Below are 99,768 nucleotides of genomic sequence, written 5' to 3' on the forward strand. Positions count from 1 at the left end.
GGCGGCGATGGGCTGGCGAGTGGCACGCTCAGCGTGGACGGCAAGATCCTGGCGCGCAGCGGCGACGTGGTGCTGATCGCCCCGAACGTTCAGGTGGGCACCGGCGCGCTGGTGCAGTCGCCCAGCGGCGCCACGATCCTGGCCGCAGGCCAGAAGGTGGAGCTGACCGGGCGCGGCCTGGAAGGCATCCGCATGGAACTGCAGGCCCCCGGCGACCAGGCACTGAACCTGGGCACGCTGCAAGGCGATGCCGTGGGCATCTTCGCCGGCCAGCTCAAACACAGTGGCCTGATCCAGGCTAACGCCGTCACAGCCGAGGGTGGCAAGGTGGTGCTCAAAGCGGGCGCGGGCGACGCGCTGGTCGACGGGCGCATCTCGGCCGTTGCAGGCAGCCAGGGCGGCTCCATCGACGTGTTGGGCCAGCGCGTGGGCCTGCTCGCCGGCGCGGCGCTGGATGTGAGCGGCGAACGCGGCGGCGGTTCTGTCCGGGTCGGCGGTGATTACCAGGGCAAGAATGCCGAAGTGCCCAATGCCCAGCGCACCTATGTCGACGCGGCCGCAACCATCAAGGCCGACGCCGGCGTGGACGGCAACGGCGGACGGGTCATCGTCTGGGCCGACGACCAGACCCAGAGTTTCGGTGCCATCGGCGCGCGTGGCGGCGCGCAGGGCGGCGACGGCGGCTTCGTCGAAGTCTCGGGCAAGCACAGGCTCCAGTTTTCCTCGCCCGTCGATACGAGGGCACCCATGGGCAAGACCGGCATCTTGCTGCTCGATCCCGACGACATCGTCGTTTCGACCTCAGGGGGCGTGTACGGCGGCGATGTGCTGTTTGGCGACGCGCCGACCTTCCTGACCCTCGACGTCGCGACCATCAACAGCGCCAACAGCAACGTGGTGTTGCAGGCCAACAACCAGATCGATATCGACGCGCCGATCAACATCGCGAACGCCGGGATCGGCTTTACCGCGCAGGCCGGCGGCTATCTCAACGTCAACGGCTCGATCACCACCAACGGTGGTGCGGTCAGCCTCACGGCGGGCGATCCTGGATCCCTCACCAGCCCCAACGAGGGGTCGCTGAACATCCAGCAGGCCATTACCACCAACGGCGGCAACATCACTCTGCTGTCGAACCTGTCCGACGTCGGCGGCAACAGTGTGTTCATCAACGCGCCGATCAACGCCGGAACGGGTGCCGTCGGCATCAGCGGCCAACGCGTCGACGTAACCAGCGCCGGCATCTCTGGTGGCTCGATCACGATGTCGACCATTGTCAGTAATGGGCACATCGACTTGAACGGCGCCACCCTAGCCGCAGGCGGCGGGGGCATCCTGCTGAGTACCACCGGCGCCGACGCCGACGTCTATTTGCTCAACTCGACCTTGATTGCCAGCGCGGGCAGTTCCATTCAAGTGGGCGCCAACGCGGGCACGGTGGACGTGTGGGGTTCCACGCTGAACAGTGACGGTGGCTCGGTGAACGTGTCCGGGGCTTCCGCTGGCACCACCGGCGTTTCGCTCTACAACTCGACCGTCAACGCCGGGTCAGGCGACATTTCCATCGTCGGGACGACGCAAAATCAGTTCAGCTTTGGCGTGGAAGTGTCGGGCAGTATGAACCTGAGCGCCGGGGCCGGCACCGCGATTTTCGGCGAGAACCAGGCGACCTCGCTCTCGTTCAGCGGCGGCGGCATCCTGGTGGACTGCGGGTGCATGGGATCGCTCACGGGCAGCGGCACGTTGAGCCTGACCGGGGTGAGCGCCGGCAACGGCATAGGCATCGAATTCAGCAATGCGGATATCAGCCGCAGCGGGCCCATCACCATCAATGGCAACTCGGCCGGCATCGGCGTGCTCGCCTATGGTTCCAACTTTGTGACGAACGGCGATACGCTCAACATCAACGGCAGCCATGTCGATATCGAGTTCACCGCCATCGACACGGGCGGCGCCGCCCTGGCTATCGGCAGTTCCGGTGGCGTCTACATTTACGGTTCGTCCATCGGCACGTCCGGCGGCAGCATCGACATCAACGGCGGCAGTGCATCCCTGTTCGGGACTACGGGCGTGTACATCGGCAGCTCCAGCATTCACGCAGGCGCCGGCGCTGTCAATATCACCGGGGAAAGCGCGGACTTGGAAGGATTCGTCCTGGATGCCGGGGGCGCCACCGTCAGCGGAAGCACGGTCGCCATCACGGGCACGACCGGGGTGGGCAGCCCCTACGACGCGCTGCAAGTCAACAACGAACTGATTTCGGCCACTTCCGCCATCCAGCTCACGGCCGTGAACGGCCTTCTGGCCCTCAACAACAGCACCGTCGAAAACAGCGGCAGCGGCCAGACCGTGCTGCAAGCCGTGACAACGGCGCCCGCGCCGATCCCTGGCATTTACATCGACGGTGGATCGTCCGTCAGGAACGTCGGCGCGAGCCCGGGCGAGATCCACCTCGTGGCCGACTACCTCGATCTCCAAGGCCAGATCGACTCGGGCGCGGCCCGCACGATGATCAAGCCCACAAGGATGAGCCGGGCCATCGGGTTAGGCAGCACCGACGACAGCGGCAAGCTGGCACTGAGCCAGGCCGAACTGGGCAATGTGACGGCGGGCGTCATCGTGATCGGCGGTGGAAGTTACACCGGTGGCCTGTCGATCGAGAGCTCGATCGGTGTGGGCAGCGGGGCGTTGAGCCTGATCCAGGGTTCCGCCGCCAGCATCACGCAGGCGGGCGGCGCGACGATTTACGCGAACCAGCTGAATGCGGATGCCGGTAGCGTGGTCCTGACCGAAGCCAACCATGTTTCCGTGATCAGCGGACGAGCGACCAACGCCAGCGGCGCGGGTTTTGCATTCTCGAACGACGGTGGAGCCGACCTTACCGTCGGAGCCGTCGATGGCATCCTGGGCATCCATTCAGGCACGGGGCCCACGGGCCGCAGCGCCGTCGCCCTGAGTGCCAACAACGGCAGCATTTGGCAGTTCGAAGCGGTCAGAGGCTCTTCGCTGACTGCGGCGGCAGGGGTCAACATCAACCTCACAAACCCCGGCAACGACCTCACGGCGATCGACGCAACGGCCGTCGCCGGCGACGCTGCGCTGACCAACAACGCACCGGCGGCCCGGCTCAACGCCTCGGCCGGCGGAACGGTGGCCTACCGAGGCTTCGGCGCGCTTACCGTGGGCACGATCGCAGCCGGCGGCTCGGTGGCCCTGGAAGCGGATGCTATCGCGGCCGAGGCGGGCAAGGGCACGGTCCATGCCCTCAATGACGGCCAGGTCTTTGTCAGGGCCGCCAATGGTGCCATCGGCAGTGGCGCCAGCCCGCTGCGGGTCGCGACCAGCGGTGGCGTGTTCGCGCAGGCCCTGGGGACCGGCGGCAATGTTCACTTGAGCACGCCATCGACCTCGTTCAAATTGCATCTGGATGCGGCCGGCCTGGCCTCGATCACCGGCCCCGGCGCCGGGTCCACGCTGGGCCTGGCCAGCGCCAAAGTTGGCGGTGCGCTCAGCTGGAGCGGCTTTGATAGCGCGGTGCTCGGCACCAGCGTTCCGAGCACCACGCTGGTCTCCGTCGACGGCAGGGTGCTCAGCGTCGCCCTGGAGGGCACCACGTCCGGTTCCTCGCTGGGTTCAAGTGGCGGCGGTGTCAGTGCCGGCGGGCCCATCACCGCCGAGGGCGATGTCTACCTGGCCGGCGTCCTGGCGCCCGGCGGCAGCGGCGGCATCTCCTCCATGACCGTCTCGGGCAACCTGCATGTGCTCGATGGGGCCGTGATGGAATTCGACTTCAACGGAACCAGCCATGACAAGATCGACGTGGCCGGCAATGTCGTGTTTCCCTCGGCGCCGGGCGGCAGCACGCTGATTGCCAAAGCGACGTCACAGCCGGCCGATGGCTCCTACAAGCTGATCGCCGGAACGACCAGCGGCGAGTTGCCGACGGTGACGGGAAATGTCGCCGGGGCTTCGCTTGCGTACGGCTCCCTCATGATGAACGTGGCCACGGCACCGCCGCCCGCTCCAGCGCCTTTGACCGGCTCGACGACCGACCAGGTCGCTGCGCTGATCGATGGCAACCATGCCTTGGCGGCGCAGGTGGTCGCAGAAAACAACACACTGACCACCTTCACCAGCTTGCTGCAGCAGGAAGAAGAAAAGCAGGCGGCGGACGCCAAGGGCCTGGACAACCTGGTCGACGATAACCAGTGCCGGCGCTGATTCGCGGCCGTGGCTAAAACCGCGGCAGATCCGGATGTGAGATCCGGCCGCCGCGCACCAGCATCTTTCCGTATTCGGCGCAGCGGTTCAGGGTCGGGATCACCTTGCCCGGATTCAGCAGACCCCTGGGGTCGAAGGCGCGCTTGAGCGCCAGCATCTGTTCGCGCTCGCCGGCGCTGAACTGCACGCACATGGAGTTCAGTTTCTCCACGCCAACGCCATGCTCACCCGTCACGGTGCCGCCCATGGCCACGCTGGTTTCCAGGATGTCGGCACCGAACAGCTCGCAACGGTGCAACTGGTCGGCGTCGTTGGCGTCGAACAGGATGAGGGGGTGCAGGTTGCCGTCGCCGGCATGGAACACGTTGGCGCAGCGCAGGCCGTACTTCTTTTCCATTTCCTGGATCGCCAGCAGGATGTCGGCCAGGCGTTTGCGCGGGATGGTGGAGTCCATGCACATGTAGTCGGGGCTGATGCGGCCCGACGCCGGAAAAGCATTCTTGCGCCCGCTCCAGAACTTCAGGCGCTCGGGCTCGTCGCGGCTGACGGCGATGGCCGTCGCGCCCGCCGTGCGCAGCACCTCGCTCATGCGGCCGATCTCTTCTTCCACTTCCTCCGGCGTGCCGTCGCTCTCGCACAGCAGGATGGCCTCGGCCGCCAGGTCGTAGCCGGCATGCACGAAGTCTTCCACCGCCGCCGTCATGGGCTTGTCCATCATCTCCAGGCCGGCCGGGATGATGCCCGCCGCGATCACCGCAGCGACAGCGTCGCCGGCCTTGCGCACGTCGTCGAAGCTGGCCATGATGCAGCGCGCCAGCAGCGGCTTGGGGACCAGCTTGACGGTCACCTCGATCGCCACGGCGAGCATGCCCTCGCTGCCGATGACGACACTCAGCAGGTCATAGCCCGCGCAGTCCAATGCGGCGCTGCCGAACTCCACCGGCTCGCCTTCGACCGTGAAGCCGCGCACCTTGAGCACGTTGTGCAGCGTGAGGCCGTACTTGAGGCAATGCACACCGCCCGAGTTTTCCGCCACATTGCCGCCGATGGTGCAGGCGATCTGGCTGGACGGGTCGGGCGCGTAGTACAGGCCATGCGGCGCCGCCGCTTCGCTGATGGCGAGGTTGCGCACGCCGCATTGCACGACGGCGGTGCGGCTGGCCGGGTCGAGCCGCAGGATGCGGTTGAACCTGGCGAGCGACAGCGTCACGCCCAGCGCATGCGGCATGGCGCCACCCGACAGGCCCGTGCCCGCTCCGCGAGCCACGACCGGCACGTCGAGCGAATGGCAGATCCGCAGGACGGCCTGGACCTGGCCTTCGGTTTCCGGCAGCGCGACCACCAGCGGGCGCTGCCGGTACGCCGTCAGGCCGTCGCACTCATAGGGCGTGGTGTCTTCGCTGTTCCACAGCAGGGCGTCGGCCGGCAGCGCGGCCTGCAGCGCCCGCACCACCTGCGACTGGCGCTCGGCGCGGTCGGCAATAACGGGGTCCAGCGGGGCGTTCATGCGGCGTATTTCCTGGTGGCGTCGTCGTCGAACTCTACCCCGCTGGCCAGCACGCCGTCCAGGTCGGCCAGGCCGTCGCGCAGCCTCAAGGGACTCTTGAGGACAGGGTTCCACCAGTCGGCATATTCCAGCCAGCGGGCGGTCGGCGTTGCCGTGAGCAGCTGGGCGCTGATCTCGGGCCAGAGGTGGCTGGATACGGCGGTGCCATAGGCCTGGGCCATGGCCGACACCGCCAGCCAGCCGGTGACGCCGCCGCACTTCATCACGTCGGGCATCACGTGCTCACGCACGCCGGCGTCGAAGGCATGGCGGAAATCCAGCGGTCCCCACCAGTTCTCGCCGGCCTGCAGCGGTGTGCGCACGCGCTGGCCCAACTGCACCAGCGCCGCATAGTCGTGCGCCAGCACCGGCTCCTCGATCCATTGCAGGCCTTCACCGTCCAGCGCCTGCAAACGGCTGCGGGCTTCCCCGGGGGTGAGGCTCTGGTTGTAGTCGACCATCACCGCCAGCTGCGGCCCGACGGCGTCGCGGATCGCGCGAACGACGGCGATGTCTTCGGCCAGCGTCGGGTAGCCGATCTTGGCCTTGACGCCTTTCAGGCCCTGCCGGGCCCAGCGCTCGGCGGCGCGGGCGGAATCGGCGGCGCCGTCGTAACCGATGCCGCCATAGCAGGGCACCGGTTTGGCTGCCGCCCCGAGCAGCGCGTGCAGCGGCGACTGCCGGCTGCGCGCCAGCGCGTCCCATAGCGCCATGTCGATGCCTGCCAGGGCCATGCCGACCAGGCCCTGCGTGCCCAGCAACCTGAAGCGCCCCTGCAGCTGTTCCGACAGCGCGGCCGGGGCCAGGGCCTGACCGGCGACCAGGGGCTCCATGTTCTTCATCAGCTCGGCCGTCGCTTTGAGCGCGGCCTGCGTGTAGGTGAAGGTGATGCTGTGGCCCTGCACGCCCTGATCGGTCGTGACCGAGAGCAGCACCAGCGGCGAGGCCGCGATGACACCGGAGGCCGTCCGGTGCGGCTCCGCCATCGGAACCAGCACGCTACGGACGTCAAAGGAAAGGATCTTCATCCGCCCACTGTAGGCAGCGATGCGAGAACGCACCAGTGAAGGTTTTTCACGGATCGGTGAAAAGCGGTGGCGCTGCCTTAGCGCTCCTGCCTCAGATCGGCGCAGGTGCCGACTGGCCGGCGTCCGTCGCGCGTGGTTCGAGATGATGCACCACCCTCTTCGGATCCTCGAGCAGCCGCTCCAGGGCCCGCGTCATCCGCTGCAGCAGGCGCTGCTCATCGATGCCGCCTTCGGGCGTGAGTTCGGGGGCGCCATTCGGGACCCATGCGGACACCAGCCGCAGGCGCAGGGTCAGGTCCGGCGGCAACCCGGACACCGTTTCCAGGCCCCGGGCCACGATGTGCTGCGCCAGCAGGCGGCGCGCGTCGTTCGCCTGGGGGCCTTCGATGAGGATGGCGAACCGCGTATCGGCCACCCGGCACACCGTGTCCACCTCGCGCACGACCTGGGACAGGCGCGAGGCGGCAACTACCAGCGCGCGGTCGCCCGCCTCGCGCCCCGCGCGCGCCACGATGTCGGCGTGGTTGGACAAATCGACCAGCAGCACGGTGCAGCGATGGCCGGAGCGGCGCGCCCGGCGCAGGGCATCGCGCAGGCGCAGCCTGAGCACGGGCGTGACCGTCAAACCGGTCAGCGGGTCGGTGCTGTCCAGCGCCCGCAGGCGAGCGCGGTTCTCGCTGAAATCCTTGGCCCGCCAGTGCAGGATGTAGAGCAGCAGCGGAATCTCGATGGCCGAGCCGATCAGCACGGCGTACTGCGTGGCCCAGCTGTCGGGCAGGACGCCGGCCGCTCGCAGCGCGGGGAACGGGTAGCCCAGGTGGACCGGCAGGAAGCCCAGGATCAGCCAGCCCGAGTAGCGCTCGCCCTTGTACCAGGTCCAGGCGCACAGATAGATGCTGAGCACCACCGACAGCAGGCCGTAGATGTTGAGGATGGTGTAGGTCAGCGGGCCACTGGACAGGACATAGACCACCGCGAACGCGGGCCCGAACAGGGAGAAGCCCACCGCCGCGCGGTCCAGGCGCCGGCCGTGGCGTGGCAGTGCGGTCGCCTGCCTGATGAACCAGATGCCCGAGCCGATCATCAGCAGCATGAACATCGCCGGCGCCGCGTTGTTGAACCAGGCCCACTGCGGCCACAGGAAGAGGCCGCCCATGCCGGTGAAGGACAGCTGGAATGCCAGCATGCAGGCCACATACATGCAGTACGCACGGAATACAGGGTCGCCATAGAGCCGCGCGTGGATCAGCCCGACGATGAAGACAAGCAGGCCGAATCCCAGGTAGCCGCCCAGCATCAGGTAGGTCCATTGGCGCTTGGACTGCAGGCGCTCGTCCGTGAGCAGCTGCACATAAGGGCTCGTCGGGGCGGGACGGTTCTCCAGTCGCAGCCAGACCGGACTTGCGGAGTTGCCCTGGACTTCGAACAGCGGCGAGTGATTCGGCTGGCTCCACTGTGCGACCGGCACATGGTCGCCGGCCCGCTGCTCCTGCCAGGCGCCGTCGGGCCCACGCGCGTACAGGCTGGCGCGGTCGATGAACGCGGCGCCGGTGAGGAGCAGGTACCAGCGCTGCGAGGGAGGCAGCGCCGGTAGATCGAAGCGCATCCACAGCACGGAGTTTCCCAGCTGGAAGTTGCGGTACCTGTCCATCGGCTGCAGCTTCGCGGCCCCGCCCGCAACCTCCTGGACGGACATCCGGGCGGATTCGTCGATCCAGTATTGGCCTTGCAGGGTGATGTCGGTCTCGCCCTCGCTGGCCCACGCGGGCCGGAACGTCGCGGCCGCCAGCAGGACGGCCAGCGCGGCCAGGCGTAGTGCCAAGCGCAGCATGCCGATCCCGTGTGCGCGTGTTCTCACGGTCTTAGGCGAGACTCTTCTTGAGCCACTCCGCAAAAGCGGCGCATTCCCAGCGGTCCATGGTGCCGGTGCGCCAGCACAGGTAGTGCGCATGCGGGCTGGGCACGTTGCGGTCGGAGATTCGTTCGAGCGTACCGTTCTCCAGCCACGGTTGGCCCAGCTTCAGGCGAACCAGCGCGATGCCCAGGCCCTGGGCCGCCGCGTCGCACATCAGGCCGATGTCGTTGAACGACGAGCCCTCGCCCGGCTCGCCGGCGTCCACGCCATGGGCCAGGAACCAGGTGCGCCAGGGCTCCAGTGGACTCTTGATGAGTTTGGCCGTGAGCAGCTCCTCGATGGAGTCGAACGGGCCATTGGCGCGGATGTAGCTGGGGGCCGCCAGCGGGGTGACCTCGTCGGTCATCAGGCAGACATGCTCGACATCGGCATAGCGGCCGGTGCCGAAGCGGATCATCAGGTCGGCGTCCTCGGCCACCACGTCCAGCAAAGGAATCGAGACTTGCAGCGTCAGGTCGATCTCGGGATAGGCTTCGATGAAGCCGCGCAGCCGCGGCATCAGGATGGAGCGCGAGAAGGTGGGGGTGACGGCGACGCGCAGCTTGCGCTTGCCCTGGGCGGCGTCCTTGCCGGGAAAGCGCTCCAGGCTGGCGAGCCCCTCGCGTACATGGGCCAGGTACTCGCTGCCTTCGGTCGTCAGCGAGAAATCGGCGCGGCCGAACAGCTTGGTGCCGATGATCTGTTCCAGTTGCTTGACGCGATGGCTCACGGCGCTGGGCGTCACGCACAGTTCCTCCGCCGCCAGCGTCACCGAGCGCAAGCGCGCCAGCGCTTCGAAAGTCAGCAAACACTGGATCGGAGGGATGCGCGCGGTCATGGGCCTATTTGAATATCACCGTCTTGTGGCCGTTCAGCAGCACCCGGTGTTCGCTGTGCCATTTGACGGCGCGGGCCAGTACCCGGCTTTCAGTGTCCTTGCCGCGGGCCACCAGGTGTTCCGCGGTGTCCTTGTGCTCCACCCGCGTCACGTCCTGTTCGATGATGGGCCCCTCGTCCAGGTCGGAGGTGACGTAGTGAGCGGTGGCGCCAATCACCTTCACGCCGCGATCGTGGGCCTGATGGTAGGGCTTGGCGCCCTTGAAGCTGGGCAGCATGCTGTGATGGATGTTGATCGCGCGGCCGGCCAGCTTGCGGCACAGGTCGTCCGACAGGATCTGCATGTAGCGGGCCAGCACCACCAGCTCCGCGCCCTCGGCCTCGATCACTTCGTATTGCCGGGCCTCGGCCTGCGCCTTGGTGGCGGAGGTGACGGGGATATGGTGGAAAGGCACGTTGTAGCTCGCCGCCAACTGGTAGAAATCCCGATGGTTGCTGATGATGGCGCGCACGTCCAGTGGCAGCAGCCCGCTTTTCCAGCGGAACAGCAGGTCGTTCAGGCAATGGCCGTCACGGCTGACCATCAGCACGGTGCGCATGTTCGATTCGGTGGAGTGCAGCTTCCAGGCCATCTTGAACGGCTCGGCGAAGAACTTCAGCTGGAGCTTGAGATCGTCGAAGGTGAGCTGGTCGCACGCGAACTGGACGCGCATGAAGAACAGGCCGGTGTCGTGGTCGTTGTACTGGGCCGCTTCTTCGATGTTGCCGCCGCGCTCCAGCAGGAAGCCGGACACGGCGTGCACGATGCCCGGCCGGTCCGGGCAGGAAAGGGTCAGGATATAAGCGTGGTTCATACAGGGTGAATTGTCGCAGGAGCGCCCGGCTTCCTGCAGAGCGCGCCGGCCGGTGCCAAAATGCCCTTTTGCTGTTTTGGAGACCCCATGGCCTACAACGACTTCAACATGGATCACCACTGGTTGCCCTTCACGCCCAACCGCCATTTCCGCAAGGACCCCCGCATCTTCGTCGCAGCCGACGGCATGGACTTCACCACCCACGACGGCAAGAAGGTCGTGGACGGCATCTCCAGCCTGTGGTGTGTGGGCGCGGGCCACAACCGCAAGCCCATTAACGAAGCCATCAAGAAGCAGCTGGACACCCTGGACTACGGCACCGCGTTCCAGGCCTCCAACGACCAGGCGTTCAAGGCCGCCGAGATGATCGCCGCGATGGCGCCGGGCGACCTGAACAAGGTGCTGTTCTGCAATTCCGGCTCCGAAGCTGCGGACACCTCGTTGAAGGTGGCGCTGGCCTATCACCGCGCCCGCGGCGAAGGCCACCGCAACGTCTTCATCGGCCGCGAGAAGGGCTACCACGGCGTCGGCTTCGGCGGCATGAGCGTGGGCGGCATACCGGCCAACCGCAAGGTGTACGGCAGCGCCTTCCTGCCGCGCGTGGATCACCTGCGCTTCATCCACGATCCGGTCAACAACGCCTTCATCCACAACCGCGAACCGGTCTGGCAGGAGGACATCCTGCTCGAGCTGGAGAACCGCATCCTGCCGCTGCACGACCCGTCGAACGTGGCCGCGATCATCGTCGAGCCGGTGGCCGGCAGCGCCGGCTGGTACCTGCCACCGCAGGGTTACCTCAAGCGCCTGCGCGAGATCTGCGACAAGCACGGCATCCTGCTGATCTTCGACGAGGTGATCACCGGTTTCGGACGCATGGGCACCAACTTCGCGGCCGACTACTACGGCGTGGTGCCCGACATGCTCAACTTCGCCAAATGCGTGACCAACGGCGTGATCCCGCTGGGTGGCGTGATCTGCCGCGACAAGCTGTACGACGCCATGATGAAGACCGACGCGCCCGAGCACGTGATCGAGTTCTTCCACGGCTACACCTACTCGGGCCATCCCGTCGCCTGCGCAGGGGCGATCGCGACGCTCGAGCTGTACAAGCAGGAGAACCTGTTCCAGCGCGCCGGCGAAATGGGCAAGGTGCTGGGCGATGCATTCCACAGCGTCTTCAAGGGCCTGCCCAACGTGATCGGCATCCGCAGCCTGGGCCTGGCGGCCGCGGTGGAACTGGCGCCCATCGCCGGCTCCCCGGGCAAGCGCGCCTACGACATCTTCGTGGACTGCTTCCACAAGGGCGCGCTGATTCGGCCTGCGGGCGATGTGTTGGTGATCGCGCCGCCGTACATCGTCGAGAAGGCGCATATCGACACGCTGGTCAATACATTGGCCGACTCGATCAGGAAGCACGCCTGATCATCTGGCGCCGCAAGTCCTCGCAGTAGTCTTTTTTGGGGGGCTGCGGGGCGTGCGTCCGGGAATCGACCCGCAGCGAGGGCGGCAGGTGCCGTGGCACCCCCAGCGCCGGGTCGACATGGGCGGCGCCCGCCAGCAAGACAGCGGTCTTGCCCGCAACGGCGGCCTGGACCAGCGTTTGCGCCATGGCGCGGTCGCGTGCGATCTGCACCCGTGTCATTGGTCCGATTTGCGCTTCCGGCAACAGCCCGCAATGGCCCAGGCGCACGGCCTGCTGCTGGGCCTTCAGCGCCGGCCCGGGCAGCAGGCTGTCGAGGGCGGCATCGGCCATCACGGCGCGCAAGCTGGGGCGCGGTAGGTTCGCGCCGACCACCGGCACACCCGCAGCGATCGCGGCCATCACTGCCGGGCCATAGGCTTGCCAGGACCAGGCGTGCTCATCCCAGCGCAGGGCTGCCCGCACGGCTGACTCAGAGGCGTCGGCAGGCAACCCGGCCGTGGAAGCGCCCTGCTCGGCCATTTCCAGCGCCAGGGCCGCGAGGCTGCCCTGTGCGGCCAGGCGCTGAATGACATGGCGGTGCAATTGCTGATGCTCAGCTGCGTCATGCTGCTCGCCGAGCAGGAGCACGTCGGGTGTGGGCACGGCCAACGGCGAGGCGCAGCCGGCCAGCAGGAGCGCGGCAAGGGCGACGGTACGGTGCATGCAACGATACTAATGCCTCGCGCATGACCTCGACTCTTCCTTTCCGCGTCACCCTGACCTTGCTGCTGGCCTTGGGCGCCGCATTGGCGTGCCAAGCCCTGCGCACGCCGATTCCCTGGATGCTCGGCCCCCTGCTAGCCACTTCGATCGCATCCATACTGGGCTGGCCCACGCGCAGCCTGGCCCCGCTTCGCAACCTCGGCCAGTGGGTCATCGGTTGCGCCCTGGGCCTGCACTTCACGCCCCAGGTCACGGCTTTGGTGGCCAGCCTGTGGTGGGCCATCTTGCTGGCCATCGTCTGGGCGCTCGCGCTGGGATGGGCGTTCGGCTGCTGGCTGGACCGCGGCCATGGCGGCCGCATGGGCGTATCACGGGAACACCAGCGGGCTACCAGCTATTTCGCGGGGGCGATAGGCGGCGCATCCGAAATGACCTTGCTCGCCGAACGCGCAGGGGCCCGCACCGACTTGGTGGCCGCATCGCACAGCCTTCGCCTGCTGGTCGTTACCCTCACCGTGCCCTTTGCCCTGACCCTGAGCGGCTTGCACGGTCTGGACGCGACGCTGCCCGGCTCGCGCCAAGTCAACCTGCCGGGCCTGGCCTGGCTGGCCGCCGCCACGGGCGCAGGCGCGTGGCTCATGCAACGCACCGGGCGAGCCAACCCGTGGTTCATGGGGGCCCTGCTGGCCGCGATGGCGTTGACGATGGCGAGCGTGGAGCTGTCGGCGCTGCCGGGATTCGTGACCAACGCCGCCCAGTTGCTGATCGGGGTCAGCCTGGGGGTGCGGTTTTCAGCCGAGTTCGTGCGCACTGCGCCCCGCTGGCTGGCTTCGGTGGCGCTGGGGACGGTGGTGATGACTGTCTTGTGTGCCGGGATGGCGGCCCTGCTGGCTTGGCTGACGGGCCTGCATTGGGCGACGATGGTCTTGGGAACCTCGCCCGGGGGCATCGCCGAGATGGCCATCACTGCGAAAGTGCTGCAGCTCGGCGTGCCGGTGGTCACTGCGTTTCAGGTCTGTCGCCTGGTTTCCGTGTTGCTCCTGGTCGAACCCCTGTATCGGCTGGGCTGGATGCGTTGAGGCGTCAGTGCATGACCAGCGGGTTTTGCGCCAGTTCGGCGTAGCCGTCCAGAGTTTCCTCGACCTCTTCCTGGGTGGGCGTGTTCAGTTGCCAGGCGTTGATCTGGCGCTGGAAAGCCTCGGCCCAGGAGCCGTCGAGATAAACCTCCTTGTTGGAGCGCTTATCGACGATCTCGAACCCATGCCTGGCAATGCGGGGGGCGGGTTCGCCCTCGGCCGGTTCATTGGCCTGCATGTGCACGACGACGAACGCGTCGGAGTCATAGAGCATTTGCATGGTGGTTTCCTTTGCCACTTTACATAGCAACGTTTGAGCCGGTTTCAAGGAGGACCGGGATAACGCTGGAACCTCCATAGCTCCAGATTAGGCAGTACGCGGCTCAGTCCCTGTCGGTGGAGGACCACTGCTGATCCAGCCAATCTCCGTTGGGCTGTGTCAGACGCAGGCGCACGGGGACGTAAGCCATCCCGGGAGCCAGCCAGAGCTCTACCTTGAGGTCGAACTCCTTGCGCGGGTTGCGAGTCAGCTTGATCGTGGCGACGGCCCCGCCGGGCAGCACCAGCTGTTCCTCAACCTCGACCTTGAAAATCCAGGGCTCGGCGTCGCGGGTGCTGGCGGTCTGGATGGCAATAGTCGCCTCGGGGCCGAACTTGCCGGGGTTGCCGGCGATCAGGGCGCCAAGCTGCAGCAGCACGCTCAGCCGATCCTGGGCGCCGGGCGCCAGGGGCGCGTCGGGCCGGTTGCTGCTGAAACTCACCTTGCCCTGGTCGCGCTGGAAGTGAGCCGCTTCCTCGCTGCGGCCCTTGTCCGAAAAGCGCAGGGGCGCCAAGCCATCGGCCGTGATGCTGCCGGTGCTTCGCTGGGTGCGCGTGGGCAGCAAGGGCGCGCTGACTTCGAGATGGGCTTCGTAGCGCTCGCCGTCGTGGCGCCACAGCAATTCGCCCTTTCCCTGCCAGAGCTGGTTGCGGCTGTGGGCGGACACCTGGTAGTGCAGCCGCACGGAGCCGGGCACGGCGAACGACGCCTGCGGGGCGGCTTCGTGCTGCGCCGCCGATACCGGCGCCTGTTCCAGCAAGGGCGCTGCTTCAGGAGCGCGCGGACGCTTCGGTGTCGCAAGCACCGGCGGCAGGGGCTCAGGCGCCGCTGTCGGCGCAGGCGGCGCCGCGGTGATGGTGCGCGTGAACAAGGCGTGCGTTGCCAGCGGATTGGCCAGCTGCAAGGGGCCCGGACCGGCCCGCAAGATCAGCAGGTGGGCCGCCAGCACGGCCACCGCTACTGCCAGCAGCGGCCGCCATGGCGCGCCCGCGGGGTTCACCCCGCATACCCCAGGTCGCTGGATAACTGGCGCGCGGCGGCGCGCAGCGGCCGGTCCACGGCGCCGTCCCACTCGGGATCGAAGGTGCCGGTCGGCCCGAGCGCGACGATGCCCAGCGCGATATGGCCGTCCGAATCGAATACCGGCACGCAAAAGCCCACGATGCCGGGCAACAACGTGTCGACCACCCGCGCCGCGCCGCGCTGGCGCACGTCGTCGAGCATGGCCCGCGCTTCGGTCAACGAGGCGGGCACGTCGCCGCGGCCCTGTTTCTGGGCCCTGGCGATTTCGTCCTTGAGCAGGGGCGTGATCGCTTCCTTGGACAGGTAGGCGGCGAAGCAGCGGCCGGTCGCGGACGACAGCAGCGGCATCACGTCGCCCAGGCGCAGGTTCACCGTGACGGCCTGCGGCGACTCCTCCCAGTGCACGATGGTGGGTCCGTGGTTGCCCCACACGGCCAGCGCCAGCGTGTGGCCGACCTTTTCCATCAGGGGTGCGATGCGCTCGCGCGCCAGCTTGACGGCGTCCAGCCGGGACAGCGAAGCCAGTCCCAGCTTGAGCGAAGCCGGCCCCAGGTCGTAGCGGGTGCTGGAGGCATCCTGCACCACCAGCTGCAGCCGCTGGAAGCTGACCAGATAGCGGTGGGCTTTGGCGGCGCTCATGCCGGCGGCAGCGGCCAGGTCGCGCAGCATCAAGGGCCCGGCCGCCCTGGACAGGACTTCGAGCAGGCCAAAGCCCACCTCGACGGATTGAATCCCGGCGCGTTCCTTCATTCCCGGCGGCTTCCTGTAGAATTACGATTAGGTAAATTCATTTCACAATGCGTAACGTCCTCGGACTCTAACGCATACAACCCGACGGGGCAAATTACATGAAGCTCGCTACCTACAAGGACGGTTCGCGCGACGGCCAGCTGGTCGTGGTTTCGCGTGACATGAGCACCGCGCATTATGCGACCGGCATCGCCGGCAAGCTGCAGCAGGTGCTGGACGACTGGGGCTTCCTGTCGCCGCAATTGCAGGACCTGTACGAGACCCTCAACAACGGCAAGACGCGCCATGCCTTTCCGTTCGATCCCGCCCTGTGCATGGCGCCGTTGCCGCGCGCCTACCAGTGGGCCGACGGCTCGGCCTACATCAACCATGTGGAGCTGGTGCGCGCGGCGCGCAGCAGCGAGGTGCCGGAGAGCTTCTACACCGACCCGCTGATGTACCAGGGCGGCAGCGACGACTTCCTGGGGCCCTGCGACGACGTGATCGTGCCCAAGGAAGAATACGGGATCGACTTCGAGGCCGAGATCGCCGTGATCACCGGCGACGTGCCGATGACCGCGACGCCGGAGCAGGCGCTGGACGGCATCCGCCTGGTGATGATCGCCAACGACGTCTCGCTGCGCAACCTGATTCCGGCCGAACTGGCCAAGGGCTTCGGCTTCTTCCAGAGCAAGCCCGCCACGGCCTTCAGCCCGGTTGCCGTCACGCTCGACGAACTCGGCGACGCCTGGGACCAGGGCCGGCTGCACCTCACGCTGCAAAGCATTTGGAACGGCCGCAAGGTCGGCATGTGCGAGGCCGGCCCCGAGATGACTTTCCACTTCGGCCAGCTGATCGCCCACATCTGCAAGACGCGCAATGTGCGCGCCGGCAGCATCGTCGGCTCGGGCACCGTGAGCAACAAGGGCGTGCCGCGCGCCGACGGCAAGACCGACTGGCCAAAGGGCTACAGCTGCATCGCCGAGAAGCGCGCGATCGAAACCATCCTGGACGGCAAGCCCACGACCGAATTCATGAAGTTCGGCGACACCATCAAGATCGAGATGAAGGGCAAGGACGGCCAGAGCGTCTTCGGCGCCATCGACCAGAAGATCGCGCCGCTGCCGTGAAGCGCCGGGCCTGGCTGCCCGCGCAAGACAGCTGGAAATACCACCTGCTGTTGGCCGCCACCGGCATCTTCCTGCTGGGCCCGCTGGCCGGCGTCACGGCGGCCTACATGAATTTCTCGCTGGGCTTCTTCGTCGGCGGCCAGGTGCTGGCCGGCTTGCTCGGCTCCACGGTCACTGCGGGTTACGGCGCCGACGGCAAGCATGGCGCCAACTACATCCAGACGGCCGCGGCCTCGGTGGCCAGCATGAGCGGCATGGGCGTGCTGATCCAGGCGATGGTCTGGATGGGGCTGCCGCAGCCGCCGGCCTGGCAGCTGGTGGCCTATATGCTGTGCATCGGCATGTTCGGCGCCGGCGTGGGCATGCTCTACACGCCGGTGCTGGTCGATCGCCTGCAACTGACCTTTCCCTCCGGCCTGGCGGTCGCCAACATCCTGCGGGCCTTGACCGACCCGGCGCTGCTGCGCCAGTCCGTGGGCAAGCTCGGCGGCGGCCTCGCCGCGGGTTTGGCGCTGGGCCTGGCGGCGGTCCGCGTGCCGGTCCTCGGCGCGATCGAACTGTCGGCGTCGACCTTCGGCGCCGGCATGGTGGTGGGTGCGCGCATCGGCGTGCCAGTTGTTACCGGCGGCCTGATCAGCTGGTCGCTGCAGCCGTTCTTCGTGTCGATCGGCTGGCTTGCACCCGGCGACCCGTTTCGCAAGATCATGTTCCTGATCGCGCTGGGCACCATCATGGGCGCCGCCGTGATCGACCTGGGCATGATCTTCTGGCGCGCCGGCCAAGGCATCCGGAATCGCGTGCGCGCGAGCGCGGCGCCGCAGCAAGACTGGAAGCGGGTGCATAGCGCGCGGCTCCTGCTGTGGATCGGCTTCTGGGGCGCCGGCATCGTCTTCACCGGGCACACCGTCCTCGGGCAACCGGTGGGCTACCTGCTGCTGGCCGTGGCCCTGGTGTTCGTCTTCGCCCTGGTCAACGGCATCTCGGTCGGCGTCAGCGACTCCAACCCGATCTCTTCGGCCTTCGTCGTGGCCGTGGTGCTGATGGCGGCGATCGGCCTGAAGGACCCGGGCGTGGGCCTGATGGCGGGCACGGTGCTGCTGGTGTCCACCAGCGTCGCCTGCGACATGCAGCAGGACCGATCCACCGGCTGGCGCCTGGGCAGCAATCGCGTGTTCCAGTTCCGCTACCAGGTCGTGGGCATCCTGATGGGGGCCGTGCTGGCCGTCGCCTTCGCCAAGTTGTTCATGGCCGCCTACCCGGTGCTGCTGCAGGACCAGACGGTGATGAAGGCCGACCAGCAACCGGTGGAGTGGAGCGCCGCCATGACGTACAAGTTCGTCGGCGTGCTGCGCAGCTTGACCGACGACAAGCCCTTCCAGCGCACCGCGATCGGCATCGGCATCGCGATCGGCTTGGTGCTCGAAGGCCTGCGCAAATTCATCAGGACGCGCGTGGCTTACCGGCGGCTGGCGGCGGGGGGGCGCGGCGGGCAGGCCATAGATTTCGCCGTCGATGCGGTGCTGCTGCCCTCGCCCTACGCCCTGTCCTTCGGCGGCTTCGTCAACCTGCCGACCTCGCTCTGGTTCGGCGCCGGCAGCGTGGTGTCCAGCCTGCTGGAAGCCAGGCGGGGGAAGCCACCGGAGCGGGAACTGGGTCTGCCCACGGACATGAGCGGCACCTCGCTGTTCGGCGGGGGCCTGATCGCCGGCGATGCGCTCGCGGCGCTGGGGCTGGGGACGGTGGGCCTGCTGGCGGCGTTGGCGCGGCCCTGATGCGTGGCGCTACAGCCGCAGCCAGGGGGTGCCGGTCTCTTCCGCCTTGGCCTTGGCCAGGGTGTCCAGGAAGCCGTCGCACCACCAGTGCACGTCGTACTCCTTGATGGTCGAAATCAGCGACTGGTGCCTGGAACGGCGCTCTTCGATCGGCATCTGCAGCGCCAGGTGGATGGCGTTGGCCGTGCCTTCGATGTCGTAGGGGTTGACCAGCAGCGCTTCGCGCAATTGCTCGGCCGCGCCGGCAAATCGCGACAACACCAGCACGCCCGGATCCTGCGGATCCTGCGCCGCCAGGAACTCCTTGGCCACCAGGTTCATGCCATCGCGCAGCGGCGTCACCAAAGCCACCCGGCTGGCGCGGTACAGGCCCGGCAGGCGCGTGCGGGCGACCGTGCGGTGCATGTAGCGCACCGGCATCCAGTCCAGCTCGCCGAAGTTGCCGTTGATGGAACCGCACAGGCTTTCCAGCTCGTGCAGGATGTCGTTGTAGGCGCTGACGTCTTCGCGGCTGGGTGAGGCGATCTGGATCAGCGTGGCGCTGTTGTGGGTCTCGGGGTACTTCTGCAGCATCTCGCGAAACGCGCGCATGCGATGCGGCAGGCCTTTCGAATAGTCGAGGCGATCGACGCCGACCAGCAGCTTGCGGCGTGAATACTCGCGCCGCATCCGCTCGTACATCTCGCGGCCTTCCGGCGCTTCGGCCAGGGCGGTGAACTCTTCCACGTCGATGCCGATCGGAAAGGCCCCGGCCTGCACCGTGCGGTTGAAGGCGCGCCAGCGGCCTTCGCCCAGGTTCTGCGCATGGGCCTCGGTCTGCACGTAGCTGCAGAAGTGCGAATGATCGGCCTCGCTCTGGAAGCCCACCAGGTCATAGGCGAACAGCGCGCGTATCAACCAGTCGTGCCCGGGTATGGCCGCCAGGATCAGCGGCGGCGGCAACGGGATGTGCAGGAAAAAGCCGATGCGCTGCGAGCAGCCCAGCGCGCGCAATTCGGCCGCCAGGGGAATCAGGTGGTAGTCGTGGATCCAGATGATGTCGTCCTCGCGCAGCATCGGCTTGAGCTTGCGCGCGAACAGCTGATTGACCCGCCGGTAGCCGGCGATGTAGCCCGCGTCGAAATCCGCCAGGTCGAGCCGGTAATGGCACACCGGCCAGAGCACGCCGTTGGAATAGCCGACGTAATAGGCGTCATGGTCCTCACGGCTCAAGTCGAGCGTGACCAGTTTCACCGCACCGGCCTGGGTGCTGTGCAACTCGCCTTCGCCGGCCTTGCCGCCGGCTGAGGCCTCCACGATCTTGCCGCTCCAGCCGAACCACAGGCCGCCGGTGTTGTTCAGCACGTCCGCCAGGGCCACGGCCAGGCCGCCGGCCGCGGTCTTGCGCGGGTCGGCCAGCCGATTGGAGACGACGACCAGGCGGGGCATGGCTTCTCTCGGTTGTCTCAGATCACCGTGTCCCAGGGGGCGGACAGCCGCACGGCGGCATTGATCAGGCCGACCATGGAATAGGTTTGCGGAAAGTTGCCCCACATCTCGCCGGTGGTGGCATGGGTGTCTTCGGACAGCAGGCCCAGCGGGTTGCGGCACTTGAGCATCACTTCGAAGATCTCGCGCGCCTCGCCCTTGCGGCCGATGCGCGCCAGCGCGTCGATGCGCCAAAAGGTGCAGATGTTGAACGCCGTTTCCGGCTTGCCGAAGTCATCGGGCGCCTCATAGCGGCGCATGTAGGGGCCGTCGCACAACGATTTCTCCAGCGCGTCGACGGTGGAGATGAACCGCGCGTCGTTGGGGTCGATGAAGTTCACCTCGGCCATCAGCAGCACGCTGGCGTCGAGGTCGCGCCCGCCGAAACTCTCGGCAAAAGCCTGGCGCTGGTCGTTCCAGGCCTCGCGCAGGATCCGCTCGCGGATGACGTCGGCACGCTCGCGCCAATGGCGGATGCGATCCGGCAGCTTCAGGGCCGCCGCCACCTTCGCCAAACGGTCGCAGGCGGCCCAGCACATGAGCGCGGAGGAAGTATGGATGCGCGCCCGGGTGCGCAGCTCCCACATCCCGGCATCCGGCTGGTCGTAGACCCGGAAGGCCTGCTCGCCGACAGCCTCCAGGTAGCCGAACTCGGCCTTGCCGGCCTTGCGGAACAGGCGATGGTCGTGGAAGGACTGCGAAGCGCCCAGGATGATGTTGCCGTACACGTCGTGCTGGAAATGCTCCTGCGCCTGGTTGCCCACGCGCACCGGGCCCTGGCCGCGGTAGCCCGGCAGGTGGCCGAGGATTTCCTCGGGCAGCTGTTCCTCCTGGCCGATGCCGTACAGCGGCTGGATATGCCCGCCGCCGGAACGGACCACGATGTTGTTGAGCCAGCGCAGGTACTCCTCCATGGTCGCCACTTCAGACAGGCTGTTGAGCGCGCGCACCACGAAGAAGGCGTCGCGCAACCAGCAGTAGCGGTAGTCCCAGTTGCGCCCGCTGTTGGCTGCCTCGGGGATGCTGGTGGTCATGGCCGCCACGATGGCGCCGGTGTCCTCGAACAGCGACAGCTTCAGGGTGATGGCCGCGCGGATCACGGCGTCCTGCCACTCCAGCGGCAGCGACAGTGCGCGGGTCCAGGAGCGCCAGTAGCTTGCCGTCTCCTGTTCGAAGCCGCGAGCCGTGTCGCCGATCCCTGAGGTCAGGGTTTCGTCGGGCCCCAGCACGAAGTCCATCGGCCGGTCGACAACGAAAAAAGTTTCGGAGAGTATGTAGCTCAGTGGCGCATCGCTGTTGAGCCTGAGTGTCTGGCTTGCGCCCACGTAGCGCAGATGGGTGCTGCCTTGCGTCACCGAGGGCACCTGCCGCCCCCAGTCGAAACGCGGCCGCATCAGCATGCGCACCCGCGGCGAACCCGACAACACCTTGACGCGGCGGATCAGCGTCAACGGCCGGAAAGTACGGCCGCGACTGAAAAAGCGCGGCGCGAAATCGGTGATCTCGATGCCCTGGCCGTGGGTGTCGAACAGCCGGGTCTTGATGATCGCCGTGTTGGGCTCGTAGGCCTGCTCGCTGCGCGCGAAGTTTTCCAGCTCGATCGCCCACAGGCTGCCGTTCTCGCTGGGATCGAGCAGGGCGTTGAACACCGGGTCGCCGTCGAAGCGCGGCAGGCAGCACCAGACGATGCGCGCGCGCTCGTCGATCAATGCGCTGTACGCGCAGTTGCCGATCACGCCGAGCTTCAGCGAGGGCTCGGGGGCTTGCACCGGTGTGTTCATGCGTCGACCTTTCCGGCCTTCGCGGCCACTGCGGCTTGAAGTTGATAACGGAATACCGCCGGCGATGCCAGGCGCTGCCAGGCCACGCTGGCGCCTTCGCCGACCTTCACGCCCAGGCCCTTGAGCCGCTGCACGGTCGCGAAGCCGACCTCGTCGGTGAAGTCGTCGCCGACGAATACCGGGGAGCGCCCGGCGAAGGGGGCTTCCTGCATGAACGCCTCTATCGCATGGCCTTTGCTCGCGCCGCCGGGCTTGGCTTCGACCACCATCTTGCCGTGCAACAGGGTGAGGCCCGGCGATTCCTGAACCGCGGCCTGCATGGCCTGCACGCATTCCTGTTCGAGTTCAGGCGCCTGCCGATAGTGCAGCGCGACCGAGCCGCGCTTGTTTTCCACCCGCAGCTGCGGGTGCCGCGCCGCCAGCGACAAGGCGGCTTCTTCCACATGCTGCAACGGATGGGTCGACAGCAGCGTCATGTGCCCGTCGGCACCGCGCCGTTCGGCCCCATGCACGCCCGCCGCCGGCAGGCGCAGGGGATGCAGGAAGGCGTCGATCTGGTCAATGGGACGGCCCGAAATCAGCGCCAGCGCCCCACCGAGGTACTTGTTCAGGGCGGTGAGCGTGCCGACCAGGCCCGAGGGCACGATCACGGCTTCCGGCTGAGGCGCGATGTCCACCAGCGTGCCGTCGAAATCGAGAAACAATGCGCAAGACGGGCAGAGAATATCCACAAAATTCATCGTGCTGACCCTAGCAGAGGCCCTGCTTGAGCACCAGACGGCCCGGGCCCTTGAACGCGTAGGACAACGCCTACGGCCGGGCAGGAATTGGTGACCTCAGCTGGCGTAAAGCCCAGCCAGGGACCGAAAGCCCTTGACCTCCATCGGGTTGCCGAACGGATCGCAGAAGAACATGGTCCATTGCTCGCCGGGCTCGCCCGCATAGCGAACCTGGGGCTCGAGCACGAAGACCGTGCCGGCCGCGCGCAAGCGCTCGGCCATGGCCTGCCAGTCCGGCAATTTCAGCACCAGGCCAAAATGCGGCATCGGGACCAGCACGTCGCCCACCTTCCCGGTGCGCTCGGTCTTGAACGGCTGGCCCAGGTGCAGGGAAATCTGATGCCCGAAGAAATCGAAATCGACCCAGGTCGCCGTGCTGCGGCCTTCGGCGCAGCCCAGCACGCCGCCGTAGAAGCGGCGGGCCTCGTCCAGGTCGGTCACATTGAAAGCGAAATGGAAGACTGATTGCATGCGAGGCAGGATAGCGCAGTGGCGCACAATGCCGGGCATGCCGAGACTCCTTCCACACCTGCGCGCAGGCTTGGTGCTGCTGGCCTGCCTGATCGCCCCGTCCGTGCTGCGCGCGCAGGCGGACTGTCCCAAGGCACCCGCGCCGGATGCGCCGGCGCTGGCTGCGATGCAGGCCGCCGCGCGCGACCGCGGCATGCTGTGGCGCGTCGAGAAGGGGGGCCGCAGCTCGTGGCTCTATGGAACGATCCACGCGGCCCGCATGGAATGGCTGATGCCCGGTCCGGCCGTGGCCGGTGCCATCCAGGCCAGCGACGTGGTCGCCGTCGAGATCGATATCAGCGACCCCGACCTGCCCGCCGTCTTCGCCAAGTCGGGCGGTGCGGCGATCAGCGAGCGCCTGCTGGACGCGCCCCGGCGCGAGCGGATCGAGCGGCTGGGGCGCAAGGCCTGCGTCCCGGCCGGTGCCCTGCAGCCGCTGCGCCCGTTGATGCAGGTGATCACGCTCGCCATGTTCGACGCGCGCTGGAGCGGCATCCATCCGGAATTCGCCATCGACGCCGTGCTGGTCGGCCTCGCGCGCGCCGCCGGCAAGCGGGTGGTAGCCCTGGAGACGGCCGAGCAGCAGCTCGCCGCCCTCATGCCCGCCAGTGACGCCGAGGAGTTGGAGCTGGTCGACGGCGCCCTGGCCGACATGGAGCAGGGCACGGGGCGCACCATGATGCGCCAGCTCACCGACGTGTGGGCCAACGGGGACGAGCCCACGCTGCTGCGTTTTCCCGAGTGGTGCGAGTGCATGCGCACGCCGCTCGAGCGCACGTTTTACCGGCGGCTCAACGACGATCGCAACGCGGCGCTGGCCGACAAGCTCGCGGCCCTGCACGATGGCGGCGCCCGCGTGTTCGCCGGCGTCGGGCTGCTGCACATGACCGGCGCGCAGGCCTTGCCTGCCCTGATGCGGGCCCGGGGCTTCAATGTGCAGCGCATTCCATTCCGGGCCACACCATGACGATCGACTACCAGCGCTACCAGACGCTTCACATCACCCGGCGCGGCCCCGAGGACAGCGTCCTGGACATCCAGATGCGCGCCCTCAACGGCAAGCTGCCGACCGCGGGCCATGCCGGCCACCGCGAGCTGACGGAGATCTGGCGCGACGTGGGCGCTGACGATAGCGTGCGCTGCGCTGTGTTGCGCGGCGAGGGGCTGGGCTTCTCGGGCGGCGGCGACCTGGCGCTGGTCGAGGACATGGCGACCGATTTCGAGGTGCGCACGCGCGTCTGGAAGGAAGCGCGAGACCTGGTCTACAACGTCATCAATTGCGACAAGCCCATCGTCAGCGCCCTGCACGGCCCGGCCGTGGGCGCCGGCCTGGTGGCGGGCCTGCTGGCCGACATCTCGATCGCGGCCAAGAGCGCCAAGATCGTCGATGGCCACACCCGCCTGGGCGTGGCGGCCGGCGACCATGCGGCCATCGTTTGGCCCCTGCTCTGCGGCTTGGCCAAGGCCAAGTACTACCTGCTGCTGTGCGAGGCCGTCAGTGGCGAGGAGGCCGAGCGTATCGGCCTGGTGTCGCTGGCGGTCGAAGAAGGCCAGCTGCTGCCCAAGGCCTACGAGGTCGCCGACAAGCTGGCGCTGGGCTCGCAGACCGCGATCCGCTGGACCAAGTACTCACTGAACAACTGGCTGCGCCAGGCCGGCCCGGCCTTCGACACCTCGCTGGCGCTGGAGTTCATGGGCTTTGCCGGGCCCGACGTGAAGGAAGGCCTGGCTTCCCTGCGCGAGCGCCGCAGCCCGAAATTCTGACGCGGCGATAATCGGCAGGGCAGTGGCCTCGCCGATCAAGCCCGCGGGCATGGGGCTGATCTGAGCGTCCCGGCCCGCCCTTCGGCGGCTGCGGCATGGCCCTGTCCCCGGCGCAGCTACAGCGCTGAACTCAAATTCGACCCATGAAAACTTCGACCCAATCCCTCATCGCCGTCGCCTTTGGCACGCTGGCCACGGCGGCTGGCGCCCATGTGTCGCTACAGCAGCCCCTTGCCGAGAGCGGCAGCGCTTACCAGGCCGTGCTGCGCATCGGCCATGGCTGTGACGGCGCTGTTACCACCGCAGTGAGCGTCCGGATACCGGCGGGCCTGAACGCCGCTCAGCCCCTGCCCAAGCCCGGCTGGACGGTATCGATGAAAGACGGGGTGGCAACCTGGACCGCTGCCACCCAGGAAGCGGCGCTGCCGGACAAGCAGCGCGGCGAGTTCACTCTGGCCGGCACCCTGCCCCCGGCGCCAGGACCGATGTGGTTCAAGGTGCTGCAGACCTGTGGCCAGGCCAGCCTGGACTGGTCGCAAGTGCCGGTCGAAGGAGTCTCGACGGCAGGCATGAAGTCGCCGGCGACCCTGCTGCAGGTGCTGTCGACCCGCGACTATGCCCAGGCCCAGGCGCGGCCCAAGGTCGAGGGTGCCTGGGTGCGCAGCGCGGTGCCGGGCCAGCAGGGCACGGGCGCGTTCATGAAGCTCACGGCGCTCCAGGCCATGCAACTGGTCGGCGTCTCCACACCGGCGGCGGGAACGGCCGAAGTGCATGAGATGAAGATGGACGGCGACGTGATGCGGATGCGGGCCGTGCCCAAGCTCGATCTGCCGGCCGGCGAGACGGTCGAACTCAAGCCCGGCGGTTATCACGTGATGCTGATGGACCTGAAGCAGCCGCTGGCCCCCGGCAGCACCGTTGCACTGACGCTCCTGCTTCGCGATGCGAAGGGCGTCCAGAGCAAGCTGGAACTGAAGCTGCCGGTTGCGGCTGGGCCGGCGGGCGGGCACAAGCATTGACGACGCGGCGTCGCCAAGGCGCGGGCGCATGGGGTAAGCTGTGAGCACAAGATAACTCCATCGGAGCGCGGCCATGAGCGATAACCAGAATTTCGGCTTCGGCAAATTCGTCCCGGGCTTCGACTTCCTTCAGAACGTTGCCAAGGGGGCGTCCCAGACGCTCCCGCAGATGCCCAATTTGGCCAACTGGATCGCGCCGACCCTGAACCTGGACGAACTGGAAAAGCGCATCGGCGAGTTGAAGGCCGTGCATTTCTGGCTGGACCAGAACTCTAAGGCGCTGGGCGCGACCATCCAGGCCCTGGAGGTGCAGAAGATGACGCTCGCCACCCTCAAGGGCATGAACTTCAACATGGGCGACGTGGCCAATGCGCTCAAGCTCAAGGCGGCCGACAGCGTGATGAGCGGGGTGCAAAAGGTCAGCGAGAAGGCAGCGGACACGGCCAGCGCGATTTCGGACGCCGCAGGCAAGAGCAAGGCCACCGCCAAGAAGGGCGGGAAAGCCAGCCAGGCCACCACCGGCGTGGTGGACCCGATGCAGTGGTGGGGCGCTCTCACCCAGCAGTTCCAGCAGATCGCGGCAACGGCGATGAAAGACGCCGCCACCCAGACGGCGGTGGACACGGCCAAGAACATGGCGACCGGCGTTGCCAAAGAGGCGTTCAAGACCGCCAGCGGCATGGCCAAGGCTGCCACCGGGTCGGTGACCGGTGGCGCCCGCAAGGCCGCGGCCAAACGCGCGACACGCAAGAAATGAGCTGACCGATCCGGAGCCGGCGTTGAACATGAAGCTCTTTCCCTTTGGACACGCGACCCATCCGCAATGGCAGATGGCAAGCGGACTGGTGCTCGCGCAATTGCGCGCCCAGATGGCGCTGCCCGACTACGCCAGTGCGCCGACGCTGGGCCTGCTCTACATCACCGATCACTACGCACCGGAAGCGCAAGACATCCTGGACCATCTGAGCGCGGAGTTGCCCGAGGTCACCGACTGGTCGGGCACCGTGGGGGTTGGCATCGCGTCGTCGAATGTCGAATATTTCGACGAGCCGGCCTTGGCCGTCATGCTGTGCGACCTGGCGCCCGACCAGTACCGCGTTTTCTCCGGTGTCGCCCCGCTCGCGGTCGGCGACGCCATGGGGTTCGAGCCGCATACCGCCCTGGTTCACGCCGACGCCGGCACGCCCGACGTGTCGGAGCTCATCGCCGAGATGGCGGCAAGGACCGCCACCGGCTACCTGTTCGGCGGCCTGGCTTCCAGCCGCACCGAGGCCGTGCAGTTCGCGGTGGGCGGCAATGGCAACATCAAGGGACATGGCGCGGCCGGCGGCGTGTTCCGCGGCGGCCTCTCGGGGGTGGCCTTCGGCGAAGGCATCTCGCTGGTTTCACGCGTCACCCAGGGTTGCCAGCCGGTGGCGGCGCAGCGCGTCATCACGGCGGCCCAGGGCAATGTGATCACGGAACTGGACGGCGAGCCGGCGCTGGATGTGTTGCTGCGCGACACCGGCATTTCGCTGGACCAGCCCCAGGCTGCCATGTCGGCGCTGCGCGCGACGCTGGTGGGCCTGACCGCTGCCGGCAGCGACGCCGTGGGCCGCACCGGCAATTTCGGCTCCGATGTGGTCGTGCGCCACATCATCGGGCTGGACCCCGCGCGCCATGGGGTGGCCGTGGCCGACCAGGTCACGCCGGGCATGCGCATGGCATTCTGCCAGCGCAACCCGCAGGCCGCGCGCGCCGACCTGGTGCGCATCTGCGCCGAAATACGCGAAGAGCTGGAGCCCGAGGAAATGCCGCTGCCGGTGGCTGCGGCACTGGCCGCGCCGGAGGCCCAGGCGGCGCCCAACCCGGCCCGGCGCATCGCCGGCGCGGTGTACGTGAGTTGCGCCGGGCGCGGTGGCCCGCATTTCGGCGGCCCCAGTGCTGAATTGCAGATCGTGCGGCACGCGCTGGGCGACGTGCCGCTGGTGGGTTTCTTCGCGGGTGGCGAGATTGCCCGTCACCACCTTTACGGCTATACCGGCGTGTTGACGGTGTTCCGCTAACGCCGCAAAGCCGTGAAGGCGGCGAACTCCCAGCTGCGCATCGCCAGCAGCAGCGTATAGCCTTCGCGGTCTTTTTCCGCCAGTTTCTGGTCGGCTTGATGTTGCTGGGCGAAGTCCTGGGCCACGCGCTGCATGCGCTCCAGGAACGACGGCGCCAGGCCGCGGCTGATCGAGCCGTGCACCAGCAGCACCCCTTCGCCGGCGCCGTCGAAGCCGCCGGAAAAATAGTCGAGCAAGGCGTGCTCGCGAAAGTAGTTCATCACGGCCCCATGGGGTCGCCAGCGAAAGGTCTTGGCCAGCTTGAGCCGGTACCGGTTGAGCGGCCGCAGCTCGATGATGCCGATGCGATCGAGCTGGGCGAAATACTTGATGCACTCGGCTTCGCTCAGGCGGTAGTCGCTGATCACCTGGTCCAGCGTCCATTGGCTCAGGACGCAGATGGCGCACAGCAGAAGTTTCTTGTCGGCGACCACGGCTTTTTCCTGTTCCTGCGTCAGCTCTTTCAGCAGGGGCTGGGCGTCGGCCACGCGCCGTGCGAGCTCGGCGAAATCCAGCTTGACGGCGCGGCAGATCGCATCGATGCGCGACAGCGGCATGTCACCCTTGGCCAGCATCCGCTTGACGCTAGATTCGGCCATCCCGAGGGAACGCGCCAGGTCGGCGTAGGTCATCTGCGCGGACTTGAGTTCTTTTTTCAGGGCCAGGACGAGGTCGGCGGTGGTGCTCATGTGGGAGTATCGATATACGATACCTGAAGGTGATCAATGGTCGAATGTATCGCAATTTGCGTGCTTTCCCGCCTCGCCGCTTGAAACTCGCCGCATCGCAACCTAAGGAGAAGAAAGCCATGCGACCGATGCCGTCGAAATCCGAAACCCTGCTCTTGCTGGCCTGCGCGTGCCTGGTGGCAGTCGCCCTGTTCGGCCCGGCCGTCATTCAGCCCCCCGGCTATCACGGCTTCGCCGACCAGCGGGTCCTGTGGGGCGTCCCCTTCGCGATGGATGTGCTGTCGAACCTGCCCTTTGCCTTGGCGGGCGTGGCCGGCCTCTGGTTCCTGGGCAAGGCGCCGCCGCGCGCCTTGAGCAACGTACAACGAGCCATGGCGATACTGTTCTTTGGCGGCCTGGTGCTGACGGCTTGCGGCTCGGCCTGGTACCACGCGCAGCCCGACGACGCGGGCTTGGCCATCGATCGCATCGGGATGGCCGCCGCGTTCGCGGGCCTCCTGGGGCTGGCCGCTGCCGGCCGCGTGAGCGAGCGCGCCGGCGCCCTGCTCGGCCTGACCATCCTGCTACTGGCGCCGGTCGCCATCGAGCTAGGGTCATCGACCGGCAATGTGCTGCCCTGGGCGGCGCTGCAGTTCGGCGGAATGGCGGTGGTTGTCTGGCTGGCCTGGCTGAGGCCGCGGCCTGGCGCACTGGTCATCCGGCTGGGCTGGGTGATCCTGGCCTATGCAGCGGCGAAGCTGCTCGAAATCAATGATCGGGCGGTCTTCGATCTGACCGGTCAGCTTGTCTCCGGCCACACGCTCAAGCACCTGGTCGCGGCGCTCGCTGCCCTGCCGGTGCTCGCGGCGGTGCTGGCCTTGCGCAAAGGCGGGCAGAATGCCACAGGCATCGCCTGGAGGAGCCCCGTATGAATACCAACAACGCCATCGCCGGGGCTGTACCCGAGGCCGACGCGCAGCCGCATCCCAACCAGTTCGCCCTGCTCAAGCAGCGCCGCTTCGCGCCCTTCTTCTGGACCCAGTTTTCGGGCGCCGCCAACGACAACCTGTTCAAGTTCGCCTTCACCGTCATGGTGACCTACCAGTTGCAGATCAGCTGGCTGCCGCCGGCGATGGCGGGCCTGGTGATCGGCGCCTTGTTCATCCTGCCGTTCCTGCTGTTCTCCGCCACCAGCGGCCAGCTGACCGACAAGTACGACAAGACGAAGGTGATCCGGTTCGTGAAGAACCTGGAGATCGCCATCATGCTGCTGGCGGCCTACGGTTTCTGGAACGACAACGTGGTGGTGCTGCTGGCTTGCACCTTCCTCATGGGCCTGCATTCCACGCTGTTCGGGCCGGTGAAGTTCGCTTACCTGCCGCAGGTGTTGAACGAGCGCGAACTCACCGGCGGCAACGGCATGGTGGAGATGGGCACCTTCGTCGCCATCCTGCTGGGCAATGTGGTGGGCGGGCTGATCGTCGCCATTCCGGAAGTGGGCCGCCATGACGTGGCCATTGCCTGCGTGCTGCTGGCGCTGGCGGGCCGGGCCGTCGCCCAGTTCATTCCCCAGGCGCCGGCGACCGACCCGGGCCTGAAGATCAACTGGAACCCGGTGAGCGAAACCTGGCGCAACCTGAAGCTCGCCCACGGCAACCTGGTGGTGTTCCGGTCGCTACTGGGCATCAGCTGGATGTGGTTCTTCGGCGCCGTGTTCCTGAGCCAGTTCCCCAGCTTCGCCAAGGAAGTGCTGCACGGCAATGAGCAGGTGGCTTCGCTGCTGCTGGTGGTGTTCTCGGTCGGCATAGGCACCGGCTCGCTGCTGTGCGAGGTGCTGTCGCGCCGCCACGTGGAGATCGGCTTGGTGCCGCTGGGCGCGATCGGCATGAGCGTGTTCGCGATCGACCTGTACTTCGCTTCGCGCGGCCTGCCGCCCTCGGCCGCCATGACGCTGGGCCAGTTCACGGCCGTGGGCGCGCATTGGCGCGTGATGGCCGACCTCGCTTTGCTGAGCCTCTTCGCCGGCCTGTACAGCGTGCCCATGTACGCGCTGATCCAGTTGCGCGCCCAGCCCACGCACCGGGCCCGCATCATCGCCGCTAACAACATCCTGAACGCACTGTTCATGATCGCCAGCTCCATCATCGCCGGCTTGCTGCTCAAGCTGGGCATGACCATCCCGCAGATCTTCCTGCTGGTGGGCCTGGCCAATGCGGTGGTGGCTTTCTACATCTTCATGCTGGTGCCCGAGTACCTGCTGCGCTTCATCGCCTGGATCGCTTCGCGCCTGGTCTACCGCTTCAAGGTCACGGGTGACGACCACATCCCGGTCCAGGGCGCCGCCATCCTGGTGTGCAACCACGTCAGCTTCGTCGACGCCGTGCTGCTGATGGCGGCCAGCCCCCGGCCGATCTATTTCGTCATGGACCACCGCATCTTCAAGGTGCCGGTGCTGGGCTGGCTGTTCAAGCTGGCCAAGGCCATTCCCATCGCGCCGCGCAAGGAAGATCCCGTGGCCTACGAGGCCGCGTTCGACGCGGCGGCCAAGGTGCTGCGCGAGGGCGACTTGCTGGCCATCTTTCCCGAAGGCGGCATCACGCACGACGGCGAAGTGCAGGAGTTCAAGGGCGGCATCATGAAAATCCTGGAGCGCCAGCCGGCGCCCGTGATTCCGATGGCGCTTACCAACCTGTGGGGCTCGTACTTCAGCCGGGTCGAACAGGGCGGGGCGATGGTGCGGCCGTTCCGGCGGGGACTGTTCAACCGCGTGGGCTTGAACGTCGGCCCGGCGATTCCCCCGGCCCTGGTGCAGCCCGAGGCATTGCGCCAGCAGGTGGCGCAGTTGCTGGCCGCCCCGACGGTGGAGGGGCTCAGACCCCGCGCGCCCGATCCCGTTTGAACTGCTGCGCGAACGCGGCGAAGGTGCCGGCGTCCAGCGCCTCGCGGATCTCGCGCATCAGGTTCAGGTAGTAGTGCAGGTTGTGGATGCTGGCGAGCATGGGCGCCAGCATTTCGCCGCAGCGTTCCAGGTGGTGCAGGTAGGCCCGCGAAAAATTGGCGCAGGTGTAGCAGCTGCAGCTCTCGTCCAGCGGCCGCTCGTCGGTGCGATGCCTGGCATTGCGCAGCTTCAGGTCGCCGAAGCGCGTGAACAGATGGCCGTTGCGCGCGTTGCGGGTCGGCATCACGCAGTCGAACATGTCCACGCCCTGGGCCACGCCTTCGACCAGATCTTCCGGCGTGCCCACGCCCATCAGGTAGCGCGGCTTGTCGGACGGCAGCCGGTGCGGCGTGTGCGCCATGATGCGCAGCATTTCTTCCTTGGGCTCGCCGACGCTGACGCCACCGACGGCATAGCCGGGGAAGTCCATCTCGACCAGCGCATCCAGCGACTCCTGGCGCAGGTGCTCGAACATGCCGCCCTGCACGATGCCGAACAGGGCGTTGGGATTCTCCAGCCGCGCGAATTCGTCCTTGCAGCGCTGCGCCCAGCGCCGGCTCAACTCCATGGAAAAGCGCGCTTCGGCTTCCGTGGTGATGTGGCCCTTGGTGTCGTAGGGCGTGCACTCGTCGAACTGCATGACGATGTCGCTGTTCAACAGGGTCTGGATCTGCATCGAGATTTCGGGCGTGAGGAACAGCTTGTCGCCGTTGACCGGTGAGGCGAACTTCACGCCCTCCTCGCTGATCTTGCGCATCTCGCCCAGGCTCCAGACCTGGAAGCCGCCCGAGTCGGTGAGGATGGGCTTGTTCCAGGCCTCGAAGCGATGCAGCCCGCCGAACTGCTTGACGACGTCCAGGCCCGGCCGCATCCACAGGTGGAAGGTGTTGCCCAGGATGATCTGGGCGCCCATGTCGGTGAGCGATTGCGGCGTCACGCCCTTCACCGTGCCGTAGGTTCCCACGGGCATGAAGATGGGCGTCTCGACGACGCCGTGGTTGAGGGTCAGCCGGCCGCGACGGGCATGGCCGTCGGTCTTGAGCAGTTTGAAATCAAGCATGGGATCGGTCGAGGAGCATGGCGTCGCCATAACTGAAGAAGCGGTAGCGCGATTCGACGGCGTGGCGGTACAGGCTCATCATGGAATCGTGTCCGGCGAAGGCGCTCACCAGCATCAAGAGCGTGGAGCGGGGCAGGTGGAAATTGGTGATCAGGCGGTCGATCACGCGGAACTCGAAGCCGGGCGTGATGAAGATGCTGGTGTCGCCGCTGGCCTGGCCGCCGGCGGCCCAGGACTCCAGCGTGCGAACCGTTGTGGTGCCCACTGCCACCACCCGGCCGCCGCGAGCGCGCGCTTGCGCAATGGCCTGCTGCGTCGCCGTCGGCACTTCGTACCACTCGCTGTGCATCCTGTGCTCGGCGAGATTCTCCGTCTTCACCGGCTGGAACGTGCCGGCGCCCACGTGCAGGGTGACGCTGGCGCGCTGGATGCCGCGCGCATCGAGTCCGGCCAGCAGCGCCTCGTCAAAGTGCAGCGCAGCCGTCGGCGCGGCCACCGCGCCCGGGTGCTTGGCGAAGACGGTCTGGTAGCGCTGCACGTCCTCGGCGGTGTCGCCGTGCTCGATGTAGGGCGGCAGCGGCACATGGCCGTGCCGCTCCATCAGGGCATACGGGTCGTCGCTGAGGGTGAAGCGAAAAAGCGGCCCATCCTCCTGTGGCCACCGGCCCTGCAGTGTGGCGGTGAAGCCGCCGTGCATGGCCAGGACCGTACCCACGGGCGGCTTCTTGCTTACCTTCATGTGGGCGACCACTTCGCGATCCTGCAGCACGCGCTCGATCAGCAGTTCCAGCTTGCCGCCGGTGGGCTTCTCGCCGAACAGGCGTGCCTTCACCACCTGCGTGTCGTTGAACACCAGCAGGTCGCCGGGTTCGAGCAGGGTCGGCAGCTCGCGAAAGATGCGATCGACCGGTGGCGTTGCCGTGCCATCGAGCAGGCGCGAGGAGCTGCGCTCGGTGGCGGGATGCTGGGCGATCAGCTCGGGGGGGAGGGCGAAATCGAAGTCGCCGAGGGTGAAAGTGCGCATGCTTGAGGGCCGGACGGACCCGTTCCAAGTGGGAGAAGGCAGAATTGTCCCATGCCCGACACCAAGGCCTTGTCCGAGCCGCAAAAAGCCATGATCAGGTTGGGCCTGGCACGCGACATCGATCTGGCCCTGCATTTGCCCCTTCGCTACGAGGACGAAACGCGCATCGTGAAGCTGCGCGACGCCCGCGAAGGCGACGTGGCGCAGATCGAGGCGACGGTGACGGCCTGCGAGATCGCCTATCGCCCGCGCCGCCAGCTGCTGGTGACGGTGGACGACGGCAGCGACACCTGTGTGCTGCGTTTCTTCAGCTTCTATCCTTCCCAGCAAAAGGCTTTGGCCGTGGGAACCCGCGTGCGGCTGCGCGGGGAATTGAAGGGCGGCTTTCTGGGCTGGCAGATGATCCACCCCTCGTTCAAGCCGGCGGGGGGCGAACTGGCCGCGGCGCTGACGCCGGTCTACCCGACGTCGGCCACCTTGCCGCAGGCCTATTTGCGCAAGGCGGTGCTGGGCGGGCTGGGACGGGCCGACCTGTCCGACACTTTCCCTCCAGGCGTCACCGAAGCGCTCAGGCCACTGGTGTGGGCCTTGCGTGAAGCGCTGGCGTTCCTGCACCAACCCGCGCCCGATGTGGCGATGGCCACGCTGGAAGATCGCAGCCATCCGGCCTGGCAGCGGCTGAAGGCCGAAGAATTGCTGGCGCAGCAGCTCTCGCAGTTGCTAAGCAAACGCGAGCGCGCGGACCTGCGTTCGCCGGCGCTCAGGGCCCGCCCCCAAGGCCTGCACGAGCAATTGCTGGCCGCGTTGCCTTTCAAGCTGACGGCGGCCCAGCGGCGCGTGGGCGAGGAGATCGCCCGGGACCTGGCGCGCAACATCCCCATGCACCGGCTGCTGCAGGGCGACGTCGGGTCGGGCAAGACCGTGGTGGCGGCGCTGGCGGCGGCCATTGCCATCGATGCCGGCTGGCAGGGCGCGCTGATGGCGCCCACGGAAATCCTGGCGGAGCAGCATTTCCGCAAGCTGATTGGCTGGCTAGAGCCGTTGTTTGCACCCCGCGGCCTGCGGGTGGCATGGCTGACCGGCAGCCAGAAGAAAAAGGAGCGCACCGAGATGCTGGCCCTGGTGGCCAGCGGCGAGGCGGCATTGGTCGTCGGCACCCACGCCGTGATCCAGGAGCAGGTGCAGTTCAAGAACCTGGGCCTGGCCATCATTGATGAGCAGCACCGGTTCGGCGTCGCCCAGCGGCTGGCGTTGCGGGCGAAGATGAAGGAAGCCGGGCAGGAGCCTCATCTGCTCATGATGTCGGCCACGCCCATCCCACGCACGCTGGCGATGAGCTACTACGCCGACCTGGACGTTTCCACCATCGACGAGCTGCCACCCGGCCGAACTCCGGTCGTCACCAAGCTGATCGCGGACAGCCGGCGCGACGAGGTGACGGAGCGCATCCGCGCCCAGATCGCCCAGGGGCGCCAGGTGTATTGGGTTTGCCCGCTGATCGAGGAAAGCGAGGCACTGGACCTGACCAACGCCACGGCCACGCATGAAGCCCTCAGCGCAGCCCTGCCGGGTGTCATGGTGGGACTGCTGCATTCGCGCATGCCCGCCCCCGAAAAGAAGGCGGTGATGTCGCTGTTCACCGGCGGGCAGATGAGCGTGCTGGTGTCCACCACGGTGATCGAGGTGGGTGTCGATGTGCCCAATGCTTCGCTGATGGTGATCGAGCATGCCGAGCGTTTCGGGTTGTCGCAGTTGCACCAGCTGCGCGGCCGTGTGGGCCGGGGTGCCGCCGCCTCGGCCTGCATACTGCTCTACTCGGCCGGAGACGCCGGCCGCCTGGGTGAAACGGCGCGCGCCCGGCTCAAGGCCATGGCCGAGACGGCGGACGGCTTCGAGATCGCCCGCCGCGACCTGGAGATTCGCGGCCCCGGGGAGTTTCTGGGCGCCCGCCAATCCGGCGCGCCGCTGCTGCGATTTGCCGACCTGGCTGTCGATACGCACTTGCTGGAGTGGGCGCGCGAATTGGCGCCGATGATGCTCGATCGCCATGCGCAACTGGCCGAAAAGCACATTGCGCGCTGGTTAGGTGGAAAATCGGAATACCTCAAGGCTTGATCCGGATGACCCTCACAGAGCTCAAATACATCGTCGCCGTCGCGCGCGAGAAGCATTTCGGCAAGGCCGCCGAAGCCTGCTTCGTCTCGCAGCCGACGCTGTCGGTGGCGATCAAGAAGCTCGAGGACGAGCTGGAGGTCAAGCTGTTCGAGCGCAGCGCCAATGAAGTGACGGTGACGCCGCTGGGCGAAGACATCGTGCGTCAGGCCCAGAGCGTCCTGGAGCAGGCGGCCAGCATCAAGGAGATTGCCAAGCGCGGCAAGGACCCGCTGGCCGGCCCGCTCAAGCTGGGGGTGATCTACACCATCGGCCCGTACCTGCTGCCCGACCTGGTGCGCCAGTCCATTTCGCGCACGCCGCAGATGCCGCTGATGCTGCAGGAGAACTTCACCGTGAAGCTGCTGGAGATGCTGCGTACCGGCGACATCGACTGCGCGATCATGGCCGAACCTTTTCCGGACACCGGGCTGGCCGTGGCCCAGCTCTATGACGAGCCGTTCATGGCGGCCGTTCCCAGCACGCATCCGCTGGCGGCCAAGACCACCATCACCTCGCTGGAGCTGAAAAGCGAAACCATGCTGTTGCTGGGCACCGGCCACTGCTTTCGCGATCACGTGCTCGAGGTGTGCCCCGAGTTCGCGCGCTTCTCCAGCGACGCCGAAGGGATCCGCAAGAGCTTCGAAGGCTCCTCCCTGGAAACCATCAAGCACATGGTGGCCGCGGGCATGGGTGTCACGCTGGTGCCGCGGCTCTCGGTGCCCAAGGAGGCGCTGGAAGCCCGGCCCAGGCGTCGCAAGGAAGACCACGCATTCGTCAAGTACATTCCGTTCGACGGTGACCCGCCGGTGCGCCGGGTCGTGCTGGCGTGGCGCCGCAGCTTCACCCGTTACGAGGCCATTGCCGCCCTGCGAAACTCCATCTACGCCTGCGAACTGCCCGGCGTCAAACGCCTCTCTTAAGACATGCAAGCAACCCCCACGCTCTACCAACCCGGAATCCTGCAGCCGGTGCCCGCCGTGGCGCGCTATGTGCTCTTCAGCGTGGCGGGACAGCATGAGGCGCCCGCCGTCAAGGAGGCACTCAAGCGCCTGTCGCCATTGGCCAACGGCAGTGACGTCGTGCTGGGCGTCGGCCCGTCTCTGGTGGCGGCGCTCGGCACCGAGGTGCCGGGGCTTCATGAGTTCCCGGATTTCTCGCGTGAGGAGGTCAAGGTCCCTTCAACGCCCGGCCAGCTCTGGGTCTGGCTGAGGGGCGATGACCTGGGTGATCTGTTGCATGTGACGCGCAAAGCCCAGCGTGCGCTGGCGCCCGTCTTCGCGGTCCGCCATGTGGTCGATGCCTTCCGCCATGCCTTGGGCGAAAGCGGCCACGGCAAGGACCTCACCGGCTACGAGGACGGCACCGAAAACCCCCAGGGCGACGCCGCCGTGCACGCCGCGTTTGCCAGTGGGCAGGGGCCGGGTCTCGACGGTTCGAGCTTCGTCGCCGTGCAGCAATGGGTGCACGATCTCGACGCCTTCGAGGCGCTCGGTGACGAGGCCGCCAATCACCACTTTGGGCGCCACCGCGATACCAACGAAGAACTGGAAGATGCGCCGGAGTGGGCGCATGTGAAACGGACCGCGCAGGAGAGCTTCGAGCCCGAGGCTTTCGTGCTGCGCCGCTCCATGCCCTGGATGATGAGCATGCAGGCGGGTCTGCAGTTCGTCGCCTTCGGCAGGTCCTTCGACGCATTCGAAGCACAGATGCGCCGCATGGCCGGCCATGACGACGGCGTCGTGGATGCGATGTTCCGTATCTCCAGGCCTGTCAACGGCGCCTATTTCTGGTGCCCTCCGATGCGGGGCGGCCAACTGGACCTGCGCCAGCTCGGCTTCGACTGACGTGCGGGCCCGCCTTGCCCTTTGGTTGGACCTGATCCGCTGGAACCGCCCGGCCGGCTGGCTGCTGCTGCTCTGGCCCACGCTCAGCGCCTTGTGGATTGCCGCGCACGGTTTTCCCGGCTGGCACCTGCTGGCAGTGTTCACGCTGGGCACGATCCTCATGCGCAGTGCCGGCTGCTGCGTCAACGACGTGGCCGATCGCGAGTTCGACCGTCATGTGAAGCGGACGGCGCAGCGGCCGGTTACCAGTGGCGCCGTCTCGGTGAAAGAGGCCTTGCTGCTGGGCGCCGCGCTGGCCCTGGTGGCGTTCGCCCTGGTGCTGACGACCAACACGCCGACGATTGCCTGGTCGTTCGCGGCCTTGGCGATCACGCTGGTCTATCCCTATGCCAAGCGCTTCGTCTCGATGCCGCAGGCCGTTCTGGGCATCGCCTTCAGCTTTGGCATTCCGATGGCCTTCGCCGCAGTCCAGTCGCGCGTGCCGCTACTGGCCTGGGTGTTATTGCTGGGCAACCTCTTCTGGGTGCTGGCCTACGACACCGAATACGCCATGGTCGACCGCGACGATGACCTGAGGATCGGAATGAAGACCTCGGCCATCACCTTGGGCCGCGCCGATGTGCCCGTGATCATGCTTTGCTACGCGAGCTACCTGCTGATCTGGGCCGTGGCGCTCATCGGCCGCATTCCTTTGATCGCCATCGCGATTTCAACCGCGGCGGCTGCGGCGCAGGCCGCTTGGCACTACAAGCTGATTCGCGGCCGCGAACGCGAAGGCTGCTTCAAGGCTTTCCGCCTCAACCACTGGCTCGGGTTCACGGTGTTCGCCGGCATCGTGGCCGGCTACGCGCTACGGGGCTAGCCGCCGAATTCGTTGCCAAGTTCCTTGGCGCGCTGGCGTGCGGCGTGCAAGGCCTTGATGAACAGCGTTTGGACCTGATCGGCTTCCATGGAGGTGATGGCGGCGTGCGTCGTACCCCCCTTGGACGTGACGCGCTGGCGCAGCACCTCGGGCGGGTCATCCGAAGCCCGCGCCAGTTCGGACGCGCCGGCAAAGGTGCCGACCGACAACTTGTAGGCTTGCTCGCGCGAGAGACCCATCTCGATGCCGGCCCGCGTCATCGCTTCCAGGAAGAAGAAGACGTAAGCCGGGCCCGAGCCCGACAAGGCCGTCACGGCGTCCAGGTGGGCTTCTTCGTCCACCCACAGCGACTCGCCGGTCGTGGCGATGACCTGCTCTACCCGCGCCTTGTCCGCCTGCGAAACGCCGGGCCTCGCATATAGGGCCGTCATGCCCTTGCCCACCAACGCGGGGGTGTTCGGCATGGACCGCACGATGCGCTGCGTGCCCAGCCACTGGGCAATGCTGTCGGATCGGATCCCGGCGGCCACGCTCAGGTGCAAGGCATTCGTCGTGTGCGCGCGGGCCTGGGCCGCGGCTTCCTTGAAGGTCTGGGGCTTGACCGCCCACACCACCAGGGTGGCGCGCGCCAGGGCCGGACCTGCCTGCGCCTGGGGCGCCAGGCCAAACTGGGTCTTGAGCTTGTCGCGTGCTTCCGCGAAAGGTTCCACCACCTCGATCTGGGCGGCGGGCAGGCCTTGGCGGATCAGGCCGCCGATGATCGCGCTGGCCATGTTGCCGCCGCCGATGAAGGCGATGGCCTGCTTGGAAAAGGTCTCGGGGCTGTCTGTCATGGCGCCAGTCTATCTCCGGCCTGGGCGCATGTGAGAATCGACGCATGAACCGACAGCAACTGGTTTCGCAGCTCGGCCGGCCCATCACTTATGACGTGGCCATCATCGGCGGAGGCGCTACCGGACTGGGGGTGGCGCTGGACGCCGCGGCGCGGGGCTTCTCGGTCGTGCTGGTCGAGTCGCACGACTTCGCCAAGGGCACGTCGTCCCGGGCCACCAAGCTGGTTCACGGCGGTGTGCGCTACCTGGCCCAGGGCAACATCGCCCTGGTGCGCGAGGCCTTGCATGAGCGCACGACCCTGCTGCACAACGCGCCCCACCTGGCCCAGCCGCTGCCGTTCGTGATGCCGTCCTACCGGTTCTGGGAAACGCCGTTCTACGGCGCCGGGCTCAAGATGTACGACGCGCTGGCCGGAAAGGCGGGCCTGGGCGACACGCAATTCCTGAACCGCGAAGAAACGCTCGCCTGCCTGCCGACCGCGCGGCCCGACGGCCTGAAAGGCGGCGTCAAGTATTGGGATGGCCAGTTCGACGACGCCAGGCTGGCTTTGGCGCTGGCCCGGACGGCGGCCGCGCGCGGCGCCCTGATCGTCAACTATTGCGGCGCCACCGGCTTGCTCCATGAAGGCGGGAAGGTGGTAGGCCTGAGCTGCAAGGACGGGGAAACCGGCAAGACCTATCAGTTGAAGGCGCGCTGCGTCATCAATGCCACCGGCGTCTGGGTGGATGAGTTTCGCCAGAAGGATGGGGAAGCGATCGGTCGGCCGGTCAAGGCCATGGTTGCGCCCAGCCAAGGCGTGCACATCGTGGTGGACCGGGAGTTCCTGCCCGGCGACCACGCGCTGATGGTTCCCAAGACGGCCGATGGCCGGGTGCTGTTCGGCGTCCCCTGGCTAGGCAAGATCATCCTGGGCACTACCGATACGCCACGGGGCGATCTGGCGCGCGAGCCCCGGCCCTTCAAGGAAGAGCTGGAATTCATTCTCGGCGAATCCGGGCGGTATCTGACCCGGGGCCCGAAGCGGGCGGATATCCGAAGTCTGTGGGTGGGGCTGCGTCCGCTGGTCAAGCCGCAGGGCGACGACGGCGACGATACCAAGGGGCTCAGCCGGGAGCACACGGTACTGGTGAGCCGCAGCGGATTGGTGACCGTGACCGGCGGAAAATGGACCACGTATCGCGCGATGGCCGAGGATGTGCTGGAGAAATGTTTCGACAAGCATCTCCTGGAGCGAGCTCGTGCGGGTGTGACCGCTAACTTGAAGCTGGTGGGTTCGGAAGGCTTGCCCGCCGCGCGCCCGCCCATCAGCGCCGCCCAGGGGCTGCATTCCTACGGCAGCGAGGCGGCCGCAGTGACGGCCCTTCCCGGCGCCGGCCGTGAGCTGGGCGCCGGCCTGACGGAGGCGATGGTCCGGTTTGCCGCCCGAAAGGAGTACGCGCGAACGGTCGAAGACGTGCTGGCGCGGCGCTGGCGGCTGCTGTTCCTGGACGCGCGCCAGGCGGCTGCGCTTGCTGCGGCGGTGGGCGCCGTCCTCGAGCAGGAAACGGGCGTGAACCCGCAGGTAGCGGCGTTCGAGAAGCTGGCCCGGCTGTACTTGACGCTGCCTTCCTGATGACTTTCGCGAAGGCCAGTTGACAGCCCCGCTAGGGTTTGCCATAATCGCAGGCTGCGCTTTAAAAGGTGCATATCTGCCCAATGCGAAATCGCCGTGAGTGGTTCACGGCGCCGACGACGGGCCCAAGACTGACCCAGTCTAGTGCTGGGTACAAGTTGGGAATATTTGAAATGATCCAGACAGAATCCCGGCTCGAAGTCGCCGACAACACTGGTGCGAAGTCCGTTCTTTGCATCAAGGTTCTCGGTGGTTCCAAGCGTCGCTACGCAAGCGTAGGCGACATCATCAAGGTGAGCATCAAAGAAGCCGCTCCGCGTGGCCGCGTCAAAAAAGGCGAGGTTTACAGCGCAGTGGTGGTTCGCACCGCCAAGGGCATCCGCCGCTCTGATGGCTCACTGGTCAAGTTCGACGGCAATGCCGCCGTGCTGCTCAACAACAAGCTGGAGCCCATCGGCACCCGCATCTTCGGCCCGGTCACGCGCGAACTGCGTACCGAGAAGTTCATGAAGATCGTGTCCCTGGCTCCCGAAGTTCTGTAAAGAGGCGCGTTCATGAACAAGATTCGCAAAGGCGACGAAGTCATCGTGCTCGCGGGCCGTGACAAGGGCAAGCGCGGCAAGGTGGTGCTCCGCAAGGACGACGACCACGTGATCGTCGAAGGCATCAACCTGGTGAAGAAGCACACCAAGCCGAACCCCCTCAAGGGCTCGACCGGCGGCATCGTGGAGAAGTCCATGCCGATCCACCAGTCCAACGTGGCGATCTTCAACGCCGCCACTGGCAAGGCTGACCGCGTGGGCATCAAGACCGACGGCGACAAGCGCGTTCGCGTCTTCAAGTCCAGCGGCGAAGAAATCAAGGCGGCATGACCATGGCACGACTGCAACAACACTATCGCGAAAAAGTGGCCCCGGAGCTGATGGCCAAGTTCGGCTACAAGTCGCCGATGGAAGTCCCGCGCCTGACCAAGATCACCCTGAACATGGGTGTCTCGGAAGCCGTGGCCGACAAGAAGGTCATGGACAACGCCGTGGGCGACCTGACCAAGATCTCCGGCCAGAAGCCGGTCGTGACCAAGGCCAAGAAAGCCATCGCCGGTTTCAAGATCCGCGAAGGCCAGGCCATCGGCACGATGGTGACGCTGCGCGGCGTGCGCATGTATGAGTTCCTGGACCGTTTCGTCACCGTGGCCCTGCCGCGAGTGCGCGACTTCCGCGGCATTTCCGGCCGCGCTTTCGACGGCCGCGGCAACTACAACATCGGCGTGAAAGAGCAGATCATTTTCCCTGAGATCGAGTACGACAAGGTTGACGCCCTGCGCGGTCTCAATATCAGCATCACGACCACGGCCAAGACCGACGAAGAGTGCAAGGCACTGCTCGCGGGCTTCCGTTTCCCCTTCAAGAACTGAGGTTCCCAGTGGCAAAAATGGCTTTGATCGAGCGCGAGCTCAAGCGAGACAAACTGGTCGCCAAGTACGCGAAGAAGCACGCGGAATACAAGGCGATCTCCAACGACGCGAAGAAGAGCGAAGAAGAGCGCGCGGCCGCCCGGATGGCGCTGCAGAAGCTCCCGCGCAACGCCAACCCGACCCGCCAGCGCAACCGCTGCGCGATCACCGGCCGCCCGCGTGGAACGTTCAAGCAGTTCGGCCTGGCGCGCGCCAAGATCCGTGAAATGGCCTTCACTGGCGATATCCCGGGCATCATCAAGGCCAGCTGGTAAGGCAGGAGAGATTTAAATGAGCATGAGTGATCCCATTGCCGACCTGCTGACCCGCATCCGCAACGCGCAGATGGTGGCCAAGCCTACGGTGTCGGTTCCGTCTTCCAAAGTGAAGGTGGCCATTGCCCAAGTCCTGAAGGACGAGGGCTACATCGACGGCTTCAAGGTCAAGACCGAAGCCGGCAAGAGCGAACTTGAAATCGCCCTGAAGTACTACGCCGGCCGTCCGGTGATCGAGCGCATCGAGCGCGTGAGCCGTCCCGGCCTGCGCGTGTACAAGGGCGCAGGCGCCATCCCCCAGGTCCAGAACGGCCTGGGCGTGGCGATCGTCACGACGCCCCAGGGCGTGATGACCGACCGCAAGGCCCGCGCTACCGGCATCGGTGGCGAAGTGCTCTGCTACGTCGCCTAAGGGAAGGAGCTAATAAATGTCCCGAGTCGGAAAAATGCCGGTCGCCATCCCGCAAGGCGTGGATGTGTCGATCAAGGAAGACCAGATCAACGTGAAGGGCACGGGCGGCAACCTGTCGCTGGCCCTGAATTCGCTGGTCAAGGTGACCAATGAAGGCGGCAAGCTGAGCTTCGTGCCCGCCAACGAGTCACGCGAAGCCAACGCCATGAGCGGCACCATGCGCCAGCTGGTGAACAACATGGTGGTGGGCGTGACCAAGGGCTTCGAAAAGAAGCTCTCCCTGATCGGTGTGGGCTACAAGGCCCAGGCCCAGGGCGCCAAGCTGAACCTGACGGTGGGCTACTCGCACCCCGTCAACAAGGACATGCCCGCGGGCATCACCGTCGCTACCCCTGCTCCCACGGAAATCGTGATCAAGGGTGCCGACCGCCAGCGCGTGGGCCAAGTGGCCGCTGAGATTCGTGCGATCCGTCCGCCCGAGCCCTACAAGGGCAAGGGCATCCGCTACGCGGACGAGAAGATCACGATCAAAGAGACCAAGAAGAAGTAAGGGGCGCAATCATGTTGACCAAAAAAGAGCAGCGCCTGCGTCGGTCCCGCCAGACCCGCATCCGCATCGCCACGCAAGGCGTCGCACGCCTGACCGTGAACCGCACCAACCTGCACATCTACGCCACCGTGATTTCCGGCGACGGCAGCAAGGTACTGGCCACGGCTTCGACGGCCCAGGCCGACCTGCGCAAGTCGCTCGGCGGCTCGGGCAAGGGTGGCAACACCGCCGCTGCCCAGCAAGTCGGCAAGCTTATCGCCGAGAAGGCCAAGGCCGCCGGTGTCGAGAAAGTGGCATTCGACCGCGCAGGTTTTGCGTACCACGGCCGCGTCAAGGCGCTGGCCGATGCCGCGCGTGAAGCCGGCCTGCAGTTCTAACGGACACGGAAACACATCATGGCAAGAGTTCAGGCAAAAACCCAAGGTGACGGTCCCGAAGACGGGATGCGCGAGAAGATGATCGCGGTCAACCGCGTGACCAAAGTGGTGAAGGGCGGCCGTATCCTCGGTTTCGCCGCGCTCACCGTGGTCGGCGACGGCGACGGCAAGGTCGGCATGGGCAAGGGCAAGTCGAAAGAAGTGCCCGCGGCCGTGCAGAAGGCGATGGAAGAATCGCGCCGCAACATGACCAAGGTGTCGCTCAAGAACGGCACGATCCACCACACCGTGTTCGGCCAGTGGGGTGCGGCTCGCGTGATGATGTCGCCGGCACCGCGTGGTACCGGCATCATCGCCGGCGGCCCGATGCGCGCCGTGTTCGAAGTGATGGGCATCACCGACATCGTGGCCAAGAGCCACGGTTCGACCAACCCCTACAACATGGTTCGCGCCACGTTCGACGCGCTGCGCAACTCCACGACCCCCGCGGCCGTGGCGGCCAAGCGCGGCAAGTCCGTCGAAGAGCTCTTCACGGCCTGACCGGAGTAAACCAAATGGCAACCCAACAGAAAACCGTCAAGGTCCAGCTGGTCCGCAGCCCGATCGGCACCAAGGAATCGCACCGTGCCACGGTGCGCGGCCTGGGCCTGCGCAAGCTGAACAGCGTCAGCGAACTGAAGGACACGCCCGCAGTGCGCGGCATGATCAACAAGATCGACTACCTGGTCAAGATCGTCTAAAGGTATCGAGATGGAACTCAATAACATCAAGCCGGCCGACGGCGCCAAGCATTACAAGCGCCGTGTCGGTCGTGGCATCGGCTCCGGCCTGGGCAAGACCGCCGGTCGTGGCCACAAGGGCCAGAAATCGCGCGCCGGTGGCTACCACAAGGTGGGCTTCGAAGGCGGCCAGATGCCGCTGCAGCGTCGCCTGCCCAAGCGTGGCTTCAAGTCGCAAACGGCCAAGTACAACGCCGAAGTCAGCCTGGCTGCTCTGGAGCGCCTGGTTGCCTCGTCGAAAGTGGCCGACGTGGACATGCTGACCCTGAAGCAAGCCGGCCTCATTGGTGAAATGATCAAGGTGGTCAAGATCATCAAGTCGGGCGAGCTGAAGACGGCCGTCAAGCTCAACGGCATCGGCGCGACCGCCGGCGCCAAGGCTGCCATCGAGGCAGCCGGCGGCAGCGTTAACTGATTTCTTGAACCAAGCCAAGGACGCATCGAGTGGCAACTAGCGCTGCACAAATCGCGAAGACCGGCAAGTACGGCGACCTGCGTCGCCGGCTTGTCTTCTTGCTGCTCGCGCTGGTGGTTTACCGCATCGGCGCGCACATTCCCGTGCCCGGCATCAACCCCGATCAGCTCGCACAGCTGTTCAAGGGCCAGCAGGGCGGCATCCTGAGCCTGTTCAACATGTTCTCGGGCGGCGCCCTGTCGCGCTTCACCGTGTTCGCGCTGGGCATCATGCCGTACATCTCGGCCTCGATCATCATGCAGCTGCTCACCTACGTCGTGCCGACGTTCGAGCAGCTGAAGAAAGAGGGCGAAGCCGGCCGCCGCAAGATAACGCAGTACACGCGCTACGGCACGCTCGGCCTGGCACTCTTTCAGTCGCTGGGCATCGCCATGGCGTTGGAAGGCTCTGCCGGCCTGGTGGTGAGCCCTGGCCTCGGATTCCGGGTGACCGCGGTCGTCAGCCTCACGGCCGGCACCATGTTCCTGATGTGGCTGGGTGAGCAGATCACCGAGCGCGGCCTGGGCAACGGCATCTCCATACTGATTTTTGCCGGTATCGCGGCGGGATTGCCCAGTGCGATCGGCGGCTTGCTGGAACTGGTTCGCACCGGTGCCATGAGCATCATCATCGCCGTGGTCATCGTCGCCGTCGTGGCGATGGTCACTTACTTCGTGGTGTTCGTCGAACGCGGCCAGCGCAAGATCCTGGTGAACTATGCCCGCCGTCAGGTCGGCAACAAGGTCTATGGCGGCCAGTCTTCTCATCTTCCGCTGAAGATGAACATGGCCGGCGTGATCCCGCCGATCTTCGCCTCGTCGATCATCCTGCTGCCCGCTACCGTGGTGAGCTGGTTCTCCACCGGCGATTCCATGCGCTGGCTGAAGGATATTGCCGGCACCTTGTCGCCGGGCCAGCCGATCTATGTGATGCTGTACGCCAGCGCCATCGTGTTCTTCTGTTTCTTCTACACGGCCCTGGTGTTCAACAGTCGTGAGACCGCGGACAACCTGAAGAAGAGCGGCGCCTTCATCCCGGGTATTCGCCCGGGTGAGCAGACTGCTCGCTATATCGACAAGATCCTGGTTCGCCTGACGCTGGCCGGTGCGGTGTACATCACCTTCGTCTGCCTGCTGCCGGAGTTCCTGATCCTGAAATACAACGTGCCGTTCTATTTCGGCGGCACTTCGCTACTGATCATCGTGGTGGTCACGATGGACTTCATGGCCCAGGTGCAGAACTATTTGATGTCGCAGCAGTACGAATCGCTGTTGAAGAAGGCCAATTTCAAGACCTCCCTCGGCGGCTGAAACGATGTCGAAAGACGATGTCATCCAGATGCAGGGTGAGGTGGTAGAGAACCTGCCGAACGCGACGTTTCGCGTGAAGCTGGAAAACGGGCACGTAGTGCTTGGACATATTTCGGGAAAGATGCGGATGCACTACATCCGCATCCTCCCGGGTGACAAGGTCACCGTTGAGTTGACGCCCTACGACTTGTCGCGGGCACGGATTGTGTTTCGCGCCAAGTAAGGCAGAAAGAGTTTAGGAGAACGAATATGAGAGTTTCGGCTTCGGTCAAGAAAATTTGCCGCAACTGCAAGATCATCCGCCGCAAGGGCGTTGTTCGCGTGATCTGTACCGATCCGCGTCACAAGCAGCGTCAAGGCTGAGCACAGAGTTTTAGAGGACGAACATGGCACGTATCGCTGGCATCAACATTCCGCCGCATCAGCACGCCGAAATTGGCCTGACGGCTATCTTCGGCATTGGCCGCACGCGCGCTCGCAAGATTTGCGAAGCCACGGGCATTCCCTACGCCAAGAAGGTCAAGGACCTGACCGACGGTGACCTGGAGAAAATCCGCGATCAGATCGCCCAGTTCACCATCGAGGGCGACCTGCGCCGCGAAACGACCATGAACATCAAGCGTTTGATGGACATCGGTTGCTACCGTGGTTTCCGCCATCGCCGCGGCCTGCCGATGCGCGGCCAACGCACGCGTACCAACGCCCGCACCCGCAAGGGTCCGCGCAAGGCCGCTCAGGCCCTCAAGAAATAATCGGGAAAGAGATAAGTCATGGCAAAAGCTCCCGCCAGTAACGCAGCGCAGCGCGTGCGCAAGAAGGTTCGCAAGAACGTGTCCGACGGCGTCTGCCACGTGCACGCGTCCTTCAACAACACGATCATCACGATCACCGACCGCCAGGGCAATGCCCTGTCGTGGGCGTCCTCGGGCGGCCAGGGTTTCAAGGGTTCGCGCAAGTCGACGCCCTTCGCCGCCCAGGTTGCCTCCGAAGTCGCCGGCCGCGCCGCGATCGAGCAAGGCATCAAGAACCTCGACGTCGAGATCAAGGGCCCCGGCCCCGGTCGCGAGTCGTCCGTCCGTGCGCTGGCCGCGCTGGGCATCCGCATCACGTCCATCGCCGACGTGACGCCGGTTCCCCACAACGGCTGCCGCCCGCAAAAGCGCCGTCGTATCTAAAGTTTTTAACCAAGCCCACCGCCGGCAACCCAAGGGTCGCCGGCTCCCGCAGCAACAGGCTGCGGCAGAGGTGAAAAAGGAAGCAAAGTGGCACGTTACCTAGGCCCCAAGGCCAAACTCTCCCGCCGTGAAGGCACGGACCTGTTCCTCAAGAGCGCCCGCCGCTCGCTGGCGGACAAGGCCAAGTTCGATTCCAAGCCCGGCCAGCACGGCCGCACTTCCGGCCAGCGCACGTCCGACTTCGGCCTGCAGCTGCGCGAGAAGCAGAAGGTCAAGCGCATGTACGGCATCCTGGAGCGCCAGTTCCGCCGTTACTTCGAAGAAGCCGACCGCCGCAAGGGCAACACCGGCGCCAACCTGCTGTTCATCCTCGAGTCCCGCCTGGACAACGTCGTGTACCGCATGGGCTTCGGCTCCACCCGCGCCGAGGCGCGCCAGCTGGTGTCGCACAAGGCGATCACCGTGAACGGGAACCCGGTCAACATCCCGTCGTACCTGGTCAAGACCGGCGACGTGATCGCCGTGCGCGATAAGTCGAAGAAGCAGAACCGCGTCGTCGAGGCCCTGCAGCTGGCCCAGCAAGTCGGCCTGCCCGCCTGGGTCGAAGTGAACGCCGACAAGGCCGAAGGTACTTTCAAGAAGGTGCCGGATCGCGACGAGTTCGCCGCCGACATCAAGGAAGCGCTGATCGTCGAGTTGTACTCGCGCTGATCGGCCCGACATAGAGTCGTAAAAGTTTTTTGTTCCCGGCCGCGGGGCACCGCGGTAGGGCGCTTCACCAGCCTTACCGGTGTAACGAGCCGGGGGTATTGAGAGGAAGTCCTGAATGCAAACGAATCTGCTGAAACCCAAAGCCATCAATGTTGAACAGCTTGGCACCAACCGTGCCAAGGTGACGCTGGAGCCGTTCGAGCGCGGCTACGGCCACACCCTGGGCAACGCCCTGCGCCGCGTGCTGCTGTCCTCGATGGTGGGTTACTCGGCAACCGAAGTCACCATCGCCGGTGTCCTGCACGAGTACTCGTCGATCGACGGCGTCCAGGAAGACGTGGTCAGCATCCTGCTGAACCTCAAGGGCGTGGTGTTCAAGCTGCACAACCGCGATGAAGTCACGCTGAGCCTGCGCAAGGACGGCGAAGGCGTCGTCACTGCCGCCGACATCCAGACGCCGCACGACGTCGAGATCATCAACCCCGACCATGTCATCGCCCACCTGTCGCAAGGCGGCAAGATCGACATGCAGATCAAGGTCGAGAAGGGCCGCGGCTATGTGCCCGGCACGATGCGCCGCTATGCGGACGAGCCGACCAAGTCGATCGGCCGTATCGTTCTGGACGCGTCGTTCTCGCCCGTCAAGCGCGTGAGCTACACCGTCGAAAGCGCTCGCGTCGAGCAGCGCACCGACCTGGACAAGCTGGTCGTCGAGATCGAAACCAACGGCGCCATCACGGCTGAAGATGCCGTGCGCGCTTCGGCCAAGATCCTGGTCGAGCAGCTGGCTGTGTTCGCCCAGCTGGAAGGCAGCGAACTGGCGGCCTTCGACGCACCGGTTCAGCGCAGCTCGCAGCAGTTCGACCCGATCCTGCTGCGTCCTGTGGACGAGCTCGAGCTGACGGTCCGTTCGGCCAACTGCCTGAAGGCCGAAAACATCTACTACATCGGTGACCTGATCCAGCGCACCGAGAACGAGCTGCTCAAGACCCCGAACCTGGGTCGCAAGTCGCTCAACGAAATCAAGGAAGTTCTTGCCTCGCGTGGCCTCACGCTGGGCATGAAGCTCGAGAGCTGGCCGCCCGCCGGTCTCGACAAGCGTTAATTCAAAGCGTGCACCGCGCAGTACCTGATCCGGCTGCGTGTATATAAGGAAAGGAAAGCACCATGCGTCACGGCCACGGCCTTCGTAAACTCAACCGCACGAGCGAGCACCGCCTCGCCATGCTGCGCAACATGATGAACTCGCTGCTCGAGCACGAGGTCATCAAGACCACGGTCCCCAAGGCCAAGGAACTGCGCCGCGTCGTCGAACCCATGATCACGCTCGCCAAGGAGCCCACGCTTGCCAACAGGCGCCTGGCCTTCGACCGCCTGCGCGATCGCGACATCGTGACCAAGCTGTTCGGCGAACTGGGCCCGCGCTACAAGGCGCGTCCCGGCGGCTACACCCGCATCCTGAAGATGGGCTACCGTGTCGGCGACAACGCGCCGATGGCGCTGGTCGAACTCGTGGACCGGCCCGAGCCCACCACCGAAACAGAAGCCCCTACAGCCGAATAAGCGCCACGGTAGGCGTATAATTCCCTCATTGACGCGCGATGGAGCAGCCTGGTAGCTCGTTGGGCTCATAACCCAAAGGTCGCAAGTTCAAATCTTGCTCGCGCAACCAACATGTCAGCTCGCGCTGACAGCAAAACGCCCACTCTCAAGTGGGCGTTTTTGTTTCTGGGCAGGCGTTGCCGCCCGCTCCACCAATCAGCTATCCCTGGCGTTGGAACAAAACCAACGTCGATTCGGCGCGCACATCACCCCGCGTCGAAACCAACGTCACTTCATAGCGCGTCCCCGGCAAAGGCAACTGGGGCGTGAAGCTGAACGAGAAGTTGCCGTTCCCATCCGCCTGAACCCGCTGCGCACTCACCGGCTGACTCACGCCGAACAGGCCAACCAGAGATGCGGTGGCGCTTACCTTCACATCGACGAAAGCGCCCGGCGCTGTGCGGCCCTGAATCACCGTTGAGCTGCCGCTCACCTGAGCGTTGTTGGCATGGCTGGTGACCTGCAAAGGCACTGTGACGGGAATTGCCGCAACCGATGCGGCGACATCGAAGCTCCAGGAGCGACGCACTGCGTTGCCTGCCAAATCGCTGGCAGCCACGTCCACCGTGTGCCGACCTGCAGGCAAGTCAGCGCGGTAGGTGAAGTGCTGCGGCGTGATCTGAGTTTGCGCGGTGACATCGCGGCCCGACAGCCGGATGCGCACGCTCTTCGGATCCACGCCGAGGCCACCGGCATCGTCAAAGGTCCCCGACACCGTGGCACCGCGGCCGACAATGGTTTCACCTTCGCGCGGCGACAGGTGACGAATCACCGGCGGGCGTGCATCAGCGATAAGGGGTTGCGTCAGTGCCTGCGTCACCGTGCGGTCGGCCAGGCGCATGGTTGCGACGATCGGTCGCGACGGTGCCAGGTTGTCCAGACGCTTGACGGTATAGCTGCCTTCATAGACACCGGGACGAACCTCGCGCATCGGCACGTTTTGCGCCACGCCAGGAATGTCGAAGTCCACATTGGCGCCGGGAACGCCAGCCAGCGAAAACTTCAATTCGGCGCCGGGCTCGATCCGGTCCACTGGTGCAATGCTGAAGCGCTCGATCTTGAGCGGGGCAACAGCCACGGGCGGCGGCACGGCGGGGCCAGGCGGGCGGACGCCCGCTTGGGCGCGGGCAATGTCTTCAGGGAAGGTGTAGGAAGCCACGGCCGTGCGATTGCGCAAGCGAATCATCGCGCGGATGGCGCTGTCTTCGCTGATGCGGTCGTTACGGCTGACGGTGTAGCGGCCGACATAGACGCCGCGGGCCACTTCACGCAGAGGAATGTTGCGCTCTACGCCGCGGATGCGGATGCTGGCTTGCGCGCGCGGAGTGCCTTCGACCTTGAACTTCAGTTGAGCGCCGGGTCGCAGACCACCGTCCGACGTTACTTCGAAAGCCTCAACCTCGGGCGTCGCCGCAGGTTGGGCCTGCGCTGCGAGTGGCAGCGCCATGATGGTGGCCGCCACCGGCATGAGCAGGAATGCGGCAGCCACGTGGGTGCGGAGATAGGATTTCATTGCGTCGCCTTTCGATTGAGCAGAACGTACTCAATCAACGTGCGAGCTCGACGGGAACGCGTAGTCTTGGGCGCGCTGGGAGCGTAGGACCGGGCGCCGGGATCGCCTAGATGGTGATCTGGGCTTCCTTCACCATGGCTGCAGCAGAAAATCGGGATGGACCTCAAAGCGAGGGTTGTCGAAGAAGCCGTGCTGTCGCTCGTGGGGCAGCAAATGCGGACGCTGCAGTTCACAGGCTTTACTGATCGTGGGATCACTGCCGGCCAATGCATCGGGCAGGTACCGTGCTGTCGCATGGTATGCCCCTGATCTGGGACGTGTTGTTAGCGAGGCCCTGAACGACCTGACACGTTGGTGCGGCTGGCGTGACCGGTGTGATCTCTGCGTCGAAGAAGCCGGCCTTCTGCGCAGCGACGGCCTTGAGCTGCGATGCGAGTGCCATTCGGTCCTGGGCTTCGCGCTCGATCCCGTACTCCAGCGCGACGTTCTCAGCCGTTTCCGGCATGGAGTCAACGCCGTGCATCTCCTTCATCAGCTTGTTGACGAAGCGCCAGCCGAACGTCGTGTCGTACACCGCGTTGCTGCGTGCAAAGGCGCTCTCGGCCTTGGGCATCACGAATGGTGCGCGGCTCATGCTCTCCACTCCGCCGGCAATCATCAGCGCAGCTTCGCCAGCCTTGATGGCACGAGCCGCAGAGCCGGTTCACCGTCGAGCCTGGAACCTCGCGCGGCAGGCCGGCAAGGAGTGCCGCCATGCGGGCGATGTTCCGGTTGTCCTCGCCCGCCTGGTTGGCGCAGCCGAAGATCACGTCGGTGAGCAATGCCAGTCGACGTCTGGATTGCGGACCATGAGCGCCCGCAGCGGAAGCCGCGAGATCGTCGGCGCGCACCGACGACAGGGCTCCCCCATAGCGGCCAAAGGGAGTGCGTATCGCGTCGCAGATGAAGGCGTGTGTCATGTCAGATTTGCGGCCACCGGGCCGGGGTATTCGGGTCAGGCGCGCCGCAGCCCTGGGCTGACGCGGTAACGTTCGCCGCGGTAGTGCCGATCCAGCGCTTCGAGCACGCCGATCACGCGTGGCGCGCCAAGACGGCTCAACCACTCGAACGGCCCAGCGGGATAGTTCACACCGAGCTTCATTGCGGCGTCTGCAGCCTCTGGCGAACAGACACCCTGTTGCACGGCATCGGCCGCTTCGTTCACGAGCATGGACAGCGTCCGAGCGACGACAAGGCCCGGTGCGTCCGACACTTCGTGGGGCTGCCAACCCAGCGACTGAAGCCAGGCGGGCACTTCGGCTTGCCATGCTGCCGAACCCATCGCCGCATAAGCAAGAGCGCCTCCCGCATGGACGGGCAGTTCGTCGAACACCGCCACGTCCGTCAAGCCCGATTCACGAGCGAGTAGTGCCGCCGTCCTGCCATCGGTCAGCCGCAGCTGACGCGCGCCAACGGCGATTCCAATCCAGTCGCTCTCCGGCAAGATGGCAGGCTCCAAGCCATTCAAGGCAAGGCGCGTCGCAGACAGCAGCCTTTGCGCAACGTCGCCGCGACCATGGACGGTGACGCCTGAGGCGCTGTCGGGCACGGGGAGGCTCGGTTCCGCAACGACCGGAGCCCCGGCGGGATATTCGTAGAAGCCGCGCCCTGACTTGCGACCCAGCAGGCCGCCCTCCACTAGTTCGCGCTGAACGAGGCTCGGCGTGAAACGCCGATCGAAAAAGTTGGCTTCGAAGACCGACTGCGTGACAGCGAAGTTGGTGTCGTGCCCGATCAGGTCCATCAGCTCGCAGGGGCCCATCCGGAAACCCGCCGCCCGAAACAGTACGTCCAATACTTCGGGACGCGCAGCCTGCTCCTGGAGAAGCATCAAGGTCTCGGCGTAGTAGGGCCGCGCAATCCGGTTCACGATGAAGCCCGGGGTGCTGCGCGCGTGTACGGGAACCTTGCCCCATTCCCGCGCCAGTGCTTCAACCGTGTGCGCCACTTCGGGCGAGGTGCGCAAACCGCTGACCACCTCGACCAGCGCCATGAGAGGCACCGGGTTGAAAAAGTGCATGCCAACCACCCGCTGCGGGTTCCGCAATCCGGCCGCGAGGGCCGTGATGCTGATCGAAGACGTGTTGCTGGCCAGGATCGCATCGGCGGGGAACAGGCTCTCCAGTTCGCGCAGCAGGGCTCGCTTCGGCTCCAGTTTCTCGACGATGGCTTCGACGACCAGGCGCGCCGTGGCAGCCTCTCGCATCGACTCAACCGGGACAAGCCTGGTGAGCGAAGCTTCCGCTTGCGCGGTGGTGATCTTGCCTTTGCTGGCGAGGCGTCCGAGAACATCGACCAGCTGTGTGTGGGCTTGTGCGGCCGCTCCGTCACGTTGGTCGAAAACGAACACGCGGTGGCCGGCTTGCGCTGCCACTTGCGCGATGCCTATGCCCATCACGCCAGCACCAATGACGAGGATGTCGATTTGACTCATCGTGGAATCCAGTTCGCCGGCCTCTTGCCTAGAAATGCTGCGAATCCTTCTCGTGCCTCGTCCGAGCCGCGAACGCGTGCGATTACGGATGCGGTGAGTTCCTGCACTTCTTCGGTGGTGGGCCCCACCTCGAGCTGCGCGAAGAGGGATTTGATCTCTCCCTGCGCTTGCGGGCCCGCCTGCAGCAGTTCGGTCGCCATGGCCTGAACGACTGAATCCAGCCGGTCTGGCGCAACGATCTGCTGCACGAGGCCGATCCGCAATGCCTCTTCAGCGCCGACGCGTGTCGTGCTCAGTGCGAGACGTCGAGCCTGTCGCAGGCCCACCGCGTTGACGACGTAGGGCCCGATCACCGCGGGCAAGATGCCGAAGCGGGCCTCACTGACGGAGAAGCTGGCGCTCATCGATGCGATCGCGATGTCGCACGCGCACGCCAAGCCGACTCCGCCGCCGAGTGCTGCGCCCTGGATGGCAGCGACAGTCGGCTTGGGGCACTTGTCGATGCGGCTGAGCATGGCAGCGAAGCGCCGCGCATCGGCCAGGTTCCATGCATGGTCGGCAGCTGCGGCCCTTTGCATCCATTGCAGGTCGGCACCAGCGCTAAAGTGCTTGCCGCTGCCGGCGAGCACGATGACGCGGACTTGCGTGTCGTCGGAGAGCCGGGTGAATGCGTCGTCCAGCTCGGCGATCATCTGCTCATCGAAAGCATTGAAGACCGCCGGACGGTCCATCAGGACCTGAGCAACCCCAGGCTGCGTAAACGAAATCTGGACTGCAGCCATCAGTAGGTTTCCAGGTGGAGGCGGCCGTCGCGCTTTAGCGCGCTGCCGATGGCGTCCCAGTCCAGGCCCGCATCGGTCGCGATGTCGCGCAGGGTGAGCACCACGCCTTCTTCCATCGCCTTCAATCCGCAAACATAAAAGTACGCATTTGGGTCTGCCAGCAGCGGCACGAGGTCGGCGGCGCGCGCGCGCATTAGGTCCTGAACGTAGCGCTTAGGCTGGCCGGCCACGCGGCTGAACGCCAGATTCACATCGATGAAGTCCTTGGGCAGCGACTGCAGCGGCCCGAAGTAAGGCAGCTCCTGCGGGGTGCGCGCGCCGAAGAACAGCATCAGCTTGCCGCCTTCGAACTTGCCCGACTTGCGCAGGCGTCGGCGCCACTCGGTCATCGCGCGCATGGGAGCGCTGCCCGTGCCGGTGCAGATCATCACGATGTGGCTCTTCGGATGGTTCGGCATCAGGAAGCTCGCACCGAACGGGCCGATGACCTCCACCTTGTCGCCTACCTTCAGGTCGCACAAGTAGTTGCTTGCGACCCCGAGTACGGGGTTGCCGTCATGGTCCTCCAGCACACGCTTGATCGTGAGCGAGATGTTGTTGTAGCCCGGACGCTCGCCGTTGCGTGCGCTGGTGATGCTGTACTGGCGTGCGTGGTGCGTCCGTCCCTTTGAATCCACGCCAGGCGGCACGATGCCGATGCTCTGTCCTTCCAGCACAGGGAAGGGTGTCGAGCCAAAGTCCAGCACGATGTGGTGTGTGTCATAGAGCGTGCCGACATCCGTCACGCGCACGTTGCCCGACACCGTCACCGCCAGGCTGCGCGATGCCGACTTGGGGCCGTAGAGGTTGGTGTACGCATGCGCCGCCGACCAGGGCGGCAGGATCGACCCTGCATCGGCGCTACGGAATTCCGCGTCGTCAGATGGGGAGCTCGTGGCGGGCAACGCTTCGTTGATTTCCGCCACAGCTTCTGGCGCCACGCCCGCCGCCTCGGCCAGTTCCGCATCCGACAGCGCCGCAGGCAACTCTTCCCATCCGAACTGCTCGTCGATCGAATATGCGCGCGCCTTGGGCACCGTGCGCCAGTTGTCGATGCTGCCGGTGGGGCAGGGTGGCACGCAGGCCATGCACAGGTTGCACTTGGCCGCGTCCACGACGTAGTTGTTGCTGTCGTGCGTGATCGCATCGACCGGGCACGTCGCTTCGCACGTGTTGCACCGGATGCAGATCTCCGGGTCGATCAGGTGCTGCTTGATGAAGAGGATGTCTGACGCGCCCATGTCTGCCTCACGCGAAACGCACGTACTCGAAATTCACCGACTGGCGGTTAACGCCGATGACCGGCGGTGCGATCCAGTTGGCGAACTTGCCGGGGTCGACGACGCGGCCCATCAGGCCGGCGACGAAGGCGCGGTCACCCGCCGTGGGCAGCCAGTCATCGACACGGGCCTTCCACTCGGCGTCGCTCACCACGTTGCCTTCGGGCGAAACTCTCACGCCCGACAACGCGCCGATGTTGCGGTGGAAGGCCTTGTGCGGCACGGTCAGGCGCGCGGGAATGCCGGCCTTCTCGATGACCTTGTTCCAGCGGCCCACGCCCGACATGCTGTCCTTGATGTAGTCGTCGCGCAGCACTTCGTTCAGTGCGTTGAGCATCGGGACTTCCTTCTCGATCAGCTTGCCTTCGACGACGTTGAGCACCTTGTACGACTGGCCGCGCAGTTGGTGATCGTCGGCGCGCTTGCCTTCCTCGTAGCGGCCTTTCAGGCCCGTGCTATAGAACGTGGCGGCGTTGCTCGACTCGTCCGCGCCGAACAGGTCGATGGTCACGCTGTAGTGGAAGTTCAGGTAGCGCTGCAACGTGGGCAGGTCGATGACGCCGGCCTCGCGCAGCTTCTTCGGGTCGTCGGTCTTCAACTCGTTCATCACCTGGCAGGTGCGCTGGATCACGCGGCTCACGCCCGACTCGCCCACGAACATGTGGTGCGCCTCTTCGGTCAACATGAACTTCGTGGTGCGCGCGAGCGGGTCGAACGCCGACTCGGCCAGCGCCGACAGCTGGAACTTGCCATCGCGGTCGGTGAAGTAGGTGAACATGAAGAACGCCAGCCAGTCGGGCGTCTGCTCGTTGAACGCCTGCAGGATGCGCGGGTTGTCTTCGTTGCCGCTGCGGCGGTCGAGCAGCGCTTCACCTTCTTCGCGGCCGTCCTTGCCGAAGTACTTGTGCAGCAGGTAGACCATGGCCCACAGGTGGCGCCCTTCCTCGACGTTCACCTGGAACAGGTTGCGCAAGTCGTACTGGCTCGGGCAGGTCAGGCCCAGGTGGCGTTGCTGCTCGACTGACGCGGGCTCCGTGTCGCCCTGCGTGACGATGATACGGCGCAGGTTGGCGCGGTATTCGCCGGGCACGTCTTGCCAGGCGCCTTCGCCCGTGTGGTCGCCGAAGTGGATCTTGCGGTCCTTGTCGCCCGGGTTCAGGAAGATGCCCCAGCGGTAATCCGGCATCTTCACGTGGCCGAACTGCGCCCAGCCTTCCGGGTCCACGCTCACGGCGGTGCGCAGGTACACATCGAAGTTCTGCGAGCCGTTGGGGCCCATGTCATCCCACCAGCTCAGGAAGTTCGGCTGCCACTGCTCCAGCGCGCGCTTGAGCGTGCGGTCCTCGTCGAGGTTGACGTTGTTGGGGATCTTCTCGCTGTAGTTGATCGTGCTCATGTCGGTTCCTCGGTCAGACGCGGTTGAAATCGAAAGCGGCGCGGTCGCCCTTGCCGTACACCTTCAGGGCACCCTTTTCTCCCACGGCGTTGGGCCGTTGGAAGATCCAGTTCTGCCAGGCAGTGAGCCGGCCGAAGATGCGGGTGAACATGTTCTCGGGCCCGTTGAAGCGCAGGTTGGCTTCCATGCCGGTGAGGGCGTCGGGGCTCATCGCCACGCGCTCTTCGATGGCCAGGCGAATCTCGTCGGGCCAGTCGATGTCGTCGGGATTGCTCGTCACCAGGCCGAGCGCGAACGCGGCGTTGGCGTCGAGCGGCTGGCCGGCCTTGGCGCGCACCGCTTCCATCGCAGGCACTTCGTCATAGAAGCGGCGGCCGAGGCGGCTCTGGCTAGTCACCATGGGAAACAACCCGAAGTTGGTCTCGCCCACTTCGATGATCGGCGAGGCAGTCGGGTCGGACGGCAGTGCGAGGTGATAGCTGCGGTCGCAGGCCAGAGCGAATTCAAGGTAGCTGCCCACGAAGCACGAACCGGGTTCGATCAGCGCGAACAGGCTGCGGCTCGACACGTCGAAGCGGCTGAACGTGCGGCGCAGGTAGCCGACGGTTTCGCGCACCAGCCAGTGGTTGGGGTTGGCGAGCAGGGCCGCATCCATCGAGCGCACGTTGGCGGCGCTGCCTTCGGTCTTGATCAGCCAGGTGCCGATTTCCAGCTCGTTGGTGCGCATCGAGAGGATCGCGTCTTCCAGCTCGCGAGCCAGTTGCAGCGGGAACCAGTTGACGCCCTGCGCTTCGATCGTCGCGATGTCGGAAGGAACGGTTGCGGAAGGTGCCTTGATGGTGAAGGCCGCGACGCGGCGGTTGCGGTCGATCTCCACCGTCACGAAGTCGTAGCGCAGCGCGTCGGCTTCTTCGTGGCGCGACAGCGGCGTGAGCAGCACGGGCTTTCCATCGGCGGGGCGATCGCTGCCCGCGGCCAACTCCAGCGCTCGCTCCTGTACGCGCGCCGCGAATTCTGCGGTGCGGACCACTTCGTCGACCAGTCGCCACTCCACAGCCTTCTTGCCGCGCACACCTTCAGCGGTCGTGCAGAAAATGTCGGCCAGGTCGTGCCGTACATGCCTTTTGTCGGTCACGCGCGTCAGGCCACCGGTACCAGGCAGCACGCCGAGCAGCGGCACTTCGGGCAGGCTCACCGCGCTGTTGCGGTCGTCCACCAGGATGATCTCGTCGCAGGCCAGTGCCAGCTCGTAGCCGCCGCCCGCGCAGGCGCCGTTCACGGCCGCGAGGAACTTCAAGCCGCTGTTGGCGGAAGAGTCTTCCAGCCCGTTGCGCGTCTCGTTGGTGAATTTGCAGAAGTTCACCTTCCACGCGTGGCTCGAAAGACCCAGCATGAAGATGTTGGCGCCCGAGCAGAACACCTTCTCTTTGGCGCTCGTCAGGATCACCGTGCGCACTTCGGGGTGCTCGAAGCGGATGCGGTTGATCGCGTCGTTCAGCTCGATGTCGACGCCAAGGTCGTAGCTATTGAGCTTGAGCTTGTAGCCGGGGCGCAGGCCGCCGTTCTCGTCGAAGTCGGCCACCAGCCGGGCGATGGGGCCGTCGAACGACAGCTTCCAGTGCCGGTACTGGCTGGGGTGGGTCTGGTAGTTGACGGGGCCGGGTTGAGCAGCCGCCGGCTGCTGGATTTGCTGGGGTTGGTTCACAAGGTCTCTCCGATGAAATGCACTAAATTGCGTTCGCGCAGAAGCGTTAAACGCATCATAGTGCATGTCATCGGCGACATGCAAGCAGTTTTGTGCCTAGGGTTTTCCCTTGGCGTCCAGTTGGAGCGTTTTACGGACCATCGCTCGCAGCGAGAGGAAAGTCTCGTCCAGCGGACGGATGCTGCTGTCGAGATGCAGTTCCGCCTTGGCGTAGAAGGGCGTGCGTTGGGCCAGGATGCCCTTGAGGTCGTCCATCGCTTCGGCGTTGCCCGCCATCGGTCGCATGTCTCCCTGGGCCTGCACGCGCTTCATATGGTCTTCGGGATGAGCCCGGATCCAGACCGTGGTGCATTGGGACAACAGCAGGTTGAAGGTCGATGGCTCGGCGACGATGCCGCCGGGTGTCGCGATCACGGCTTCCGGGTAGATCTGTACCGTTTCCTCCAGCGCGCGCCGCTCGTAGCGCCGGTAGGCGTTCTGGCCGTAGAGCGCCTGGATCTCGCTGATGGTGCAGCCAGCGAACTTTTCAATCTCGCGGCTCAGCTCAACAAAGGGGTAGTCGAGGTCTTCCGCCAGCATGTGACCGAGGGTGGATTTCCCCGCGCCACGCAATCCGATCAGGGCCACGCGCGTCGGGCGCTGCCCAGTCGCGGTGGTCGCGCTGTCGACGATCGGCAGCATCACTTCCCGAGCCCGGCGCAGCGTCGCTTCGTCCTGGTTGGCCAGCAACTCCCGGATCATTTGCCATTCGGGAGAATGCGCGGCCTGGTCGTCGAGCAGGTCAGACGGGCTCGTCTTCAGTGCCTGTGCCACCTGCAAAAGAATCAGGACGGAGGCGTTGCCCACACCCAACTCCAGGTTGCCCAGATGCCGCTCTGAGACCTCGGCGGCGGACGCAAGCTCTTTGCGAGTCATGCCCCGTCCATTGCGAATCTTCCGGATGCGCTCGCCCAGTTGTACGAGAAAAGGATGCTTTTCCGGGTTGGGGGTCTGTTCCTGCAGTTCGGATCTTGGTGGAAACCCTGAAGCATGCAATATCGTGCTTGACATGACGTTGTGTGAAGTTTTAAAGTGCCACTGGCACGATAGTGCATCTGACTCAAGAACGCAAACAGGCGCCCCCATTCGCATTCTCGACCATGACGACCGTCAACCCCGATTCAAAAATTTCGCCCGACCTGTTTCACAACCAACTGGGACGCCTGACAGCCCAGATCGCCAACCGGCCGTTAGACCGCGAGCTGCAGGAATGGCTAAACAACCACCACGGCAGTGAGTCGGAAACCTTCCGAGAACTCAGTGCGAGCTGCCAGGCCGGCCTGGTCGAGGGATGGCTGTGCAACCGCGAGGCAGGCGGCATCCGGTATGGACGGATCTTCAAGCCCGATGCCGCGCTGAATGGCTTCTCCGTCGATGTCGTGGACATGAACGACATCGCAGGTCCGCATCACGTGCACCCCGAGGGCGAGATCGACCTGGTGATGCCGATCGACGGCGAAGCACTGTTCGATGGCCACCCCGCCGGCTGGGTGGTGTATTCGCCTGGCAGCGGACATCGGCCCACCGTCTCCAAGGGCCGTGCGCTGGTGCTCTACCTCTTGCCGCAAGGCGCCATTCGCTTCAACGGTTGAACATCTTCATCGCATGACTGAACTCCTCCTAAATCACCTCGGCGGCCGGGCTCAGGCCGGCAGCGGACAGGGAACCCTCCTTGTCGATCCGGTGCTCGGCACTGAACTCGTCCGCGTCGATTCGACCGGCCTGGACCTCGCCGCTGGCTTCGCATACGCACGCGACAACGCGGGGCCGGCATTGCGCGCAATGACCTACGCACAGCGCGGCGAGATGCTGGCCGCCGCAGGCAAGGTGCTGCAGGCGCGGCGCGATGAGTACTACGCGATCTCTACGGCCAACAGCGGCACGGTGCGCAACGACACGGCAGTCGATGTCGACGGAGCCATTTACACGCTGGGTTCGTACGCGCGCATCGGTGCAACTCTCGGTGCAAGGACGCATCTTGTCGATGGCGACGCCGCGAGCCTGTCGAAGGATGGCGCCTTCCAGTCGCAACACGTGCAGGTGCCTACGCGCGGGGTTGCGCTCTTCATCAACGCGTTCAATTTTCCGGCGTGGGGGCTTTGGGAAAAGGCCGCACCTGCCCTGTTGTCGGGTGTGCCCGTGATCGTGAAGCCCGCTACCGCCACGGCCTGGCTGACCCAGCGCATGGTGCACGACGTGATCGAGGCGGGCGTCTTTCCCCCTGGCGCGCTGTCGGTCGTCTGCGGATCGTCCGCGGGGCTGATGGACCAGCTGAAGCCTTTCGACGTGGTCTCGTTCACAGGGTCCGCCGAGACGGCTGCGGTGATCCGCTCCCACCCCGCGATCACGCGCGGATCGGTGCGTGTGAACATCGAGGCTGACAGCATCAACAGCGCGTTGCTGCTCCCCGGCGAAGCGCCGGACAGCGCCTCGTTCGATCTGTTCGCCAAGGAAGTCGCGCGCGAGATGACGGTCAAGTCGGGGCAGAAATGCACGGCGATACGGCGCGTGTTTGTGCCGGAATCTCTCTTCGACGCCGCTGCCGAATCCATCGCCGCGCGACTGCGCAAGACCACGGTGGGCAATCCGCGCAACGACAGCGTGAGGATGGGGTCGCTCGTGAACCGTGCCCAGTTCGACACGGTGCAAAGCGGTCTTGCCGCGCTGAAGGCGCACGCGAGGACGCTGTACGACGGCGACAGCCACGAGCTGATCGACGCCGACAAGGTCATCGCCTGCTGCATGGGCCCGACCTTGCTCGGCGCGAGTGACCCCGACAACAACGCATCGGTTCACGACACAGAAGTGTTCGGCCCGGTCGCCACCTTGATGCCGTATTGCAACATCAGCCACGCTTTGCAACTGGTACATCGGGGGCAGGGGTCGCTGGTCGTCTCGCTCTTCGGCAGTGACGATGCAGCGCTGGGCGCATCGGCGCTGGAACTCGCCGGCAGCCACGGCCGCGTGCATGTGGTCACGCCAGAGGTCGGTTCAACGCACAGCGGCCACGGCAATGTGATGCCGCAGTCGTTGCATGGAGGCCCAGGTCGCGCAGGCGGTGGCGAGGAACTCGGTGGCGCACGCGCATTGAATTTCTATCACCGCCGCGCGGCCATCCAGGCGGCCGTGCCAGTCATCTCCCGCATCCACTGAAGGAACGCAATGGTCCTCCCTGTCCAGGCGCCCCCTGAGCGCTTCAATTTCGCGCATCACTTGTTGGCGGGGACGTCCGGCTCCGGTAACAAGCCTGCGTTCATCGACGATCAGTCCGTACTCAGCTACGACGACCTCCACGATAAGGTGCGCCGGCTCGCAAGCGGCCTGCGCGAGCTGGAAATCCACCGCGAAGAGCGCGTGCTGCTGCTGATGCAGGACTGCATCGACTGGCCCATCGCCTTCCTGGGCGCGATGTACGCGGGCGTTGTGCCAGTGGCGGTGAACACCTTGCTCACGGCGGACGACTATGCGTACATGCTCGCGAACTCGCGCGCGCAGGCCGTGCTGGTGTCGGGCGCATTGCTGCCTGTCCTCAACGCTGCCTTGCGCCAGGGACCGCACGAAGTGCAGCGTGTCATCGTGTCGCGGCCCGATGCGCCTTTGACGACGGGAGAGATCGATCTCGAGACTTTCATCGCCAGCGTTGCTGCTATGGATGCACCCGCCGATACGAGTGCCGATGACCCCGCGTTCTGGCTCTATTCCTCGGGCTCAACCGGGCGCCCAAAGGGAACAGTGCATTCGCATGCCAATCCCTACTGGACTTGCGAGCTGTACGGCAAGGGCGTCCTCAACCTGCGCAGCGACGACGTATGCTTCTCTGCTGCGAAGTTGTTCTTCGCGTACGGGCTCGGCAATGCGCTGACCTTTCCGCTGTCAGTGGGGGCCACGTCCATCCTGATGGCGGAGCGACCGACGCCCGACGCAACTTTCTGCCGTTTGACCGGTGGTGTGGGGTCGCTCCGACCCACCGTGTTTTTTGGCGCACCGACCGGTTTCGCGGGCATGCTGGCCTCGCCTTTACTGCCTGCACGCTATGCAGTGTCACTTCGCCTCGTATCGTCGGCCGGCGAAGCACTGCCCGCTGACATCGGCGAACGTTTCAAGTCCCACTTCGGCGTGGACATCGTCGACGGCATCGGCTCGACCGAGATGCTGCACATCTACCTGTCGAACCGCCCTGGCGAAGTGCGATATGGCACGACAGGCTGGCCGGTGCCCGGCTACCAGATCGAGTTGCGCAGCGAAGATGGCCAGCCGGTGCCCGATGGCGAGCCCGGCGATCTGTTCATACAAGGCCCCAGCGCCGCGATGATGTACTGGGGTAATCGCCAGAAGACGCGCGAGACCTTCCAGGGCGGCTGGACCAAGAGCGGCGACAAGTACATCCGCAATGCCGACGGCACCTGCACCTACGCGGGGCGCAGCGATGACATGCTGAAAGTCAGCGGCATCTACGTGAGCCCCTTCGAAGTTGAAGCCACGCTCGTGCAGCACCCCGCCGTACTTGAAGCCGCCGTCATCGCTAAGGAAGACGAAGAGGGCCTTACGAAGACCAAAGCCTTCGTCGTGCTCAAGCCCGGCGCGCAGGCCAGCGAGCAGGACCTGAAGACCTTTGTGAAAGCGAAGCTCGCGCCCTACAAGTACCCCCGCTTCATCGAATTCGTGGCGGAGCTGCCCAAGACCGCCACTGGAAAGATTCAGCGCTTTCGCCTGCGCGAGCGCGAGCGCGCCGCTACAACCACCACCGCATAACCCACAGGAGACATCCATGAACTTCACTCGCACCACGCTCGCCTGCGCCCTGGCGCTCGGCACCACGTTCGCCGGCGCGCAGACGACGGCCAAGCTCAAGGTCGGCCTCATGCTGCCCGCCACCGGTACGTTCGCGTCGCTGGGCACCGCGATCGAAAACGGATTTCGCCTGCACATCGCCGAGCAGGGCGGCAAGCTCGCTGGCCGCGAGATCGAGTTTTTCAAGGTCGACGACGAGAGCGATCCGTCGAAGGCCGTGGACAACGCCACCAAGCTCGTGAGCCGCGACAAGGTCGATGTGCTGGTTGGCACCGTGCACAGCGGTGTGGCGATGGCGATGGCCAAGGTCGCGAAGGACACCGGCACGATGCTGATCGTGCCCAACGCCGGCGCGGATGCAGTGACCGGTGCGATGTGCGCGCCGCACATCTTCCGCTCCAGCTTCAGCAACTGGCAACCCGGCTACGCGATGGGCGAGGTGATGGCCAAGCGCGGCCACAAGAACGTGGTCACCATCACCTGGAAGTACGCTGCGGGAGACGAGTCCGTGCGCGGCTTCAGGGAAGCTTTCGAGAAGGGTGGCGGCAAGGTGGTCAAGGAACTTGCGCTGCCATTTCCGAACGTCGAGTTTCAGGCACTGTTGACTGAAATCGCGGCAGCGCGGCCGGATGCGGTCTATACCTTTTTCGCCGGCGGCGGTGCGGTGAAGTTCGTGAAGGACTACGCCGGGGCCGGCCTCAGGGGCAAGATTCCCCTGTATGGCGCAGGATTCCTCACGGATGGAACGCTCGAAGCCCAGGGGGCCGATGCCCAAGGCATGTTCACCACGCTGCACTACGCCGACAGCCTGAACACCGCGCGCGACAACGCATTTCGATTGGCCTATGCCAAGGCCTACAAGCTGCAGCCCGACGTGTACGCGGTGCAAGGCTACGACGCTGCGCAGATGCTCAGTGTCGGCCTGGCGGCAGTGAAGGGCGACATCGGCAAGAAGGCCGAGTTCGCGGCGGCCCTGCGCAAGGCGAAGATCGACAGTCCGCGCGGGCCCTTCACCATCTCGAACAGCCACAACCCGGTGCAGGACATCTATTTGCGCGAAGTGGGCGGTAAGGAGAACAAGTCGATCGGTATCGCGTCGAAGGCGCTGGCCGACCCGGGCCGCGGCTGCCGCATGTAATCCGGAGCGCGCCTTGGACCTTCCCACCTTCCTCATCCAGTGCCTGAACTCCCTGCAGTACGGGCTGTTGCTGTTCCTCGTCGCGAGCGGCCTCACGCTGATTTTCGGGATCATGGGCGTCATCAACCTGGCGCACGGCAGCTTCTACATGGTGGGCGCCTACATGGCTTTCGCGCTGGCGCCGATCGTGGGGTCCACCTTCGGGGGCAGCTTCTTCGCAACGCTGGTGGTGGGCGTGGTGCTCGCCACCTTGCTTGGCTACGTGTTGGAGTGGGCTTTCTACAGCTACCTCTACGAACGCGAGCATCTGCAACAGGTGCTGATGACGTACGGGCTCATCCTGGTGTTTGAAGAACTCCGCAGCATGCTTGTGGGCGATGACGTGCACGGTGTGAGTCCGCCCGCAATGCTCGCAGGCTTGCTGCCGCTGGGCGATGTGATGTCGTACCCGGTGTACCGACTGTTCATCTCGGGTGTTTGTATTGCGCTGGCGCTCGGCATGTACCTCGTGTTCACGCGCACGCGGCTGGGCATGATGATTCGCGCCGGCAGCACCAATCGCGAGATGGTGCAAAGCTTGGGTGTGGACATCCAGTTCCTGTATCGCATCGTCTTCGCCGCAGGCGTTGCCATCGCGGCGCTTGCTGGGATGGTGGCCGCTCCCGTCAGCAGCGTGTACCCGGGCATGGGCGGGCAAGTGCTGATCATCTGCTTCGTGATCGTCGTTATAGGTGGAATCGGCTCTATCCGCGGCGCGCTGTTCGCTGCGCTCCTGATCGGCACGGTCGATACGTTCGGCAAGGTGCTGCTTCCCGCGGCGGCGGGCGTGCTGGTCTACGTGCTGATGGCGTTGATCCTCATCTGGAAGCCCCAGGGGCTCTTCAAAGCCGGCTAGGTTTCACCATGAATTTCCAAATCAACTCACGGCTCGTGTTCGTGCTGGTGGCCTTCGCGGCGCTGGCGGCGTATCCGCTTCTGGCCGGTGCTTTCGGCATGGGCCTGATCACCAAGATCATGACCTACGCGATGTTCGCCTTCAGCCTGGAGCTACTGGTCGGCGGCGTGGGGCTTGTGTGCTTCGGGCATGCCGCGTTCTTCGGCATTGGCGCGTATGCGGCGGTGTTGCTGTCGCCAGCCGATGGGCCGGGCAACATGCTCTGGCTGATGTTCGCTGCCGCCGCTGCCGCCAGCGTTTACGCACTGGTCGTGGGCGCGCTCAGCCTGCGCACGCAGGGCGTGTACTTCATCATGGTCACGCTGGCCTTCGCGCAGATGGCCTATTACGTGGTGCATGACACGCCCCTGGGTGGCGGCACCGACGGTATCTACCTGAACGTGAAGCCGATGTTCGGACCGCTCGATCTCGACAAGCCCATCGTGCTGTACTTCGTCACGCTCGCGGCGCTCATCGTCGTGTTCGCGTTTCTTGCGATGCTGTCGCGCTCACGCTTCGGGCGTGCGCTGGCAGGCATTCGCGTCAACGAACAACGCATGCGGGCGACGGGCTTTTCGACGTATCCGTACAAGCTTGCTGCCTTCACGCTCTCCGGCGCCATCGCGGGTATCGCGGGATCGTTGTTCGCGGTGAAGGATGGACTGGTCAACCCCGAGCTCATGAGCTGGCACATGTCGGGCGCAGTGCTGGTGATGATCATCCTGGGCGGCATTGGCCACCTGCGTGGTGCGCTGCTCGGCGCGTTCGGCTACGCGCTGCTGCAGGAGTTGTTCCGCAGCGAGGCGATCTTCGGCGCCTTCGCCAAGCACTGGTTGCTGGGGCTGGGGGTAGCCATCATCCTGAGCGTGGCTTTGCTGCCGCGCGGGTTGGTGGGCGTGCCTGCGCTCGCACGCTTGCGCCTCTCGAATCGCGCGGAGCGTGTGAATGACAAGGCCGCCGTGGCCAGGGAGGCCAACGCATGAACCCCGACATTCTTCTGCGTGGGCGGGGCATCACCCGCCGCTGGGGCGGATTGGTCGCTGTGAACCAGGTCTCGATCGAACTCGAGCGCGGCAAGGTGCATGCGGTGATCGGCACCAATGGCGCGGGCAAGTCCACGCTGATCAACATCCTGTCGGGAGAGATCCCGCCGTCGGAAGGTGAGGTGGAATTGCTCGGTCAGGACATCTCGCGCTGGACGCAACCGAGGCGTGCGCGCGCGGGGCTTGGACGCAGCTATCAGCGCAACACCATCTACCCAAGCTTCACGGTGATGGAGAACTGCCGGCTCGCGGCGCAGGCGCGCGCGCCGCGTCCGTGGCGATTATGGGAGCCGGCCGTCAAATGCGACGTGAGTGTGCCGGCGGCCCGAGATGCGGCCCTGCGTGCGGGTCTGGAGGACTTGCTGGAGCGACCCGCCGGCCTGCTCAGTCACGGCCAAAAGCGCCAGCTGGAAATCGCGATGTGCCTGGCTACGTCGCCTCAGGTGCTGCTGCTGGATGAACCGCTGGCAGGCATGGGCCCTGAAGAAACCGAGCGCATGCTGAGATTGCTGGCTACGCTCAAGCGTGACCACGCCATCCTGCTTGTCGAACACGACATGGACGCGGTGTTCCGAATCGCCGACACGATCACCGTGATGGTCAACGGATCCGTGATCGCATCTGACACGCCCGATGCGGTGCGTGCCAACGCGCACGTGCAGGCTGCGTACCTGGGAGGTCATTGAGCATGCAGCAAGAGTTCATCCTTGAAGCGCGCGACATCCACGCCTGGTACGGCAGCAGCCATGTGCTGCAAGGCGTGAACCTGCAGATCGCGCGCGGCGGCACCGTGGGCCTGCTGGGTCGCAACGGTATGGGCAAGAGCACGTTGATCCGCACTTTGCTTGGGCATGTGAAGGAGCGCGAGGGTCAGATCCGCCTGGCGGGGCACGATGCCAGCAAGGCGCGGCCGCATGAAGTCGCGCGACTGGGCATTGCCTATGTTCCGGAGGGGCGCGGCGTGTTCCCCAATCTGAGCGTGAAGGAGAACCTCGTCATGGCCGCACGCTCTGGGTCGACCACGGAGCGGACCTGGAGCTTCGGCCGCGTCATGGAGACGTTTCCGCGATTGAGCGAGCGATTGGGCAACCTAGGCAACCAACTCTCCGGCGGTGAACAGCAGATGCTGTCCATCGGCCGCGCGTTGATGACCCAGCCTGATCTCATCATCCTGGACGAAGCGACCGAAGGCCTCGCGCCCTTGATCGTCGCGGAAATCTGGCGGGTGATCGAGGAGATCCGGCGCGACGGCATCGCCACGCTGATCGTCGACCGCGACTACCGCAAAGTTCTCGCCAATTGCGATCGCGCAATCGTCTTGCAAAAGGGGCAGGTTGTGCTCGAAGGCGATGCCGGAACCTTGGCGGCACATCCCGACCTCCCGGGCTTTCTGGGGCTTTGAACGTGTTGCGCGGCGACGAGGGATGGATTGAACATCCGCAAGGAGACCGCACCAGCGGACAGGACTGCACGTGCGTCTGATTTCAAACTCCTTGAGTGAGCCCTTCGCGCAGGACGTTTTGCGCGCTTACGGTGATCTCGTGCAGGCGGTGGGCAACCCACGCATGCACGAGCAACTCGACAAGGTTATTCAGCGAATCGCGCCAATGCGTCGCTGGTATTTTTATCGGCACGAGAGCGGCCATGCCGCCGTCCAGCCAGGGGCGCTGGCCTTTCGGGCCGCGGGAAGGAGGGGTTGACGAGAGTTGCGGAGACAACGCACCCAAGTGCTCCCGGGACTAAAGCGGTAGGGCCTGCTGCCCAAAGCCGCTGTCGGGTTCTTAGTGGGTATGGTTAAGCAGCCGTGAATTGGCGCCCACCACCTTCTCATTTACTAAGAAGTTGCCTTCGCGTGGTCTATCGCTGACCTAAGCCCAGGAGTGTGCAATTGATCTGCGTTGACCGCAGAGGCTTACACCGGCGCCTACATTGGGGGCTGCTTGGTCGCAGCAAATATGAGAAAGGGGACTGTTTTCATTGGTGCGGCTGGCGGGGATCGAACCCACGACCCTTGGCTTCGGAGGCCAATACTCTATCCACTGAGCTACAGCCGCATCAAAAGAGGCGAGTGCGCATTATCCCCGATGACGGGGGCAGGGGTGACGCACCCTGCAAACTAAGGGTTTGACCGGGGCCTCCCGCTATAATTGAAGGTTGATTTTCAAAGCCCTGACACACCCGAGGACGCCATGAGCATGCAAGAAGAAGCCCACACCGGCCCGATCAAGACGCCTAAACAGCTGCTGCTCGCGGTATTTTTCTCGTTTGTCATTCCGGTGTTCGCCATCATTGGGTTGGTCGCCTATGTCGTCGCCGACAACAAGCCCGCCGGTAGCGTGGAGGCTGAAAGCCACGCACTCGGCGGCGTGACCGCGCAGGACCTGGATCGCGGCGTCGCGGGACGTATCCGCAAGGTGGGCGCCGTTGAAATCCGCGATGCCAACCGCCCCCTGAAGAGCGGCGAGGAAGTGTTCAAGGCCCAGTGCACCGCCTGCCACACACCGGGCGCTGCCGGTGCCCCCAAGATCGCTGATGCTGCTGCCTGGGGCGCCCGCATCCGCAGCGGATTCGATGCGCTGGTGCAGTCTGCGTTGAAGGGCAAGGGCGCCATGCCCGCCCAGAGCGGTGGCGATTTCGACGACACCGAGATTGCACGCGCCGTGGCCTATATGGCCAACAGCGCCGGAGCCAAGTTTGCCGAGCCCCAGCGGCCCGCCGCTGCACCCGCAACGGCCACTGCCCCCGCTGCGGCGACGGTCCAGACGGCGGCTACGCCTGCGGCTGCTGCGGCCCCGGCATCGGCGCCGGCCGCGCCCCAGACCGCTGTGGCCGGTGCTGCCGCCTCGGGCGAAGCGCTCTACAAGCAGGCTTGCGTGGTCTGCCACGCCGCCGGCGTAGCCAACGCCCCCAAGCTGGGCGACAAGGCGGCCTGGGCGCCGCGCCTGCAGCAGGGTGTGCCGGCATTGGTGCAAAGCGCTGTCAAGGGCAAGGGCGCGATGCCGCCCAAGGGCGGGTCCACCGCGTCCGAATCCGAGATTCGCGCCGCCGTGGAATACATGGTCAGCACCGTCAAGTAGTGATCGTTTGCCGCCGCGCGGCGGGGCTGCACACGTAGCCGAAGCGCTGCGGCAATTCGCCGGACGCCATCTCTTCGGGCACCCACAGCCCCTGCTCGATGGCGTCGGCGGCCTGCTCCACATCCAGCGTGTGGATCAGCCCGAACCCCAAGTCCGTTTCCAGGTACAGCCGTCCTTGGTCGTCCAGCACGGCGCGTTGGGGCCGGGCTGTCTGCCCCGTGTGCGCCGCCACGCTGTGTCCCGCGCCGATTCGCCAGACCCAGGGTGTGGCTTCCAGTTCCACGTAGACCCGCTGCGGGCCGTTCTGGAAGAACCATTGGCCCTGGTCGTCGCTCTCGTAGTTGCGCTGGATGAAGTCGATGAGCTTGTCGTGCTTGAGCAGCGAACCCTTGCTCTGCGGGAACGGCCCGGCGGCCTGCACCCGGTCGTCGCGCATGTACCAGTTGCCGCGCGCATCCAGTCCCAGCCAGCCAAAGCAATGAGGAACGTTGGGCCATTTCGCGATGGCCTGGCGCACGATGTCGTCCATGATCTTGCGATTATCGGCCGCGGCCCGGCGGACGCAAGTTAGCGCAGGAAAGCGTCGTAGCCGGTCTTGAGGATGAGCGCGAACACGACGACGATGAACGCCCCCCGCACGAAGCCGGCCCCATGCTTGAGCGCGAAGTGGGTTCCCAGCAGGCTGCCCACCACGTTGGCCACGGCCAGGGCCAGCGCGAAATGCCACCATACATGGCCTTTGATAGCGAACAGGATCAGCGCCGCCAGGTTGGTTGCGCTGTTGAGCAGCTTGGCGCAGGCAGAGGCATTCAGGAAGTCATAGCCGAGCAGGCGAACGAACAGGAAGACAAAGAAGCTTCCCGTGCCGGGGCCGAAGAATCCATCGTAGAAGCCCAGCGCCAGCCCGATGGCGGCCGCAGCGACGGTTTCGCTCCGGCCCGACAGTTTCGGCTCGTGATGCCGGCCCATGTCTTTCCGGGTCAGGGTGTAAGCGAGCACCCCGAGCAGGATCAAGGGAAGCAGCTTGCGCAGGAATTCGGGCGAGGCCACGGTCACGGCCCAGGCGCCCGCCAGGGAGCCGGCGAATCCGGCCGCCGCCGCCGGCAACAGGGCCGACCAGCTCAGTTGCACCCGGCGGCTGTACTGCAGCGCCGCCATCGCGGTGCCCCAGATCGACGCACTCTTGTTGACGCCGAACAGCGTCGCGGGATGGGTGCCGGGAAACATGGCGAACAGCGCCGGCACCAGGATCAGGCCGCCCCCGCCCACGATCGCGTCCACGAAACCGGCCAGCAGCGAGGCCATCGATACCAGCAGCAATTCCATGCGGCCGATTGTCCCATTGCCTCATCGGCAAATAAAAAGGCGCCGGGAGTGCCGGCGCCTTGTGAAGGCATCTCGTTGGACGCCTGATAGAAATCTTTTAGTGTTCTGGAATTGTCTCCTCGGTCCCTCGTCGTCGCGAGCCCTTGGGCTCGCTTGCGAGTGGACGCACTGTAACGAGCGCACCGCCTCAGTGCATCAGGACTTTCCCGCCCTGCGGTTGGGCACATCGCGCGCCGGCTCGCAAAGTTGTATGGGCCCAACAAAGGCCGACCGCAATGGTCAGACCTCACAGCGTTTTCTAGTTACAGACTGATATATTCATCCTCGCCGTTCGGCAGCCGTACAAATCAGAGGGGATCAACCATGGGTTTCAGCGTTAGCGTTCGCGCATTTGCACTGGTTTCCAGCCTGCTTTTGGCGGCTTGTGGTGGGGGCGGCGGTGGCGGCAGCTCAGGCACGGGTGGATCGACGACCGCTGCGCCGCAGGCGGTGCTGATTACCGAGACCAATGCCAAGCCGGTGGCGGCGGATGCGCTGGAAGCGGTCCAGGGCGCCTCTGCGATGCAGGGCACGAATCTGCTCACCGGCGTTGAAGTCCAATCGGAAAGCGCCGCACCGGCCGGCATCCGGGCCGTGGCCGGGATCGCGCGCGTAGCTTCGGCATCCCTCGCCGGCCGCACCGCGCTGGCAAGCGGTGTCGCCATCAGCGAAAGCGCGGCCTGCCCGTCCGGCGGGGGCATCAGCATCACCGGCAATGTTTCGGGCGGCGCGAGCCTCGTCCCCGGCGACACCATCACCATTGCCGCGAACAATTGCAAGCTGGCAGTCGATGGCGTCCTGACGACCATGAACGGCAGCCTGTCCATGACCGTTGTCAGTGGCAGCATGCCCGCTTCGGGTCCCTTCCATGTCGTCGTCCAATACGTTCTCGCCGATCTGTCGGTGCAGGCCGCCGGCACGACCGTGGTGGTAGCCGGCACGGCGCAGCTGGACTGGACGTCTTCGTCGATCACCTCGGAAACCATGATTGCCTCGGGCACTTCCATGACCGTGCGCGAAACCACCGGCACGACGACGCACACCAGCGCCATGAAGAACTACAGCCAGAGCGTTGCCGTCAACGGTTCCACGGTCACCAGCAGCTTGTCCGCCACGATTGAAACCAGCAGCACCCGACTTGGTGCCAGCGGTGGCAGCTACACCATCACCACGCCCACGCCCCTGGTGTGGAACTCGAGTACCAATGTGCTGAGCGCCGGTGTGGTCAAGGTGGTGGGTGCCAACAGTTCACAACTGGTGATGACCGTGACCGGCAGCAATGCCGTCACCATCCAGGTCGACGCCAACGGCGACGGTACCTTCGAGAAGACGGTTTTCAGCACCGCCACCGAACTGCGATCCCTCTAAGCGAATGCTTGGCCAGACACCGGCGCGGTTAAGCCCGCGCCCAGCGGTGTTCGCACTCTGCCTGGCCAGCTCGCTGGCGGCAGCGGCCGAGCCAGCTCCCATTGAGTGGGCGGCCAGCGCGGGCGTGCGACACCGCACGCTCAGCGAATGGTCGGACACGGGGACAAGACTCCTGACCGAGAAGGGCTATCTGCCGCATGTGCAACTGAGCGCCCAGCTCACCTCCCCGACCTGGCCCACGCTGGCGTTCGAGGCGGGTATCGCGGGGGCCGACCTGGACTACCGGGGCCAGACCCAATCGGGCGTGCCGTTGACGACGACGTCACGCCACACCGATGTGGACCTCGGCGTGCATTGGCGGCCATTCCCCGCGGCAGCCTGGGGCGAGGCCTGGTTGGGCCTCGGATGGCTGCAGGCGCGCAGGGACATCGCGTCCTCCGCACGGGCGGGCGGCCTCGACGAGACCTCGTCCCTGGTTCTGCCCGGCGTCCGCTGGCGCAGCCCCGCGTTCGCCGTGCCCCACACCGACAACGCCAAGTTCCAGCTCGAGGCGCAGTGGCGCACCAGCGTCCGGCATCGCCTCGAGGTGGACTACCTGGGCGTGTTCGACAACTCGTCGCTGCGCGGCGGGCGTCGCAGCGAAACCGTGCTGGGCCTGAGCGTGAGCAGCTCAGAAACCTGGCGGTGGAGCCTGGAATGGAGCCGCTCGCGCCAGTCGGCCAGCAACCCGGTGCCGCTTTATCGCGCCGGGGCGCTCGTGGGCAGCGTTCGCCAGCCCAGGGTGAAGATCGACGATGTGAGCTTGTCCCTCACACGCCGCTTCTAGCCGCTTTCAAGATCCACTCGGCGGCTTTTTCCGCCATCATCAGCGTCGGCGAGTTGGTGTTGCCGCTGGTGATGATGGGCATGGCGCCGGCATCCACCACCCGCAGCCCTTCGATACCGCGCACCCGCATCTGCGAATCGAGCACGGCCATCGGGTCCTCATCACGGCCCATCTTGGTGGTTCCTACCGGGTGGAAGATGGTGGTGGCAATGTCGCCCGCGAGCCGGGCCAGCTCCTCGTCGCTCTGGTATTGCGGGCCTGGCCGCCACTCGGTGGGCTGGTACTTCGCCAGCGCCGGCTGCGCCGCGATGCGCCGGGTCACCCGCAACGAGTCGGCCGCCACCTTGCGGTCCTCGGTCGTGCTCAGGTAGTTGGGAGCGATCAGCGGCGCATCCTCGAACTTGTTGCTGCAGATGCGCACCGTGCCCCGGCTGGTGGGCTGGAGGTTGCACACGCTGGCCGTGAAGGCATTGAAGTCGTGCAGTGGCTCGCCGAAGGCATCCAGGCTGAGCGGTTGGACGTGGTACTCGATGTTGGGATAGGGCTGGTCGGGTGCGCTGCGGGTGAAGGCACCCAGCTGCGACGGCGCCATGCTCATGGGGCCGCTGCGTTTGAGCGCGTACTCGAGCCCGATCTTGGCCTTGCCCAGCCAGCTGTTCGCCATGGTGTTGAGCGTGGTCACCCCGCTGACCTTGAACACGGCGCGGACCTGCAGATGGTCCTGCAGGTTGGCTCCCACGCCCGGCAGGTCTTGCACCACCGGAATGCCGTTTTTCTGCAGCAGCGGCGCCGGGCCGATGCCGGACAGCTGCAGGACCTGCGGGGAGCCGATGCTGCCCGCGCTCAGAATGACTTCGCGCGCGGCGGTGACCGTGACGAGCTCGTTCTCGGCCCAGACCTGTGCGCCGTTGCAACGCTTGCTGCCATCGGGCAGTTCTTCGACCACGAGCCGCGCCACATGGGCCATGGTCCACATCTCGAAATTGGTGCGGCCGTAACAGATCGGGCGCAGGAAGGCCTTGGCCGTGTTCCAGCGCCAGCCCTTCTTCTGGTTGACCTGGAAGTAGCCCACGCCCTCGTTGTCGCCGCGGTTGAAGTCCTCGCTGTGCGGGATGCCCGCCTCCTGCGCCGCCTGGGCAAAGGCATCGAGGATGTCCCAGCGCACGCGCTGGCGCTCCACCCGCCACTCGCCGCCTTCGCCGTGCATGGCGTCGGCGCCCTTGTAGTAGTCCTCGTGCTTCTTGAAGTACGGCAGGCAGTTGTCCCACGTCCATGAAGCGTCGCCGGTGACCTGCGCCCAGTTGTCGTAGTCGTGCGCCTGGCCGCGCATGTAGATCATGCCGTTGATGCTGGAGGAACCGCCCAGCGCCTTGCCGCGCGGATAGCGCAGGCTGCGCCCGTTCAGTCCGGCATCGGCCTCGGTGCTGTAGAGCCAGTCGGTGCGCGGATTGCCGATGCAATAGAGGTAGCCCACCGGGATGTGGATCCAGTGGTAGTCGTCGCGCCGGCCCGCCTCCAGCAGCAGCACCCGCTTCGTGGGATCGGCGGACAGCCGGTTGGCCAGCAGGCAGCCGGCCGTGCCGGCCCCGATGATGATGTAGTCGAAGTGGGTGTCGCTCATCTGCAGAGCTTACTGCGCCGGACGTCCACGGACCTTACTTGGCTGTGGGCATGACGAACTCCGCACCTTTCCCGATGCTTTCCGGCCAGCGCTGCATGATGGATTTCTGCTTGGTATAGAAGCGCACGCCCTCTTCGCCGTATGCGTGCATGTCGCCGAACAGGCTCTTCTTCCAGCCGCCAAAGCCATGCCAGGCCATGGGCACCGGGATCGGCACGTTGATGCCCACCATGCCGACCTGCACGCGGCGGCTGAATTCGCGCGCCACGTTGCCGTCGCGGGTGAAGCAGCAGACGCCGTTGCCGTACTCATGCGAGTTGATCAGCTCCACCGCGGCTGCCAGGTCCTTCACCCGGACGCAGCCCAGCACCGGGCCGAAGATCTCTTCCTTGTAGATCTTCATGTCCGGCGTGACGTTGTCGAACAGCGTGCCGCCCACCCAGAAGCCGTTGTCGCAGCCCGCGCCGGCCTTGGCGGCCTCGAACTTGCGGCCATCGACGACCAGTTTCGCGCCCTCGGTCTCACCCTGGCCGATATAGCCGGTGATGCGGCTGGCGGCGGCGCTGGAAACGATGGGCCCCATCTCGGCGTCCAGCTCGACGCCATTCTTGATCTTGAGCTGGCGGGTGCGCTCGGTCAGTTTCGGCATGATCTTGTCGGCGGCATCGCCCACCAGCACGCCCAGCGATATCGCCATGCAGCGCTCGCCGGCCGAGCCGAAGGCCGCGCCGATCAGCGCGTCGACGGCCTGGTCCATGTCGGCGTCGGGCATGACGACCATGTGGTTCTTGGCGCCGCCCAGGGCCTGCACCCGCTTGCCGTGGCGCGCGCCGGTTTCGTAGATCTTCTGGGCGATGGTGGTCGAGCCGACGAAGGAGATCGCCTTCACATCCGGATGCTCCAGCAGGGCGTCCACGGCGTCCTTGTCGCCCTGCACCACGTTGAATACGCCATCGGGCAGGCCGGCGCGCTTGAGCAGGTCGGCCATCATCAGCGACGCGGACGGGTCCAGCGGGCTGGGCTTGAGCACGAAGCAATTGCCCGCGGCGATGGCCACGGGGTACATCCACATCGGCACCATCACCGGGAAATTGAACGGGGTGATGCCGGCCACCACGCCCAGTGGCTGGCGCATCGTCCAGTTGTCGATGCCGGTGGACACCTGGTCGGTGTAGTCGCCCTTGAGCAGCTGCGGGATACCGCAGGAGAACTCCACGATGTCGATGCCGCGGCTGACCTCGCCCTGGGCGTCGGTGAAGACCTTGCCATGCTCGGCCGTGATGGCATGGGCCAGCTTGTCTTTTTCCTGGTTCAACAGCTCCAGGAACTTGAACATCACCCGGGCCCGGCGGATCGGCGGCGTGTCGGCCCAGGCGGGGAAGGCCGCTTGCGCGGCGGCCACCGCGTTGGCGACCTCGGCATTGTTGGCCAGCGCAACCTGGCCGGTCACGGCGCCTGTGGCGGGATTGAAGACTTCGGCACGGCGGCCGCTCTGGCCGGGGACGACTCGCCCGCCTATCCAGTGTTCGATGGAGGCGACGGTGGCGTTCGAGAGGGATTTTTCGGGTGCGTTCATGGCAAGGCTTTCCTGGGCAATAACAGCGCACCAGTCTATGCCTCACACCGGGCTTTGAGAATAGCCGTTTCTTGACTACATTGTTCAAATTGCTGAACAACAGACCTGAATGACCGCGCCGCCCACCACCGTATTTTCCGACCTTCACCTGCTGACGGTGCTGGCCCAGACCCGCAGTTACACGCAGGCGGCGCGCCGCCTGGGCATTTCCAAGGCGTCGGTCAGCATGCGCATTGCCGAGCTCGAGCGAGCCGCCGGCGTTCCGCTGGTGCGCCGCACCACGCGTTCAGTCGGTCTGACCGAAGCCGGCCAGCAATTGGTGGACGATACGCAGGGCGCGTTCACCCGCATCGAGCAGAGTTTTGCCAGCGTCAAGGACCTGGCGGGCACGCCGCGTGGCCTGGTGCGAGTCACGGCGCCGGTGGCCTTGGGCCGCCAGCACATCGCGCCGACCCTGGCCGGATTCCTCCGGCAGTACCCCGAGATCCGCCTGGAGCTCGAGCTCACGGACCGTTTCGTCAACCTCACCCAGGAAGGCTTCGACCTGGCCATCCGCCACACCCAGGCGCCGCCCGATACGCATGTGGCCTGGGTGCTGTGCGCGAGCCGCTCGGTGCTGGTGGCAAGCAGCGATTACCTGCGCCGGCACGGCGCGCCGTCGGAGCCGGCGGACCTGGCATCGCACCGTTGCCTGCTGTACCTGCGCGATGCGGCAAGCCAGAGCTGGTCATTCGAGCGCGAGGCCGGACGCAAGGCAGCGGAGAGCGTGATCGTCAACGTCAACGGGCCGCTGCGCGCCAACAACAGCGAAGTGCTGCGCGAGGCGGTGCTGGGCGGGCTGGGCATCGGCCTGCTGCCCGATTTCAGCGCCGCGCCATACATGGGTCCGCGCCAGCTGGTTCGGGTGCTGCCGCAGTGGCAGCCGCGCGGCTTCTTCGGCGAGCGGCTCTATGCCATCCGGCCCTGGGCGCCGCAGGTGCCGCGGGCCGTGCAGTGTTTCGTCGATCACCTGCGCCAGGCGATGGCGCAGGGGTTCGATCTCTAGGCCAGCCAGTCTTGAGGCACCCGCACCGGTAGGGAGAGCAGTATCTGCGCCATGCCCTTGCCCAGCGGGTCGTTGCGCAGCGACGCCATGCCGCCGCCATCGAGCGCGCGGGTGCACAGGAAGTTCATGGCGTGGATTCCCGGCACATCGAAGCGAGTAACCGAGCCCTGCACCAGGTGGGCCAGCCAGGTGGCTACCCGCGCCTCTGTCAGTTGCTCGCGCAGCAGCGGCAGCCATTCCGCACGGCGCGCAATGATGCCGATGTTGGAGCTGTCTCCCTTGTCGCCGCTGCGGCCCCAGGCCACCCGGATCAGAGGAACCTCGATCAGCGGACCGGCCGACGAGGTTGTCGCGGGTGTTTGCTCTGGCGGTGGTGGTGCCGGGACGGCGGCCTGTCCGGTTGGCACTGCCACAGGACTGACCTGATCTCCCGCGACGACCCGCGGCGCCACCGCACCCTTGTCCAGCAGGAAGGCGTATTGCTTGATCGCCGGCGCCGGTCGTGGCCGGCCGTCGGCGCCTGTCGTGCCCGGCGACCATGAAGTGCCGGCCGGCGCCACTTCGCGCGCGAACAGTTCCAGCGCGGCCTTCTGCGGGTGCATCACGGCGACCCGCAACACGGCCTCCCGCGTATCGCTGGTCCGCGCATGTGGCCCGAAATTTCCCTGCTCCGAACCCAGCACCTCGACCAGTGTCCGACTGTAGTCGGCCAAGCCATGTGTTGCGAACAGCTCGCGGGTGCGCTCCAGGATGGCCTCGCCGGTGCGCTGGGCCTTGCGCGCCGCATCCATGCCCACGATGGTCAGCTGCGCGCTGCAGCGAAAACCGTCGACATAGGTCGCGGACACCTTGTAGGCCGGTCCCGGCGGCAGGCCGCGCGCGCCCCGCACGCCCACCCGGTGTTCGCCGAGTTGCTCGAGCGTCACCTGGCTGAAGTCGCAGGTCACGTCGGGCAGCAGGTAGCGCCTGGGATCGCCGATCTCGTAGAGCATCTGTTCGCTGATGACGGCCGTGTTCACCAGACCGCCCGTGCCCGGCGGCTTGGTGGCGACGAAGCTGCCGTCGGCGCTGCATTCGATCACCGGGTAGCCGATGTGCGCCCAGTCGGGCACCGCCTCCCAGTCGGTGTGCAGGCCGCCGGTCGCCTGGCAGCCGCATTCGATGATGTGGCCCGCCAGGCTGCCCTGGGCCAGCCGGTCGTGGTCATCGGCGCTCCAGCCGAACTCGTGCATCAGCGCGCCCAGCGTCACGGCGCTGTCGACGCAGCGGCCGGTGATCACGATTTGCGCCCCCTGATCCAGCGCCTGCTTCACCGGCAGCGCGCCGAGGTAGGCATTCGCCGTCAGCAGCCGATCGGGCAACGGCGCGCCACTTTGCAATTCGCTCACGCCCTGCCCACGCAGCTGCGGGACCAGGGGCATCACGTCGTCGCCCTCGACCACCGCAATCTTGACCGCGAGTCCCTGCTCTGCGGCCAGCGCGGCGATGGCCCGGGCGCAGGCCTGCGGGTTCACGCCCCCGGCGTTGCTGATGACGCGGATGCGCTTGGCGACGACGTCGCGCAATACGGCCTTCATCGTCACAGTGACGAAATCGGTGGCGTAGCCCAGCTCCGGGTCCTTGCTGCGTGCCGCCGCCAGGATCGACATGGTGAGTTCGGCCAGGTAGTCGAACACCAGGTAATCGATCTCGCCATGGGCGACCAGCTGCGGCGCACCGACGCTGCTATCGCCCCAGAAGCCCGAAGCCCCGCCTATCCTCACAGTCCTGGACATCAGCGGCCTTTCCAAAGCGGCTTGCGCTTTTGCTGGAACGCCTGCTGGCCTTCCTTCGCGTCCTCGGTCAGCGTGAACAGCGCGATCTGGCTCTCGGTGAAGGACATCGATTCCTCGAAGCCCATGGATTCGATCTTTTTCATGGTGTAGAGGCCGCGCCGGATGGCGGCCGGTGATTTGTCCAGCAAGCGCTGCAGCAGCCAGTCCAGCTTGGCATCGACGTCGTCCGCGACGTAGTTGACCAAGCCATACTCCAGCGCTTGCGCCGAGGTCAGCGGCTCGCCTGTGAGGCACATCTCCGCCAGCTTGCGCCGGGGTATCAGGTGCTGCAGCACCGACAGGACCTGGGCCGGGAACACGCCCACCTTGACTTCGGGCAGGCCGAAGACGGCATGGCCGGCCGATACGGCCATGTCGCACATCGCCAGCAGGCCCATGCCGCCCGCCATGCAGGCACCATTGACACGGGCCACCAGCGGCAGGTTGCTGGCCTTGGCCCGGCGCAGCAGCAAGGCGAGCGGGGCATAGGGTTCGGAATAGTCGGTCGTGAATGGCTGGGCGGACTGGAGGTCGGCGCCGGCGCAGAAGGCCTTGTCGCCCGCTCCCGTGACCACGATGGCCCGTAGCGCCCGGTCGGCCTGGGCCGCGTCGATGGCCTGCACCATCCCCGTCAGCACGCCTGGGCTCATGGCGTTGCGGCGCTCTTCGCGCTGGATGATCAGCCACAGAACGGCGTCGCGCCGTTCGACCAGCAGCTCAGGGGTCGTGGTTTCGCTCATGCGCTCTCCTGGGTGAAATCGCTTTATAACCGGCGCATCGGTCGCTCCATGTCACCTCTGCAGCCGCGGGTCCTCTCCTACAGCGCCGGCCAGCCTGTGCAGTTAGGATGCAAGACTCCACATAGGACCTCGCCCCGCCTTCATGCCGGTAACCGCGCCCCGTATCGAACGCCACCCCGCGTCGGAAGGCCCGCGCGTGCGGGTGCTGGGCCAATGGACGGCGTCGCAGTTCGCGCGTCCCGGCCTGCTCGACGAATTGCGGTCGGAACTGGCCGGGGCTGCCGGGCCGTGGGACCTCAGCGAGGCGGAGCAGTTGGACCACGTGGGCGCCCAGGTGCTGTGGGACCACTGGGGGCGCCAGTGGCCCGAGCAGCTTGAGCTGCAACCCTCGCAGCGCGCAGTCTTCGAGCGCGTGGCTCGTTTCACGGTACCGCCACGGCAGCGCAAGCGGTCCAGCCCGCTGCGCAGCTACCTGGCCCTGGGCGCGTTCGTGCTGCACGCCGTCGACCACCTGAAATCCTTCGTGCGGCTGATTGGGCAGCTCACGCTGAATCTCGGGCGGCTGGCGCGTGCGCCGCAAGAGGGCCCCTGGCGCGATTTCTCCGGCCACCTGTACCGTATCGGCGGCACGGCACTGCCGATCACCGCCCTGGTGGGATTCCTCATCGGCGTGGTGCTGGCCTACCTCACGTCGCAGCAGCTCAAGCAGTTCGGGGCCGACGCCTACATCGTGAACATCCTGGGTATCGCCCTGATTCGCGAACTGGGGCCCATGCTGGCGGCCATCCTGATCGCCGGCCGGTCGGGATCGTCGATCACCGCGCAGATCGGCGTGATGCGCGTCACCGACGAACTCGACGCGATGCGGGTGATGGGCATCTCGCACAGCTTCCGCCTGGTGATGCCGCGGGCCATGGCCCTGGCCGTTGTCATGCCGCTGATCAGTGTCTGGACCACCCTGTGCGCCCTGGCCGGCGGCATGCTGGCCGCCGACGTGTCGTTGGGCATCACGCCGACGTTTTTCATGACCGCGCTGCCCGAGGCCGTGCACGTCAACAACCTGATGCTGGCCACTATGAAGTCGGTGGTCTTCGGCTTGTTGATCGCCCTGGTCGGCTGCCACTTCGGCCTGCGCGTCGAACCCAATACCCAGAGCCTGGGCGAAGGCACGACGGCATCCGTGGTCACCTCGATCACGGTGGTGATCCTGGTGGACGCGCTGTTCGCCGTCCTCTTCAAGAACGTGGGGGTCTGAAAGCCATGGAACCGGTTCTCACCCCCTTGCCCGCCCCAGGCGAGCCGATGGTGGAAATCCGCAAGCTGTGGACCGTGTTCACCACGCCCCAAAAACGCTTCGTGGTGCATCAGGATCTGGATCTCACCGTGCAGCCCGGCGAAGTCCTGGCCATCGTCGGCGGCTCGGGCACGGGCAAGACCGTGCTGCTGCGCCAGATCCTGGGATTGGAGGAGCCGACCCAGGGCGAGATCAAGGTGCTGGGCCAGCCCGCCGAACAGCTGGGGCAGAAGGGCGCGGCCAGCCGCATCGGCATGTTGTTCCAGCATGGGGCTCTGTTCTCCGCCTTCAGCGTGCTGGAGAACATCGCCTTTCCGTTGCGCGAGCTCAAGTCGCTGCCAGGCTCGCTGGTGCGCGAGGCGGCGATGGTCAAGCTGCAGATGGTCGGCCTCAAGCCCGAGGACGCCGACAAGATGCCGTCCGACCTGTCCGGCGGCATGATCAAGCGCGTCGCGTTGGCGCGGGCGCTGATCATGGACCCGCCGCTGCTGCTGCTGGACGAACCCACGGCAGGGCTGGACCCGGAGAGTTCCGACGGCTTCGTGACCTTGCTGCGTTCCCTGCACCGTGACATGGCGCTCACCGTGATCATGGTCACCCATGACCTGGACACGCTGTTCGAGCTGTCCACCCGCATCGCGGTGCTGGCCGACAAAAGGGTCATCATCGCGGCGCCGCCCAAGGAGGTGATCGCCTTCCAGCATCCCTTCATCCAGGAATTTTTTCTCGGCGAACGGGGCCAGCGCGCGATGGAGCTGTTGCGCGAGTATCCGTTTGCCGTGTAGAAGGAGAAAAGGCAGGTCCCTATGGAAAACAAAGCCCACGCCCTGGCGGCCGGCATCTTCGTCGTCGCCATCACCGCGCTGCTGGTGGCCTTGGCCGCCTGGCTCACGCGCGACACCGGCGACCGCGACATCTACGAAATCTCCACCCGCGAGACCGTGACCGGCCTGCAGTCGCAGGCTGCGGTGCGCTATCGCGGGGTGGACGTGGGCAAGGTCGCCTGGATCGGGTTCGATACCAAGACCCCGGGCAACGTGCTGATGCGCCTGGAGGTCGACCGCGAGGCGCCCGTCACGCGCGAGACCTTCGCCACCCTGAGCTACCAGGGCGTGACCGGCCTGGCCTTCGTGCAGCTGGACGACAGCGGCCAGCCGGCACCGCGCCTGCGCGGAGACGACGATCATCCGCCGCGCATCCCGCTCAAGCCCAGCCTGCTTTCCAAGCTCACCGACCGCAGCGAAGTGATCCTCGACGAGGTCGAGAAGGTGGCGAAAAGCCTGGGCCAGATGGTGGGCGAGGACAACCAGCGCCGCATCGCTAGCGCCCTCGACAACCTCGGCAGCGCCGCGGCCGACGCCAGCCAGCTGACAAAGCGGCTCGACGCCACCGTGAACAAGCAGCTCGATCCGGCGCTGGCCGAGGTAGCGGCTACCATGCGTTCGGTAAAGAAGAACGCCGACGAGGTTGGCAAGACGGCCACCGATTTTGGCAGTACCGCTCGCCGGCTCAACGAAAAGGACGGACCCATGGACCGCTTGGCCGAAGGCACGGAGGCGCTGTCGCACGCGGCGGATTCCTTCAATGCGGCGACCTTGCCCCGCATCAACCGTGTGACCGAGGACACCTCGAGAGCCGTGCGCCAGCTCAGCCGCACCGTCAACAACATCAACGACAACCCGCAGTCCTTGATCTATGGCTCGGGCCGCATCGATCCCGGTCCCGGTGAGCCTGGGTTTGCCGCGCCGGGGGCCGGCAAATGAGGTCGCTCGCGGCCGGATGGCTGCTTGCGTTCGCCGCCGTAGCGTTGCTGGTCGGTTGCGCCACGCCGGACAAGCCCGTGCGGGCCACCTTGTACGACTTCGGGCCCGGTGCAACGGCGTCGCCGCCGCAAGCCGTGCAATCCCTCCCGCCGCTAATGCTGGCCGACATCGAGGCTTCGGGGGCCCTGGATGGCTCGTCCGTGCTGTACCGGCTGGGCTATGCCGACGCGAACCAATTGCGCCCCTACGCCCAGGCGCGCTGGAGTGCACCACCGCCGCGACTCGTACGCCAGCGCCTGCGTGAGCAGCTCGCACGGGAACGGCCGGTGCTGGACCTGGGCGAGAGCGCGGCATTGGCACGCACCAATGGCGGCATGCCCCGCGTCTTGCGCATCGAGCTCGAGGAGTTCTCGCATTTCTTCGAATCCCAGACCCAGAGCTGGGGCCTGCTGCGCCTGCGCGCCACTTTGCTGGAAAACACCCCGTCCGGCGAAAAGCTGTTGGCACAGCGCACTCTCGTGGTCCGGCAGCCCGCACCCTCGGCCGATGCCGCGGGCGGGGTGCGGGCGCTGGCCGCCGCCACCGATGCAGCCGCCGGCGAAATCGGCCAATGGTTGCTGCAAACGCGCTGAGATGAATAGCAGGCCTGCTGCATGCCGACCCTCGCCATAGAACATCAGCTGCGAGCCCGTGGCCTGGAGCTGCTGGGCCCTTGCGCCGGGCTGTCGCAGCAAACAGAGCTACTGCAGACGTCGGCGCTGCTGCGCGATTTCACGCCCGCCGAAGCCGACCTGCTGGGCGCCAGCATGCTGCGGGTGCGGGCGCAGCCGGGCCAGACGCTGATCGCGGAAGGCGAGGCAAGCGACTGGATGATGATGCTGCTGCACGGCACCGTGGACGTCGGAAAGCGCAAGATCGGCGCCGAGATGGACAAGGAAGAGCCTGGAGACATCACCCGCCTCGCGGTGCTGAAGGAGGGCGCCGTCATCGGCGAGATGTCGATGCTGGACGGCGAGCCGCGCTATGCGAGTTGCTGGGCCCTGAGCGAGGTCGAGGCGGCCGTGCTGACCCGCATGGCGGTGGCTCGCCTGATCAGCACCCATCCCAGTGTGGGCGCCAAGCTCTTGGTCAAACTCACCCAGTTGCTGGCCCAGCGATTGCGCAATACCAGCAACCAGCTGGTCAAGGTGCTGCAGAAGATCGGCAAGGACGCGGCGCTCAACGCCCCAGGCCCAGGCCCGGGAACAGCTTGAGCAAGCCCACGGCCATCACTTCGACCGCCAGCGCCGCCAGGATCAGCCCCATCAGCCGGGTCATCACGTTGATGCCGGTCTTGCCCAGGACACGGGCGATGGGATCGGCCAGCGCAAAACACAGCGCGGTGGCCAGCCCGATCACCACGCCATAGCCCACCAGCGCTGACATCTGCAGGAAGGTCTGGGCCCGCTCGGCATAGATCACCACGGTGGACATCGTGGCAGGCCCCGTGAGCAGCGGGATGGTCAACGGGACCACGGCGATGCTGGCGCCCATCGCCGCTTTCTGTGCGCCGTCTTCGAGCTCGTGCGTGTGCGGCTTGGCCTCGGCCGGCTGGGCATTGAGCATGTTCATCGAGCTGATCAGCAGCAGCATGCCGCCACCCACCTGGAAGCTGGCCAGCGAGATGCCGAAGAACTCCAGGATCTGCAGCCCCAGCAGGGCGCTGGCGGCGATCACCAGGAAGGCGCTGAGCGAGGCGGTGATGATCGTGCCCCTCTTTTGCGCCCGCGAAAAGCCTTGCGTGTAGTGGATGAAGAACGGAACGATGGCCAGCGGGTTCACCACCGCCAGCAGGGTCACCAGGGGTTTGAAATCCATCCGCCTACTCTTTGGGCTGGCTAGTCATCGGCCTCCCGAGACATCGAGGAGGGACATGGTGGTGTAGCTGGCCTGCGGCGACAGCAGCCAGACGATGGCCTCGGCCACTTCCTGCGCCGTTCCGCCCCGCTGCATCGGCACCTGGTGCGCGAGTTGCTGCACGCGGTCCGGGATGCCGCCCGACGCGTGGATATCCGTTTCGATCAGCCCGGGGCGCACCGCGTTGACGCGTATGCCTTCGGCTGCCACTTCCTTGGCCAGGCCGACCGTGAAGGCATCGATCGCGCCCTTGGCCGCCGCGTAGTCCACGTATTGGCCCGGTGAGCCCAGGCGCGAGGCGGCGCTGGAGACGTTGACGATCGCACCGCCGCTGCCGCCATGCCGCGTGCTCATACGGCGGATCGCCTCGCGCGCGCAGACGATGGAGCCGATCACGTTGATGTCGAACATGCGCTTGAGGCGGGCCACGCTCATCTCCTCCACCCGCGCCGTCATGTCGACGACACCGGCGTTGTTGACCAGGGCCGTGAGCCGGCCCAGCTGGGTGTCGATCTGGCCGAACATGGCGAGCACCTGTTCTTCGTGCGCCACGTCGGCCTGTACCGCGATGGCCCGCGCACCCGCGGCGCGAAGCTCGCTCACCACCGCCTCGGCCGCCGCCGAGTTGGCCGCGTAGTTCACGGCGACCGCATAGCCCCTGCGTGCCGCCAGCAGGGCCGTGGCGGCGCCGATGCCGCGGCTGGCGCCGGTGACCAGTAACACCTGCTCCACATTCGTCTCCTGCAAGAATCCCGCGGTTAAGCTACAACCGCGTGTGCGCCATTACAGCACTACAGGAGACCGACATGGGCAATTTCATAGACCTCAAGGCCGCCGACGGATTTGTCTTTCCGGCGTATGTGGCCGAGCCCGCGGGCCGGCCCAAGGCGGGCGTCGTGGTGGTGCAGGAAATCTTCGGCGTCAATTCGCACATCAGGTCCGTGGCCGACGGCTATGCGGCCGAGGGCTATCTCGCGGTTGCGCCAGCCACCTTCCACAGGGTGAAGCCGGGCGTGGATCTGGGCTATTCGCCCGACGACATGAGCGCCGGCATGGCGCTCAAAGCGGCCGTGGAGGCTTTGCCCGCGCCCGGCGTCATGCGGGACCTTCAGGCGGCGGCCCAGCACGCGGCCCAGGCGGGCAAGGTCGGCATCGTCGGCTACTGCTGGGGTGGCTTGCTGACCTGGCGCGCAGCCTCCATGCTGGACGGCTTGTCGGCCGCAGTGCCCTATTACGGCGGAGGGATGACCACACCCGACGAGGTCGCGCGCCAACCCAGGGTGCCGGTGATGGCGCATTTCGGCGACCAGGATCACTGGATCTCGCTGGAGAGCGTCGAGGCCTTCAAGCGGGCTCACCCCGAAGTCGAGGTTCACCTCTACCACGCCAATCACGGTTTCAACTGCGACCAGCGCGGCTCCCACGACGCGGCCTCCGCCAAACGGACGCGCGAGCGCACCCTGGCTTTCTTCGCCCGGCATCTCGGGTGATGATCGCGCGCCGGTTCGCTCGCGCGATCGCCCTGATCGCATTCGCCGGCGCGGCGCATGCCGCCGACTACAGCGGGCCGCTGTTCGATGCGCATCTGCACTACAACGACGAGGCGCAGTCCCCGCATCCGCTGGCCGACGTGCTGGACCGCATGCAGCGCAACGGCGTCAAGGCGATCATCGCCAACTCGCGGCCCAACGACGGCACCAAGGCCCTGGCCGCGTCGCCGCAAACACGGCAGGCCGGCGTGACGGTGGTGCCCTTCGTGCGGCTGTACCGCAACCGCGCCGACTACGACAACTGGTTCCGCGACGAATCGATCTATGAAATGGTGCAGGCCGAACTCGCGCGCGGCACCGCCGCGGGCCCATTCCGCGGCCTGGGCGAGTTTCACCTGTACGACAGCGGCAACGCCAATGGACCGGTAGCCAGGAAGCTGATGGCGTTGGCCGAGGAGAAGAACCTCGCGGTGCTGGCGCATGTGGACGATGTCGCCATCGATCTGCTGATGGCGAACACGCCGTCCAAAGGACAGAAGCTGCGCCTGATCTGGGCGCATACGGGCATAGGCGGCGCGCCGGCAGCGCGCGTGGACCAGCTGTTCGCCCAGTATCCGCTGCTCATGGGGGAGCTGTCGTATCGGCCCGGCCTGACCTGCGAGGGCGGCAAGCTGTGCCCCGAGTGGCGTGCCTTGCTGTTGAAGTATCCGAGCCGCTTCATGATCGGGTCCGACACCTGGGTCAACCAGCGCTGGCTGTACTACGACGAGTTGATGAAAGGCTACCGCACTTGGCTGGGCGACCTCCCCGCCGAGGTGGCGCGCCGGATCGCCTGGGACAACGGCGCCAGCCTGTTCGCGGTGAAATGATCCAGCTGCACTACTACCCCAGCACCGCCGCGATGGTGCCCCATATCCTGCTCGAGGAGCTTGGCGCGCGCTACGAGCGGGTGCTGGTCGATCGCACCGTGGACGCGCACAAGCGGGTCGACTACCTCCGGCTCAACCCCAACGGGCTCATCCCCGTGCTGACCGATGGCGACCTGGTGCTGTACGAGACGGCGGCCATCGTGCTGCACCTTTGCGATACGCATCCCGACAGCAGGATGGCCCCGCCCCTCGCCACCGCCGAACGCGCGCATTTCTACAAATGGCTGATGTGGCTGACCAACACGCTGCAAATGAGCCTCATCGTCTACTTCTATCCGGAGCGCTGGATGGACGAGGGAAACGCATCGGGCGTGGCGCAGCTCAAGGCGCATGCCGAGCGCAAGGTCGCCGGCTTGCTCGATCAACTCGACGCTGAACTGGCGCGGCACGGCCAGCCCTGGTTTGCGGGCGCCGCTTACAGCGCGCTGGATGCGTATGTGTTCACGCTGTGCCGCTGGACCCGCAACTTCAAGAACGAGCCGCCGGCACGAACCCGCCCGCAGCTCGGCCCCTACCTGCAACGCATGCTGGCCCGGCCAGCGGTGCAGCGTGTGCTGCACAACGAAGCGCTGGCCGCGCCCTTCGTCTAGGAGCCCTGCGCTTTCCCGTTCTGCTGGGGCCGGCCCGCCTCGTCGCGGTACGCCTCTTCGATCTGTTCCACCAGCGATTCGGGCCGGGTCGCCTCCTCCAGGGCCCGTACCTGGGGATCGTCCGTGACGTGGGCGCCAACCTTCTTGGCGATGCGCTCCAGGATCTGCAGCATCTTGGTGTTCTCCTGCTCGGACAGCAGGTTGATCTGCAGGTCCAGCTGGTTGCGCCGCTCGCTGATCCGCATGTCGTAGTTCTGGCTGATCAGGATGAAGGTGGAAAGAAAGATCGCCTCCAGCGACACCACCAGGGTGAGGAAGGTGAAGGGGTAGGGGTCGAATGGCTGGAACCACGGCAGGCTGTTGTAGGCAATCCAGCCGGCAAAAAAAATGACGTGGAGCCAGACGAAGCTCATGCGCCCGCAAAAGCGCGCGATCGCCGAGGCCACCCGGTCGGCGCCGTTGCGCTTGGCCATCGAGGCCTTCTCGAGCTGGTGCATCGCCTGCACGTTCTGCCGGGTGACGTCGTCCTCGGTTTCGGCCCGGCGGTACGCCGGATCGTGCTCGGCGCGGTTGTGGCGGCGAGGAGTGTTCATGCCAGTTCCTTGTCGAGGGCCTGCTGCAGGCTCAGTGCATTATGAGCCGCCGCGCCGGCTGCCGTGTTGTCGAAGATGCACCAGACAATGATTCCTTCGCGCAGCGCGAGCGCCATGCGCCGCGCCAAAGCGGCAATCAAGGCCGGCCCGTACGCCGAGTAGTACATGCGCGGCGAGCCGTGCAGCCGCAGGTAGACCAGCCCGGGCCAGCCGCCGGGCAGGGCACCGGCCTCATGGCGGACCGGGTCCGCCAACACCCGGGCTATGCGGTGCCCGGCCAGGAACTCCTCGGCCCGCGCATCGAACCAGGTGGAGTGGCGCGGCTCGGCGCTGATGGCCCCCGGCCAGCGCTGGCGCAGCGCATGAAAGAAGTCGGCAGCGCTGGCCGGATCGAATGCCAGGCCGGGCGGCAGCTGCACCAGCAGGCAGCCCAGCCGCGAACCCAGGCCGCCGGCCTGCGCCAGAAAATCGTCGAGCAAGGGCTCGCAGCCAAGCAGCTTGCGCTCGTGGGTGATGGTCTTGGGCAGCTTTACGCAGAAGCGGAAGTCCTGCGGAACGCTTTCGGCCCAACGCGCATAGGTGGCCCGGCTGTGCGGCCGGTAGAACGAGGAGTTGATTTCGCAGGTGTTCAAGCGCGTGGCATAGCGCTGCAGATGCGAGCCCTGCGCGCCGAAGGCGTTTTGCACTGCGGCCGGCAGGCTCCAGCCTGCGCAGCCGATATAGCTCAGCCGCGGCGCCACTAGCGGGCGCTGCTGCGCGCCAGATAGCGTTTGCGCCAGAACACCACGCCCAGCGCCACCGCGATCAGCGTCATGGTCCCCAGGGCCCACCAAAACCCCAGCTGAACGTGGATCAAGGGCAGGAATTCGAAGTTCATGCCGAAGATGCCGGCGATGAGGTTCAACGGCAGGAAGATCGCCGTGAGGGCCGTGAGCGTGCGCATGATGTCGTTGGTGCGATGGCTCTGCGCGGAAAAATGGATTTGCACCGCCGTCTCCGCCGCCTGTTCGATGCGCCGCACATGATGCACCACGCGCTGGATGTGTTCGATCACGTCGCGGGCGCGGGCAATCAGGCCGTCGCGTTCGGCCTGCGACAGCGCCATGGGGGGCTGCTCGCGCGCCGTGTCCAGCCATTCCTGCATGGCGTCGTTCTGCTCCTCGCACAGGTCTTCCAGGGTGTGCAGTTCGGCGCGAGCGGTCAACAGCGCGTTCCAGTTGGCGGTCTCGGAGCGCGGCCGCAGCAGTTCCTGCTGCCAGCGATCCATCTCGGCGCTCAAGTCCTTGCGCAGATCCAGGTAGCTGTCCACCATCACGTTGATCATGCGCAGCATCAGGTCCGAGGGGCTGGCCGGCAGGCGGCTGCGGCTGACGACCACCGCCCCATCGGACTGCACCGCATCGGCCAGGTAGCGCTCGATGAATGAGCGCGCCGTGAAGCAGCCGGAGGGGTGTACCGTGATCAGCAGGTGGTCGAACGTGGCGAATCCGACGGCCCGCGTACGGATCCGCTGGAATGCGGCCAGTGAATTCGCGGGGTTGGCGGGAGCGGCGCCGCCGTTCAGCTCCACATCGACCTCGCGCGCCGTCGCCAGCCGCCGGAACACCACCACGTCGTAGATCGAGGTGTAGTCGTAGTTGGAGGGATGCGCGCCGTTCAGCAAGTCCTGCACGTGCAGATCGAGCAACGCCGAGCCGCCCAATCGCAGCGCCGCTTCCTGCAACCGGGGAAGCTCCTCTTGCAGTGTTTCGCGGTCCAGGTAGATCCAGACGAAGCCCGCCTTCGGCGCCGCCTCCGGCACCTGTTCCAGGAATCTCAGGGTGCCGGAAGCGAACTCGACGATATGCATGCCCCGATTCTCAGGCTTTCAGCCGGCGTGCGGCTTCCAGGGCGAAATAGGTCAGCACACCATCGGCGCCGGCGCGCTTGAAGGCCAGCAAGCTTTCCATCATCACCGCGTCATGGTCCAGCCAGCCGTTTTGCGCCGCCGCCTTGAGCATGGCGTATTCCCCGCTGACCTGGTAGGCGAAGGTCGGCACGCGGAATTCGTCCTTGACCCGCCGCACCACGTCCAGGTAGGGCATGCCGGGTTTGACCATCACCATGTCCGCGCCCTCGGCGATGTCCATGGCGACCTCGCGCAGCGCCTCATCGGTGTTGCCCGGGTCCATCTGGTACACCTTCTTGTTGCTCTTGCCCAGGTTGGCGGCCGAACCGACGGCATCGCGAAACGGCCCATAAAAGGCGCTGGCGTACTTGGCGCTGTAGGCCATGATGCGGGTGTGGATGAGGCCCCGGCCTTCCAGCGCCGAGCGGATCGCGCCGATGCGCCCGTCCATCATGTCGCTGGGCGCGACGATGTCCACGCCCGCCTCGGCCTGGGTCAGCGCCTGGCGCACCAGCACTTCGACGGTTTCGTCGTTGAGGATGTAGCCGGTTTCGTCGAGCAGCCCGTCCTGACCGTGGCTGGTGAAGGGGTCCAGCGCCACGTCCGTCATGATGCCCAGGCCGGGAAACCTGGTTTTGAGTTCGCGCACCGCGCGCGGCACCAGCCCGTCGGCATTCCAGGCTTCCTGGCCATCGACGGTCTTGAGCTGGGGATCGATGACCGGGAACAGCGCCATCACCGGGATGCCATGGGCGACGCACTGCTCGGCCACGGGCAGCAACAGGTCCAGGCTGAGGCGCTCCACGCCGGGCATCGAGGCCACGGCTTCGCGCCGACCGCGCCCGTCCAGCAGGAACACGGGATAGATCAGGTCGTGCGTCGTCAGGGCGTTTTCGCGTACCAGGTTGCGGGTGAACTCGTCGCGGCGTAGGCGCCGTGGACGGCCTTGGGGGTAAGGGGCGTGAAGGCTCATGCGGGAATTTTGCTCCAACTGCCGCAAAGTCCCCGGATTGCCCGTCCAACCTGGCGTTAGGTGTACTTCCGTACATGATTTGCATGACAAGTCTGTGCACAGACAGGTAAAACTCGCTCCTTGCTCTTGAATCTGAGCGGGTGGTTTGTTAAATTACGGCTGGGCGGCTTGCCGCTCCCCGCTTTTCCTCCCTGAGCGGGTGCCTTAATGTGTGACAGCAACGAGGCTTCCCACCCCGGCCATTTGAGCCGGGGTTTTTTTTGCCTTGTATTATTTCCCTACACTTCGCCCCATGCTCTGGGTCAAGTCCTTGCACATCGTGTTCGTCGCCAGCTGGTTCGCCGGGCTGTTCTACTTGCCGCGGATTTTCGTCAACCTGGCAATGGTGCCGGCGGATTCGGTGGCGGAGCGTGAGCGGCTGCTGCTGATGGCGCACAAGCTGCTGCGATTCACCACCCTGTTGGCGATACCGGCGCTGGGGTTCGGTGTCTGGCTCTGGCTGGGGTACGGCATAGGCCGCGGCCCCGGCAATGGCTGGATGCACGCCAAGCTGGCCGTTGTGCTGCTGGCAGTGGGCTATCACCATGCCTGCGGAGTTCTTTTGCGCCGGTTCCAGTCGGGTGCGCCGCATCGCAGCCACACCTGGTTCCGCTGGTTCAACGAGCTGCCGGTGCTGCTGCTGCTGGCCGCGGTCGTGCTGGTCGTGGTCAAACCGTTTTGATGTCCTCGCCGACGCACAAGACTTCGGCCTGGCCGCTTTCCCAGGCCTACGCCGCGCTGATCGTCTACGCCAGCCTCTATCCGTTCACGGGCTGGCGCGACCAGGGCATCGCCCCCTGGGAGTTCCTGTGGAGCCCGCTGCCCAAGTACTGGACCGCCTTCGACGTCGCTGCCAACGCGGGTGGCTATGTCCCGCTGGGGTTCCTGCTGGCCTTGAGCTTCTTGCGGCGAGGCGGGCAAAGTCTTGCCCCGGCCGACCGGGTGGTGGCCATCGCAGTCGCGACCCTGGCGGCCGCCGGGCTGTCGCTGGCCATGGAGGCGCTGCAGACTTATCTGCCGTCGCGCGTGCCCTCGAACGTGGATTTCGTCCTCAATGTGGCTGGGGCGCTGTTGGGGGCCGTGGTGGCCGCAGCCCTGGAGATGGTCGGGGCGATCGATCGCTGGAGCCGGTTTAGGGTGCGCTGGTTCGTCGAGGACGCCCGCGGCGCCTTGGTGCTGCTCGCGCTCTGGCCGTTCGCCCTGCTGTTTCCGGCCGCGGTCCCGTTCGGGCTGGGGCAGGTGCTGGAACGGCTGGAGGCCGCCCTGGCCGAGTGGTTGCTGGACACCCCTTTTCTCGAGTGGTTGCCGGTTCGCGACATCGAGTTGCAGCCCCTGGTCCCAGGGGCGGAATTGATCTGTGTGGCCTTGGGCGCGCTCATTCCCTGCCTGCTGGGTTATTCGGTGATCCGGTCGATAGCACGCCGCGCCCTGTTCGCGCTGGCTGCGGTCGCGGTGGGGGTGGGGGCCACAGCCTTGTCAGCGGCGCTGAGTTGGGGTCCGGCGCATGCCTGGGCCTGGCTCAGCCTGCCGGTGCAGCTGGGTTTGCTGGCGGCGATGGTACTGGCGGCGGCGGCGCTTCCGGCGCCTCGCCGGGCATGTGCTGCCCTGGTGCTGGCGGGACTGGTCCTGCACCTGAGCCTGTTGAACCAGGCGCCCGCCAGTGCCTACTTCGCCGACACCTTGCAGGCCTGGGAGCAGGGCCGGTTCATCCGCTTCAACGGCCTGGCGCAATGGCTGGGCTGGACGTGGCCTTACGCGGCGCTGTTCTATGTGCTGCTCCGTGTCTCGCGCGGCGACCCGCAAAATAGAATGGCTACATGAGCGATGCGAACTCCTATTACGAACGCCACATCTTTTTTTGCCTGAACGAGCGAAAGAACGGCGAGGCCTGTTGCGCCCAACACCATGCCCAGCAAGCCTTCGACAGGTGCAAGGCACAGGTCAGGTTGCAAGGCCTGGCGGGGCCCGGCCAGGTTCGCGTCAACAAAGCCGGTTGCCTGGATCGCTGCGCCGCCGGGCCGGTGGCCGTGGTCTATCCCGAGGCCGTCTGGTACACCTATGTCGACGAGCAGGACATCGACGAGATCGTCGAGTCGCACCTCAAGAACGGCAAGGTGGTGGAGCGCTTGCTGACACCGCCGCATCTGGGACGCTGACACGATGAATTCCCAGACCCGGCGCTTCCGGCTGGCCGGCCCGGCCGGAGTCATCGAAGCCCTGCGCGATGAACCGATGGACGCCGCCTCCAAGGGCACGGCCGTGATCGCGCATCCGCACCCTTTGTTCGGCGGGACCATGGAAAACAAGGTCGTGCAGACCCTGGCCCGCGCCTTCGTCCTGGCCGGCTGGACCGCCTTGCGCTTCAATTTCAGGGGCGTGGGCGCGACCGAAGGCCAACACGATGAGGGCCGCGGCGAGCTGGACGACATGCTGGCCGTGGTGGCGGCAGAGGCGCCTCCCGGCCCATTGGCACTGGCGGGGTTTTCCTTCGGCGGTTCGGTGGCCGGGTTGGCGGTCGACAAGCTTTGGCCGGTGCGTGCCATCGACAAGATCGTCCTCGTCGGCACCGGCGTTTCGCGTTTGATGCTTCCCGCACTCCCCGCCGAGGCCCACGATCGCGCGCTGGTGATTCATGGCGAGCAGGACGACACGGTTCCGCTCTCCGCCGTCATGGACTGGGCCCGCCCGCAGTCACTTCCCGTTACCGTGGTTCCGGGGGGCGGTCATTTCTTTCACGGACAATTGCCCCTCCTCAAAAGTCTCGTGGTCCGCCACCTCCGTTCCTGAAGTCCCCGTTCCCATGAAAAAAATTACGCAGGCCCTGGCCGCGTCCATCCTTGCCCTGTTCTGTTTCGCCGCAGCCGCGCAAACACCCCAGCCTCCGGAGATTGCCGCGCGCAGCTACCTGCTGCTGGATGTCACGGCCAACCAGATGCTGGCGGCGCGCGATATCGACGTTCCGGTCGAGCCGGCTTCGCTGACCAAGCTCATGAGCGCCTACCTGGTGTTCGACGCGCTTCGCAGCAAGAAGATCGACCTGAAGCAGACCCTTCCCGTGAGCACGCGGGCCTGGAAGATGCCCGGCTCGCGCATGTTCATCGACCCCAGCATGCAGGTGCCGGTCGAAGACCTGATCAAGGGGATGATCGTCCAGTCGGGCAACGACGCGACGGTGGTGCTGGCCGAAGGAGTGGGCGGCACCGTGGAGCGCTTCGTGCAGCTCATGAACGAGCAGGCCAAGGCCCTGGGCATGAAAGCCACCAGTTACCGCAACCCCGAGGGCTTGACCGAGGCCGGCCACACCACCACCGCTCGCGACCTGGGCATCCTGTCGACGCGGCTGATCCAGGACTTTCCTGACTTCGTGAACTACTACACGATCAAGAAATACCGCTACGAGGGCACGCCCACGGCCAACGACACCAACCGCAACATGCTGCTGTTTCGCGACCCGACGGTCGACGGCCTGAAGACCGGGCACACCAACGCCGCCGGCTACTGCCTCATCGCCACGGCCAAGCGTGACTTCCCGAACGTCGGTGCCCGCAGGGTGATGGCCATCGTGCTGGGCGCCACCAGCGAAAACGCGCGCGCCAACGAGGCCCAGAAGCTGCTCAATTGGGGCTATACCGCCTACGAGGCCATCAAGCTGTTCGATGCGAACCAGGCCGTGGTCACCCCCGAGGTCTGGAAAGGCACCCAGAAAACCGCCAAGCTGGGCCGGCCCCAGGCCGTGGTGGTGGCTGTGCCGGCCGGCACGGCCATGCGGGTCAAGACCCAGGTCGCCCGGCCCGATCCCTTGATCGCGCCCCTGACCAAGGGCCAGGTCGTCGGGACCCTCAAGATCAGTTCGGGCGACCAGCCTCTGCTGGACGTCCCCTTGATGGCGCTGGAGACGGTCGAGCAGGCCGGTGTTCTCAGCCGGGCCTGGGATGCCCTGCGGCTCTGGATTAAGTAACGCCCATTGAGCGTTTTCCCCGACCGGGATATACTCGAGGGCTTTCCCGCAATTTGGGGCGGGAGAAGCTTTCCTGTAAGTTTTTCTATTTATCGACGTTTAGGGACGTTTAATGCCAACCATCAATCAACTCGTGCGTCACGGGCGGGAGGTCGAAAAGACCAAATCCAAGAGCCCGGCGATGCAGAACAGCCCCCAGCGCCGGGGCGTGTGCACCCGCGTGTACACCACGACGCCAAAGAAGCCGAACTCGGCGCTTCGTAAAGTTGCCAAGGTGCGCCTGACCAACGGTTTCGAAGTCATTTCCTACATCGGCGGCGAAGGCCACAACCTGCAGGAGCACTCGGTGGTGCTCGTGCGCGGCGGCCGCGTCAAGGACTTGCCCGGTGTGCGTTACCACATCGTGCGCGGTTCGCTGGACCTGCAAGGCGTGAAAGACCGCAAGCAGTCCCGCTCCAAGTACGGCGCCAAGCGTCCGAAGAAGGCTTAAGAGTTTTTTAGTTTGTCGGTGCTCGTTCGGCCCTGGCAGGCTGAATGTGCGTAGTGACCCGAAGCGCGGAATTGTCTGTGTGGGTCGAGTAAGCGGGGGCCTGATGGCTCTCTAGGCTCCCGGAAGGGGCAGGCCAGCTGAAGCAAATATAGAGGTGAAAAAATGCCACGTCGTCGCGAAGTCCCTAAACGTGAAATCCTGCCGGATCCCAAGTACGGCAATGTCGAGCTCGCCAAGTTCATGAACGTCATCATGCAAGGCGGCAAGAAGGCGATCGCCGAGCGCATCGTCTACGGCGCGCTCGAGCAGATCGAGAAGAAGAACCCCGGCAAAGACCCGGTGGAAGCCTTCACCATGGCGATCAACAACGTCAAGCCCATGGTCGAGGTGAAGTCCCGCCGCGTCGGCGGCGCCAACTACCAGGTGCCCGTCGAAGTGCGCCCGGTTCGCCGCCTCGCGCTGTCGATGCGCTGGCTGAAGGAAGCCGCCAAGAAGCGCGGCGAGAAGTCCATGGCGTTGCGCCTGGCCAACGAACTCATGGAAGCCACGGAAGGCCGCGGCGGTGCCATGAAAAAGCGTGACGAAGTGCACCGCATGGCCGAGGCGAACAAGGCATTCAGCCACTTCCGCTTCTAAAAACCGTCCCCATCTGGAGTACGGGCCCGCCACGAGCGGGCCTGTGCCCGTTTAACGAAAGATTATCATGGCCCGCAAAACGCCTATCGAGCGCTACCGCAACATCGGTATCTCGGCTCACATCGACGCCGGCAAGACGACGACGACCGAGCGCATCCTTTTCTACACCGGCGTGAACCACAAGATTGGCGAAGTGCACGACGGCGCTGCCACCATGGACTGGATGGAGCAGGAGCAGGAGCGCGGCATCACGATCACTTCCGCCGCCACCACCTGCTTCTGGAAGGGCATGGACCTGTCCTTCCCCGAGCACCGCATCAACATCATCGACACCCCCGGCCACGTGGACTTCACCATCGAGGTGGAGCGTTCCATGCGCGTGCTGGACGGCGCCTGCATGGTGTACTGTGCCGTGGGCGGCGTGCAGCCCCAGTCGGAAACCGTCTGGCGCCAGGCCAACAAGTACCGCGTGCCGCGGCTCGCGTTCGTCAACAAGATGGACCGGACCGGCGCCAACTTCTTCAAGGTCTACGAGCAGATGAAGACCCGGCTGAAGGCCAATCCCGTGCCCATCGTGATCCCGATCGGCGCCGAGGAGAACTTCACCGGAGTGGTCGACCTGCGCAAGATGAAGGCCATCTACTGGGACGAAGCCTCGCAAGGCATGAAGTTCAACTTCGCCGAGATCCCGGCCGAGCTGGTCGAGCAGGCCAAGGAATGGCGCGAGAAGATGGTCGAGGCCGCGGCCGAAGCCAACGAAACGCTGATGAACAAGTACCTGGAAGAGGGCGATCTGACCGAAGATGAGATCACCCTGGGCCTGCGCACCCGTACCATCGCCGGCGAAATCCAGCCGATGCTGTGCGGCACCGCGTTCAAGAACAAGGGTGTGCAGCGCATGCTGGACGCCGTGATCGAGCTCATGCCTTCGCCGGTGGACATTCCCCCCGTCAAGGGCATGGACGACGACGAAAAGCCGGTCACCCGCCGTGCCGACGACAACGAGAAGTTCTCCGCGCTGGCGTTCAAGCTCATGACCGACCCGTTCGTCGGCCAGCTGACGTTCGTTCGCGTCTACTCGGGCGTGTTGTCCAAGGGCGACAGCGTCTACAACCCGATTCGCGGCAAGAAAGAGCGCATCGGCCGTATCGTGCAGATGCACGCCAACAACCGCCTCGAAGTCGACGAAATCCGCGCCGGCGACATCGCTGCCTGCGTGGGCCTGAAAGACGTGACCACCGGCGAAACGCTGTGCGACCCCAGCTCCATCGTGATGCTGGAACGCATGGTGTTCCCCGAGCCCGTGATCGCCCAGGCAGTCGAGCCCAAGACCAAGATGGACCAGGAAAAGATGGGCATTGCGCTCAACCGCCTGGCCGCTGAGGATCCTTCGTTCCGCGTCAAGACCGATGAAGAGTCGGGCCAGACCATCATCGCCGGCATGGGCGAGCTGCACCTGGAAATCATCGTCGACCGCATGAAGCGCGAGTTCGGCGTGGAAGCCAACGTGGGCAAGCCCCAGGTGGCTTACCGCGAAACCATCCGCAAGACGGTGGAAGACAGCGAAGGCAAGTTCGTTCGCCAGTCCGGCGGCAAGGGCCAGTACGGCCACGTCGTGCTCAAGATCGAACCGAACGAAGCCGGCAAGGGTTTCGAGTTCGTCGACGCCATCAAGGGCGGCGTGGTGCCGCGCGAGTACATCCCGGCGGTGGAAAAGGGCGTCATTGAAGCCCTCAACAGCGGCGTGCTGGCGGGCTACCCGGTTGTGGACGTGAAGGTCACGCTGCACTTCGGCTCCTACCACGACGTCGACTCGAACGAAAACGCGTTCAAGATGGCCGCCATCTTCGGTTTCAAGGAAGGCTGCCGCAAGGCCGGCCCCGTCATCCTCGAGCCGATGATGTCGGTGGAAGTCGAGACGCCTGAAGACTATGCCGGCAACGTGATGGGCGACCTGTCCTCACGCCGCGGCATGGTGCAGGGCATGGAAGACATGGTTGGCGGCGGCAAGGTCATCAAGGCCGAGGTCCCGCTGTCCGAGATGTTCGGCTACTCGACCACGCTGCGCTCGATGTCGCAGGGCCGCGCCACGTACACGATGGAGTTCAAGCACTACAGCGAAGCTCCGCGCAACGTGGCGGAAGCAATTGTGGCGGCAAGGACCAAATAAAAACCCGAGGACAAGGCGGCGAAGCTGCCTTGTTCTCACCTTGTTTGTTCTGCGACTGCGTGCCCCCCGTTGCCCGTGGCGGGGGAATCAGCAACACAGTGCAGACGTTAAACCTCACACGGGCATTGCTCTTTGGAGATCAGAAATGGCAAAAGGAAAATTCGAGCGTACCAAGCCGCACGTCAACGTGGGCACGATTGGCCACGTGGACCATGGCAAGACGACGCTGACGGCGGCCATCACCTCGGTGCTGGCGGCCAAGTTCGGCGGCGAGGCCAAGGCGTATGACCAGATCGACGCGGCTCCGGAAGAAAAAGCGCGCGGCATCACCATCAACACCGCGCACGTCGAGTACGAGACCAAGAACCGCCACTACGCGCACGTGGACTGCCCCGGCCACGCCGACTACGTCAAGAACATGATCACCGGCGCCGCCCAGATG

Annotated in this window: 101 protein-coding genes, 2 tRNA genes and 1 pseudogene; 65 read left to right on the forward strand and 39 right to left on the reverse strand. The window is 65.7% G+C overall.

What is annotated here, in order from left to right:
* The coding region (locus HNE04_RS24380) for a beta strand repeat-containing protein (protein ID WP_172225378.1) at nt 1-4,221 on the forward strand (4,221 nt) is incomplete at its 5' end.
* A gap of 13 nt (nt 4,222-4,234) precedes the next feature.
* On the opposite strand, the gene HNE04_RS24385 is transcribed toward HNE04_RS24380, so the two are convergent.
* The 5 genes from HNE04_RS24385 to purU all read right to left on the reverse strand — a co-directional run bounded on the left by HNE04_RS24385 (nt 4,235) and on the right by purU (nt 10,380).
* Complete coding sequence (locus tag HNE04_RS24385; protein ID WP_172225381.1) at nt 4,235-5,728, reverse strand: FAD-linked oxidase C-terminal domain-containing protein; 1,494 nt, start codon at nt 5,726-5,728, stop codon at nt 4,235-4,237.
* Nucleotides 5,725-6,795, reverse strand: coding sequence for an enolase C-terminal domain-like protein (locus tag HNE04_RS24390; protein ID WP_172225384.1), 1,071 nt, complete (start codon nt 6,793-6,795; stop codon nt 5,725-5,727). The genes HNE04_RS24385 and HNE04_RS24390 overlap by 4 nt, the downstream gene beginning before the upstream one ends.
* A gap of 91 nt (nt 6,796-6,886) precedes the next feature.
* Nucleotides 6,887-8,653 (reverse strand): sensor domain-containing diguanylate cyclase, encoded by a 1,767-nt coding sequence (locus tag HNE04_RS24395; protein WP_172225400.1) that lies wholly within the window; start codon nt 8,651-8,653, stop codon nt 6,887-6,889.
* A 4-nt stretch (nt 8,654-8,657) separates the two neighbouring features.
* Nucleotides 8,658-9,527 (reverse strand): LysR substrate-binding domain-containing protein, encoded by an 870-nt coding sequence (locus HNE04_RS24400; RefSeq protein ID WP_172225402.1) that lies wholly within the window; start codon nt 9,525-9,527, stop codon nt 8,658-8,660.
* Nucleotides 9,528-9,531: 4 nt separating this feature from the next.
* Nucleotides 9,532-10,380 carry a formyltetrahydrofolate deformylase gene (gene purU, locus HNE04_RS24405; protein WP_172225404.1) on the reverse strand — a complete coding sequence of 283 codons (849 nt, stop codon included), beginning with the start codon at nt 10,378-10,380 and terminating at the stop codon, nt 9,532-9,534.
* A gap of 87 nt (nt 10,381-10,467) precedes the next feature.
* Here purU and HNE04_RS24410 point away from each other — a divergent pair, with 87 nt between their 5' ends.
* Entirely contained in the window at nt 10,468-11,802 is a 1,335-nt protein-coding gene (locus HNE04_RS24410) for an aminotransferase class III-fold pyridoxal phosphate-dependent enzyme (protein WP_172225407.1), read from the forward strand.
* On the opposite strand, the gene HNE04_RS24415 is transcribed toward HNE04_RS24410, so the two are convergent.
* Nucleotides 11,786-12,505 carry a ChaN family lipoprotein gene (locus HNE04_RS24415; protein WP_172225410.1) on the reverse strand — a complete coding sequence of 240 codons (720 nt, stop codon included), beginning with the start codon at nt 12,503-12,505 and terminating at the stop codon, nt 11,786-11,788. The genes HNE04_RS24410 and HNE04_RS24415 overlap by 17 nt on opposite strands.
* 23 nt (nt 12,506-12,528) lie before the next feature.
* Here HNE04_RS24415 and HNE04_RS24420 point away from each other — a divergent pair, with 23 nt between their 5' ends.
* A complete protein-coding gene (locus HNE04_RS24420) occupies nt 12,529-13,584 on the forward strand; it encodes an AbrB family transcriptional regulator (protein ID WP_172225413.1) in 1,056 nt (351 codons plus the stop codon).
* Between the two features lie 4 nt (nt 13,585-13,588).
* Here the strand turns inward: HNE04_RS24420 and HNE04_RS24425 are convergent, their stop codons facing one another.
* From HNE04_RS24425 to HNE04_RS24435, 3 genes are all read right to left on the reverse strand, one after another.
* Nucleotides 13,589-13,861: a BTH_I0359 family protein gene (locus tag HNE04_RS24425; protein WP_172225416.1), complete on the reverse strand. Its 273-nt coding sequence runs from the start codon at nt 13,859-13,861 to the stop codon at nt 13,589-13,591.
* Nucleotides 13,862-13,964: 103 nt separating this feature from the next.
* On the reverse strand, nt 13,965-14,900 hold the full coding sequence (locus HNE04_RS24430; protein ID WP_328700404.1) for a DUF3108 domain-containing protein: 936 nt from the start codon (nt 14,898-14,900) through the stop codon (nt 13,965-13,967).
* Nucleotides 14,897-15,673 (reverse strand): IclR family transcriptional regulator, encoded by a 777-nt coding sequence (locus HNE04_RS24435; RefSeq protein WP_172225418.1) that lies wholly within the window; start codon nt 15,671-15,673, stop codon nt 14,897-14,899. Before HNE04_RS24435 ends, HNE04_RS24430 begins: the two co-directional genes overlap by 4 nt.
* Before the next feature lie 98 nt (nt 15,674-15,771).
* Here HNE04_RS24435 and HNE04_RS24440 point away from each other — a divergent pair, with 98 nt between their 5' ends.
* Nucleotides 15,772-16,782 (forward strand): fumarylacetoacetate hydrolase family protein, encoded by a 1,011-nt coding sequence (locus HNE04_RS24440; protein ID WP_172225420.1) that lies wholly within the window; start codon nt 15,772-15,774, stop codon nt 16,780-16,782.
* Nucleotides 16,779-18,554 (forward strand): OPT/YSL family transporter, encoded by a 1,776-nt coding sequence (locus HNE04_RS24445; protein ID WP_328700405.1) that lies wholly within the window; start codon nt 16,779-16,781, stop codon nt 18,552-18,554. Before HNE04_RS24440 ends, HNE04_RS24445 begins: the two co-directional genes overlap by 4 nt.
* A gap of 9 nt (nt 18,555-18,563) precedes the next feature.
* Here HNE04_RS24445 and otsA read toward each other — a convergent pair whose 3' ends face one another.
* The 4 genes from otsA to HNE04_RS24465 form a co-directional block, all read right to left on the reverse strand.
* Nucleotides 18,564-19,982 (reverse strand): alpha,alpha-trehalose-phosphate synthase (UDP-forming), encoded by a 1,419-nt coding sequence (gene otsA / locus HNE04_RS24450; RefSeq protein ID WP_172225422.1) that lies wholly within the window; start codon nt 19,980-19,982, stop codon nt 18,564-18,566.
* Nucleotides 19,983-19,999: 17 nt separating this feature from the next.
* Complete coding sequence (locus HNE04_RS24455) at nt 20,000-21,802, reverse strand: glycoside hydrolase family 15 protein (protein ID WP_172225424.1); 1,803 nt, start codon at nt 21,800-21,802, stop codon at nt 20,000-20,002.
* The gene (gene otsB, locus HNE04_RS24460; protein WP_172225426.1) at nt 21,799-22,542 is read right to left on the reverse strand and encodes a trehalose-phosphatase; all 744 of its coding nucleotides are present in this window, start codon (nt 22,540-22,542) and stop codon (nt 21,799-21,801) included. Before otsB ends, HNE04_RS24455 begins: the two co-directional genes overlap by 4 nt.
* Before the next feature lie 96 nt (nt 22,543-22,638).
* Nucleotides 22,639-23,052 carry a VOC family protein gene (locus HNE04_RS24465; RefSeq protein ID WP_172225428.1) on the reverse strand — a complete coding sequence of 138 codons (414 nt, stop codon included), beginning with the start codon at nt 23,050-23,052 and terminating at the stop codon, nt 22,639-22,641.
* Between the two features lie 37 nt (nt 23,053-23,089).
* On the opposite strand from HNE04_RS24465, the gene HNE04_RS24470 reads away from it, so the two are divergent.
* From HNE04_RS24470 to HNE04_RS24490, 5 genes are all read left to right on the forward strand, one after another.
* The gene (locus HNE04_RS24470) at nt 23,090-24,058 is read left to right on the forward strand and encodes a TraB/GumN family protein (RefSeq protein WP_172225430.1); all 969 of its coding nucleotides are present in this window, start codon (nt 23,090-23,092) and stop codon (nt 24,056-24,058) included.
* Entirely contained in the window at nt 24,055-24,855 is an 801-nt protein-coding gene (locus tag HNE04_RS24475) for an enoyl-CoA hydratase/isomerase family protein (RefSeq protein WP_172225432.1), read from the forward strand. The genes HNE04_RS24470 and HNE04_RS24475 overlap by 4 nt, the downstream gene beginning before the upstream one ends.
* Before the next feature lie 143 nt (nt 24,856-24,998).
* Complete coding sequence (locus HNE04_RS24480; protein WP_172225434.1) at nt 24,999-25,874, forward strand: copper chaperone PCu(A)C; 876 nt, start codon at nt 24,999-25,001, stop codon at nt 25,872-25,874.
* A 73-nt stretch (nt 25,875-25,947) separates the two neighbouring features.
* Nucleotides 25,948-26,631 carry a PhaM family polyhydroxyalkanoate granule multifunctional regulatory protein gene (locus HNE04_RS24485; RefSeq protein WP_172225436.1) on the forward strand — a complete coding sequence of 228 codons (684 nt, stop codon included), beginning with the start codon at nt 25,948-25,950 and terminating at the stop codon, nt 26,629-26,631.
* 28 nt (nt 26,632-26,659) lie between these two features.
* On the forward strand, nt 26,660-27,919 hold the full coding sequence (locus HNE04_RS24490; RefSeq protein ID WP_172225438.1) for an FIST signal transduction protein: 1,260 nt from the start codon (nt 26,660-26,662) through the stop codon (nt 27,917-27,919).
* Here HNE04_RS24490 and HNE04_RS24495 read toward each other — a convergent pair.
* Nucleotides 27,916-28,647, reverse strand: a complete 732-nt coding sequence (locus HNE04_RS24495) for a helix-turn-helix domain-containing protein (protein WP_172225440.1) — start codon at nt 28,645-28,647, stop codon at nt 27,916-27,918. The genes HNE04_RS24490 and HNE04_RS24495 overlap by 4 nt on opposite strands.
* A gap of 119 nt (nt 28,648-28,766) precedes the next feature.
* Between HNE04_RS24495 and HNE04_RS24500 the strand changes: the two genes are divergently transcribed.
* Both HNE04_RS24500 and HNE04_RS24505 read left to right on the forward strand, forming a co-directional pair.
* Nucleotides 28,767-29,558 carry a hypothetical protein gene (locus HNE04_RS24500; RefSeq protein ID WP_235965381.1) on the forward strand — a complete coding sequence of 264 codons (792 nt, stop codon included), beginning with the start codon at nt 28,767-28,769 and terminating at the stop codon, nt 29,556-29,558.
* Nucleotides 29,555-31,525 (forward strand): MFS transporter, encoded by a 1,971-nt coding sequence (locus tag HNE04_RS24505; RefSeq protein WP_172225442.1) that lies wholly within the window; start codon nt 29,555-29,557, stop codon nt 31,523-31,525. Before HNE04_RS24500 ends, HNE04_RS24505 begins: the two co-directional genes overlap by 4 nt.
* On the opposite strand, the gene tgt is transcribed toward HNE04_RS24505, so the two are convergent.
* Together tgt and queA are read right to left on the reverse strand one after the other, a co-directional pair.
* Nucleotides 31,497-32,624, reverse strand: coding sequence for a tRNA guanosine(34) transglycosylase Tgt (tgt, locus tag HNE04_RS24510; protein WP_172225444.1), 1,128 nt, complete (start codon nt 32,622-32,624; stop codon nt 31,497-31,499). The genes HNE04_RS24505 and tgt overlap by 29 nt on opposite strands.
* Complete coding sequence (gene queA, locus HNE04_RS24515) at nt 32,617-33,648, reverse strand: tRNA preQ1(34) S-adenosylmethionine ribosyltransferase-isomerase QueA (RefSeq protein ID WP_172225447.1); 1,032 nt, start codon at nt 33,646-33,648, stop codon at nt 32,617-32,619. The genes tgt and queA overlap by 8 nt, the downstream gene beginning before the upstream one ends.
* 51 nt (nt 33,649-33,699) lie before the next feature.
* On the opposite strand from queA, the gene recG reads away from it, so the two are divergent.
* The 4 genes from recG to ubiA are packed head-to-tail and all read left to right on the forward strand — an operon-like array spanning nt 33,700 to nt 38,508.
* The gene (recG, locus tag HNE04_RS24520; protein WP_172225449.1) at nt 33,700-35,763 is read left to right on the forward strand and encodes an ATP-dependent DNA helicase RecG; all 2,064 of its coding nucleotides are present in this window, start codon (nt 33,700-33,702) and stop codon (nt 35,761-35,763) included.
* Between the two features lie 5 nt (nt 35,764-35,768).
* Nucleotides 35,769-36,722 carry a LysR substrate-binding domain-containing protein gene (locus tag HNE04_RS24525; RefSeq protein ID WP_172225451.1) on the forward strand — a complete coding sequence of 318 codons (954 nt, stop codon included), beginning with the start codon at nt 35,769-35,771 and terminating at the stop codon, nt 36,720-36,722.
* 3 nt (nt 36,723-36,725) lie between these two features.
* Entirely contained in the window at nt 36,726-37,646 is a 921-nt protein-coding gene (locus HNE04_RS24530; RefSeq protein ID WP_172225453.1) for a Dyp-type peroxidase, read from the forward strand.
* Nucleotide 37,647: 1 nt separating this feature from the next.
* Complete coding sequence (gene ubiA, locus HNE04_RS24535; RefSeq protein ID WP_328700406.1) at nt 37,648-38,508, forward strand: 4-hydroxybenzoate octaprenyltransferase; 861 nt, start codon at nt 37,648-37,650, stop codon at nt 38,506-38,508.
* Here the strand turns inward: ubiA and proC are convergent.
* Nucleotides 38,505-39,341, reverse strand: coding sequence for a pyrroline-5-carboxylate reductase (proC, locus tag HNE04_RS24540; RefSeq protein WP_172225457.1), 837 nt, complete (start codon nt 39,339-39,341; stop codon nt 38,505-38,507). The genes ubiA and proC overlap by 4 nt on opposite strands.
* A 44-nt stretch (nt 39,342-39,385) precedes the next feature.
* Here proC and HNE04_RS24545 point away from each other — a divergent pair, with 44 nt between their 5' ends.
* The 20 genes from HNE04_RS24545 to HNE04_RS24640 all read left to right on the forward strand — a co-directional run bounded on the left by HNE04_RS24545 (nt 39,386) and on the right by HNE04_RS24640 (nt 50,122).
* The gene (locus HNE04_RS24545) at nt 39,386-40,954 is read left to right on the forward strand and encodes a glycerol-3-phosphate dehydrogenase/oxidase (protein ID WP_172225460.1); all 1,569 of its coding nucleotides are present in this window, start codon (nt 39,386-39,388) and stop codon (nt 40,952-40,954) included.
* A 173-nt stretch (nt 40,955-41,127) separates the two neighbouring features.
* Complete coding sequence (gene rplN / locus HNE04_RS24550) at nt 41,128-41,496, forward strand: 50S ribosomal protein L14 (RefSeq protein WP_048438475.1); 369 nt, start codon at nt 41,128-41,130, stop codon at nt 41,494-41,496.
* Nucleotides 41,497-41,508: 12 nt separating this feature from the next.
* Nucleotides 41,509-41,826 carry a 50S ribosomal protein L24 gene (gene rplX, locus HNE04_RS24555; RefSeq protein WP_172225463.1) on the forward strand — a complete coding sequence of 106 codons (318 nt, stop codon included), beginning with the start codon at nt 41,509-41,511 and terminating at the stop codon, nt 41,824-41,826.
* Between the two features lie 2 nt (nt 41,827-41,828).
* Nucleotides 41,829-42,368, forward strand: a complete 540-nt coding sequence (rplE, locus tag HNE04_RS24560) for a 50S ribosomal protein L5 (protein WP_172225466.1) — start codon at nt 41,829-41,831, stop codon at nt 42,366-42,368.
* Nucleotides 42,369-42,376: 8 nt separating this feature from the next.
* Nucleotides 42,377-42,682: a 30S ribosomal protein S14 gene (gene rpsN / locus HNE04_RS24565; protein ID WP_172225469.1), complete on the forward strand. Its 306-nt coding sequence runs from the start codon at nt 42,377-42,379 to the stop codon at nt 42,680-42,682.
* Between the two features lie 16 nt (nt 42,683-42,698).
* Nucleotides 42,699-43,094, forward strand: coding sequence for a 30S ribosomal protein S8 (gene rpsH / locus HNE04_RS24570; RefSeq protein WP_172225472.1), 396 nt, complete (start codon nt 42,699-42,701; stop codon nt 43,092-43,094).
* A gap of 16 nt (nt 43,095-43,110) precedes the next feature.
* Nucleotides 43,111-43,644, forward strand: a complete 534-nt coding sequence (gene rplF / locus HNE04_RS24575; protein ID WP_172225475.1) for a 50S ribosomal protein L6 — start codon at nt 43,111-43,113, stop codon at nt 43,642-43,644.
* Nucleotides 43,645-43,655: 11 nt separating this feature from the next.
* Entirely contained in the window at nt 43,656-44,021 is a 366-nt protein-coding gene (gene rplR, locus HNE04_RS24580; protein ID WP_172225478.1) for a 50S ribosomal protein L18, read from the forward strand.
* Between the two features lie 18 nt (nt 44,022-44,039).
* On the forward strand, nt 44,040-44,561 hold the full coding sequence (rpsE, locus tag HNE04_RS24585) for a 30S ribosomal protein S5 (protein ID WP_172225480.1): 522 nt from the start codon (nt 44,040-44,042) through the stop codon (nt 44,559-44,561).
* Nucleotides 44,562-44,575: 14 nt separating this feature from the next.
* Nucleotides 44,576-44,761 carry a 50S ribosomal protein L30 gene (rpmD, locus tag HNE04_RS24590; RefSeq protein ID WP_172225483.1) on the forward strand — a complete coding sequence of 62 codons (186 nt, stop codon included), beginning with the start codon at nt 44,576-44,578 and terminating at the stop codon, nt 44,759-44,761.
* Between the two features lie 10 nt (nt 44,762-44,771).
* Nucleotides 44,772-45,215, forward strand: a complete 444-nt coding sequence (gene rplO / locus HNE04_RS24595) for a 50S ribosomal protein L15 (protein ID WP_172225486.1) — start codon at nt 44,772-44,774, stop codon at nt 45,213-45,215.
* 29 nt (nt 45,216-45,244) lie between these two features.
* The gene (secY, locus tag HNE04_RS24600) at nt 45,245-46,564 is read left to right on the forward strand and encodes a preprotein translocase subunit SecY (RefSeq protein WP_172225489.1); all 1,320 of its coding nucleotides are present in this window, start codon (nt 45,245-45,247) and stop codon (nt 46,562-46,564) included.
* 4 nt (nt 46,565-46,568) lie between these two features.
* Nucleotides 46,569-46,787 (forward strand): translation initiation factor IF-1, encoded by a 219-nt coding sequence (gene infA, locus HNE04_RS24605; RefSeq protein ID WP_007869286.1) that lies wholly within the window; start codon nt 46,569-46,571, stop codon nt 46,785-46,787.
* A gap of 26 nt (nt 46,788-46,813) precedes the next feature.
* Entirely contained in the window at nt 46,814-46,927 is a 114-nt protein-coding gene (gene rpmJ, locus HNE04_RS24610) for a 50S ribosomal protein L36 (RefSeq protein ID WP_011481465.1), read from the forward strand.
* A 23-nt stretch (nt 46,928-46,950) separates the two neighbouring features.
* Entirely contained in the window at nt 46,951-47,316 is a 366-nt protein-coding gene (rpsM, locus tag HNE04_RS24615) for a 30S ribosomal protein S13 (RefSeq protein WP_172225492.1), read from the forward strand.
* A gap of 18 nt (nt 47,317-47,334) precedes the next feature.
* A complete protein-coding gene (gene rpsK, locus HNE04_RS24620; RefSeq protein WP_172225495.1) occupies nt 47,335-47,739 on the forward strand; it encodes a 30S ribosomal protein S11 in 405 nt (134 codons plus the stop codon).
* 87 nt (nt 47,740-47,826) lie between these two features.
* On the forward strand, nt 47,827-48,450 hold the full coding sequence (rpsD, locus tag HNE04_RS24625; protein WP_172225498.1) for a 30S ribosomal protein S4: 624 nt from the start codon (nt 47,827-47,829) through the stop codon (nt 48,448-48,450).
* Between the two features lie 115 nt (nt 48,451-48,565).
* The gene (locus tag HNE04_RS24630; RefSeq protein WP_172225501.1) at nt 48,566-49,555 is read left to right on the forward strand and encodes a DNA-directed RNA polymerase subunit alpha; all 990 of its coding nucleotides are present in this window, start codon (nt 48,566-48,568) and stop codon (nt 49,553-49,555) included.
* 62 nt (nt 49,556-49,617) lie between these two features.
* Nucleotides 49,618-50,013, forward strand: coding sequence for a 50S ribosomal protein L17 (gene rplQ / locus HNE04_RS24635; protein ID WP_172225504.1), 396 nt, complete (start codon nt 49,618-49,620; stop codon nt 50,011-50,013).
* 32 nt (nt 50,014-50,045) lie between these two features.
* Nucleotides 50,046-50,122: transfer RNA gene (locus tag HNE04_RS24640), tRNA-Met, on the forward strand.
* Nucleotides 50,123-50,212: 90 nt separating this feature from the next.
* Here the strand turns inward: HNE04_RS24640 and HNE04_RS24645 are convergent.
* The 8 genes and pseudogenes from HNE04_RS24645 to HNE04_RS24680 all read right to left on the reverse strand — a co-directional run bounded on the left by HNE04_RS24645 (nt 50,213) and on the right by HNE04_RS24680 (nt 60,290).
* Nucleotides 50,213-51,541, reverse strand: coding sequence for a hypothetical protein (locus tag HNE04_RS24645; protein ID WP_328700407.1), 1,329 nt, complete (start codon nt 51,539-51,541; stop codon nt 50,213-50,215).
* A gap of 277 nt (nt 51,542-51,818) precedes the next feature.
* Nucleotides 51,819-52,524 (reverse strand): annotated as a pseudogene (locus tag HNE04_RS24650) (thiolase family protein).
* Nucleotides 52,525-52,559: 35 nt separating this feature from the next.
* Nucleotides 52,560-54,038 (reverse strand): 3-hydroxyacyl-CoA dehydrogenase, encoded by a 1,479-nt coding sequence (locus tag HNE04_RS24655; RefSeq protein ID WP_172225510.1) that lies wholly within the window; start codon nt 54,036-54,038, stop codon nt 52,560-52,562.
* On the reverse strand, nt 54,035-54,820 hold the full coding sequence (locus HNE04_RS24660; protein ID WP_172225513.1) for an enoyl-CoA hydratase-related protein: 786 nt from the start codon (nt 54,818-54,820) through the stop codon (nt 54,035-54,037). The genes HNE04_RS24655 and HNE04_RS24660 overlap by 4 nt, the downstream gene beginning before the upstream one ends.
* Nucleotides 54,820-56,100, reverse strand: a complete 1,281-nt coding sequence (gene boxA / locus HNE04_RS24665; RefSeq protein ID WP_172225516.1) for a benzoyl-CoA 2,3-epoxidase subunit BoxA — start codon at nt 56,098-56,100, stop codon at nt 54,820-54,822. The genes HNE04_RS24660 and boxA overlap by 1 nt, the downstream gene beginning before the upstream one ends.
* Nucleotides 56,101-56,107: 7 nt before the next feature.
* On the reverse strand, nt 56,108-57,535 hold the full coding sequence (gene boxB, locus HNE04_RS24670) for a benzoyl-CoA 2,3-epoxidase subunit BoxB (RefSeq protein WP_172225519.1): 1,428 nt from the start codon (nt 57,533-57,535) through the stop codon (nt 56,108-56,110).
* A gap of 13 nt (nt 57,536-57,548) precedes the next feature.
* Nucleotides 57,549-59,306, reverse strand: coding sequence for a 2,3-epoxybenzoyl-CoA dihydrolase (gene boxC / locus HNE04_RS24675; protein ID WP_172225635.1), 1,758 nt, complete (start codon nt 59,304-59,306; stop codon nt 57,549-57,551).
* A gap of 30 nt (nt 59,307-59,336) precedes the next feature.
* Complete coding sequence (locus HNE04_RS24680) at nt 59,337-60,290, reverse strand: helix-turn-helix transcriptional regulator (RefSeq protein WP_172225637.1); 954 nt, start codon at nt 60,288-60,290, stop codon at nt 59,337-59,339.
* A gap of 116 nt (nt 60,291-60,406) precedes the next feature.
* Between HNE04_RS24680 and HNE04_RS24685 the strand changes: the two genes are divergently transcribed.
* From HNE04_RS24685 to HNE04_RS24720, 8 genes are read left to right on the forward strand one after another with little or no spacing between them, the layout of a single operon-like run.
* On the forward strand, nt 60,407-60,871 hold the full coding sequence (locus HNE04_RS24685; protein ID WP_328700411.1) for a DUF4863 family protein: 465 nt from the start codon (nt 60,407-60,409) through the stop codon (nt 60,869-60,871).
* 13 nt (nt 60,872-60,884) lie between these two features.
* A complete protein-coding gene (locus tag HNE04_RS24690) occupies nt 60,885-62,432 on the forward strand; it encodes a 3,4-dehydroadipyl-CoA semialdehyde dehydrogenase (RefSeq protein WP_172225525.1) in 1,548 nt (515 codons plus the stop codon).
* Nucleotides 62,433-62,441: 9 nt separating this feature from the next.
* Entirely contained in the window at nt 62,442-64,031 is a 1,590-nt protein-coding gene (locus HNE04_RS24695; RefSeq protein ID WP_172225528.1) for a benzoate-CoA ligase family protein, read from the forward strand.
* Between the two features lie 16 nt (nt 64,032-64,047).
* Entirely contained in the window at nt 64,048-65,208 is a 1,161-nt protein-coding gene (locus HNE04_RS24700) for an ABC transporter substrate-binding protein (RefSeq protein ID WP_172225531.1), read from the forward strand.
* Between the two features lie 13 nt (nt 65,209-65,221).
* Nucleotides 65,222-66,103 (forward strand): branched-chain amino acid ABC transporter permease, encoded by an 882-nt coding sequence (locus tag HNE04_RS24705; RefSeq protein WP_172225534.1) that lies wholly within the window; start codon nt 65,222-65,224, stop codon nt 66,101-66,103.
* 8 nt (nt 66,104-66,111) lie between these two features.
* Nucleotides 66,112-67,125 (forward strand): branched-chain amino acid ABC transporter permease, encoded by a 1,014-nt coding sequence (locus tag HNE04_RS24710; protein WP_172225537.1) that lies wholly within the window; start codon nt 66,112-66,114, stop codon nt 67,123-67,125.
* On the forward strand, nt 67,122-67,871 hold the full coding sequence (locus HNE04_RS24715) for an ABC transporter ATP-binding protein (RefSeq protein WP_172225540.1): 750 nt from the start codon (nt 67,122-67,124) through the stop codon (nt 67,869-67,871). Before HNE04_RS24710 ends, HNE04_RS24715 begins: the two co-directional genes overlap by 4 nt.
* Before the next feature lie 2 nt (nt 67,872-67,873).
* The gene (locus tag HNE04_RS24720) at nt 67,874-68,587 is read left to right on the forward strand and encodes an ABC transporter ATP-binding protein (RefSeq protein ID WP_172225542.1); all 714 of its coding nucleotides are present in this window, start codon (nt 67,874-67,876) and stop codon (nt 68,585-68,587) included.
* 82 nt (nt 68,588-68,669) lie between these two features.
* Here HNE04_RS24720 and HNE04_RS24725 read toward each other — a convergent pair whose 3' ends face one another.
* Both HNE04_RS24725 and HNE04_RS24730 read right to left on the reverse strand, forming a co-directional pair.
* Entirely contained in the window at nt 68,670-68,831 is a 162-nt protein-coding gene (locus HNE04_RS24725; protein ID WP_172225544.1) for a hypothetical protein, read from the reverse strand.
* Nucleotides 68,832-69,163: 332 nt separating this feature from the next.
* Nucleotides 69,164-69,239 (reverse strand) — tRNA-Arg (locus tag HNE04_RS24730).
* A 135-nt stretch (nt 69,240-69,374) separates the two neighbouring features.
* Between HNE04_RS24730 and HNE04_RS24735 the strand changes: the two genes are divergently transcribed.
* Entirely contained in the window at nt 69,375-70,262 is an 888-nt protein-coding gene (locus HNE04_RS24735) for a c-type cytochrome (protein WP_172225546.1), read from the forward strand.
* Here the strand turns inward: HNE04_RS24735 and HNE04_RS24740 are convergent.
* The gene (locus HNE04_RS24740) at nt 70,255-70,791 is read right to left on the reverse strand and encodes a DUF2946 family protein (protein WP_172225548.1); all 537 of its coding nucleotides are present in this window, start codon (nt 70,789-70,791) and stop codon (nt 70,255-70,257) included. The two genes, HNE04_RS24735 and HNE04_RS24740, sit on opposite strands and share 8 nt — an antisense overlap.
* 38 nt (nt 70,792-70,829) lie before the next feature.
* Entirely contained in the window at nt 70,830-71,588 is a 759-nt protein-coding gene (locus HNE04_RS24745; protein ID WP_172225550.1) for a sulfite exporter TauE/SafE family protein, read from the reverse strand.
* Nucleotides 71,589-71,951: 363 nt separating this feature from the next.
* Here HNE04_RS24745 and HNE04_RS24750 point away from each other — a divergent pair, with 363 nt between their 5' ends.
* Together HNE04_RS24750 and HNE04_RS24755 are read left to right on the forward strand one after the other, a co-directional pair.
* Entirely contained in the window at nt 71,952-72,995 is a 1,044-nt protein-coding gene (locus HNE04_RS24750; RefSeq protein WP_172225552.1) for a hypothetical protein, read from the forward strand.
* 46 nt (nt 72,996-73,041) lie between these two features.
* Nucleotides 73,042-73,821 carry a hypothetical protein gene (locus tag HNE04_RS24755; protein ID WP_172225554.1) on the forward strand — a complete coding sequence of 260 codons (780 nt, stop codon included), beginning with the start codon at nt 73,042-73,044 and terminating at the stop codon, nt 73,819-73,821.
* On the opposite strand, the gene HNE04_RS24760 is transcribed toward HNE04_RS24755, so the two are convergent.
* Both HNE04_RS24760 and HNE04_RS24765 read right to left on the reverse strand, forming a co-directional pair.
* Nucleotides 73,805-75,442 (reverse strand): GMC family oxidoreductase, encoded by a 1,638-nt coding sequence (locus HNE04_RS24760; RefSeq protein ID WP_172225556.1) that lies wholly within the window; start codon nt 75,440-75,442, stop codon nt 73,805-73,807. The two genes, HNE04_RS24755 and HNE04_RS24760, sit on opposite strands and share 17 nt — an antisense overlap.
* 34 nt (nt 75,443-75,476) lie before the next feature.
* Nucleotides 75,477-77,018 (reverse strand): CoA-acylating methylmalonate-semialdehyde dehydrogenase, encoded by a 1,542-nt coding sequence (locus HNE04_RS24765; protein ID WP_172225559.1) that lies wholly within the window; start codon nt 77,016-77,018, stop codon nt 75,477-75,479.
* Between the two features lie 109 nt (nt 77,019-77,127).
* Here HNE04_RS24765 and HNE04_RS24770 point away from each other — a divergent pair, with 109 nt between their 5' ends.
* The gene (locus tag HNE04_RS24770; RefSeq protein WP_172225562.1) at nt 77,128-78,063 is read left to right on the forward strand and encodes a LysR family transcriptional regulator; all 936 of its coding nucleotides are present in this window, start codon (nt 77,128-77,130) and stop codon (nt 78,061-78,063) included.
* Here HNE04_RS24770 and HNE04_RS24775 read toward each other — a convergent pair.
* Together HNE04_RS24775 and HNE04_RS24780 are read right to left on the reverse strand one after the other, a co-directional pair.
* Nucleotides 78,060-79,838 (reverse strand): acyclic terpene utilization AtuA family protein, encoded by a 1,779-nt coding sequence (locus HNE04_RS24775; protein WP_407926622.1) that lies wholly within the window; start codon nt 79,836-79,838, stop codon nt 78,060-78,062. The two genes, HNE04_RS24770 and HNE04_RS24775, sit on opposite strands and share 4 nt — an antisense overlap.
* A complete protein-coding gene (locus HNE04_RS24780; RefSeq protein ID WP_172225565.1) occupies nt 79,838-80,617 on the reverse strand; it encodes an enoyl-CoA hydratase/isomerase family protein in 780 nt (259 codons plus the stop codon). Before HNE04_RS24780 ends, HNE04_RS24775 begins: the two co-directional genes overlap by 1 nt.
* A 142-nt stretch (nt 80,618-80,759) precedes the next feature.
* On the opposite strand from HNE04_RS24780, the gene HNE04_RS24785 reads away from it, so the two are divergent.
* From HNE04_RS24785 to HNE04_RS24805, 5 genes are read left to right on the forward strand one after another with little or no spacing between them, the layout of a single operon-like run.
* Nucleotides 80,760-81,872 carry an MlaE family ABC transporter permease gene (locus tag HNE04_RS24785; RefSeq protein ID WP_172225567.1) on the forward strand — a complete coding sequence of 371 codons (1,113 nt, stop codon included), beginning with the start codon at nt 80,760-80,762 and terminating at the stop codon, nt 81,870-81,872.
* A gap of 5 nt (nt 81,873-81,877) precedes the next feature.
* Nucleotides 81,878-82,696 carry an ABC transporter ATP-binding protein gene (locus HNE04_RS24790; RefSeq protein WP_172225570.1) on the forward strand — a complete coding sequence of 273 codons (819 nt, stop codon included), beginning with the start codon at nt 81,878-81,880 and terminating at the stop codon, nt 82,694-82,696.
* Between the two features lie 21 nt (nt 82,697-82,717).
* Nucleotides 82,718-83,674: an MlaD family protein gene (locus HNE04_RS24795; protein WP_172225573.1), complete on the forward strand. Its 957-nt coding sequence runs from the start codon at nt 82,718-82,720 to the stop codon at nt 83,672-83,674.
* On the forward strand, nt 83,671-84,306 hold the full coding sequence (locus HNE04_RS24800; RefSeq protein WP_172225576.1) for an ABC-type transport auxiliary lipoprotein family protein: 636 nt from the start codon (nt 83,671-83,673) through the stop codon (nt 84,304-84,306). Before HNE04_RS24795 ends, HNE04_RS24800 begins: the two co-directional genes overlap by 4 nt.
* A gap of 21 nt (nt 84,307-84,327) precedes the next feature.
* Nucleotides 84,328-84,927, forward strand: a complete 600-nt coding sequence (locus tag HNE04_RS24805; RefSeq protein ID WP_172225579.1) for a Crp/Fnr family transcriptional regulator — start codon at nt 84,328-84,330, stop codon at nt 84,925-84,927.
* On the opposite strand, the gene HNE04_RS24810 is transcribed toward HNE04_RS24805, so the two are convergent.
* Nucleotides 84,893-85,531: a MarC family protein gene (locus tag HNE04_RS24810; protein ID WP_172225582.1), complete on the reverse strand. Its 639-nt coding sequence runs from the start codon at nt 85,529-85,531 to the stop codon at nt 84,893-84,895. The two genes, HNE04_RS24805 and HNE04_RS24810, sit on opposite strands and share 35 nt — an antisense overlap.
* A 24-nt stretch (nt 85,532-85,555) precedes the next feature.
* Nucleotides 85,556-86,302 (reverse strand): SDR family oxidoreductase, encoded by a 747-nt coding sequence (locus HNE04_RS24815; protein ID WP_172225585.1) that lies wholly within the window; start codon nt 86,300-86,302, stop codon nt 85,556-85,558.
* Nucleotides 86,303-86,376: 74 nt separating this feature from the next.
* Between HNE04_RS24815 and HNE04_RS24820 the strand changes: the two genes are divergently transcribed.
* The 3 genes from HNE04_RS24820 to HNE04_RS24830 are packed head-to-tail and all read left to right on the forward strand — an operon-like array spanning nt 86,377 to nt 88,579.
* On the forward strand, nt 86,377-87,060 hold the full coding sequence (locus tag HNE04_RS24820; RefSeq protein ID WP_172225588.1) for a dienelactone hydrolase family protein: 684 nt from the start codon (nt 86,377-86,379) through the stop codon (nt 87,058-87,060).
* Nucleotides 87,060-87,929 (forward strand): amidohydrolase family protein, encoded by an 870-nt coding sequence (locus HNE04_RS24825; protein ID WP_172225591.1) that lies wholly within the window; start codon nt 87,060-87,062, stop codon nt 87,927-87,929. Before HNE04_RS24820 ends, HNE04_RS24825 begins: the two co-directional genes overlap by 1 nt.
* Entirely contained in the window at nt 87,926-88,579 is a 654-nt protein-coding gene (locus HNE04_RS24830) for a glutathione S-transferase family protein (protein WP_172225594.1), read from the forward strand. The genes HNE04_RS24825 and HNE04_RS24830 overlap by 4 nt, the downstream gene beginning before the upstream one ends.
* Here the strand turns inward: HNE04_RS24830 and HNE04_RS24835 are convergent.
* The 4 genes from HNE04_RS24835 to hemB are packed head-to-tail and all read right to left on the reverse strand — an operon-like array spanning nt 88,576 to nt 92,033.
* On the reverse strand, nt 88,576-89,172 hold the full coding sequence (locus tag HNE04_RS24835) for a DUF1003 domain-containing protein (protein ID WP_172225597.1): 597 nt from the start codon (nt 89,170-89,172) through the stop codon (nt 88,576-88,578). The genes HNE04_RS24830 and HNE04_RS24835 overlap by 4 nt on opposite strands.
* Complete coding sequence (locus HNE04_RS24840; protein WP_328700409.1) at nt 89,169-89,912, reverse strand: DUF72 domain-containing protein; 744 nt, start codon at nt 89,910-89,912, stop codon at nt 89,169-89,171. Before HNE04_RS24840 ends, HNE04_RS24835 begins: the two co-directional genes overlap by 4 nt.
* A complete protein-coding gene (locus HNE04_RS28225; RefSeq protein ID WP_235965383.1) occupies nt 89,912-91,021 on the reverse strand; it encodes a magnesium transporter CorA family protein in 1,110 nt (369 codons plus the stop codon). The genes HNE04_RS24840 and HNE04_RS28225 overlap by 1 nt, the downstream gene beginning before the upstream one ends.
* A 10-nt stretch (nt 91,022-91,031) precedes the next feature.
* Nucleotides 91,032-92,033, reverse strand: a complete 1,002-nt coding sequence (hemB, locus tag HNE04_RS24845; RefSeq protein WP_172225603.1) for a porphobilinogen synthase — start codon at nt 92,031-92,033, stop codon at nt 91,032-91,034.
* Nucleotides 92,034-92,325: 292 nt separating this feature from the next.
* Between hemB and HNE04_RS24850 the strand changes: the two genes are divergently transcribed.
* From HNE04_RS24850 to HNE04_RS24890, 9 genes are all read left to right on the forward strand, one after another.
* The gene (locus tag HNE04_RS24850; RefSeq protein WP_172225606.1) at nt 92,326-92,754 is read left to right on the forward strand and encodes a CopD family protein; all 429 of its coding nucleotides are present in this window, start codon (nt 92,326-92,328) and stop codon (nt 92,752-92,754) included.
* The gene (locus HNE04_RS24855) at nt 92,754-93,893 is read left to right on the forward strand and encodes a VanZ family protein (RefSeq protein WP_172225609.1); all 1,140 of its coding nucleotides are present in this window, start codon (nt 92,754-92,756) and stop codon (nt 93,891-93,893) included. The genes HNE04_RS24850 and HNE04_RS24855 overlap by 1 nt, the downstream gene beginning before the upstream one ends.
* Nucleotides 93,890-94,228, forward strand: coding sequence for a (2Fe-2S) ferredoxin domain-containing protein (locus HNE04_RS24860; protein ID WP_172225613.1), 339 nt, complete (start codon nt 93,890-93,892; stop codon nt 94,226-94,228). Before HNE04_RS24855 ends, HNE04_RS24860 begins: the two co-directional genes overlap by 4 nt.
* Nucleotides 94,229-94,232: 4 nt before the next feature.
* Entirely contained in the window at nt 94,233-94,859 is a 627-nt protein-coding gene (locus HNE04_RS24865) for an alpha/beta hydrolase (protein WP_172225616.1), read from the forward strand.
* 13 nt (nt 94,860-94,872) lie between these two features.
* On the forward strand, nt 94,873-96,030 hold the full coding sequence (locus tag HNE04_RS24870; RefSeq protein ID WP_172225619.1) for a D-alanyl-D-alanine carboxypeptidase family protein: 1,158 nt from the start codon (nt 94,873-94,875) through the stop codon (nt 96,028-96,030).
* Between the two features lie 112 nt (nt 96,031-96,142).
* Nucleotides 96,143-96,520: a 30S ribosomal protein S12 gene (gene rpsL, locus HNE04_RS24875; protein WP_145895503.1), complete on the forward strand. Its 378-nt coding sequence runs from the start codon at nt 96,143-96,145 to the stop codon at nt 96,518-96,520.
* A 162-nt stretch (nt 96,521-96,682) separates the two neighbouring features.
* Nucleotides 96,683-97,156, forward strand: coding sequence for a 30S ribosomal protein S7 (gene rpsG, locus HNE04_RS24880; protein WP_153586108.1), 474 nt, complete (start codon nt 96,683-96,685; stop codon nt 97,154-97,156).
* A 67-nt stretch (nt 97,157-97,223) separates the two neighbouring features.
* A complete protein-coding gene (fusA, locus tag HNE04_RS24885; RefSeq protein WP_172225622.1) occupies nt 97,224-99,326 on the forward strand; it encodes an elongation factor G in 2,103 nt (700 codons plus the stop codon).
* Between the two features lie 145 nt (nt 99,327-99,471).
* Nucleotides 99,472-99,768 (forward strand): GTP-binding protein (locus HNE04_RS24890; protein WP_172225625.1); only part of this gene is annotated, 297 nt, incomplete at its 3' end.

Origin of the sequence: Caenimonas soli, from assembly GCF_013155545.1 — a bacterium.
In the GTDB taxonomy this organism is placed as follows: Bacteria; Pseudomonadota; Gammaproteobacteria; order Burkholderiales; family Burkholderiaceae_C; genus Ramlibacter; species Ramlibacter soli.

Coding starts and splice junctions, on each gene's coding strand:
- HNE04_RS24805 (WP_172225579.1), top strand. CDS start 84,328: ATGCCGACCCTCGCCATAGAACATCAGCTGCGAGCCCGTGGCCTGGAG.
- HNE04_RS24410 (WP_172225407.1), top strand. CDS start 10,468: ATGGCCTACAACGACTTCAACATGGATCACCACTGGTTGCCCTTCACG.
- rplF (WP_172225475.1), top strand. CDS start 43,111: ATGTCCCGAGTCGGAAAAATGCCGGTCGCCATCCCGCAAGGCGTGGAT.
- HNE04_RS24710 (WP_172225537.1), top strand. CDS start 66,112: ATGAATTTCCAAATCAACTCACGGCTCGTGTTCGTGCTGGTGGCCTTC.
- HNE04_RS24690 (WP_172225525.1), top strand. CDS start 60,885: ATGACTGAACTCCTCCTAAATCACCTCGGCGGCCGGGCTCAGGCCGGC.
- HNE04_RS24385 (WP_172225381.1), bottom strand. CDS start 5,728: ATGAACGCCCCGCTGGACCCCGTTATTGCCGACCGCGCCGAGCGCCAG.
- HNE04_RS24470 (WP_172225430.1), top strand. CDS start 23,090: ATGCCGAGACTCCTTCCACACCTGCGCGCAGGCTTGGTGCTGCTGGCC.
- HNE04_RS24680 (WP_172225637.1), bottom strand. CDS start 60,290: ATGTCAAGCACGATATTGCATGCTTCAGGGTTTCCACCAAGATCCGAA.
- rpsK (WP_172225495.1), top strand. CDS start 47,335: ATGGCAAAAGCTCCCGCCAGTAACGCAGCGCAGCGCGTGCGCAAGAAG.
- rplR (WP_172225478.1), top strand. CDS start 43,656: ATGTTGACCAAAAAAGAGCAGCGCCTGCGTCGGTCCCGCCAGACCCGC.
- rplO (WP_172225486.1), top strand. CDS start 44,772: ATGGAACTCAATAACATCAAGCCGGCCGACGGCGCCAAGCATTACAAG.
- HNE04_RS24870 (WP_172225619.1), top strand. CDS start 94,873: ATGAAAAAAATTACGCAGGCCCTGGCCGCGTCCATCCTTGCCCTGTTC.
- HNE04_RS24780 (WP_172225565.1), bottom strand. CDS start 80,617: ATGAGCGAAACCACGACCCCTGAGCTGCTGGTCGAACGGCGCGACGCC.
- infA (WP_007869286.1), top strand. CDS start 46,569: ATGTCGAAAGACGATGTCATCCAGATGCAGGGTGAGGTGGTAGAGAAC.
- boxC (WP_172225635.1), bottom strand. CDS start 59,306: ATGCACTATGATGCGTTTAACGCTTCTGCGCGAACGCAATTTAGTGCA.
- HNE04_RS24425 (WP_172225416.1), bottom strand. CDS start 13,861: ATGCAAATGCTCTATGACTCCGACGCGTTCGTCGTCGTGCACATGCAG.
- boxA (WP_172225516.1), bottom strand. CDS start 56,100: ATGGGCGCGTCAGACATCCTCTTCATCAAGCAGCACCTGATCGACCCG.
- boxB (WP_172225519.1), bottom strand. CDS start 57,535: ATGAGCACGATCAACTACAGCGAGAAGATCCCCAACAACGTCAACCTC.
- HNE04_RS24485 (WP_172225436.1), top strand. CDS start 25,948: ATGAGCGATAACCAGAATTTCGGCTTCGGCAAATTCGTCCCGGGCTTC.
- rplE (WP_172225466.1), top strand. CDS start 41,829: ATGGCACGACTGCAACAACACTATCGCGAAAAAGTGGCCCCGGAGCTG.
- HNE04_RS24770 (WP_172225562.1), top strand. CDS start 77,128: ATGACCGCGCCGCCCACCACCGTATTTTCCGACCTTCACCTGCTGACG.
- rpsL (WP_145895503.1), top strand. CDS start 96,143: ATGCCAACCATCAATCAACTCGTGCGTCACGGGCGGGAGGTCGAAAAG.
- HNE04_RS24790 (WP_172225570.1), top strand. CDS start 81,878: ATGGAACCGGTTCTCACCCCCTTGCCCGCCCCAGGCGAGCCGATGGTG.
- HNE04_RS24500 (WP_235965381.1), top strand. CDS start 28,767: ATGCGACCGATGCCGTCGAAATCCGAAACCCTGCTCTTGCTGGCCTGC.
- HNE04_RS24865 (WP_172225616.1), top strand. CDS start 94,233: ATGAATTCCCAGACCCGGCGCTTCCGGCTGGCCGGCCCGGCCGGAGTC.
- HNE04_RS24835 (WP_172225597.1), bottom strand. CDS start 89,172: ATGAACACTCCTCGCCGCCACAACCGCGCCGAGCACGATCCGGCGTAC.
- HNE04_RS24855 (WP_172225609.1), top strand. CDS start 92,754: ATGTCCTCGCCGACGCACAAGACTTCGGCCTGGCCGCTTTCCCAGGCC.
- otsA (WP_172225422.1), bottom strand. CDS start 19,982: ATGCCCCGCCTGGTCGTCGTCTCCAATCGGCTGGCCGACCCGCGCAAG.
- HNE04_RS24830 (WP_172225594.1), top strand. CDS start 87,926: ATGATCCAGCTGCACTACTACCCCAGCACCGCCGCGATGGTGCCCCAT.
- HNE04_RS24655 (WP_172225510.1), bottom strand. CDS start 54,038: ATGAGTCAAATCGACATCCTCGTCATTGGTGCTGGCGTGATGGGCATA.
- HNE04_RS24765 (WP_172225559.1), bottom strand. CDS start 77,018: ATGAACGCACCCGAAAAATCCCTCTCGAACGCCACCGTCGCCTCCATC.
- rplQ (WP_172225504.1), top strand. CDS start 49,618: ATGCGTCACGGCCACGGCCTTCGTAAACTCAACCGCACGAGCGAGCAC.
- HNE04_RS24735 (WP_172225546.1), top strand. CDS start 69,375: ATGAGCATGCAAGAAGAAGCCCACACCGGCCCGATCAAGACGCCTAAA.
- HNE04_RS24630 (WP_172225501.1), top strand. CDS start 48,566: ATGCAAACGAATCTGCTGAAACCCAAAGCCATCAATGTTGAACAGCTT.
- HNE04_RS24390 (WP_172225384.1), bottom strand. CDS start 6,795: ATGAAGATCCTTTCCTTTGACGTCCGTAGCGTGCTGGTTCCGATGGCG.
- HNE04_RS24810 (WP_172225582.1), bottom strand. CDS start 85,531: ATGGATTTCAAACCCCTGGTGACCCTGCTGGCGGTGGTGAACCCGCTG.
- purU (WP_172225404.1), bottom strand. CDS start 10,380: ATGAACCACGCTTATATCCTGACCCTTTCCTGCCCGGACCGGCCGGGC.
- HNE04_RS24440 (WP_172225420.1), top strand. CDS start 15,772: ATGAAGCTCGCTACCTACAAGGACGGTTCGCGCGACGGCCAGCTGGTC.
- HNE04_RS24820 (WP_172225588.1), top strand. CDS start 86,377: ATGGGCAATTTCATAGACCTCAAGGCCGCCGACGGATTTGTCTTTCCG.
- HNE04_RS24490 (WP_172225438.1), top strand. CDS start 26,660: ATGAAGCTCTTTCCCTTTGGACACGCGACCCATCCGCAATGGCAGATG.
- HNE04_RS24495 (WP_172225440.1), bottom strand. CDS start 28,647: ATGAGCACCACCGCCGACCTCGTCCTGGCCCTGAAAAAAGAACTCAAG.
- fusA (WP_172225622.1), top strand. CDS start 97,224: ATGGCCCGCAAAACGCCTATCGAGCGCTACCGCAACATCGGTATCTCG.
- HNE04_RS24860 (WP_172225613.1), top strand. CDS start 93,890: ATGAGCGATGCGAACTCCTATTACGAACGCCACATCTTTTTTTGCCTG.
- HNE04_RS24745 (WP_172225550.1), bottom strand. CDS start 71,588: ATGGAATTGCTGCTGGTATCGATGGCCTCGCTGCTGGCCGGTTTCGTG.
- HNE04_RS24660 (WP_172225513.1), bottom strand. CDS start 54,820: ATGGCTGCAGTCCAGATTTCGTTTACGCAGCCTGGGGTTGCTCAGGTC.
- recG (WP_172225449.1), top strand. CDS start 33,700: ATGCCCGACACCAAGGCCTTGTCCGAGCCGCAAAAAGCCATGATCAGG.
- HNE04_RS24775 (WP_407926622.1), bottom strand. CDS start 79,838: ATGTCCAGGACTGTGAGGATAGGCGGGGCTTCGGGCTTCTGGGGCGAT.
- HNE04_RS24455 (WP_172225424.1), bottom strand. CDS start 21,802: ATGAACACACCGGTGCAAGCCCCCGAGCCCTCGCTGAAGCTCGGCGTG.
- rpmD (WP_172225483.1), top strand. CDS start 44,576: ATGGCAACCCAACAGAAAACCGTCAAGGTCCAGCTGGTCCGCAGCCCG.
- HNE04_RS24740 (WP_172225548.1), bottom strand. CDS start 70,791: ATGGACGACATCGTGCGCCAGGCCATCGCGAAATGGCCCAACGTTCCT.
- rplX (WP_172225463.1), top strand. CDS start 41,509: ATGAACAAGATTCGCAAAGGCGACGAAGTCATCGTGCTCGCGGGCCGT.
- HNE04_RS24465 (WP_172225428.1), bottom strand. CDS start 23,052: ATGCAATCAGTCTTCCATTTCGCTTTCAATGTGACCGACCTGGACGAG.
- HNE04_RS24760 (WP_172225556.1), bottom strand. CDS start 75,442: ATGAGCGACACCCACTTCGACTACATCATCATCGGGGCCGGCACGGCC.
- HNE04_RS24525 (WP_172225451.1), top strand. CDS start 35,769: ATGACCCTCACAGAGCTCAAATACATCGTCGCCGTCGCGCGCGAGAAG.
- HNE04_RS24850 (WP_172225606.1), top strand. CDS start 92,326: ATGCTCTGGGTCAAGTCCTTGCACATCGTGTTCGTCGCCAGCTGGTTC.
- HNE04_RS28225 (WP_235965383.1), bottom strand. CDS start 91,021: ATGCATATCGTCGAGTTCGCTTCCGGCACCCTGAGATTCCTGGAACAG.
- rpsM (WP_172225492.1), top strand. CDS start 46,951: ATGGCACGTATCGCTGGCATCAACATTCCGCCGCATCAGCACGCCGAA.
- HNE04_RS24785 (WP_172225567.1), top strand. CDS start 80,760: ATGCCGGTAACCGCGCCCCGTATCGAACGCCACCCCGCGTCGGAAGGC.
- HNE04_RS24795 (WP_172225573.1), top strand. CDS start 82,718: ATGGAAAACAAAGCCCACGCCCTGGCGGCCGGCATCTTCGTCGTCGCC.
- HNE04_RS24415 (WP_172225410.1), bottom strand. CDS start 12,505: ATGCACCGTACCGTCGCCCTTGCCGCGCTCCTGCTGGCCGGCTGCGCC.
- HNE04_RS24715 (WP_172225540.1), top strand. CDS start 67,122: ATGAACCCCGACATTCTTCTGCGTGGGCGGGGCATCACCCGCCGCTGG.
- HNE04_RS24725 (WP_172225544.1), bottom strand. CDS start 68,831: ATGGCCGCTCTCGTGCCGATAAAAATACCAGCGACGCATTGGCGCGAT.
- HNE04_RS24825 (WP_172225591.1), top strand. CDS start 87,060: ATGATCGCGCGCCGGTTCGCTCGCGCGATCGCCCTGATCGCATTCGCC.
- HNE04_RS24700 (WP_172225531.1), top strand. CDS start 64,048: ATGAACTTCACTCGCACCACGCTCGCCTGCGCCCTGGCGCTCGGCACC.
- HNE04_RS24435 (WP_172225418.1), bottom strand. CDS start 15,673: ATGAAGGAACGCGCCGGGATTCAATCCGTCGAGGTGGGCTTTGGCCTG.
- rpmJ (WP_011481465.1), top strand. CDS start 46,814: ATGAGAGTTTCGGCTTCGGTCAAGAAAATTTGCCGCAACTGCAAGATC.
- rpsE (WP_172225480.1), top strand. CDS start 44,040: ATGGCAAGAGTTCAGGCAAAAACCCAAGGTGACGGTCCCGAAGACGGG.
- proC (WP_172225457.1), bottom strand. CDS start 39,341: ATGACAGACAGCCCCGAGACCTTTTCCAAGCAGGCCATCGCCTTCATC.
- HNE04_RS24695 (WP_172225528.1), top strand. CDS start 62,442: ATGGTCCTCCCTGTCCAGGCGCCCCCTGAGCGCTTCAATTTCGCGCAT.
- HNE04_RS24505 (WP_172225442.1), top strand. CDS start 29,555: ATGAATACCAACAACGCCATCGCCGGGGCTGTACCCGAGGCCGACGCG.
- HNE04_RS24750 (WP_172225552.1), top strand. CDS start 71,952: ATGGGTTTCAGCGTTAGCGTTCGCGCATTTGCACTGGTTTCCAGCCTG.
- rplN (WP_048438475.1), top strand. CDS start 41,128: ATGATCCAGACAGAATCCCGGCTCGAAGTCGCCGACAACACTGGTGCG.
- tgt (WP_172225444.1), bottom strand. CDS start 32,624: ATGCTTGATTTCAAACTGCTCAAGACCGACGGCCATGCCCGTCGCGGC.
- HNE04_RS24400 (WP_172225402.1), bottom strand. CDS start 9,527: ATGACCGCGCGCATCCCTCCGATCCAGTGTTTGCTGACTTTCGAAGCG.
- HNE04_RS24475 (WP_172225432.1), top strand. CDS start 24,055: ATGACGATCGACTACCAGCGCTACCAGACGCTTCACATCACCCGGCGC.
- HNE04_RS24530 (WP_172225453.1), top strand. CDS start 36,726: ATGCAAGCAACCCCCACGCTCTACCAACCCGGAATCCTGCAGCCGGTG.
- hemB (WP_172225603.1), bottom strand. CDS start 92,033: ATGAGCCTTCACGCCCCTTACCCCCAAGGCCGTCCACGGCGCCTACGC.
- HNE04_RS24545 (WP_172225460.1), top strand. CDS start 39,386: ATGAACCGACAGCAACTGGTTTCGCAGCTCGGCCGGCCCATCACTTAT.
- rpsH (WP_172225472.1), top strand. CDS start 42,699: ATGAGCATGAGTGATCCCATTGCCGACCTGCTGACCCGCATCCGCAAC.
- HNE04_RS24720 (WP_172225542.1), top strand. CDS start 67,874: ATGCAGCAAGAGTTCATCCTTGAAGCGCGCGACATCCACGCCTGGTAC.
- HNE04_RS24480 (WP_172225434.1), top strand. CDS start 24,999: ATGAAAACTTCGACCCAATCCCTCATCGCCGTCGCCTTTGGCACGCTG.
- otsB (WP_172225426.1), bottom strand. CDS start 22,542: ATGAATTTTGTGGATATTCTCTGCCCGTCTTGCGCATTGTTTCTCGAT.
- queA (WP_172225447.1), bottom strand. CDS start 33,648: ATGCGCACTTTCACCCTCGGCGACTTCGATTTCGCCCTCCCCCCCGAG.
- HNE04_RS24800 (WP_172225576.1), top strand. CDS start 83,671: ATGAGGTCGCTCGCGGCCGGATGGCTGCTTGCGTTCGCCGCCGTAGCG.
- HNE04_RS24420 (WP_172225413.1), top strand. CDS start 12,529: ATGACCTCGACTCTTCCTTTCCGCGTCACCCTGACCTTGCTGCTGGCC.
- rpsG (WP_153586108.1), top strand. CDS start 96,683: ATGCCACGTCGTCGCGAAGTCCCTAAACGTGAAATCCTGCCGGATCCC.